General features: G+C 67.9%; 103 protein-coding genes and 1 tRNA gene (1 of these 104 cut by a window edge). 49 read left to right on the forward strand and 55 right to left on the reverse strand.

Going from position 1 to position 114,931, the window contains the following annotated elements; all coding sequences use genetic code 11:
• Positions 1–189 precede the first annotated feature (189 nt).
• A complete protein-coding gene (locus EV138_RS17990; RefSeq protein ID WP_133980040.1) occupies positions 190–2,583 on the forward strand; it encodes an immune inhibitor A domain-containing protein in 2,394 nt (797 codons plus the stop codon).
• A gap of 192 nt (positions 2,584–2,775) precedes the next feature.
• Entirely contained in the window at positions 2,776–3,090 is a 315-nt protein-coding gene (locus EV138_RS17995) for a WhiB family transcriptional regulator (protein WP_112245362.1), read from the forward strand.
• A gap of 6 nt (positions 3,091–3,096) precedes the next feature.
• Here the strand turns inward: EV138_RS17995 and EV138_RS18000 are convergent, their stop codons facing one another.
• Both EV138_RS18000 and EV138_RS18005 read right to left on the reverse strand, forming a co-directional pair.
• The gene (locus tag EV138_RS18000; RefSeq protein WP_133980041.1) at positions 3,097–3,480 is read right to left on the reverse strand and encodes a TFIIB-type zinc ribbon-containing protein; all 384 of its coding nucleotides are present in this window, start codon (positions 3,478–3,480) and stop codon (positions 3,097–3,099) included.
• Positions 3,481–3,532: 52 nt separating this feature from the next.
• Positions 3,533–3,940 (reverse strand): nuclear transport factor 2 family protein, encoded by a 408-nt coding sequence (locus EV138_RS18005; protein WP_133980042.1) that lies wholly within the window; start codon positions 3,938–3,940, stop codon positions 3,533–3,535.
• Positions 3,941–4,019: 79 nt separating this feature from the next.
• Between EV138_RS18005 and EV138_RS18010 the strand changes: the two genes are divergently transcribed.
• Entirely contained in the window at positions 4,020–5,741 is a 1,722-nt protein-coding gene (locus EV138_RS18010; RefSeq protein ID WP_133980043.1) for an AAA family ATPase, read from the forward strand.
• A gap of 42 nt (positions 5,742–5,783) precedes the next feature.
• Here EV138_RS18010 and EV138_RS18015 read toward each other — a convergent pair whose 3' ends face one another.
• Both EV138_RS18015 and EV138_RS18020 read right to left on the reverse strand, forming a co-directional pair.
• Positions 5,784–7,691: a penicillin-binding transpeptidase domain-containing protein gene (locus EV138_RS18015; RefSeq protein WP_133980044.1), complete on the reverse strand. Its 1,908-nt coding sequence runs from the start codon at positions 7,689–7,691 to the stop codon at positions 5,784–5,786.
• A gap of 73 nt (positions 7,692–7,764) precedes the next feature.
• Positions 7,765–8,532: a VOC family protein gene (locus tag EV138_RS18020; RefSeq protein ID WP_133980045.1), complete on the reverse strand. Its 768-nt coding sequence runs from the start codon at positions 8,530–8,532 to the stop codon at positions 7,765–7,767.
• Between the two features lie 123 nt (positions 8,533–8,655).
• On the opposite strand from EV138_RS18020, the gene EV138_RS18025 reads away from it, so the two are divergent.
• Positions 8,656–8,979: an L-rhamnose mutarotase gene (locus EV138_RS18025; protein WP_133980046.1), complete on the forward strand. Its 324-nt coding sequence runs from the start codon at positions 8,656–8,658 to the stop codon at positions 8,977–8,979.
• Between the two features lie 117 nt (positions 8,980–9,096).
• On the opposite strand, the gene EV138_RS18030 is transcribed toward EV138_RS18025, so the two are convergent.
• The gene (locus EV138_RS18030; protein ID WP_133980047.1) at positions 9,097–9,810 is read right to left on the reverse strand and encodes a pirin family protein; all 714 of its coding nucleotides are present in this window, start codon (positions 9,808–9,810) and stop codon (positions 9,097–9,099) included.
• Positions 9,811–9,825: 15 nt separating this feature from the next.
• The gene (locus EV138_RS18035; protein WP_133980048.1) at positions 9,826–10,341 is read right to left on the reverse strand and encodes a DinB family protein; all 516 of its coding nucleotides are present in this window, start codon (positions 10,339–10,341) and stop codon (positions 9,826–9,828) included.
• Between the two features lie 154 nt (positions 10,342–10,495).
• Between EV138_RS18035 and EV138_RS18040 the strand changes: the two genes are divergently transcribed.
• Positions 10,496–11,854: a carbohydrate-binding protein gene (locus EV138_RS18040; RefSeq protein WP_133980049.1), complete on the forward strand. Its 1,359-nt coding sequence runs from the start codon at positions 10,496–10,498 to the stop codon at positions 11,852–11,854.
• Here EV138_RS18040 and EV138_RS18045 read toward each other — a convergent pair.
• From EV138_RS18045 to EV138_RS18060, 4 genes are all read right to left on the reverse strand, one after another.
• On the reverse strand, positions 11,837–12,601 hold the full coding sequence (locus EV138_RS18045) for an aminoglycoside 3'-phosphotransferase (protein WP_133980050.1): 765 nt from the start codon (positions 12,599–12,601) through the stop codon (positions 11,837–11,839). The genes EV138_RS18040 and EV138_RS18045 overlap by 18 nt on opposite strands.
• A gap of 332 nt (positions 12,602–12,933) precedes the next feature.
• Positions 12,934–14,373: a S1C family serine protease gene (locus EV138_RS18050; protein ID WP_133980051.1), complete on the reverse strand. Its 1,440-nt coding sequence runs from the start codon at positions 14,371–14,373 to the stop codon at positions 12,934–12,936.
• A 388-nt stretch (positions 14,374–14,761) separates the two neighbouring features.
• Positions 14,762–16,666, reverse strand: coding sequence for a sensor histidine kinase (locus EV138_RS18055; protein WP_238158207.1), 1,905 nt, complete (start codon positions 16,664–16,666; stop codon positions 14,762–14,764).
• Positions 16,663–17,355 (reverse strand): response regulator transcription factor, encoded by a 693-nt coding sequence (locus EV138_RS18060; RefSeq protein WP_133980052.1) that lies wholly within the window; start codon positions 17,353–17,355, stop codon positions 16,663–16,665. The genes EV138_RS18055 and EV138_RS18060 overlap by 4 nt, the downstream gene beginning before the upstream one ends.
• Before the next feature lie 132 nt (positions 17,356–17,487).
• Here EV138_RS18060 and EV138_RS18065 point away from each other — a divergent pair, with 132 nt between their 5' ends.
• Complete coding sequence (locus EV138_RS18065; protein WP_133980053.1) at positions 17,488–18,480, forward strand: acetamidase/formamidase family protein; 993 nt, start codon at positions 17,488–17,490, stop codon at positions 18,478–18,480.
• A 55-nt stretch (positions 18,481–18,535) separates the two neighbouring features.
• Here the strand turns inward: EV138_RS18065 and EV138_RS18070 are convergent, their stop codons facing one another.
• Positions 18,536–19,489, reverse strand: coding sequence for a DMT family transporter (locus EV138_RS18070; protein ID WP_133980054.1), 954 nt, complete (start codon positions 19,487–19,489; stop codon positions 18,536–18,538).
• A gap of 62 nt (positions 19,490–19,551) precedes the next feature.
• Between EV138_RS18070 and EV138_RS18075 the strand changes: the two genes are divergently transcribed.
• Complete coding sequence (locus EV138_RS18075; protein ID WP_238158208.1) at positions 19,552–20,049, forward strand: Lrp/AsnC family transcriptional regulator; 498 nt, start codon at positions 19,552–19,554, stop codon at positions 20,047–20,049.
• 439 nt (positions 20,050–20,488) lie between these two features.
• A complete protein-coding gene (locus EV138_RS18080; protein ID WP_133980055.1) occupies positions 20,489–21,700 on the forward strand; it encodes a pyrophosphate--fructose-6-phosphate 1-phosphotransferase in 1,212 nt (403 codons plus the stop codon).
• Between the two features lie 56 nt (positions 21,701–21,756).
• Here the strand turns inward: EV138_RS18080 and EV138_RS18085 are convergent, their stop codons facing one another.
• The 3 genes from EV138_RS18085 to EV138_RS18095 form a co-directional block, all read right to left on the reverse strand.
• Positions 21,757–22,209 (reverse strand): low molecular weight protein-tyrosine-phosphatase, encoded by a 453-nt coding sequence (locus EV138_RS18085; protein ID WP_133980056.1) that lies wholly within the window; start codon positions 22,207–22,209, stop codon positions 21,757–21,759.
• 7 nt (positions 22,210–22,216) lie between these two features.
• Positions 22,217–22,603 (reverse strand): phage holin family protein, encoded by a 387-nt coding sequence (locus EV138_RS18090; protein ID WP_112245396.1) that lies wholly within the window; start codon positions 22,601–22,603, stop codon positions 22,217–22,219.
• A 146-nt stretch (positions 22,604–22,749) separates the two neighbouring features.
• Entirely contained in the window at positions 22,750–23,418 is a 669-nt protein-coding gene (locus EV138_RS18095) for a GntR family transcriptional regulator (RefSeq protein ID WP_112245398.1), read from the reverse strand.
• 169 nt (positions 23,419–23,587) lie between these two features.
• Here EV138_RS18095 and EV138_RS18100 point away from each other — a divergent pair, with 169 nt between their 5' ends.
• The 5 genes from EV138_RS18100 to EV138_RS18120 all read left to right on the forward strand — a co-directional run bounded on the left by EV138_RS18100 (position 23,588) and on the right by EV138_RS18120 (position 29,014).
• Positions 23,588–25,189, forward strand: coding sequence for a phage tail tip lysozyme (locus EV138_RS18100; protein WP_133980057.1), 1,602 nt, complete (start codon positions 23,588–23,590; stop codon positions 25,187–25,189).
• 3 nt (positions 25,190–25,192) lie between these two features.
• A complete protein-coding gene (locus EV138_RS18105; protein WP_133980058.1) occupies positions 25,193–25,795 on the forward strand; it encodes a PEGA domain-containing protein in 603 nt (200 codons plus the stop codon).
• A 213-nt stretch (positions 25,796–26,008) separates the two neighbouring features.
• Positions 26,009–26,899 carry a dimethylarginine dimethylaminohydrolase family protein gene (locus EV138_RS18110; RefSeq protein WP_133980059.1) on the forward strand — a complete coding sequence of 297 codons (891 nt, stop codon included), beginning with the start codon at positions 26,009–26,011 and terminating at the stop codon, positions 26,897–26,899.
• Positions 26,900–27,026: 127 nt separating this feature from the next.
• Positions 27,027–28,142: a histidinol-phosphate transaminase gene (hisC, locus tag EV138_RS18115; protein WP_133980060.1), complete on the forward strand. Its 1,116-nt coding sequence runs from the start codon at positions 27,027–27,029 to the stop codon at positions 28,140–28,142.
• Positions 28,094–29,014 carry an SDR family NAD(P)-dependent oxidoreductase gene (locus EV138_RS18120; RefSeq protein WP_133980061.1) on the forward strand — a complete coding sequence of 307 codons (921 nt, stop codon included), beginning with the start codon at positions 28,094–28,096 and terminating at the stop codon, positions 29,012–29,014. Before hisC ends, EV138_RS18120 begins: the two co-directional genes overlap by 49 nt.
• 252 nt (positions 29,015–29,266) lie before the next feature.
• Here the strand turns inward: EV138_RS18120 and EV138_RS18125 are convergent, their stop codons facing one another.
• Both EV138_RS18125 and EV138_RS18130 read right to left on the reverse strand, forming a co-directional pair.
• Positions 29,267–29,851, reverse strand: a complete 585-nt coding sequence (locus EV138_RS18125; protein WP_112245410.1) for a hypothetical protein — start codon at positions 29,849–29,851, stop codon at positions 29,267–29,269.
• Between the two features lie 477 nt (positions 29,852–30,328).
• Positions 30,329–31,321 carry an EamA family transporter gene (locus EV138_RS18130; protein ID WP_133980062.1) on the reverse strand — a complete coding sequence of 331 codons (993 nt, stop codon included), beginning with the start codon at positions 31,319–31,321 and terminating at the stop codon, positions 30,329–30,331.
• 616 nt (positions 31,322–31,937) lie between these two features.
• Here EV138_RS18130 and pdhA point away from each other — a divergent pair.
• The 4 genes from pdhA (at position 31,938) to EV138_RS18150 (ending at position 36,516) form a co-directional block, all read left to right on the forward strand.
• Positions 31,938–33,101 carry a pyruvate dehydrogenase (acetyl-transferring) E1 component subunit alpha gene (pdhA, locus tag EV138_RS18135; protein WP_133980063.1) on the forward strand — a complete coding sequence of 388 codons (1,164 nt, stop codon included), beginning with the start codon at positions 31,938–31,940 and terminating at the stop codon, positions 33,099–33,101.
• 1 nt (position 33,102) lies between these two features.
• Positions 33,103–34,080, forward strand: a complete 978-nt coding sequence (locus EV138_RS18140; protein ID WP_133980064.1) for an alpha-ketoacid dehydrogenase subunit beta — start codon at positions 33,103–33,105, stop codon at positions 34,078–34,080.
• Positions 34,080–35,570, forward strand: coding sequence for a dihydrolipoamide acetyltransferase family protein (locus tag EV138_RS18145; RefSeq protein WP_133980065.1), 1,491 nt, complete (start codon positions 34,080–34,082; stop codon positions 35,568–35,570). Before EV138_RS18140 ends, EV138_RS18145 begins: the two co-directional genes overlap by 1 nt.
• A gap of 112 nt (positions 35,571–35,682) precedes the next feature.
• Positions 35,683–36,516, forward strand: coding sequence for an EamA family transporter (locus EV138_RS18150; RefSeq protein ID WP_202866758.1), 834 nt, complete (start codon positions 35,683–35,685; stop codon positions 36,514–36,516).
• A 22-nt stretch (positions 36,517–36,538) separates the two neighbouring features.
• Here the strand turns inward: EV138_RS18150 and EV138_RS18155 are convergent, their stop codons facing one another.
• Positions 36,539–37,885 (reverse strand): serine hydrolase domain-containing protein, encoded by a 1,347-nt coding sequence (locus tag EV138_RS18155; RefSeq protein WP_133980066.1) that lies wholly within the window; start codon positions 37,883–37,885, stop codon positions 36,539–36,541.
• A 142-nt stretch (positions 37,886–38,027) separates the two neighbouring features.
• Here EV138_RS18155 and EV138_RS18160 point away from each other — a divergent pair, with 142 nt between their 5' ends.
• Positions 38,028–41,261 (forward strand): ATP-binding protein, encoded by a 3,234-nt coding sequence (locus tag EV138_RS18160; protein ID WP_166678627.1) that lies wholly within the window; start codon positions 38,028–38,030, stop codon positions 41,259–41,261.
• A 1-nt stretch (position 41,262) separates the two neighbouring features.
• Here EV138_RS18160 and EV138_RS18165 read toward each other — a convergent pair whose 3' ends face one another.
• Positions 41,263–41,889 (reverse strand): TetR/AcrR family transcriptional regulator, encoded by a 627-nt coding sequence (locus EV138_RS18165; protein WP_133980068.1) that lies wholly within the window; start codon positions 41,887–41,889, stop codon positions 41,263–41,265.
• 347 nt (positions 41,890–42,236) lie between these two features.
• On the opposite strand from EV138_RS18165, the gene EV138_RS18170 reads away from it, so the two are divergent.
• The gene (locus EV138_RS18170; protein WP_166678628.1) at positions 42,237–42,587 is read left to right on the forward strand and encodes a VOC family protein; all 351 of its coding nucleotides are present in this window, start codon (positions 42,237–42,239) and stop codon (positions 42,585–42,587) included.
• 99 nt (positions 42,588–42,686) lie between these two features.
• Here the strand turns inward: EV138_RS18170 and EV138_RS18175 are convergent, their stop codons facing one another.
• The 4 genes from EV138_RS18175 to EV138_RS18190 form a co-directional block, all read right to left on the reverse strand.
• Positions 42,687–43,505: an ABC transporter permease gene (locus tag EV138_RS18175; protein WP_133980070.1), complete on the reverse strand. Its 819-nt coding sequence runs from the start codon at positions 43,503–43,505 to the stop codon at positions 42,687–42,689.
• Positions 43,502–44,485, reverse strand: a complete 984-nt coding sequence (locus tag EV138_RS18180) for an ATP-binding cassette domain-containing protein (RefSeq protein ID WP_133980071.1) — start codon at positions 44,483–44,485, stop codon at positions 43,502–43,504. The genes EV138_RS18175 and EV138_RS18180 overlap by 4 nt, the downstream gene beginning before the upstream one ends.
• A 105-nt stretch (positions 44,486–44,590) precedes the next feature.
• Positions 44,591–45,907 carry an MFS transporter gene (locus tag EV138_RS18185; RefSeq protein ID WP_133980072.1) on the reverse strand — a complete coding sequence of 439 codons (1,317 nt, stop codon included), beginning with the start codon at positions 45,905–45,907 and terminating at the stop codon, positions 44,591–44,593.
• Complete coding sequence (locus EV138_RS18190; protein WP_238158209.1) at positions 45,904–46,623, reverse strand: GntR family transcriptional regulator; 720 nt, start codon at positions 46,621–46,623, stop codon at positions 45,904–45,906. The genes EV138_RS18185 and EV138_RS18190 overlap by 4 nt, the downstream gene beginning before the upstream one ends.
• A gap of 174 nt (positions 46,624–46,797) precedes the next feature.
• On the opposite strand from EV138_RS18190, the gene EV138_RS18195 reads away from it, so the two are divergent.
• The 4 genes from EV138_RS18195 (at position 46,798) to EV138_RS18205 (ending at position 51,205) form a co-directional block, all read left to right on the forward strand.
• On the forward strand, positions 46,798–48,975 hold the full coding sequence (locus EV138_RS18195) for an MMPL family transporter (RefSeq protein ID WP_133980073.1): 2,178 nt from the start codon (positions 46,798–46,800) through the stop codon (positions 48,973–48,975).
• Positions 48,976–49,030: 55 nt separating this feature from the next.
• Positions 49,031–49,171 carry a hypothetical protein gene (locus EV138_RS37320; protein ID WP_166678629.1) on the forward strand — a complete coding sequence of 47 codons (141 nt, stop codon included), beginning with the start codon at positions 49,031–49,033 and terminating at the stop codon, positions 49,169–49,171.
• Entirely contained in the window at positions 49,168–49,464 is a 297-nt protein-coding gene (locus EV138_RS18200; protein WP_133980074.1) for a hypothetical protein, read from the forward strand. Before EV138_RS37320 ends, EV138_RS18200 begins: the two co-directional genes overlap by 4 nt.
• A gap of 283 nt (positions 49,465–49,747) precedes the next feature.
• Complete coding sequence (locus EV138_RS18205; RefSeq protein ID WP_202866759.1) at positions 49,748–51,205, forward strand: S8 family peptidase; 1,458 nt, start codon at positions 49,748–49,750, stop codon at positions 51,203–51,205.
• A gap of 106 nt (positions 51,206–51,311) precedes the next feature.
• Here the strand turns inward: EV138_RS18205 and EV138_RS18210 are convergent, their stop codons facing one another.
• The 5 genes from EV138_RS18210 to EV138_RS18230 all read right to left on the reverse strand — a co-directional run bounded on the left by EV138_RS18210 (position 51,312) and on the right by EV138_RS18230 (position 56,081).
• Positions 51,312–51,815 (reverse strand): DinB family protein, encoded by a 504-nt coding sequence (locus EV138_RS18210; RefSeq protein ID WP_133980076.1) that lies wholly within the window; start codon positions 51,813–51,815, stop codon positions 51,312–51,314.
• Positions 51,812–52,342: a DinB family protein gene (locus EV138_RS18215; protein WP_133980077.1), complete on the reverse strand. Its 531-nt coding sequence runs from the start codon at positions 52,340–52,342 to the stop codon at positions 51,812–51,814. The genes EV138_RS18210 and EV138_RS18215 overlap by 4 nt, the downstream gene beginning before the upstream one ends.
• Before the next feature lie 142 nt (positions 52,343–52,484).
• On the reverse strand, positions 52,485–54,017 hold the full coding sequence (locus tag EV138_RS18220; protein WP_133980078.1) for an acyl-CoA synthetase: 1,533 nt from the start codon (positions 54,015–54,017) through the stop codon (positions 52,485–52,487).
• A gap of 148 nt (positions 54,018–54,165) precedes the next feature.
• Positions 54,166–55,284, reverse strand: coding sequence for a DUF5938 domain-containing protein (locus EV138_RS18225; protein WP_166678630.1), 1,119 nt, complete (start codon positions 55,282–55,284; stop codon positions 54,166–54,168).
• Positions 55,284–56,081 carry an SDR family NAD(P)-dependent oxidoreductase gene (locus EV138_RS18230; protein ID WP_133980080.1) on the reverse strand — a complete coding sequence of 266 codons (798 nt, stop codon included), beginning with the start codon at positions 56,079–56,081 and terminating at the stop codon, positions 55,284–55,286. Before EV138_RS18230 ends, EV138_RS18225 begins: the two co-directional genes overlap by 1 nt.
• 203 nt (positions 56,082–56,284) lie before the next feature.
• Between EV138_RS18230 and EV138_RS18235 the strand changes: the two genes are divergently transcribed.
• Positions 56,285–56,905, forward strand: a complete 621-nt coding sequence (locus EV138_RS18235) for a TetR/AcrR family transcriptional regulator (RefSeq protein ID WP_133980081.1) — start codon at positions 56,285–56,287, stop codon at positions 56,903–56,905.
• A gap of 405 nt (positions 56,906–57,310) precedes the next feature.
• Entirely contained in the window at positions 57,311–57,622 is a 312-nt protein-coding gene (locus EV138_RS38600; protein WP_166678631.1) for a PIN-like domain-containing protein, read from the forward strand.
• A gap of 154 nt (positions 57,623–57,776) precedes the next feature.
• Here the strand turns inward: EV138_RS38600 and paaK are convergent, their stop codons facing one another.
• From paaK to paaI, 3 genes are read right to left on the reverse strand one after another with little or no spacing between them, the layout of a single operon-like run.
• Positions 57,777–59,090: a phenylacetate--CoA ligase PaaK gene (gene paaK / locus EV138_RS18240; RefSeq protein ID WP_133980082.1), complete on the reverse strand. Its 1,314-nt coding sequence runs from the start codon at positions 59,088–59,090 to the stop codon at positions 57,777–57,779.
• Between the two features lie 39 nt (positions 59,091–59,129).
• Positions 59,130–60,335, reverse strand: a complete 1,206-nt coding sequence (gene pcaF / locus EV138_RS18245; RefSeq protein WP_133980083.1) for a 3-oxoadipyl-CoA thiolase — start codon at positions 60,333–60,335, stop codon at positions 59,130–59,132.
• Positions 60,325–60,759, reverse strand: a complete 435-nt coding sequence (paaI, locus tag EV138_RS18250; protein ID WP_133980084.1) for a hydroxyphenylacetyl-CoA thioesterase PaaI — start codon at positions 60,757–60,759, stop codon at positions 60,325–60,327. The genes pcaF and paaI overlap by 11 nt, the downstream gene beginning before the upstream one ends.
• Positions 60,760–60,897: 138 nt before the next feature.
• Here paaI and paaN point away from each other — a divergent pair, with 138 nt between their 5' ends.
• From paaN to EV138_RS18265, 3 genes are read left to right on the forward strand one after another with little or no spacing between them, the layout of a single operon-like run.
• Positions 60,898–62,583: a phenylacetic acid degradation protein PaaN gene (paaN, locus tag EV138_RS18255; RefSeq protein ID WP_133980085.1), complete on the forward strand. Its 1,686-nt coding sequence runs from the start codon at positions 60,898–60,900 to the stop codon at positions 62,581–62,583.
• Positions 62,576–63,964, forward strand: a complete 1,389-nt coding sequence (locus tag EV138_RS18260; RefSeq protein ID WP_133980086.1) for a serine hydrolase domain-containing protein — start codon at positions 62,576–62,578, stop codon at positions 63,962–63,964. Before paaN ends, EV138_RS18260 begins: the two co-directional genes overlap by 8 nt.
• Positions 63,961–64,479, forward strand: coding sequence for a flavin reductase family protein (locus EV138_RS18265; RefSeq protein WP_133980087.1), 519 nt, complete (start codon positions 63,961–63,963; stop codon positions 64,477–64,479). Before EV138_RS18260 ends, EV138_RS18265 begins: the two co-directional genes overlap by 4 nt.
• Before the next feature lie 126 nt (positions 64,480–64,605).
• On the opposite strand, the gene EV138_RS18270 is transcribed toward EV138_RS18265, so the two are convergent.
• The 4 genes from EV138_RS18270 to EV138_RS18285 all read right to left on the reverse strand — a co-directional run bounded on the left by EV138_RS18270 (position 64,606) and on the right by EV138_RS18285 (position 66,999).
• Entirely contained in the window at positions 64,606–65,361 is a 756-nt protein-coding gene (locus EV138_RS18270) for an aminoglycoside phosphotransferase/kinase family protein (protein ID WP_133980088.1), read from the reverse strand.
• A 63-nt stretch (positions 65,362–65,424) separates the two neighbouring features.
• Positions 65,425–65,847, reverse strand: a complete 423-nt coding sequence (locus tag EV138_RS18275) for a hypothetical protein (RefSeq protein WP_133980089.1) — start codon at positions 65,845–65,847, stop codon at positions 65,425–65,427.
• A gap of 185 nt (positions 65,848–66,032) precedes the next feature.
• Complete coding sequence (locus EV138_RS18280) at positions 66,033–66,380, reverse strand: TraR/DksA family transcriptional regulator (RefSeq protein ID WP_133980090.1); 348 nt, start codon at positions 66,378–66,380, stop codon at positions 66,033–66,035.
• Between the two features lie 73 nt (positions 66,381–66,453).
• A complete protein-coding gene (locus EV138_RS18285) occupies positions 66,454–66,999 on the reverse strand; it encodes a sugar O-acetyltransferase (RefSeq protein ID WP_133980091.1) in 546 nt (181 codons plus the stop codon).
• Between the two features lie 110 nt (positions 67,000–67,109).
• On the opposite strand from EV138_RS18285, the gene EV138_RS18290 reads away from it, so the two are divergent.
• The 7 genes from EV138_RS18290 (at position 67,110) to EV138_RS18320 (ending at position 76,544) form a co-directional block, all read left to right on the forward strand.
• Positions 67,110–68,054: a LysR family transcriptional regulator gene (locus tag EV138_RS18290; RefSeq protein ID WP_133980092.1), complete on the forward strand. Its 945-nt coding sequence runs from the start codon at positions 67,110–67,112 to the stop codon at positions 68,052–68,054.
• A gap of 319 nt (positions 68,055–68,373) precedes the next feature.
• Positions 68,374–69,405: a zinc-dependent alcohol dehydrogenase family protein gene (locus tag EV138_RS18295; protein WP_133980093.1), complete on the forward strand. Its 1,032-nt coding sequence runs from the start codon at positions 68,374–68,376 to the stop codon at positions 69,403–69,405.
• A gap of 196 nt (positions 69,406–69,601) precedes the next feature.
• Positions 69,602–70,882 (forward strand): ABC transporter substrate-binding protein, encoded by a 1,281-nt coding sequence (locus tag EV138_RS18300; protein WP_133980094.1) that lies wholly within the window; start codon positions 69,602–69,604, stop codon positions 70,880–70,882.
• A gap of 93 nt (positions 70,883–70,975) precedes the next feature.
• On the forward strand, positions 70,976–71,875 hold the full coding sequence (locus EV138_RS18305; RefSeq protein ID WP_133980095.1) for a carbohydrate ABC transporter permease: 900 nt from the start codon (positions 70,976–70,978) through the stop codon (positions 71,873–71,875).
• On the forward strand, positions 71,872–72,777 hold the full coding sequence (locus tag EV138_RS18310) for a carbohydrate ABC transporter permease (protein ID WP_133980096.1): 906 nt from the start codon (positions 71,872–71,874) through the stop codon (positions 72,775–72,777). Before EV138_RS18305 ends, EV138_RS18310 begins: the two co-directional genes overlap by 4 nt.
• A 168-nt stretch (positions 72,778–72,945) precedes the next feature.
• Positions 72,946–74,589, forward strand: a complete 1,644-nt coding sequence (locus tag EV138_RS18315) for a hypothetical protein (RefSeq protein WP_238158210.1) — start codon at positions 72,946–72,948, stop codon at positions 74,587–74,589.
• 170 nt (positions 74,590–74,759) lie between these two features.
• Complete coding sequence (locus tag EV138_RS18320; protein ID WP_133980097.1) at positions 74,760–76,544, forward strand: NHL domain-containing thioredoxin family protein; 1,785 nt, start codon at positions 74,760–74,762, stop codon at positions 76,542–76,544.
• A 90-nt stretch (positions 76,545–76,634) separates the two neighbouring features.
• On the opposite strand, the gene EV138_RS18325 is transcribed toward EV138_RS18320, so the two are convergent.
• The 6 genes from EV138_RS18325 to EV138_RS18350 form a co-directional block, all read right to left on the reverse strand.
• Positions 76,635–76,883 (reverse strand): DUF6458 family protein, encoded by a 249-nt coding sequence (locus EV138_RS18325; protein WP_112248670.1) that lies wholly within the window; start codon positions 76,881–76,883, stop codon positions 76,635–76,637.
• Between the two features lie 151 nt (positions 76,884–77,034).
• Positions 77,035–77,811 (reverse strand): DUF4097 family beta strand repeat-containing protein, encoded by a 777-nt coding sequence (locus EV138_RS18330; RefSeq protein WP_133980098.1) that lies wholly within the window; start codon positions 77,809–77,811, stop codon positions 77,035–77,037.
• Between the two features lie 123 nt (positions 77,812–77,934).
• Complete coding sequence (locus EV138_RS18335) at positions 77,935–79,227, reverse strand: hypothetical protein (RefSeq protein WP_238158211.1); 1,293 nt, start codon at positions 79,225–79,227, stop codon at positions 77,935–77,937.
• Entirely contained in the window at positions 79,224–79,895 is a 672-nt protein-coding gene (locus tag EV138_RS18340) for a hypothetical protein (RefSeq protein ID WP_133980099.1), read from the reverse strand. Before EV138_RS18340 ends, EV138_RS18335 begins: the two co-directional genes overlap by 4 nt.
• Positions 79,892–81,184, reverse strand: a complete 1,293-nt coding sequence (locus EV138_RS18345) for a hypothetical protein (RefSeq protein ID WP_133980100.1) — start codon at positions 81,182–81,184, stop codon at positions 79,892–79,894. The genes EV138_RS18340 and EV138_RS18345 overlap by 4 nt, the downstream gene beginning before the upstream one ends.
• A 293-nt stretch (positions 81,185–81,477) precedes the next feature.
• Positions 81,478–83,337, reverse strand: coding sequence for an acyl-CoA dehydrogenase (locus tag EV138_RS18350; protein WP_133980101.1), 1,860 nt, complete (start codon positions 83,335–83,337; stop codon positions 81,478–81,480).
• Positions 83,338–83,428: 91 nt separating this feature from the next.
• Here EV138_RS18350 and EV138_RS18355 point away from each other — a divergent pair, with 91 nt between their 5' ends.
• The 4 genes from EV138_RS18355 (at position 83,429) to EV138_RS18370 (ending at position 87,421) form a co-directional block, all read left to right on the forward strand.
• Positions 83,429–83,956 (forward strand): histidine phosphatase family protein, encoded by a 528-nt coding sequence (locus tag EV138_RS18355; protein ID WP_133980102.1) that lies wholly within the window; start codon positions 83,429–83,431, stop codon positions 83,954–83,956.
• Between the two features lie 91 nt (positions 83,957–84,047).
• Positions 84,048–85,337, forward strand: coding sequence for an MFS transporter (locus tag EV138_RS18360; RefSeq protein WP_133980103.1), 1,290 nt, complete (start codon positions 84,048–84,050; stop codon positions 85,335–85,337).
• Between the two features lie 3 nt (positions 85,338–85,340).
• The gene (locus tag EV138_RS18365) at positions 85,341–86,504 is read left to right on the forward strand and encodes an anhydro-N-acetylmuramic acid kinase (protein WP_133980104.1); all 1,164 of its coding nucleotides are present in this window, start codon (positions 85,341–85,343) and stop codon (positions 86,502–86,504) included.
• A 26-nt stretch (positions 86,505–86,530) separates the two neighbouring features.
• The gene (locus EV138_RS18370) at positions 86,531–87,421 is read left to right on the forward strand and encodes an alpha/beta hydrolase family protein (protein ID WP_133980105.1); all 891 of its coding nucleotides are present in this window, start codon (positions 86,531–86,533) and stop codon (positions 87,419–87,421) included.
• Here the strand turns inward: EV138_RS18370 and EV138_RS18375 are convergent.
• Positions 87,411–87,902 carry an AAA family ATPase gene (locus EV138_RS18375; protein ID WP_238158212.1) on the reverse strand — a complete coding sequence of 164 codons (492 nt, stop codon included), beginning with the start codon at positions 87,900–87,902 and terminating at the stop codon, positions 87,411–87,413. The genes EV138_RS18370 and EV138_RS18375 overlap by 11 nt on opposite strands.
• An 87-nt stretch (positions 87,903–87,989) precedes the next feature.
• Here EV138_RS18375 and EV138_RS18380 point away from each other — a divergent pair, with 87 nt between their 5' ends.
• The 3 genes from EV138_RS18380 to EV138_RS18390 all read left to right on the forward strand — a co-directional run bounded on the left by EV138_RS18380 (position 87,990) and on the right by EV138_RS18390 (position 90,675).
• Positions 87,990–89,054: a DNA polymerase III subunit beta family protein gene (locus EV138_RS18380; protein ID WP_133980106.1), complete on the forward strand. Its 1,065-nt coding sequence runs from the start codon at positions 87,990–87,992 to the stop codon at positions 89,052–89,054.
• Positions 89,051–90,229, forward strand: coding sequence for an MFS transporter (locus EV138_RS18385; RefSeq protein WP_133980107.1), 1,179 nt, complete (start codon positions 89,051–89,053; stop codon positions 90,227–90,229). The genes EV138_RS18380 and EV138_RS18385 overlap by 4 nt, the downstream gene beginning before the upstream one ends.
• An 86-nt stretch (positions 90,230–90,315) precedes the next feature.
• On the forward strand, positions 90,316–90,675 hold the full coding sequence (locus EV138_RS18390; protein WP_133980108.1) for a hypothetical protein: 360 nt from the start codon (positions 90,316–90,318) through the stop codon (positions 90,673–90,675).
• Positions 90,676–90,726: 51 nt separating this feature from the next.
• Here EV138_RS18390 and EV138_RS18395 read toward each other — a convergent pair whose 3' ends face one another.
• Complete coding sequence (locus tag EV138_RS18395) at positions 90,727–91,326, reverse strand: TetR/AcrR family transcriptional regulator (RefSeq protein ID WP_166678632.1); 600 nt, start codon at positions 91,324–91,326, stop codon at positions 90,727–90,729.
• 178 nt (positions 91,327–91,504) lie between these two features.
• Between EV138_RS18395 and EV138_RS18400 the strand changes: the two genes are divergently transcribed.
• Together EV138_RS18400 and EV138_RS18405 are read left to right on the forward strand one after the other, a co-directional pair.
• Positions 91,505–93,229: a DUF8094 domain-containing protein gene (locus tag EV138_RS18400; protein WP_133980110.1), complete on the forward strand. Its 1,725-nt coding sequence runs from the start codon at positions 91,505–91,507 to the stop codon at positions 93,227–93,229.
• Between the two features lie 115 nt (positions 93,230–93,344).
• On the forward strand, positions 93,345–93,992 hold the full coding sequence (locus EV138_RS18405; protein ID WP_133980111.1) for a G5 domain-containing protein: 648 nt from the start codon (positions 93,345–93,347) through the stop codon (positions 93,990–93,992).
• A 1-nt stretch (position 93,993) separates the two neighbouring features.
• Here the strand turns inward: EV138_RS18405 and EV138_RS18410 are convergent, their stop codons facing one another.
• From EV138_RS18410 to EV138_RS18420, 3 genes are all read right to left on the reverse strand, one after another.
• On the reverse strand, positions 93,994–94,362 hold the full coding sequence (locus tag EV138_RS18410) for a hypothetical protein (protein WP_133980112.1): 369 nt from the start codon (positions 94,360–94,362) through the stop codon (positions 93,994–93,996).
• A 38-nt stretch (positions 94,363–94,400) separates the two neighbouring features.
• On the reverse strand, positions 94,401–96,839 hold the full coding sequence (locus tag EV138_RS18415) for a polysaccharide lyase family 8 super-sandwich domain-containing protein (RefSeq protein ID WP_133980113.1): 2,439 nt from the start codon (positions 96,837–96,839) through the stop codon (positions 94,401–94,403).
• Between the two features lie 481 nt (positions 96,840–97,320).
• Positions 97,321–97,394, reverse strand: a tRNA-Gly gene (locus tag EV138_RS18420).
• A 235-nt stretch (positions 97,395–97,629) separates the two neighbouring features.
• Here EV138_RS18420 and EV138_RS18425 point away from each other — a divergent pair.
• Both EV138_RS18425 and dcd read left to right on the forward strand, forming a co-directional pair.
• Positions 97,630–98,070 (forward strand): MarR family winged helix-turn-helix transcriptional regulator, encoded by a 441-nt coding sequence (locus EV138_RS18425; protein ID WP_238158213.1) that lies wholly within the window; start codon positions 97,630–97,632, stop codon positions 98,068–98,070.
• A gap of 141 nt (positions 98,071–98,211) precedes the next feature.
• Positions 98,212–98,787 carry a dCTP deaminase gene (gene dcd / locus EV138_RS18430; RefSeq protein WP_133980114.1) on the forward strand — a complete coding sequence of 192 codons (576 nt, stop codon included), beginning with the start codon at positions 98,212–98,214 and terminating at the stop codon, positions 98,785–98,787.
• Positions 98,788–98,846: 59 nt separating this feature from the next.
• Here the strand turns inward: dcd and EV138_RS18435 are convergent, their stop codons facing one another.
• From EV138_RS18435 to EV138_RS37330, 5 genes are all read right to left on the reverse strand, one after another.
• Positions 98,847–100,328 carry a hypothetical protein gene (locus EV138_RS18435; protein WP_133980115.1) on the reverse strand — a complete coding sequence of 494 codons (1,482 nt, stop codon included), beginning with the start codon at positions 100,326–100,328 and terminating at the stop codon, positions 98,847–98,849.
• A complete protein-coding gene (locus tag EV138_RS18440) occupies positions 100,328–101,854 on the reverse strand; it encodes a hypothetical protein (RefSeq protein WP_133980116.1) in 1,527 nt (508 codons plus the stop codon). The genes EV138_RS18435 and EV138_RS18440 overlap by 1 nt, the downstream gene beginning before the upstream one ends.
• Before the next feature lie 128 nt (positions 101,855–101,982).
• Entirely contained in the window at positions 101,983–102,201 is a 219-nt protein-coding gene (locus EV138_RS18445) for a hypothetical protein (protein WP_133980117.1), read from the reverse strand.
• Positions 102,202–102,239: 38 nt separating this feature from the next.
• Positions 102,240–103,070 carry a DUF4097 family beta strand repeat-containing protein gene (locus EV138_RS18450; protein WP_133980118.1) on the reverse strand — a complete coding sequence of 277 codons (831 nt, stop codon included), beginning with the start codon at positions 103,068–103,070 and terminating at the stop codon, positions 102,240–102,242.
• Complete coding sequence (locus EV138_RS37330) at positions 103,067–103,813, reverse strand: collagen-like protein (RefSeq protein WP_166678633.1); 747 nt, start codon at positions 103,811–103,813, stop codon at positions 103,067–103,069. Before EV138_RS37330 ends, EV138_RS18450 begins: the two co-directional genes overlap by 4 nt.
• A gap of 126 nt (positions 103,814–103,939) precedes the next feature.
• Here EV138_RS37330 and EV138_RS18460 point away from each other — a divergent pair, with 126 nt between their 5' ends.
• On the forward strand, positions 103,940–104,740 hold the full coding sequence (locus EV138_RS18460) for an SDR family NAD(P)-dependent oxidoreductase (RefSeq protein WP_238158214.1): 801 nt from the start codon (positions 103,940–103,942) through the stop codon (positions 104,738–104,740).
• Here the strand turns inward: EV138_RS18460 and EV138_RS18465 are convergent.
• Positions 104,737–105,546 (reverse strand): SCO4651 family lipoprotein, encoded by an 810-nt coding sequence (locus EV138_RS18465; protein WP_133980121.1) that lies wholly within the window; start codon positions 105,544–105,546, stop codon positions 104,737–104,739. The two genes, EV138_RS18460 and EV138_RS18465, sit on opposite strands and share 4 nt — an antisense overlap.
• A gap of 108 nt (positions 105,547–105,654) precedes the next feature.
• Positions 105,655–107,805 carry a (Fe-S)-binding protein gene (locus EV138_RS18470; protein WP_133980122.1) on the reverse strand — a complete coding sequence of 717 codons (2,151 nt, stop codon included), beginning with the start codon at positions 107,803–107,805 and terminating at the stop codon, positions 105,655–105,657.
• Positions 107,806–108,260: 455 nt separating this feature from the next.
• On the opposite strand from EV138_RS18470, the gene EV138_RS18475 reads away from it, so the two are divergent.
• Positions 108,261–109,517 carry an amidase domain-containing protein gene (locus EV138_RS18475; RefSeq protein WP_133980123.1) on the forward strand — a complete coding sequence of 419 codons (1,257 nt, stop codon included), beginning with the start codon at positions 108,261–108,263 and terminating at the stop codon, positions 109,515–109,517.
• Between the two features lie 61 nt (positions 109,518–109,578).
• Complete coding sequence (locus tag EV138_RS18480) at positions 109,579–109,953, forward strand: hypothetical protein (protein WP_133980124.1); 375 nt, start codon at positions 109,579–109,581, stop codon at positions 109,951–109,953.
• 68 nt (positions 109,954–110,021) lie between these two features.
• On the opposite strand, the gene EV138_RS18485 is transcribed toward EV138_RS18480, so the two are convergent.
• From EV138_RS18485 to EV138_RS18495, 3 genes are all read right to left on the reverse strand, one after another.
• Positions 110,022–112,877 carry a M36 family metallopeptidase gene (locus EV138_RS18485; RefSeq protein WP_238158215.1) on the reverse strand — a complete coding sequence of 952 codons (2,856 nt, stop codon included), beginning with the start codon at positions 112,875–112,877 and terminating at the stop codon, positions 110,022–110,024.
• Between the two features lie 345 nt (positions 112,878–113,222).
• A complete protein-coding gene (locus EV138_RS18490) occupies positions 113,223–114,422 on the reverse strand; it encodes a S53 family peptidase (protein ID WP_202866761.1) in 1,200 nt (399 codons plus the stop codon).
• Positions 114,423–114,674: 252 nt separating this feature from the next.
• On the reverse strand, positions 114,675–114,931 hold the 3' portion of the coding sequence (locus EV138_RS18495; RefSeq protein ID WP_133980126.1) for a DUF779 domain-containing protein. 121 nt of this gene lie beyond the right edge of the window; the window shows 257 of its 378 coding nt (coding positions 122–378); its start codon lies beyond the right edge, outside the window; its stop codon occupies positions 114,675–114,677.

A 114,931-nucleotide genomic window follows, 5' to 3' on the forward strand; every position in this document is an offset into this window, starting at 1 on the left:
TGTTGCGATCGGATCGCAGATTCGGCGCGAAGGGTTGCTCAAGGGTTATCCCGCGGCGACGAGCCTTCCGGTCGCCCCCTGTGCTCACCTAGTGTCTGAGCGTCTCCGGTAGATGGTTGCCTTCGGCTACCTCCTGCCGGAGACGCTGCTGCGCCGGGGGAGCTCGGCGGAACCCGATGAGGAGGAACCGTGCGCCTGAAGCCCGCACGTACGACGGCCCTTGGAGTGCTCGGTGTCGCTCTGGTGGCCGGGCTGGGCCAGTTGCCCCAGTCCGTCGCGAGTCCGGCACCCGCCGACGGCACCGCGCCGACCGGGCCCGCGGCCGTGAAGGCCGGACCGGACGAACTGCCGAACGCGCTCGAAGACAAGCGGCGCGACCTGCGGCAGGAGGCGATGACCGATGTCCTGACCGGCGCCGCCAAGATCGAGAAGCGCGGTACCAGCAAGGTCGTCAAGGTCGGCCGGGAGATCGCCGCGCCGGCCGCCCGGGATGCTCGCGGCAAACTGAAGAGCGCCCGGATCGGCAAGAACCAGTACGTCGAACTCGCGCGGGAGAAGACCGACAAGATCTTCGTCATCCTGGCCGAGTTCGGCAACCAGCGACACCCGGACTTCCCCGACAAGGACACCGATCCGAACACGGCCGGCCCGTCGACGTACGACGGACCGGTGCACAACGCGATCCCCGCGCCGGACCGGACCAAGGACAACTCGACCGTCTGGCAGGCCGACTACTCCCCGGCGCACTACCGGGACCTGTACTTCGGCAAGGGCGACTCGGTGAAGACGTACTACGAGAAGCAGTCCTCGGGCCGCTACTCCGTCGACGGCACCGTCTCGGACTGGGTCAAGGTGCCCTACAACGAGGCTCGCTACGGCCGGAGCAACGGCACCCCGTGCGCCGACAACATCTGCTCCAACACCTGGAACCTGATCGCCGACGCGGTGAACCAGTGGGTCGCGGATCAGCAGAAGGCCGGCAAGACCGACGACCAGATCAAGGCGACGCTGAAGTCCTACGACCAGTGGGACCGCTACGACTACGACGGTGACGGCGACTTCAACGAGCCGGACGGGTACATCGACCACTTCCAGATCGTGCACGCCGGTGGCGACCAGGCCAACGGCGATCCGCACCAGGGTGAGGACGCGATCTGGTCGCACCGCTGGTACGCGTTCCAGAACAACTCCAGCGGCCCGTCGGCGAACAAGCTCGGTGGCGTCCAGATCGGTTCGACCGGCCTGTGGATCGGTGACTACACGATCCAGCCGGAGAACGGCGGGATGAGCGTCTTCGCGCACGAGTACGGTCACGACCTCGGACTGCCGGACCACTACGACACCTCCGGCCGGCCGAGCCAGAACCCGGTCAACTGGTGGAGCGTGATGGCGCAGAACCGGGCCGGGGCGAAGGGCGACATCGGTATCGGCCTGAAGCCGCAGGACATGGGCACCTGGGACAAGCTGCAGCTCGGCTGGCTCGACTACGAGACGGTGAAGGCCGGCCAGACCCGGTCGGTCGACCTCGGCCCGCACGAGTTCAACACCAAGAAGGCCCAGGGCGTGGTCGTGGTGCTGCCCAAGAAGAAGGTCACCACCCAGCTGGCCAAGCCGGTCACCGGCGCCAAGTCGTGGTGGAGCGGCACCGGCGACAAACTCAACAACACGCTCAGCCGCAAGGTGACGCTGCCCGCCGGGAGTTCCTCGCTGACCTTCCAGGCGAACTGGAAGATCGAGGACTGCGGGCCGGACCCGTGCGACTACGCGTACGTCGAGGTGAACGACGGCTCCGGCTGGAAGGCCGTCCCGGGCAGCATCACCAAGGCGGCCGAGGCGAACGGGATCGACGGCGACAGCCAGGGCTGGAAGCCGGCCGAGTTCGACCTGTCCGCGTTCGCTGGCAAGACGATCGACCTGCGGTTCCGGTACGCGACGGACGCCGCCACGCACGGGCTCGGCTTCTTCGCCGACGACATCAAGCTCACCGCCGGTGGGCAGACCCTGGTCGACGACGGCGCCGAGAACGGCGCGAACGGCTGGACGGCGACCGGCTTCCAGGCCGCCGGCGAGTCGGTCACCAACGAGTACGACAACTTCTACCTGGCGTCGAACTACACGTACAGCTCGTTCAACAAGTACCTCAAATACGGGCCGTACAGCTTCGTCGGTACGCCGCGGCCGGACTGGGTGGAGCACTACCCGTACGAGGACGGCCTGCTCGTCTCGTACTGGGACACCTCGCAGAACAACAACGAGACGGCGGTGCACCCCGGTGAGGGGCAGTGGCTGCCTATCGACGCGAACCCGACCTTGCGGGTGAACCTGAAGGGCGCGTTCTGGAAGACGTCGGTCCAGAGCTACGACTCCACCTTCGGGTTGCAGAAGTCGGACTCGTTCAGCCTCACAGTGAACGGGCAGAAGAACTACATCCGCGGCGCCGACGCGGTACCGGTCTTCGACGACCGCAAGGACTTCTGGTCGGCCGACGTTCCGTCGTACGGCGTGAAGGTGCCGCATGTCGGAGTGAAGATCCGGGTGGTCACCCAGCAGGGCACCTCGATGCGGATCCTGATCAGCAAGTGAGCTGATGCGCGAAAGGGCCCGGAGCACCATGCTCCGGGCCCTTTTCCGTGCCTCGTCACGGTCGGTGAGAACGGTGTGCGGACGTTTGCTGCCGGGTACCAGGAAAAGAACCCGCGGTTCGGCCAACAGCCGCGCAGATTCGCCGATCAGTCCGAGGTGTTCGTCGATGGCCCAGCTTTTCCGGACCCGCCCATGAACCGGCGCAAACCGCCGGCCGGAGCGGTCACGAAGGCGCCGGACGGCCTGCCGTACCCACTCATCGAGAACTGGGAGTGGCAGGACTACGCCGCCTGCAAAGACGTCAATCCCGAGTTGTTCTTCGCCGCCGAATCCGAGCGCGGCCTGCGCAAACATGCCCGTGAACTGCTCGCGAAGTCCCTGTGCGGCACGTGCCCGGTGCAGCGCGAGTGCCGCCGACATGCCGAGCTGGTCGGCGAGATGTACGGCGTCTGGGGCGGCACCACCGAAGAGGAACGCGAACCGGCCTTACACGCCCGCTCGCGCTGAGCTCTCTCAGTCGAACAGTTCCTCGAAGAAGGACTTCTTCTTCTTGCGTGGGTATTGCTGGTTGCCCCGGTCGTCGTAGCGCCGGTCCCCGTCGTACTTGCGATCGTCGTACTTGCGATCGTCGTACTTGCGATCGTCGTACTTGCGCTCCTCGTACCGGCGGTCGTCCGGCCGGCGGTCGCCGTACCGCTTGTCCTCGGACCGCTTCTCTTCGTACCGCGCCTGCTGCGGCGCCGGCGCGTTGAAGGCGACCTCGGCGTCGACGAGCCGCTCCAGCTCACCCCGGTCGAGGAAGATGCCACGGCACTCGGTGCACTGGTCGACGGTGATGCCGCTGCGCTCGTAGGTCCGCATCGAGCCTTGGCACTTGGGGCAGGTCAGGGTCTCCATCCAGCAACCCTAGGTGACGAAATCGCCGTCTTATCGTGCCTTCAGTGAACTCTCAGGGAGTCCTCAACCGGTCGAGCCCCACTGCTCCGAGCTCGACCAGGTGCTCCCGCCCCGGCGGCGCTTCGTAGGGCTCGGGCCAGAAGTCGGTGATCCGGGTAATCACGCCGTCCGGTACTTCGAAGTAGACGAGACCCACCAGTTGCTCGTCACCCACCGTGAAGTTCATCGACCCGGCCGCCGCGCTCCCGTCCGCGATCAGCCGCGTCACGGTGATCTGCCAGTCGCCGGGATACTCGCGGTTGAACTGGACGAACCGGTCCCGCCCGGTGATCCGCTCCCCGGTCTGCGGCAGCTCGTACACCACGTCGTCGGAGACGAGCTGCCCGAACGCTTCCCAGTCCCGCGCGATCATCCGGTCGAAGTACTCCCGGACGACGGTCCGGGTCTGCTCGGTGGTCATGAGCCGACCGTAGACCGCCGGGTCGACATTCTCGGATGAGAAGATGCTCGGGGTCTTTCCTCGGAGCGGAGAAGGTGGCATGGCGGAGCAGTCGGCGGGGTTGCTGGGGCGGCGGCGGGCTCGGGGGTTGTGGGTACGCGGTGCCAAGCAGCTCGGCTTCGCCAAGACCGGTGAGAAGGCGGAGCCGGTGGACAAGCCGGCCGCGCTCGACACTTTCACCCGGGCGCTGGAACTCGACCCGGGGATGACGGACGCGTGGCTCGGTTTCCACGCGGCCGGGGGCGACCACGACACCGCACTCGACAAGTTGGTCGCCGGACTCGCCCGCTTCGGTGAAGAGCGTGACGCGGACAAGCGGCGGCTGAGCTCCACCTTCCAGGCCGGCTGGTGGTTCACCCACACCCTGGAGACGACGGATCATGTCTGGCACGCGGAGGCGCTCCGCCGGCTCGCGGCGGGGGACGCCGACGGTACTGCGAAAGCCGTCGCTGAAGTCATCGAGGACACCCGCCGGCACTTCCTGCTGAGCGCGGTGGCGATGCTCCGCAAGCAGTACGAGGTCGCCATCGCCGAGTTGCGCCAGGTCCCGCCGGACGGCCACCTGGGCGTCGAGGCGATGCTCCGGCTCGGCATGGCGCTGGCCACCGTCGAGCAGTGGAGCGAAGCCGAGACCGTACTGCGGCAAGCCGCCGGCCAGCATCTCAACAATCTGGTGCAGGTCGACGCGGAGTACTACCTCGGCTTCGTCTACCGGGGGACCGGTCGCGAGGAGAACGCGCTCCGCCAGTTCGAGTGGGTCTACGAACGCAACAACGCGCACCGCCAGGTCGCCGAAGCACTCGCGGACTCGGACCTGAAACTCGACACCCGCCCGGCACCGCGCAGTACGGGGCCGATTGTGCCGCAGGTCCGCCGCGGCGAACCGACCCGGCCGACGCTGCACCGCCAGCCCGACTGGGGTGCGGTCCAGGGCATCCTCAACGAGCTCGATCGCAATGTCGGGATGGAGGACGTCAAGCGCCAGGTGTCGGCGGTCGCCGCCCAGGTCCGGGCTGGCCTGATGCGCGCCGAACGAGGACTGCCCACGGCCAAGCTCGGCGGCCACCTGATCTTCGCCGGCCCACCCGGCACCGGCAAGACCACCGTCGCCCGCGTCGTGGCCCGCCTGTACTGCGCCCTCGGGTTGCTCGCCGCGGACACCGTGATCGAGACCGACCGGTCCGGCCTGGTCGGGAACTTCATCGGCCAGACGGCGACGAAGACCAACGAGGTGGTCGACTCGGCGCTCGACGGGGTGCTGTTCATCGACGAGGCCTACGCGCTGAAGAAGAAGGGACTCAGCACCAACGACTTCGGCCCCGAGGCGATCGACACGCTGCTGAAGCGGATGGAGGACGACCGCGACCGGCTGGTGGTGATCGTCGCCGGGTACTCCGAACCGATGGCGGAGTTCCTCGAGGCGAACCCCGGGCTGCGGAGCCGGTTCTCGACGCGGATCGACTTCCCCCGCTACACCTCGGACCAGCTGCGCGAGATCGCTGTCAGGTTGGCGCACAGCAATGGCGATCACCTCACCGAGGACGGCGTGGCCGCGCTGACCGGCGTGCTCGACCAGGTCTGCTCGGACGGGCGGATCGACGAACTCGGCAATGCCAGGTTCATCCGGACGCTGCTGGAACTGGCCGGGAAGCACCGCGACCTGCGGCTGTTCCAGTCGCCCGGTCACCCGACCGACCTGGACCTGGTCACCATCACCACGCCGGACCTGACCGCGGCCAGCAGCGAGATCCTCAGCTTCTGAGATTTGGAGGACCCTCGTCCAGCCGGACGAGGGTCCTACCGGCTACTTGAAGCGGGAGAGGAAGTTCTGCACGATCGGGCCGGCCGCCTTGCCGCCCGAGATGCCGCCCTCGACGATGACCGCGAAGGCGACGTCACCGCGGAAGCCGACCATCCAGCCGTTGGTGATCACCTTGCCGTTCGAGACCACCTCCGCGGTACCGGTCTTCGCGGAGACCACGCCGCTGCCGGCCAGCGCGTGCGCCGTACCGCCGGTGACGGTACTGCGCATCATCGCCCGCAGCGCGGCGACAGTTGCCGGGGGCAACGGTGCGGCGGCGGGACCGGCCGGGTCCTTGCCAGGCACGAGAACGGGCTTCAGCGCGGTACCGTTCTTCACCGCGGCGCCGACCAGCGACATGGCCAGCGGGCTCGCCGTGACGGTGCCCTGACCGATCATCGAGGCCGCCTCGGCGACGTCGTCCTTCGGCGCCGGCACCTCACCGCCGTACGCGGGAATCGACAGCTTGAGGTCCTGGCCGATGCCGAACATGGCTGCCGTCCTGGTCATCCGGTCGGCCGGCAGCCGGCCGTGCTGGGAGATGAAGGCGGTGTTGCAGGACTGGTTGAACGCCCGCTCCATGCTGCCGTTGCCGTACGGCGCGAGTGCGTCGTAGTTCTTGAAGGTCTTGCCGAAGACGTTGATCGTGTTCGTGCACGGCAGCACGGTGTTCTTGGTCATTCCGGTGCCGAGCAGTGCCGCCGAGGTGACGATCTTGAAGGTCGACCCGGGCGCGTAGTGGCCCTGGAACGCGCGGTTGTAGTTCGTCGCGGTCGGGCCGTTGCCGGCGGCCAGGACCTGGCCGGTGGAGGCCTGCACGGCGACCAGCGAGGCGGGCAACTTGCTCGTCGCCAGGGCGGCTTCGGCGAAGCGCTGCAGGTTGGTGTCGAGCGTCGTCTTCACCGCGACCCCAGGCTTGGCCTGCTGCTTGAAGACCTCCTTGATCGCCATCTTGGTCTTGCCGTCCCGCAGCGTGACCGAGCCGCCCGGCGTACCGGCCAGTTGCTGCTGGTACGCGAACTGCAGACCGGTGGTACCGACCTGGTCGGAGCTGGACGCCGACGGACCCGCGTTCTTCAAGGTCTCCGCGGTCGCCGTCTTCATGGTGCCGATGACGGACCGGGCGAAGGTCGAGCTCTCCGGCAGCGAGGCCGTGCCGCCCATGGTCAGGACGCCGGGCAACTTGCCGACCGTGTTGCGGAGCTTGTCCCACTCCTCGGCGCGGATCGTGATCGCGTCGACGAACTGGCCGGGCGGCAGGCCTTTCGCCCGCTTCCACAGCCGGGTGCCGTCGACGTCGAGGTTCTTGGTGAAGGCGGCGTACGTCGCGGCGGTGGCCACGTTGCCGGAGGCAACCCCGACGATGACGACCGGCCGGTTCGTGGTCAGCGGCTTGCCGGTGCGGTCGAGGATCGAAGCGCGCGGCGGGACGGTGCGGACCCGCTTGAGATAGTTCGCCTCGCCCAGACCCGGGTAGATCGTGTCGCCCGACGCCTTGATCTTCCACGCGTCGCCGGTCTTCACCGCGGTCGCCGTACTGGTCCACTTCATCGTGCCGATGCCGCGCAGGATCGCCTCGACGGCGAGTTCCTGGGTGCAGTTGGAATCGTCCGAACACTTCGGGTCGCCCTGCGGCGTCACTGTCACGGACTGGGCGACCAGAGCGGTGTCCACACTGTCCAGCCGTGGGCCGAACGTCGTCGGCGCGTCGGTCAGCGCGGCCGCCTCGTCCGGCTTGCCGTCCGGCGCCCAGGCCTTGACCCAGGCATCCGCGAAGGCCTTGACCGCTGCCGCGGAAGCCTGCTTCTCGTTGTTCGGGTCAGGTTTCCCGCCGCCGTTCGACTTGCTGTCGGAACAGCCGGCGGTGATCAGGACGGCACTCAGGCAGACGATCGCAGCAGTTCGCTTCACGCTCTCAACTCTCGCACGGCATCGGGTACACACTGCGGACAAGGGACCAGCGTGCCATGCGGAGAAAAATGGTTCAGCCGAGCTGGATCACCGCGAAGCGGGCGCCCTCGGGATCGGAGAGAACCGCCATCCGGCCGAAATCCGTGTCCAGCAGGTCCCCGCCGAGCGAGCCGCCGCGCTCGACGACCTGGGCGACGGTGGTGTCCACGGCGGCGGTCGCGAAGTACGGCAACCAGTGCGGAGGCGTGTCCTTCGGCATGTCCGGGTGGAGTTCGCCGGTCCCGGCGACGGGGCGGTCGCCGACGTACAGGGCGGCGTACTGCGTGTCGTACCCGCCGACCTCCTCCGCCCGATAGTCGAACAGACCGAGGTAGAACTTCTTGGCGGCCTCGTGGTCCCGGCTGAGTGCCTCGCTCCAGACCAGCGAGCCAGGCGTGGATCGCCTCTCGGTGCCGACGTGGTCCGCGGCCTGCCAAAGTCCGAAGATCGCGCCGTTCGGATCGGCCGTGATCGCCATCCGGCCCTGCAACGCGATATCGCAGGGCCCGACGAGCCGACGGCCACCCTCGGCCTGTACGGCGTCCAGCGTGCGCTCGAGCTGGTCTGTCGCCAGGTAGGTGGTCCAGCGGCTTTCGCGGTGCTCCATCCCCGGCTGCTTCGGCCCGATCCCGCCGACGTCCTCGCCGGCCAGGCTGCAGACGAAGTACTCCGTGGAGTTCCGGTGCTCGCAGTTCCAGCCGAAGAGGTCGGCGTAGAAGCCCGCGGCAGCAGCCGGATCGTCGGCGGCCAGGTCCACCCAATTCGGCGTACCGGGCGGCCAGGGTGTGTTCCGCTCCACCATCAACCCCTCCGGGAATCCGTTTGCCGGGCCCCACACCCTGCCAGGGAGCACCGGCCACGTCGAGACGCCCGAGGAATGATCGGATAACGGTTCGATCACTCCCGGCGTATATCCTGCTACGTTGTGACCCGCCTAGCACTGCACAGCCGGCTGATTCCCGGCACCGAAGAGGCCTACGAACTCGAGCACGCCAGAGTCTGGCCCGAGCTGATCACGGTGATGAACCGCGCCGGCATCCGCGACTGGAGCATCTGGCGCAGCGGCCGGGATCTCTTCCACCTCGTCGAGTGCGACGACTACGAGGCGGCAGTAGCTCAGCTCGCGAACGACCCGGTCGACCAACGCTGGCAGGCCCACATGAGCCAGTTCGTCGAGTCCTTCGCCAAGAACCCCGACGGCACCCACCCCCTCAACCACGTCTGGACAATGTCCGAACAGACCGACTAGGTCCTCGCGCTCTCCTGCGGACCGCCACGACATCAGTACCGCGGTTCCGATGCTGGCCGTGAGCGCCAGGAGGGCAGACCCGCGGCGATTGTGATGGCCTGGCGGTCCGCCTCACCACTACGGACGCATTTCCCAGACCAGGATCTGCGCGCCTTCCGGGCCAGCCGTGACGCGCGGGCCGTCGGAGGCGATGAGGCGGGCGGCGTCTGAGGTGTTGAGTTCGCCTGCGCCTTCGAGGGTGATGGTGCCTAGGGCAACGAAGAGGTGGACGTAAGGGGCCGTCGGCAACTCGACCGCCGCGCCGGGGGTGAGGCGGGCGGCGTACAGGCCGGCGCCGCGTTGGTTGATGTGGATGGCTGTGGTGTCGGCGTGTTTGGGGAGACCCGACGCGATGGGGACGAGTCCGCCGCTGGACAGGGCGTCGTCGACCTCCGCCTGCTGGTACGACGGTGGTAGGTCGACCTCGTCGGGCCGGACCCACATCTGCACGTAGCGCACCGGTTCGCCGGCGTCGTTCTTCTCCGAGTGCTGGATTCCGCTACCGGCGCTCATCCGCTGGGCGAGGCCGGGGTAGACGATCCCGTTGTGGCCTTGAGAATCCTGGTGGACGAGAGCGCCGCGTAGTACCCAGGTGACGATTTCCAGGTCCTGGTGGGGATGCGTGGCGAATCCGGTGCCAGGGGCAACTACCTCGTCGTTGTGCACGAGGAGCAGGCCGAAGCCGACGTTCGCGGGATCGTAGTACGGGCCGAAGGAGAACGAATGGTGCGAGTCGAGCCACTCGTTCTCGGTCCGAAACCGGTCAGCGGCCCGGCGGATGTCCACACTCATGCGCACCAGTGTGGCTCAGTAGTAGCCCTTCTCGCCGTCGAGGAGTTCGCGGATCGTGTCCAGGTGCCCGACGTGCCGGGCGGTCTCCTCGACCATGTGGAGCACCATCCAGCGCAGCGTGGCCTTGGCCGCGCCGAAGTCGGGGTGCTTGCCGACCTCGTCGAGCGAATGCTCGGCGATGATCTTGTTCGACTCGGCGCACTGCTGCTCGAACTCGTCCAGCAGCCGGGCAAGCGGTACGTCGCCCGGCATCATGTCGAGGTCCTCCGGTTCCTCCTGGAACTGCGGGTTGCCCTCGAACGACTCGCCCAGGAACAGCACGTTGAACCAGCAGTGCTCGGTCCACCGCATGTGCGACACGAGCCCCGCCATCGTCATCAACGGCGAACTCGGCAACACCACCCGCTGCTCGTCGGCCGCGGCCAGCCCCTCGCACTTCCACCGCACCAGGGCCCGCTGCATATCGAGCCAGCCGACCAACTGGGTCCGCTCATCAGCCACGTACGGCGGCCGCTCCCGAGGAATCGTCATACCGCGGGACCCTAGGCGTCTACACGCTCCCACCGCATGCGAATAAACCAGCGCTGTTGCCAGAGGCGGGTTTCCGACATGTCGTGGCGGCGCGAGGAGTCGACGCCCTACGGTGAATAAACGAAAGGTCATTGCGTATTGGATGGGAGTGGCCATGAACCGACGGGTCGGCAGTGTGCTCGCGAGTGCCGTTGCAACGGGGCTGCTCCTGGCGTCGGCCGGGTTGGTGGCGGCGCAGGCCGCCCAGGCCGACCAGTCGGCGGTGCAGGTGGCGTGTACTGCGCCCGCGTGGGCCGAAGGGGTCAGCTATGCGGTCGGCGCCAAGGTGACCTATCAAGGGCGGTTGTACGAGGCCCGTACTGCGCACACCGCGCCGCCCGGCGCCGGCTGGAACCCGGTCGCCGCTGCCTCGCTCTGGCTCGACCTCGGCGCGTGCGACAGCACCCCACCGACCACGCCGCCGACGACTCCTCCGACGACACCGCCCACGACCCCACCGACTACACCGCCCACGACACCGCCGACCACTCCACCCACGACGCCGCCGCCTGGGTCGGCGACCTGTCCGGTGAAGTCCAGGCCGGGCGGCAAGGTGCTGCAGGGCTACTGGGAGAACTGGGACGGGGCGTCCAACGGCGTACACCCGCCCTTCGGCTGGACGCCGATCACCGACTCGCGGATCGCGCAGCACGGGTACAACGTGATCAACGCGGCGTTCCCGGTGATCCTGTCCGACGGCACGGTGAAGTGGGAGGACGGCATGGACGCGACCGTGAAGGCCGCCACCCCGACCGAGATGTGTCAGGCGAAGGCGGCCGGCCAGACCATCCTGCTGTCGATCGGCGGCGCCGCTGCAGGCATCGACCTCAGTTCGTCCGCTGTCGCCGACCGGTTCGTGGCGACCGTCGTACCGATCCTCAAGAAGTACAACTTCGACGGTATCGACATCGACATCGAGACCGGCCTCACCGGCAGCGGCAACATCAACCAGCTGTCCACCTCGCAGGCCAACCTGATCCGGATCATCGACGGCGTCCTCGCCCAGATGCCGTCGAACTTCGGCCTGACGATGGCCCCCGAGACGGCGTACGTCACCGGTGGCAGCGTCACCTACGGCTCGATCTGGGGCTCTTATCTCCCGATCATCAAGAAGTACGCCGACAACGGCCGGCTGTGGTGGCTGAACATGCAGTACTACAACGGCAGCATGTACGGCTGCTCAGGCGACTCGTACTCCGCGGGCACCGTTCAAGGCTTCGTAGCCCAGACCACCTGCCTCAACACCGGCCTGGTCATCCAGGGCACCACCATCCGAGTCCCGTACGACCAGCAGGTCCCCGGCCTCCCCGCCCAGCCCGGCGCCGGCGGCGGCTATATGTCCCCGTCGTTGGTCGCCCAATCCTGGAACACCTTCAGCAACTCCTTGAAGGGCCTGATGACCTGGTCCATCAACTGGGACGGCTCCAAGAACTGGACCTTCGGAGACAACGTCAAATCACTCCAGGGCCGCTGAAGCCCAGCTCAGCGAATCGAGGAGCCGGTAGAACCTGAGCCGCTGACCGTCGGGCTCCACGAGCCCGTAGCTTTTCAGGAAGCCGGTGGCGTCAACGGCCCACTCGTCTTCGATCTGGGCCTTGAGCAAGGCGAGATCGGCATACCGGTCGGCGATGCCGAGCCGACCGACATCGATCATGCCGGTGCACTCGAGGGTCTCCGGGTCGAAGAGGAAATTCGGCAGGCAGGCGTCCCCGTGACAGACGACAAGGTCCGCCTTCGCCCGGACCTCGTCCAACTCGCCGTACAAGCCAGCGAGCAACCGCTCCGACGGCACAAGCCGCCACTCATCCGTAAGGAAATCCGGCTCCACCGCACCCCGCCGTACGACGTCCGCCGCTTGCCTGACGACATCGTCCACCCGACGCTCGAACGGACAATCCACCAACGGCACCTCATGCAACGCCTTGACCATGGCCGCAAGACTCTCCACCGCACGACGCGATGGCGGCACATCACCACCGCCCACCCCCGGAACAGCCGTGGTCATCAACACCGCGCCTTCCGACGACTCAATCCAGTCGACGACCTTCGCCCCCGGAATCCCCGTACCTGCCAACCACTCCACCCGATCCCGCTCCCCACGCAGCTCAGCTACTCCATCCACCAAGCACCGCTTCGCATAAACCCCACCCCGCCGAAACACCTCCGTCGCCGACTCCCCACCCACCACCGGCTCCCACCCAGCACTCACCAAAAAGTCCACCCCGCCATCGTCACACCCACACCCAGGACGTCGCCGTCACCCGCGGCATCCGACAGCACCTACCTCGCCGCGGTCCATCACCACGCGCCCACTCGCCAGCCCAAGAGATGTCCCAACCGGCTTGACGTCAGCCGCCGATGGGTCGGTGCCGGGGTAGCGAACGAGGCTGGCGCCGCTCGACGACGCGCTGAGCGGCGACGGAGGAGCCGCGGCCCCGGGTGGGTGGGTCGAGCGGCCGACGTAGGAGGCGCGACGGGCGACGTACAAAAAACAGGACTGCGGCCGCTCGGTGGGCGGTCGCAGTCCTGGTCTGGGCGGAAAGGGAGTTTGGGTCAGCCGGTGGGGTTGCCGTTGTCGGAGCCGAGGGTGGCTTTGACGGTTTGGGCTTTGCCGGCTCGGGTGAAGGTGATGCTGACTTCGTCGTCGGGGCGGTGCGAACGGACTGCGGCGACCAACGCGTCCCCTGACGCGATCGCCTTGCCGTCGACAGAGGTGACGATGTCACCCTGCTGCAGACCGGCTTTGTCCGCCGCACCGCCCGCCGTCACCTTGCCGATGGTCGCTCCCTGCTGGAGCCCGTCGGAAGACCCCGCGTCGCCGACCTCTACGCCGAGCCGTGCATGCGTGGCCTTGCCCTTGGCCACCAGCTCGTCGATGATCGGCTTGGCCTGGTCGATCGGGATTGCGAAGCCCAGGCCGATGTTGCCGCCTTCGGATTGTCCCGATCCGCCGGCGGTCTTGATCGCGGAGTTGATTCCGACCACCTGGCCGGCAAGGTCGATCAGGGCGCCGCCGGAGTTTCCGGGGTTGATGGCGGCGTCTGTCTGGATTGCTGGGAAGACGGTGGTGCTGTTCTGCTCCTCGTCACCGGAGGTGACGGGACGATTGAGTGCCGAGACGATACCGCTGGTCACGGTCGCTTCCAGCCCGAACGGCGAACCGATCGCGACTACGCCCTGCCCGACGCCGAGCGTGCCGCTCTTGCCGAGTACGGCGGGCTTCAGGTCCTTGGCGTCGGCGCGGATCACCGCGAGGTCGGTCAGCGGGTCGGTGCCGACGATGGTGGCCGACAGCGTCCGGCCGTCGTTCAGCATCACTGAGATCTTGCCGCCGTTGCCGGCGCCGGCGACCACGTGGTTGTTGGTGACGATCAGCCCGTCCTGGCTGATCACGATGCCCGATCCGGTGGCTGCGCCCTGCGAGGTCGCAACGCCGATCTTCACCACGCTCGGCAGCACCTTCGCGGCCGCTGCCTGCACCGAACCGTCCGGCGCGGACACCGGTGCGGCCTGGCTGCCGTTCAGCGGGGCCGTGACCGACGGGGTCGAGCTGTTGGAGTCGTTGGTCGCCGAGTACACAGCGGCACCACCGACTCCGCCTGCGGTGCCGACCAGCAGCGCGGTGGCTGCCACCAGAGCCAGACCGCGCCGCTTGGGCTTCGGGGGCTCCGGCTGGGCCGGCTGCGGGCCGAACGGCCAGTTCGGGCCCGGTGACGTCCCCTGATGCGTCCCGGCCGTCCCGAACTGCCCGCCCTGCGGGTATGCACTCCCACCTGGTGAGTGCTGACCGATCCGCGGCTGCCCGCCCTGCGGCGCGTACTGCTGCTGCGAGTGCTGGCCGTAGCCCTGCATCGGCAACTGCTGGGTGCGCTCCTGCGGACTCGAACCGAACGACGGCGCGCCCTGCTGGGGCTGGTTCCCGTACGTCGAACCCTGCGCCGGTGCGTCGGGCCCCGGCTGGTTCTGCGGCTGCTGTGGCTGGTTCTCGGTCATGGGTAAACCTTGGCGGTTCCACCTGAGAGAGCCCTGAAGATCCCGTCAGAGCTCCCGAAGAACTCGATGAAGATCCCCTGAAGACACTGTGAGCTCCTGCTCACGCTGCCGACGCCGTACTGCGTTGTCGCGGCCGCACTGTCGCCGCGCGGGTTGGCCGTCGTTCCCCCGGACCGTGACCGCACTGTCGGTCGCGCAGTGGATGATGCACCGGTGCGAATCCTTCCGCCGGGGGCTGGTCGCGACGCGGGGGTCCTGTTGCAGACGCGAGGGATCCGGGCGTTCGGCGACGGGATCGTCAGCGTGGTGCTCGCCCGAGGAGCAAGAACGAGCTGCGGCGTAATCGTCTCGCCTGACGTCGAGCGCCGGCGACACGTCGTACGGGAGGTCAGCGGGACTGGGTGGCGGCGTGGGGGAGCCAGAGGGTGAACTGGGCGCCGCCGCCGGGGGCGTTGCGCGCGTAGATCATGCCGCCGTGTTGCTCGGCCGCGTGTTTCACGATCGCCAGTCCCAGGCCGGAACCCGGGCGGCTGCGTGCCTCACTGGACCGGTAGAACCGCTCGAAGACGTGCGGCAGGTCCGCGTCGGCGATGCCTGGTCCGCTGTCGGTGACGGTCAGTACGCCGTCCAAGAGGTGAACGCTGACCCGCCCCGCCGGCTCGCCTTCCGCCGTACTACGTTCCGCTGCGTCGGGCGTGCTGTACTTCGCCGCGTTGTCCAGCAAGTTCGTCACCGCGCGGCCGAGGAGTCGCTCGTCGCCCCAGACCGGGAACGGGGTCAACTGGACGTCCCACTCCAGCGACTGGGCGCGACGACGGACCTTGATCACCGCGTCCTCGACGACGTTCGACAGTTCGATCAGCTCGGCGTTGCGAACCTGCGGGGTATCGCGAGCCAGCTCGGTCAGGTCGCCGATCAGGTTGGTCAGCTCGTCCATCTGGGCGCGTACGTCGTCCAGCAACTGCTGGCGGTCCTCGGGCCGGAGCCCACCCTTCTTGTCTGCTTGGGCAAGGAGATCGAGGTTGGTGCGGATGCTGGTCAACGGAGTACGCAACTCGTGCCCGGCATCGCCGACCAGCCGGCGCTGCCGGTCCTGCGATCTCGCTAGCGCTGTGAGCATCGCGTTGAACGCCAACGCGAGCCGCGAGATCTCATCCGAACCGGTCACCGGGATCGGCTTCAGCTCCTCGGTCCGCGCGATCCGCTCGGCCTCGCCGGTCAGCCGGGCGAGAGGTCGCAGGCCGGACTGTGCGATCGCGTTACCAGCCAGGGCTGCGCCGATGACGCCGAGCAGACCCACGGCCCAGAGCACGATCCCAAGGTTGTGCAAGGTGCGGTCGATCGGCGTCAACGACTGCGCGACCACCAGAGCCGAGGGCTCGAGTTGGTCATCGTCGCAGCGCACCCCGCCCGGCAAAGGGCAATATCCGGCCGGCACCGCGATCACGCGGTAATGCGACCCATTCCGGGCACCTGCTGTTCGCAGACTGTAGACACCCGCTTCCTGGCCCTGTGCGATGGCGAGTTCGGGAGCCTCCATCGGTGGCGGGGCGGCTTCGAAGGCGCCGATTCGATCGCCCTCGGCGGTGTAGACGCCGAGGCGGATGTCGCTCAGGCCGAGCTCTTCAGGTGTGACCCGCTGGAGGTTGTCCTTGCTGGTCAGTACTCCGCTCTTGGCAGCCTGGGTGGCGCGGATGATCAGGCTGTTGTCGAGGTTGCGGTACATCTGCTGCCTGACGGTGGCGTAGGCGGCGACGCTGACGAATGCGACGGCGAGGCCGACGGCGACGGCTGCGAGCAGGGTGACCCGGGCGTGCAGGCTCAGCTCGTGCAGCTTCTCCTGCCACCAGTCCTGCGTGCGTGAAGCAGTCGCAACCATGCGCCGGTTGGCGCCGCTCCCGTTGCCACGCGCCCCGACCTTGCCCGCACTGCCTTGTGCTGAGCCGTCCTGACCGGGCATGCCTTGAGGCTGAGCGCCTTCAACCGGCACGCCCAGACCTGGTACGCCGTGACTCGGCGCGTCCTGACCTGGAGCGCGTGGAGGCGGTGCGCTCGGAGACATGTGCTGGTTCGGCACGCCCTGGGTCGGCACGCCCTGGGTCGGTTCGCCCGGAGCCGGGCCGGTGGGGCCGGTCGGGGTTGGGGCGGGTGGGCGGGGGCCGGTTGTGGGGCGGGTGGGCGACGTGCGGCGGCGGTCGGGGTACGGGGGCTGGGGGGTGCCGAGCTCCAGGGTTTCCTCGTCCGGCGGGCGGGCGTACTTGGGGAAGTCGTCGGGTGGGGGTTGCGTGGTCACGGTGGGGTGTCTCTCAGCACGTAGCCGATGCCGCGGACGGTGTGGATCAGGCGGGGCAGGTTGTCGACCTCGGTCTTGCGGCGCAGGTAGCCGATGTAGACCTCGAGGGAGTTCGCCGTGGTGGGGAAGTCGTAGCCCCAGACCGCGTCCAGGATCACCGCGCGCTCCAGCACCCGGCGTGGGTTGCGGATCAGCAGTTCGAGCAGCGAGAACTCGGTGCGCGTCAACGGGATCGGGATGTTGCCGCGGTGCACCTCGTGCGCATCGACGTCCACCACCAGGTCGGCGTACTGCAAGACTTCGCCGCGCGGCCCGCCCTCACCAGGCGTCGTACTACGGCGCAGCAGCGCTCGCAGCCGAGCCAGGAGCTCTTCCAGCGCGAACGGCTTGGTCAGGTAGTCGTCGCCACCGGCATCGAGGCCGTCCACGCGATCGGCGACCGCGTCGCGCGCCGTGAGCACCAGGATCGGGACGTTGTTGCCCGCGGCCCGCAATGCCTTGGTGGTCTCCAGCCCGTCCAGGCGCGGCATCATCACATCCATCACGACCACGTCCGGCTCGACGTTGCCGATCACCGCGAGCGCCTCGGCGCCGTCCGAGGCGGTCACCACCTCGAAGTCGTTGAACTCCAGCGAACGGCGCAGCGAGTCCCGGACCGCCCGGTCGTCGTCCACCACCAGTACTCGCATCTCGCGCTCCCGTTCGCCGGACCGGTCCACCCGGCCTTCTGTCGCGTGTCGAGGTTATGCCGTCTGTTTGAGAATCGGCTGAGAACCCGCTGATCAGTCGCGAACAAGCGCTACCGGGCGTAGTTTTCCGGCGTGGACATCGTCGAGTTCTCACCCGAGCCCGAGCAGTACGCCTGGACCTTCGGCGGCGCAGCACCGGTCCGCCGGGTGAAGCCGGGCACCATGCTGCGGCTGTGGACGGAGGACGCCTTCTGCGGCCGCCTTCGCAGTACGGCGGACCTCGCCAGCGCGTCACTCACGATGCCGTTCGTGAACCCGCAGACCGGACCGTTCTACGTCGAGGGAGCCGAGCCCGGCGACACCCTGGTGCTGCACTTCGTCGAGCTGACCCCTGCCCGAAGCTGGGGTGCGTCGGCAACCATCCCGTACTTCGGCGGCCTCACCAGCACCGACCGTACGGCGACTCTGCAGGACCCGTTGCCGGAGCGCACCTGGATCTACGAGGTCGACAGCGCCAAGCAGACCGTCGGTTTCCGGGCACAGGGCAGTGACCTCGAAGTCGCTCTGCCGATCGAGCCGATGCTCGGCACTGTGGGCGTGGCTCCGGCTGCGGGGGAGGTGCGGTCGTCGCTGGTGCCGGACACGTTCGGCGGCAACATGGACACGCCGGAGATGAGGGCAGGTGCCACCTGCTATCTGCGGGTCAACGTGGAAGGCGCCTTGTTCTCTGTCGGTGACGGGCACTACCGGCAGGGTGAGGGCGAGTCCTGCGGTACTGCGGTCGAGGGCGCGATGAACGTAGTACTGGTAGTGGACCTGCTCAAGACGCCTGGTCCTGCGTGGCCACGGATCGAGAACGACGAGTACCTGGCCGTCGTGGGCTCCAGCAGGCCGCTGGAGGATGCGTGGCGTGCAGGTCAGGTGGACATGGTCGGCTGGCTCGGTGAGCTCTGCGGTCTCGACAAGCTGGACGCGTACCAGCTCCTGAGCCAGATCAGCGAAGTCCCTCTTGCCAACGTGGTCGATGCCAACTACAGCGTCGTCACGAAGGTCCCCAAGCGTCTACTGCCGAGCACTGAGGTCTACAACGGTATCCACGCCCACCTTCGCAGTACTGCGAGCTGACCGCCGACCAACGCAGTACTGCGAGTCGAGGCGCCCGCCCACGCCGTACTGCGGGTCAGGCGTCCACTGTGCTCAATGTCGGCGCCTCTGCGGTACTGCGCTCGCTTCGGCTTCGGCGGCGGGAGATGCTGACGCCGATGAGGCAGACGGCACCGCCGGCAAGGGCAAGAGCCGCGGGCCGTTCGCCGAGGAGTGCCCAGGCGAGGACGATGGCGACGACCGGCACGAGGTACGTCGTGGCGCCCAGCCGGCCCGCCGTCGTACGGCGGAGAGCGAAGGCCCACGTGGTGAAGCCGAGCGCTGTCGGGACCGCACCGAGGTAGACCACCCACCAGATTGACGCAGCGCTCGCCGTACGCAGCTCGTGGAAGAGGGCGGGAGCGAACGGCAGGCAGCTGACCGCTCCGATGGTGCAGGCGAGCCAGGTGACCTGCGCGGCAGGCAGGCGGTCGAGCAGCGGCTTCTGGCTGACCACGCCCACGGCGTACGAGATGGCGGCGATGACGCAGAGGACGACTCCCCAGGTCTCCGCGCCGCCGGTCGACGTCGACGTACCGATCAGCAGCACGCCGCCGAACGCGACCAGGCTGCCGACGACGAGCTGCCGGGGGAAGCCTTCGCCGAGCGTCAGCCCGGCCAGTACGGCGATCAGCAGAGGAGCGATGTGGACGACCATGGCCGCGGTCCCGGCGTCGAGGCGGCGCTCGGCAGCGTTCAGGGCGACGTTGTAGACGCCGAACCAGAGCAAGCCGCACGCGAGTAGTGGCGGCCAGTCCCGCTTGGCCGGCCACTTCCGGGTGCGAACTGTCGGCCCGGCGGGTCGGCGGATGAACAGTAGGGCGCCGAGCGCGATGCTGCCGACCAGGAGGCGGGCCAGTGCCAGAGCGCCGGCGGAGAACTCGGTGCCGACGTGCCGGATCGCCACGAAGGCCGAGGCCCACAGCAGCACGGTCACGGCGGCAGCTCCGGCCGCTTGCAGGTTCTGGGGCGTTTTGACGGTCCTGTTCACCCGTCTAGGCTAGAAGGAGATTGTCTTTCTCTCCATGCTGAAACGATGCTTCGAGGTGCTCGATGGTTTCCGATGTGAACATGAATGGCGCTTCCGACCTTCGAACTGAGAAACCGCAGCTGGACGAGATCAATCTCCGGCTGCTCGCTGAGTTGCAACACGATCCCCGGATCCGCGCCACCGAGCTGGCCCGGCGCCTCGGTGTCTCGGCGCCGACTGTTCGCGAGCGGATCGCGCGGCTGGAGGAGTCCGGTGTGATCCGCGGCTACCGCCTCGACCTCGACCCCGGCGCCCTCGGACTGCCGGTCGCCGCCTGGGTCCGGCTCCGGCCGGGGCCCGGTCAGAACCCACGGATCATCGACCTTGCCCGCCGTACTCCGGAGGTGGTCGAATGCCACCGCATCTCCGGTGAGGACTGCTTCCTCATCCGCATCCAGGTCGCCTCGATCGGCGGTCTGGAGGGCGTGATCGACAAGTTCATCGTGCACGGCGAGACGACGAGCTCGTTCATCGTCTCCACCCCCGTCGACCCCCGCAACGTCCCCCTCCCCCCACTCTGACCCACTCGCCGTCCGGCCAGTGCACCCCAACCAGCGTCGGTCCCGGAACATCCCTCCCACCGCTCCGACAGGCCCGCTGTCCGGTCGGTGAACCCCAACCAGCGTGGGTCCCGGAACATCCCTCCCTCCGCTCTGACCTGCTCGCTGTCCGGTCGGTGAACCCCAACCAGCGTCGGTCCCGGAACATCCCTCCCTCCGCTCCGACAGGCCCGCTGTCCGGTCGGTGAACCCCAACCAGCGTGGGTCCCGGAACATCCCTCCCACCGCTCTGACACGTTCGCTGTCCGGTCGGTGAACCCCAACCAGCGTGGGTCCCGGAGCATCCCTTCCTCCGCTCTGACACGTTCGCTGTCCGGTCGGTGAACCCCAACCAGCGTGGAAGGTGGTCTGCATCACTACGCTGGAGGCGACTTCAGCGACCCCTGGAAGGACCCTGACCATGGCTGCCGACAAGTCTGTCCGCAGAGTTGCCCTGCTCACCGCCGGTGGCCTCGCGCCCTGCCTGTCCTCCGCTGTCGGTGGGCTGATCGAGCGCTACACCGAAGTGGCGCCCGACGTCGAGATCATCGCCTACCTGAACGGGTACCACGGTCTGCTCAGCGGCCGGCACGTCGAGGTGACGCCCGAGGTGCGCGCCAAGGCCGCCCTGCTGCACAAGTTCGGCGGCAGCCCGATCGGCAACAGCCGGGTGAAGCTGACCAATACGGCCGACCTGGTGAAGCGCGGCCTGATCGCCGACGGCCAGAACGCGCTGCAGGTGGCGGCCGAGCGACTGGTCGCCGACGGGGTCGACGTCCTGCACACGATCGGCGGCGACGACACCAACACGACGGCGGCCGACCTGGCGGCGTACTTGCAGGAACACGACTACGACCTGACGGTGGTCGGCCTGCCGAAGACGATCGACAACGACGTGATCCCGATCCGGCAGAGCCTCGGTGCCTGGACCGCTGCCGAGCAGGGCGCGCTGTTCGCCCGCAACGTGATCGCCGAGCACAGCTCGAACCCGCGGATGCTCGTCGTGCACGAGGTGATGGGCCGCAACTGCGGTTGGTTGACCGCGGCAACGGCTGCGGAGTACCGCAAGTGGGTCACCGCGCAGGAATGGAACCCGGGGATCGGCCTGACCGCCGGCGGCTGGGACGTGCACGCGGTTTACGTGCCGGAGGCAACGATCGACCTCGACGCCGAGGCCGAGCGGCTGAAGGCGGTGATGGACGAGAACGACTGCGTCAACATCTTCCTGTCCGAAGGCGCCGGCGTACCGTCGATCGTGGCGGAGATGGAGGCTCGCGGCGAGGACGTGCCGCGGGATCCGTTCGGGCACGTCAAGCTGGACACGATCAACCCGGGCGCGTGGTTCGCGAAGCAGTTCGCTGAGCGGATCGGTGCGGAGAAGACGATGGTCCAGAAGAGCGGCTACTTCAGCCGCTCGGCGGCCGCGAACGAGCGCGACCTCGAGCTGATCAAGCAGTGCACGGACTACGCGGTCGACGCGGCGCTGCGCGGCGAGAGCGGCGTCGTGGGCCACGACGAGGACCGCGGCGACGAACTCCGCGCGATCGAGTTCCCGCGGATCGCCGGCGGCAAGGAATTCGACCCTTCGGTCGACTGGTTCGCCACCCTGCTGAGCGACATCGGCCAGGCCTGACGCGTTGCGCCCGTAGTACCGGGGTTTCTGCTTCCGGTACTACGGGCCTCGGGCAACTAGTGGTTCGCCTGCAACCGTTGCACCCAGTGGGCGGCGGCTTTCTCGATCTGGTCCAGGACGTCGTCGAAGCCGGAATCGTCGCCGTAGTACGGATCCGGTACGTCGGCGTCGGCGAACAGCTCGATCGGTACGGCGAGGTCGGGGCCGCCGTGGTCGCGCAGGATCGCGAGGTGCCCGGAGTCCATCGCGAGCACCAGGTGGTGATCGGTGAACCCTTCGAACACGCGCGCCCGGTGCGCACTTCCGTCGTACCCGTTGCGGGCCAGGACCGCCGCGGCGCGGGAGTCCATCGGGTCGCCCTGATGCCAGTCGCCTGTCCCTGAGCTGGTCACCACGACGTCGTCGATCCCAGCCTCGGCGAGCTTGGCGCGGAGCACCACCTCACCGATCGGTGACCGGCAGATGTTGCCGGTGCACACCACTTCCACGTGCCTCACTGTGCGGGTCATGCAGGGCTCAGTGGATCTCGGCTTCGTCGGGCAGCAGCAGGTTCAGCAGCATGCCGACGAGGGTGATCACCAGCGACCCGAGCAACGCGGCGCCGAACCCGCCGACGTGGAACTGCACGTCGAGCTTGCCGGTGATCCAGGAGGTGAGCAGCAGCATCAACGCGTTGATCACGAAGATCAGCAGGCCGAGCGTCAGGATGATGAACGGCAGCGAGAGCAGCTTGGCGATCGGCTTCACCACCGCGTTCACGATGCCGAAGATCGCCGCCACGATCAGCAGGGTCAGGATCCGGCGCCCGGTGGTCGCGCCCTGCAGTGTGATCCCGCTGACAACCCAACTCGCAACAGCCAGCGCAACGGCATTGGCCAGCAACTTGATGATCAAGTTCTTCATACCTAGATCCTGCCACCTGTCGGTCCACCAACCCCGGTCCCACAATCAACACGCCGTACTACGCCCTCCACCAGCGGTGAAGGCAAGTGGGTGGGAGCAGGCGCCGAGCGAGCGGCGGCGCCCGCGTGGGGAGCCGTGGTACCGGATCAGGTTGGTGGGGTGGTGATGGCTTCGAGGAGGGATTCTTCGGCGCCGGCCAGGTGGCGGCGGAGTTCTTCTACGCATTCGTCGAGGTCGCCCTTTTCCAGGAGGCGGACGAGTTTGCGGTGGGAGGCGACCTGTTGTTTGGCGTCCTGGCGCAGGGCGTCCACGCGGGCCAGGGCGAGTCTGGCCTCGCCGGTGATCGAGTCGGCGGTGGCGATCAGGCGGGCGCTGCCGGTGAGGGCGACCAGGCTGCGGTGGATCGCCAGGTGGGTCTCGGTCATCGCCTCCGGATCGGCGCCTTCCTTGGCGGTGGCGGCGAAGGTGCGCATCGCGGCACGGACCCGTTCGCGGGCGACTTCGTCGGCGTCGAACCACGCCCGGATCCCGGCCGATTCCAGCACGAACCGGGCCTTGCAGATGTCCGCGACCGCGGCCGGGTGCAGGATCGCGACGCTGACGCCCTTGTTCGGCTCGCGGACCGCGAGGCCCTCGGTGACCAGCATGGTCATCGCTTCCCGGACCGTACTGCGGGCGACGCCGAGCGCCTCGGCCAGCGGTTGCTCTCGTAGCGGGGTCCCCGGCTCCAGGTCGCCCGCGAACAAAGCGGTGCGCAGAGCGTCGACCACCCGGTCCACCGTGGTCGAGCGGTCCACTCGCAGCCGTTCGTACATGGACCGATTCTCGTCTAGTCAGGGGCCGTTGTCGCGCGGGCGCACCCGGGTGGACAGCTACCTGTGGATAACTTTCGACATAATGACCTGGTTTTCGGGCAGTCTGTTCCTTGGTGTCCGCCCCTCCCCCCGGCAAGGGGAGAGTCACTGACTGCGCGAGGAGAAGGCGATGGAAGGCAAGACGTTACCGATACTCGGTGGCATCGGCCTCATCCTGGTGCTGCCGCTGCTGATCGTCATGGCCATGATCGGCGGAGCGCTGGGCGCGCTCGGCAGCGACACGTGCAGCGACTCGGGCTCTGCCGACCAGGCGGCAGCCTTCGGGTGGCCGACCTCCGCGCACGACAAGGCCGCCGGCTGGAGCTTTCAGCACCAGGGCATCGACTACAACGTCAAGAAGGACAGCCCGGTGCTGGCCGCCGAGGACGGCGAGGTCACCTCGGTCGCCGGTGACTGGATCCGGATCAAGCACGAGGAAGGCGTCGAGACCCGGTACCAGTTCTTCAGCTCCAAGTCGGTCCATGTCGGCCAGAAGGTCAAGCGCGGCGACGAGATCGGCAAGTCCGGCTCCGGCAACGAGATCGAGCCGGGCGTGAGCGGCGAGCACCTGCACTTCGAGCTCTGGGTCGACACCGACGGCAAGGGCCACCTGGAATCGGTCGACCCCAAGGACCAGATCGGCGACTCCGCGACGCCCGGTTCGACGGGCGGGTGCAGTTGCGGTGGTCCGCTGAGCGGCTCCAACAACCAGCAGAAGGCCTTCAACTACTTCGTCTCCAACGGCTACACCAAGGAGCAGTCGGCCGGCATCGTCGGCAACATGATCGACGAGTCGTCGGTCGAGCCGATGCGCAAGCAGAACACGCTGCCGGGCACGAAGACCCCGGCGGCCGAGGTCGACCAGCCCGGTACGGCGAACGACTACGGCGGCGGCTGGGGCATCGTCCAATGGACACCGCCCAGCAAGATGATCACGCCGTCGAGATCGTCGGGGGCCAAGGACGAGCAGATCGAGACGCTCGAGTTCCAGCTCGACTTCCTGAAGGTCCAGCTGTCCGGCAAGGGCCCGGCCGCCGAAGGCCAGGCCGGCACCATGCTGAAGGCGGCCAAGACCGTCGAGGACGCCGCGGTCGCCTTCGCCCGGTACTACGAGCGCTTCGGCGGCAGCGAGGATCCGAACCACCCGCGCTACGCGAAGAGCAAGGCGTCGGCCAAGGAGGTGCTCGCCAACTTCGGCAAGGGTGTGGGCTCGGGAGCGGGCGGCGGCTGCGCGGGCGCGGGGAACGGAAGCATCGTGGACACCGCGTTCGGCCTGGCCTGGCGCGACCGGGGTCACGGGCAGGAGAAGGAGGACGCGACCCCGGCGTACCAGAAGGCGATGCCGGAGTTCAACGGGTCCACCGGGACGTGGCCGTTCAGTGACTGTGGTGTCTATGTCGCTACGGTGATGGTGATGAGCGGTGTGGACAAGGACTACGTCAAACGTGGGACCGGCGGCCAGCGCGACTACGTCCAGGGCTCGAGCAAGTACCAGGTGTTCGAGAATCTCAACAACGTCAGTCAGTTGCAGCCGGGCGACATCTTCGTCAACGACGGCCACACCTACATCTACGTCGGGACGTTCAAGGGCACGGACGGCAAGACCTGGAACGCGCTGTCGGCCTCGCTGGGATCGAGTGCCGGCGACGGCCGGGTGCCACAACCGTCGATCGTCCAGTTCGTCGACACGCACGGCCAGTACACGGTCGCCCGGATCAAGAAGCAGGGGTAGGCAATGGACGAGAGCAGGCGGTTGTGGGTGCTGAGCGGCACGGTGGTGGTGATCGTGCTGGTCGTGCTCGGCGGCTACCTCGCCTTCCGCGGCAGCCCCGAGCACAACGTCTCGGTCCGCTCGGTGCCGAACGACCTGACCCTGACCCTGGACGGCAAGCAGGTCGCGGCCAACGGTGTCCTCAAGATCAAAGAGGGCGAGCACACGCTGACTGGTGAGCGGCGCGGGTTCCAGAGCTACACCGAGACCATCAACGTCCAGGCCGATACCGAGGTGAAGATGTTCCTGTTCTCCAACGGCGACGTCGGCCGGGAGTGGGAGAAGAACCACCCGGACCAGGTGCTCGAGACCGAGGCCGAGCAGGGCCGGCGGTACCAGGAGCGCACCGACCGGCTCACGCAGAACTATCCGATCCTGCAGGAGTTGCCGTACGTCGGCCCGGGGTTCACGGTCAACTACGGCGCCTCCAAGGCCGATCCGACCGACCCGGAGAAGCTGGCCTTCTACATCAAGATCACCTTCCCCGACGGCAAGAAGGCCTCGATGGACTGGCTGATCGGGCACGGCTACGACCCGTCCAAGCTGGAACTCATCTACACCAAGTAGCCCGGCTCCCCGGGCCGCTGTCACGACTCCGCTCCGCCCTCTCGCCAACCCGCGGGAGGGCGGCTGCCGTACGGCGGTCCGTCGTTCGCACGACCCGTGTTCTGTTGTTCACCCGACCCGTGTTGACGCCGACAGGAGCGGACCTGCACACTGACTGATTGTCGGACAATCAGAGAATCCGTCAATGACGGACAGAGTGTGCAGGGGTGGTTCATGGGGCAGCAGCTGGGGTGGGGTCGCCGGTATCTGATGGTCCGGCCGGACCACTTCCGGATCGACTACGTGATCAATCCGTACATGTCGACCCAGGACCAGCCCGACCCAGAGCTGACGATGCGCCAGTGGAATTCGCTGCGGCTCGCGATCATCGACGCCGGCGGTGAGGTCGAGGTCCTCGAGCAGCGGCCGGACTCGCCCGACATGGTCTACGCGATGAACCTCGGCCTGGCCACCGCGCCGACCGAGGACGCGTCCGGCGGCCGGGCGATGCTCTCGCACATGCGGTTCGAGCCGCGCCGCAAGGAATCGCTGACCGCGGCCGGGTGGTTCACCGGACACGGCTTCGAGCTGGACCGGACCGGCGGTGACGGGGTCGGCCCGCATTTCGAGTCCGGCGACGCCTTCGTCTTCGGCGACAGCCTGGTGGTCGGGTACGGTCCGCGCACCGAGGAGGACGCGCTCAAGCACCTGGCGGCCGGCTGGAACATCCGGGTCCGCGGCCTGCGCATCACGCACGAGGGCATGTACCACCTGGACCTGCCGTTCTGCCCGATCGACAGCACGCACGCGCTGGTCTACCCGCCCGCGCTCGACCCGGCGAGCCAGGCCGAGCTGTTCGGCATCGTGCCGGACCCGATCGTGCTCACCGACGAGGAGGCGTTCGCGTTCAGCGGCAACTCCCTGGTCGTGAACGAGACCGTGATCATGCCGGCCTGCTCGACGCGGCTGCACGACATCCTGACCGGCCTGGGCCTGCGGGTCGTCGTACTGGACCTGTCGGAGTTCCACAAGGGTGGTGGGTCGGCGCGCTGCCTGACCAACCCGCTCGATTTCGACCTTGCCGCCGCCAGTGTCGTCGGTGGCGAGGTCGTTCTCCCCGGCTGAGCAGATTGTCCATCTCGCCTCCGGTACTGCGGCGCAAAGGTGGCCGCTGTGCCGGGGCGAAGGGACAATTTGTCGAGTCTTCGCCGATGGGGTTCTACGGCGGCGGGACAGCGATTAACCTGCGGGCATGACCGCCCACGATGAGGTCCAGTTCCGGTTCCGCTCCTGCCTGGACGATGTCGCGGCTTACAAGCCGGGCAAGCCGCCGGAGCGCACCGACGGCCGGCCGACGTACAAGTTGTCCAGCAACGAGAACCCGTACCCGCCGCTGCCGGGCGTGCTCGCCGCGGCGACCGAGGCCGCCGCGAACATGAACCGGTACCCCGACATGGGCGCGTTCGAGCTGCTCGAGGCGCTGTCCGAGCGGCTCGGCGTACCGGTGAGTGATCTGGCGCTCGGGACCGGATCGGTGGCGGTGCTCTACCACCTGCTGCAGGCGTCGGTCAGCGAAGGCGACGAGGTCGTCTATGCCTGGCGCTCGTTCGAGGCCTACCCGATCGCGGTCCAGCTCACCGGCGCCACCTCGGTCCAGGTGCCGGTGACCGAGGACGCGCGACACGACTTCAAGGCGATGGAGGCTGCGCTGACCGAGCGGACCCGGATGGTCCTGGTCTGCTCGCCGAACAACCCGACCGGCCCGGTGGTGCACCGCGACGAGTTGCTCGCGTTCCTCGACGCCGTCCCGGCCAACGTCCTCGTCGTCCTCGACGAGGCGTACTACGAGTTCATCCGCGACCCCGACGCCTTCGACGGGGTCGAGGTCTACCGGGACCGGCCGAATGTCGTCGTACTCCGGACGTTCTCCAAGGCGTACGGGCTGGCCGGGTTCCGGATCGGGTACGCGATCGCGCATCCGCCGATGGTCGCCGCGATCCGCAAGTGCGCACTTCCCTTCGGGGTCAGCCAGGTCGCTCAGGCGGCCGCGCTCGCCTCGCTGCGGGCCGAGGACGAACTGCTGGAGCGCGTCGAAGCGTTGGTGACCGAGCGGACCAGGGTGGTGGGGGAGCTGCGCGCTGCCGGCTGGGACGTTCCGGAGACGCACGCGAACTTCGTCTGGATGCCGCTCGGCGACGAGACGGTGGCGTTCTCGGAGGCGGTCCAGGCCGAGGGTGTCTCGGTCCGGCCGTTCCCCGGTGAGGGTGCGCGGGTGACGATCGGCGAGCGGGAGGCGAACGACCTCTTCCTCGAGGTCGCGTGCGCCTGGCGCCAGGCCCGGGTCGCGAGTACGCCGACCGCGCGGTGACGTCGCTGGTCTGGATCTCCGGCGCCTCGGCCGGGATCGGTGCCGCACTGGCGGCGAGCGTGCCGTTCCCCGAGGCGCGGGTGGTGGACCTCTCGCGTCGTGGTGGCACGGTCGAGCACTTCCCCGTGGATCTGTCCGATCCGGCGGCCTGGGTGGGGGTCGAGCGGTACTTCGAGGCTGAGCTGGCCGGGTTCTCGGGCGAGCGCGTGGTGTTTGTGCACAGCGCGGGCACGGTGGTGCCGATCGGGCCGGCGGATGCGGTGGATGCGGAGGCGTACACACGCGCCGTACTGCTGAACTCGGCGGCGCCTCAGGTTCTCGGCCGGGCGTTCCTCCGGGCCACGGCGGGGCTGACCTGCGAGAAGCACCTGGTGATGCTGTCGTCGGGTGCCGCGAGTACGGCGTACCCGGGCTGGTCGGCGTACAACGCGGGCAAGGCCGCGGTCGACCACTGGGTCCGGACGGTCGGTGCCGAACAACCTCCGCTCGAGCCGCTTGGGGCCGCACGGGCCGAGGGCGAGCGTGCTGGGGCCGGGCGGGCCGAGGGCGAGCGTGCTGGGGCCGGGCGGGTCGGGGGCGAGCGTGCCGGGGTCGCACGGGGTGGGGACGGGGGCGGGGTCGAGCAGGCTGGTGGGGCCGGGCGGATTGGGTGCCGGGTGATCGCGGTGGCGCCGGGGGTTGTGGATACCGCCATGCAGGGGGAGATCCGGGCCGTGGACGAGCAGGCGTTTCCGGCTGTTGGGCGCTTTCGCGAGCTCAAGGAGTCGGGGGCTCTGGTCAGCCCCGAGGATGCAGCGCGCGGTATCTGGTCGCTGTTCGAGCGGGAGTTGCCGAACGGCTCGGTGCTGGACCTTCGCAAGCTGCCTGACTGATCACCTGGCCGGACGCCGAAACGCCCGGGCCCGGCTGGGACCGGGTCCGGGCGATCGGGGTGGCTGGGCGCCGGATGCGCCGAGCCGGAGTGCGCTGGAGCCAAAGGACCAGGTCCTGTGGGTAAAAGGTGAAGCGGCACCGGGAAGGAGTGAGGCTTACTTCCCGATGCCGCTTCGATGGTGCTACCGGTTCAATCGCCCCACCGAGGCGACTGGTCTCCGGTGTCCTGCATCACTGACCAGGGAGAGAGGTCAGTTGTTCACGGAGTCCAGCTCGCAGGTCTGCAGCTGGTCGACCGAGTTGCCGGCCTGGTTGAAGCCGAGCAGCCCGGTGATGTCCGAAACCGGCACCTGAGCGCCAACGGCGTTCACCGGAACGTCGTTGTGGCAGACCTGGAACGGGCCGACCGCGTTGTCGGAGACGGAGATCAGGCCGCCCTCGGCGCGGTACCACTTGTGGGTGTTGTTCTTCGAGTTCATCTCACAGGTCTTCACCGCGGTGGCCGTGTTGCCGGCCTGGTTGAAGCCGATGATCGCGGTGATGTCCTTGACCGGAACCTGGGCACCGACCGCGTTGACCGGGATGAAGTTGTGGCAGGCCTGCAGCGGGCCGATGGAGTTGCCGTCCAGCGCGACGAGCGAGCCGTCGTGGTGCGCGGCGTACCACTTGGTGCCGCCGTGGCCGTAGCCCTTGCTCGCCAGCGAAGCCGCGTCGGCGAGGCCGGCGTTGTTGGCCGTCGGGTTGTCGAGCATGTTCGCCGACACAACGGTGGCCAGGCCCAGCGTGGCAACGGTCGCCACTGCCGCTGCAGCGGCGATCTTGCGTGTTACCTGCATTATGCGAGGTTTCCTTTCGGGTTTGACGGATTCGTCTTAGTGGTAACGACACCTGGTGGCCGCGGTTACACATTTCTTCGGCAAGTTTTTCGCTACGGCGTGATTCAGGCGGAGACATAGCTGCCCGATGATGAGATCGCTGACTCGGCAACAACGTGCCTCTGACCAGGCAACTTGCGGTAGTGGACGCGTCAGGCAAGTCGTTGCCATAGGCCCGTAACCGATCGGGAACTTCGTCGTTGTCTGTGCGCGGGTGACGGATGACCCGGGTGTGGCGAAGGTAATTTCGGCGGTCTCGGTGGTCGCCGAACGGGTATTACCACGGTGCATCGGAATGTCGACGCAATACTGCCGGAGTTTCGCGCCTTGTTTTTTCGGGGCAAGGCGCCGGCCTGGCAACACGGACCCGCTGCCGCGCGCATCGGCAGCGGTGGGAGACCCGGGCACCCCATGGGAGCCCGGGTTCTTCCTTTTCCCCTACTTCTGGCTGAGCTCGACCTCGGTGGGAGCTTCAGCTGGTACCTCGGGCGTGGTGCGGCGGCGTTCGGCCGTGACGACCAGGGCGACACCGAGGACCACGACGACACCGCCGAGCATGATCTTGGTGGTGACGTGCTCGTCGAGGATCAGCCAGCCGAGGAAGACGGCGACCACCGGGTTCACATAGGCATAGGTGCCGACGAGTGAGATCGGGGCGTTCGCGAGCAGGTACGAGTAGGCGCTGTAGGCGAGCAACGACCCGAAGACGATCAGGTAGCCGAGCGCGAGCCAGCCCGAGGTGTCGATCGCGCCGAGGTGGAGCCGTCCCGGCTCTCCTCTTAGTACGCCGATCAGCACCATCGCCGTGCCGCCGATGGCCATCTCGTAGACAGTCGCGACCAGCGGATCCTTCGGGAGTCCGAGACGCGGGGAGAAGCGCGAGCCGACGGCCCAGCTGATCGTGCCGAGGACCAGGATCGCCACGGACCACGGCTTCGCGCTGGTGTCGCCGCCGGACAGCGACAGCAGCGCGGCGCCGGCGAAGCCGATCAGTACGCCGAGCCAGGTCAGCGGGCGCGGCCGCTCGCCGCCCCCGACGCGCAGCAACATCAGCCAGAGCGGGACCGCGGCGACCAACAGGGCGGCGAGGCCGGACGGCACGGTCTGCTCGGCGATCGCGACGGCGCCGTTGCCGAAGGCAAGTAACAGCAGACCGACCACGGCGGAGCCGGCCAGTTCGCGGGCGCTGACGCGCAGTCGGGTGACACCGGACTTGAGGGCGAGGAACGCGGACAGCAGTACGGCGGCGAACAGGAAGCGCGCGGACATGCCGAGCATCGGCGGGATGTGCGCGTCGACCACGATCCGGATCGCCAGATAGGTCGAGCCCCAGACCACGTAGACCACCGCGAGCGCCGACCAGATCATCGCCGCCGACGCGCTCCGGGTCCCGGTCTCGGGCAGTACGGCGGGGGCGGAAGCGGCGGCCATCGGCATCCTCTCGGCGTGTCATGGGTGTAATGCACTGACGATGCTGACACTAATCGGCTGCTGATCGACCCACAAGCGGATATCCGGCCACCGAACCCACCAGATCCCCGCCACGAAGCTGCGAAGAGAAGAAAGGAAGACGGATGGGAGAGGGCGGCGAGGGGGCGTGTTGCTGAGGGTGGCGGGCGAGGGACGGGTGGTGATCGGCTCCGGCAGAAGACCAGTTTTCGGGTGGTCGGGTCGGGGTGAGCACAGGGATCGGTACGAAGCTGTGACGCAACTCGCACGAATGACCGTGGTGGTGTTACACGTGGGTGATTCGAGCGTGCGGCGGGGTCCTGATAGGACCACTGGTTGGACTGGTGTCTCACCGTAGGACGGCTTTGCGTACCGGCGTACAAGTCGGCGTCCAGACAGTTAGCGGATCAGCAACCTCATCGGTACGGTGTCCGGCAAGATGGGCAGTGATACCAGTGAGGAGGTTCACTGCCATGCGGTGTGCATCAATCCTGGATCCACGCGGTCCTAACCCTCGAAGCCTCACCCGGCTGGATGGGCCGGGACCCGTGCAACGTTGCGGTCGCGGCGATCCCGCGCTCGAACCCGAGGAGTGCATGTGAGTGAGTCGGTGCCGGGCCTTGCCCCGGAAGTGTTCGCGCCCGTGGAGGCGCCGGTCAGTCCGTCCCAGGCCTCCGAGGAGGTCGAGTTCGTCCAGCTGCTGACGCCCGAAGGTGAGCGCATCGAGCATCCGGACTACTCGTTCGACCTCGACGACGAGGCGATCAAGGGGTTCTACCGGGACATGACCCTGGTCCGCCGGATCGACACCGAGGCGACTGCGCTGCAGCGTCAGGGTGAGCTCGGCATCTGGGCCTCGCTGCTCGGCCAGGAGGCCGCGCAGATCGGCTCCGGCCGCGCCCTGAACAAGAAGGACATGGTCTTCCCGACGTACCGCGAGCACGGTGTCGCCTGGTGCCAGGGGGTCGACCCGCTGAACCTGCTCGGCCTGTTCCGTGGCGTCGACCAAGGCGCCTGGGACCCGCGGGACAACAACTTCCACCTGTACACGATCGTGATCGGCGCCCAGACGCTGCACGCGACGGGGTATGCGATGGGGCAGCAGCGCGACCACGCGGTCGGCGACGCCGACAACGGCGAGGCGACGATCGCGTACTTCGGCGACGGCGCCAGCAGCCAGGGTGACGTGAACGAGGCCTTCATCTATGCCTCGGTGTTCAACGCGCCGGTCGTCTTCTTCTGCCAGAACAACCAGTGGGCCATCTCGGAGCCGATCGACCGGCAGACCCGGATCCCGCTGTACCAGCGCGCCGCCGGCTTCGGGTTCCCCGGCGTCCGCGTCGACGGGAACGACGTGCTCGCGACGTACGCCGTCACGCAGCAGGCACTCAAGCGCGCCCGGGAGGGCAGCGGCCCGACCCTGGTCGAGGCCTACACCTATCGGATGGGGGCGCACACCACCTCCGACGACCCGACGAAGTACCGGCTGTCCGAGGACCTGGAGTACTGGAAGCTGAAGGACCCGATCGAGCGGGTGAAGGCGTACCTGGCCCGCTCCGCCGGGGTGGACCACGACTTCTTCGACGAGATCGAGGCCGAGGCCGACCAGATCGCCGCCAAGCTGCGCGAGGGCTGCCTGTCGATGCCCGACCCGACGCTGACGGACTTCTTCCAGCACGCGTACGTCGAGCAGACCCCGCAGTTGGTGGAGCAGCAGGCGCAGTACGCCGCCTATGCCGCCTCGTTCGAAGGGGAACACTGAGATGGCGAAGATCAGCCTCGGCAAGGGCATCAACATGGGCCTGCGGGCCGCCATGGAGAAGGACCCGAAGGTCGTCATCATGGGTGAGGACATCGGCAAGCTCGGCGGCGTCTTCCGGGTCACCGAAGGTCTGCAGAAGGACTTCGGCGAGGACCGGGTGATCGACACCCCGCTGGCCGAGTCCGGCATCATCGGTACCGCGGTCGGCCTGGCGCTGCGCGGCTACCGGCCGGTCTGCGAGATCCAGTTCGACGGGTTCGTCTTCCCGGCGTACGACCAGATCATCAACCAGGTCGCCAAGATGCACTACCGGTCGATGGGCAAGCTGAAGATGCCGATCGTGATCCGGATCCCGTTCGGCGGCGGCATCGGCGCGGTCGAGCACCACTCCGAGTCGCCGGAGACGCTGTTCGCGCATGTGGCGGGCCTCAAGGTCGTCGCCTGCAGCGATCCGGTCGACGCGTACTGGATGATCCAGCAGGCGATCGCCTCCGACGACCCAGTGGTGTTCTTCGAGCCGAAGCGCCGGTACCACGAGAAGGCCGAGCTCGACGAGAGCGCCGACCCGGGGTACCCGCTGTACAAGGCGCGGGTGGTTCGCGAGGGCACCGACGCGACGCTGTTCTGCTACGGCCCGATGGTGAAGACGGCGCTGCAGGCGGCCGAGGCGGCGGTCGAGGACGGCCGCAACCTGGAGGTCGTCGACCTGCGCTCGATCTCGCCGCTGGACCTGTCGACGATCTTCGAGTCGGTGAAGAAGACCCGGCGCGCGGTCGTCGTGCACGAGGCGCCGTTGTCGCTCGGGCCCGGTTCCGAACTGGCCGCGCGGGTGACCGAGGAGTGCTTCTACCACCTCGAGGCGCCCGTACTGCGGGTCGCCGGGTACGACACTCCCTATCCGCCGTCGCGGATGGAGGAGGAGTACCTGCCCGACCTGGACCGGGTGCTCGACGGTGTCGACCGGGTGATGGAGTACTGATGGGCATCCAGCAGTTCCGCCTCCCGGATGTGGGAGAAGGCCTGGTCGAGGCCGAGATCGTCAGCTGGAAGGTCAAGGTCGGCGACACGGTCAAGCTGAACGACACGATCGTCGAGATCGAGACGGCCAAGTCGCTGGTCGAGTTGCCGGTCCCGTACGCCGGTGTCGTCACCGAACTCCTCGTGCCCGAAGGCGAGACGGTCGACGTCGGCACGCCGATCATCTCCGTGCAGACGGCCGACGCGACCCCGGGCGATCTCGCTCCGGCGCCTACTGGCACCGGTGCCGAGGACATGGTCCCGTCGATCCCCGACGGCGACGAGATCGAAGCCGGCAAGATCGGCGGCGCCGCTCCCGGCGGACGCACGGCGGTCCTCGTCGGCTACGGCCCGAAGACCACCGAGGCGAAGCGCCGCCCGCGCAAGGGCGGGGCTCCTACGTCGCCCGACGCTGCTGCTCCTTCGTCGCACGCTGCTGTCAGTGCGGTGGCGCCGCAAGCATCGCCCGCAGGTGCCGCGCCTGGCTCGGCTTCGCCGTCCGCCGGCGCCGCAGCGCCCTCCGCTGGTGTCGCGCCGGCATCCCCCTCGCCTTCGGTTGCCGAAGGCAACCGTGGATCCGTGCATGTGCTGGCGAAGCCGCCGGTGCGGAAGTTGGCCAAGGATCTGGGGATCGATCTGGGGGCGGTGACCGCGACCGGGCGGGGTGGGGTGATCACTCGGGCTGATGTCGAGAACCACACGGCTGCCGCGCAGGCGGACGTAGTACCGGCTGCTGCTCCTGTGGTCAGTGCGCAGGGTGATACCCGGATTCCGATCAAGGGTGTGCAGAAGGTGATGGCACAGGCGATGGTGAGCAGTGCGTTCACCGCGCCTCACGTGACCGAGTGGATCACCGTCGACGTCAGCGCCACGATGGAGCTGGTCGACCGGCTCAAGCAGGACAAGGCGTTCCGGGATCTTCGGGTCTCGCCGCTGCTGATCCTGGCGAAGGCGGTCACGCTGGCAGCACGCCGTACGCCGATCATCAATGCGGCGTGGGACGAGGCTGCCCAGGAGATCGTGCTCAAGGGTTCGGTCAACCTCGGCATCGCCGCGGCCACCCCGCGCGGGCTGATCGTGCCGAACATCAAGGGCGCCGAGTCGCTCACCCTGCCCGAGCTGTGCGCGGCGCTGAACAACCTGGTCGCCGTGGCCCGTGAGGGCAAGACCCAGCCGGCCGACCAGGCCGGTGGGTCGTTCACGATCACCAACGTCGGCGTGTTCGGCGTCGACGCCGGTACGCCGATCATCAACCCGGGTGAGGCCGCGATCCTCGCCTTCGGCGCGGTCCGCAAGCAGCCGTGGGTGGTGAACGACGAGATCGTGCCCCGCTGGATCACCACGCTGGCGCTGTCCTTCGACCACCGCCTGATCGACGGCGAGAAGGGTTCCACCTTCCTCGCCGACGTGGCCGGCATCCTCGAGGACCCCGCCCGCGCACTGATGTTCTGACGTAGTACTGCGACCACCAGCAGCCCCGGACCTGTCGTCCGGGGCTGCTGTGGTTGGTCCACCCCTAGGAACTCGGTGGTGGTTGCGCCCCCGCTCGGTGGAGGGTGGTGGGGTGACGGTCTTGCTGGCGGTGCTCGGTGCGGCTGTGCTGCACGCGGCGTGGAACGCGATGGCGCACGGCGTACCGGATCGACTCGGCGGGTTCGCCCTGCTCGGGTTGTCCTCAGGGGTGTGCGCGCTGGTCGCGATCGCGATCACCGGGCTGCCACCGGCGGAGGCGTGGCCGTACATCCTCGCCTCGGTGGTGCTGCATCTCGTGTACTACGGCGGCCTGGTCATGTCGTACAACCTCGGTCAGTTCAGCCAGGTCTACCCGTTGGCGCGCGGTACGTCGCCGTGGGTGGTTGCCGTCGTCGCGGTCGTGCTGCTCAACCAGCACCTGGTGCCGCTGGAGTTGGCCGGCGTACTGCTCATCTCGGCCGGCCTGATCGCACTCGTCTTCATCGGCGGCCGCCCGACCCGGCACCAGTCGCCTGCTTTGCTCGCCGCCTTCGGCACCGGCCTGCTGATCGCGGCCTACACGGTGGTCGACGGGGTCGCCGTCCGCAAGGTCCCGCTCGCGTCGTACATGGGCTGGACCTTCACCCTCCAGAACGCCGTCCTCATCCTGTTCGTCCTCTGGCGCCGAGGCCTCGGCTTCCTCCGGGTAGAAAAGCGCTACCTGTACGCCGGCCTCGGCGGTGGCCTCGTCTCACTCGCCGCCTACAGCCTCGTCCTGTGGGCCCAGACCCGCGGAGCCCTCGCCGCCATCGCAGCCCTCCGCGAAACCAGCATCATCTTCGGCGCCATCATCGGCGCCCTCTTCTTCGGCGAACGCTTCGGCCCCAAACGAGCCCTCGCCGCCACCGTCGTAGTAGCCGGCATAACCCTCATCACCCTCGCCTGACAACAGCCCCGGGCGGAGGTTGCTAACGATGTTGGCCGAAGGCCAGGGGTTGGCGGGTGCAGAGGTAGGTGGCCCAGTGGAGGGTGATGGGGGTGTTGGTGGAGTCGCGGGTGATGCGGAGGAGTTCGCCGGTTTCGCGGCCGGAGACTGTGCGGTAGAGGTCGGGGGAGATGCGTTCGAAGACCGCGGGCGCCTTGTGGGCGGGCGCTCCTGGGGCGGCGGCTTCGAGGCGGCCTTCGCGGACCGAGAAGACGAAGGGCTGGCCCTCGGTGAACCAGGTGCCGAGGACGCCGGTGAGTTCGTCGGGGACCGAGGTGCCGGGGATCCACGGCGTGGGTGGGAGCGGGTCGTCGTCGAGCACCTTGATCGCGAGATCGGTGGCGAGGCCGGCCGGGTCGGGGGCCGAGGTGGTGTTCATGAGCGCGATCCCCGCGGTACCGGACGGGCGGTGGACGAAGCTGCCGGTGATGTGACCGGGCATCCCGCCGGTGTGGCCGACGAAGACGCGTTCGCCGAGGCGGAGCAGCATGAAACCCAGACCGAAGCCGAGTTGCCAGCGGTCCACGTCCGCCATGATCTGTGGCTGGCACATCTCGTCGAGGGTGTCCTTGGAGAGCACCTCGTCGACCGGGTCGGCGATGAACGCCATCCACTTCGCCAGGTCCTCGGCGGTCGAAGCGAGCCCGCCGCAGGCGGCCATCGCGCCGAGGTCGAGCAGCGGCTCCCGCACGGGCACATCGGAGAACGGCGGAACGTAGTACCCGGTGGCGGACGGCCCGCCGTCCATGCCGACCGTCGTACGGCGCATCTCGAGCGGCTGCAGGATCCGCGCCTGGACCGACTCGTACCACGATCGACCGTCGACGCGAGCGAGGATCTCGCCGAGCAGCGAGTAGACCAGGTTCGAGTAGTGGAACCGGTGGTGCGGCTTGCCGATCCGCTCGGCTTCGTTCCAGCCCGCGACCAGTTGCTCACGGTCCGGGAACTCCATCTGGTCCCAGACGTCGCCGACGGGTTCGCGCTGCATCCCGCTGACGTGGCTGAGCATCTGCCGGATGGTGATCCCCGCGTGCTTGCTCTCGGGCACGAACTGCTCGAGCCGGTCGTCGAGGCTGAGCTTGCCCTCGTCGCGCAGCGCCATGATCGCGACCGCGGTGAAAGTCTTGCTGTGCGAGGCGATCAGGTACTGCGTATCCGCGGTCGGCGCCACTCCCGGCGTCTCGAGATCGGCCGAACCGGCACCGCCGGACCAGGCCAGACCACCTTCCCGGACGACGGCGCCCACCAGACCGGGCACGCGGTGTTTGCTCTGGCGCTCGGTGAGGATCCGGCTCAGATCGGACTGGGTCTTGGCGGCGATCTCGGTCACCCGGCCGACAGTAATGCACGGACCCGTCCGTGCACGAAGGTGTTGTCGTGCTTGCCGCATCCGGGCATCCCGATCGCGGAGATGACAAAAGACAGGGGAGATGGGTCGGGTGGTGTGGGAGGCTTGAGGGGTGCGCATAGCGGTGCTTGGGCCTCTCGCGATGTGGGCGGCCGACGGTAACCCGCTGGACGTCCGCGGACTCCGGCTGCGCGGCCTGCTCGCGCGGCTGGCGCTGGACGCGGGGCGCCCGGTCGGGATCGACACCCTGGTCGACGGGTTGTGGGGCAGTGAGGCGCCGAGCGCCAACGCCCTGCAGTCGCTGGTGTCGCGGCTGCGGGCGAGCCTGCCGGTCACCGAGTCGAGCATCTCGGTGCAGTCCGGGCCGGCCGGTTACATGCTGACGATTCCGCCGGACTCCGTCGACGCGCTGCAGTTCGAAGACCTTGTACTCCGCGGTCGCCGCCTGCTCACCAGCGACCCGGCGCAGGCGAAGGCCCTGCTCACGCAGGCCGAGCGCCTCTGGCGTGGCGACGCGCTCACGGATCTGCGCGACCTGCCCTTCGCCGGGATCGAGGCCGACCGTCTCGCCGAGCTGCGACTGGGCGCGGCCGAGGATCTCGCCGAGGCCGCCGTGACCAGCGGGCACGCGCGCGACGTGATCGCGGAGTTGGAGCGCCTCGCCCTCGCCCAGCCCCTGCGCGAACGCCTGCACGAACTGCTGATGAGAGCCCTGTACGCCGATGGGCGCCAAGCAGAAGCCCTGTCGGCGTACGAGCGGGTCCGGACGACGCTCGCTGACGAGCTGGGTGCTGATCCGGGCACCAGGCTGCGCGAGCTGCATGTCGCAGTACTGCGTGGGGACGTGATCGACCCGGCCGCCGTCGTCGCCGTGCCGACCCCGGTGCAGTCGGCGCCGAAGAGCAACCTGCGCACTCCACTGACCAGTTTCGTGGGCAGGTCCGGCGATGTCGCCGAGCTGACCAGACTGCTCACCAACGGCACGCGGCTCGTCACCATGGTCGGTCCTGGTGGCGCCGGCAAGACCCGGCTGGCGACCGAGACCGGTCGCTCGTTGCTGGAACGTGGCAGCGACGGGATCTGGTTCGTCGAGCTCGCTCCGCTCGGCGATGCGGCCGATGTCGCGCCGGCGATGCTGAGCGCGCTGGGCGCGAGCGAGTACGTCGACAGCATCAAGACCTCGCTGACTCCGACTCACCTGCCCGCCAGCCGGGCCGCCACCGAGCGGCTGGTCGAAGTCATCGCCGATCGGCGCGTGCTGCTGGTGCTGGACAACTGCGAACACCTGGTTCAGGAAGTTGCCGGGCTGGTCGATTCGTTGCTGGCCGTCTGTCCGCGGCTCCGGGTGCTGACGACCAGCCGTGAGCCGCTCAGCATTCCGGGCGAGCATTTGCACCAGGTCGGTCCACTCGGGTTGCCGCCGGAGGACAGCGAGACCGACGCGTACCCGTCGATCCAGCTGTTCGTCGACCGTGCCCGCGCAGTACGGCCGGACTTCGCCGTCACCGACGAGAACCGGAAGGCGATCGCGGAGATCTGCCGCCGCCTGGACGGGATGCCGCTGGCGATCGAGCTGGCTGCGGCCCGGTTGCGTGCGCTGACTCCGGAGCTGATCGTCGAGCGGCTCGCGGACCGGTTCAGGTTGCTGACGAGTGGTTCCAGAACGGCCCTGCCACGGCACCAGACCCTGCGGGCCGTGGTCGAGTGGAGCTGGGACCTGCTGGACTGCGACGAACAGGCCGTCGCCCGTCGGTTGGCCCGCTTCTCCGGCGGCGCCACGCTCGAAGCGGCCGAGCAGGTCTGCAGCGGACCAGGCATACCGCCCGAAGCGGTGCTCGGTGTGCTCGCGTCCCTCGTCGACAAGTCGCTGGTCGAGGCCGTCGCGGGTGAGCGCTCGGTGCGCTACCGGATGCTCGAGACAGTCAAGGCGTACGGCGCTGAGCAGCTCGCCGCGTCCGGTGAACTCGACCAGGTGCGGAAGGCGCACACGCAGTACTTCGTGGACCTGGTTCGCCAGGGGAGCAAGGAGTTGCGGACCGCTTCGCAACTGCAGTGGATCGCCAGGTTCGACGCCGACAACGAGAACCTGCTCGACGCACTCCGGACCGCGGTAGACCTCGGTGACGCGGACACGGCGGTCGGTCTCGTCTCTGTTCTCGGTGAGTACTGGAACATGCGGGGGCGACCGGCCGAGGCGGTCACCTGGTTCGAGGCGGCGCTGGAAGTGCCGGGCCCGAGCGACCCGCTGGTCCGGGCCTACACGCTGATGATGTACGCCATCGGCACCTTGTCGTCCGGTGGCGATGTGGCGGTCTCGTTTCCCAAAGCCATCCGCGGGCTCGCCCGCGTCCGGTTGCTCGCCCGTCGGCATCCGGCCGTCAACGAAGCCGGCGTCGGACGTTTCACCAACGCGATCTGGGCCGCGATCCGCCGCGACAAGGCGGGCTGCTTCCGGGAACTCGACGAGGCCCGGACCCACGACGATCCGTGGACCCGGAACATGGCCGTGATGATGTCGGCGATGTTCCGCGAGAACGAGGGCCAGGTGGACCAGATGGCGGCCGACCTGACGACCGCGCTGGCCGGTTTCCGGGCGCTGGGCGACCGGTGGGGTACCTCCCTGGCACTGCGCGGCCTGGCCAGCCACCAGGGCACGCTCGGCAACTACCGGGAGGCGGTCGACTCCCTCGAGGAGGCGCTGCGGCTCACCAACGAGCTCGGTACCACCGAGGGGCTTTCCCAGCTCCTCGGCCAGCGCGCGATGTACCGGCTCGAGCTCGGTGAGGAGGAGCGAGCCGTCCAGGACCTGCAGCAGTCGCGGCAGTTGGCCGAGGAGACCGGCAGCCGTGGCGGAGAAGGCATCGCGCTGCTCGGGACGGCCGTGATCGCCCGGCGCGCGGGCCGGCTGGACGAGGCGCTGGAGCTGGCGCGGGCGGCGTACGGGACGCTCGATCTCCAGGCCGAGCGGATGGCTCCGCACGGGCAGGCGATGATGCTCGGCCAGCTGACCCGGATCCAGGTCGCCCGCGGCGCCCTCGCGGGGGCGCGCGAGTACGGCCGGCAGGCGGTCGAGCTCGCGTTCGGCACCGAGGACATGCCGCTGGCCGCCGGGATCCTCGAGTCCTGGGCCGAGGTCGAACTGCTGGCCGGCGATGCCGCGCAGGGTGCCCGGACGTTCGGGATCGCCGGGAAGCTGCGCGGCCTGCGGGCCGTCGGCGACTCCGACGTCCGCCGGTGCCAGGAGCGGCTCCGCGAGGCGCTCGGAGCCGACGGGTTCGAGGCGGCCTACGAAGCCGGCGCCGCGCTGACCCGCACAGAAGCTTTGGCCGAGCTCCGGGCCCGGATCGCGCCGGCCTGAGTCAGCTCACCATCAACGACACGGCCAGGTCGCGGAGCGCCTCGGAGATCTTCGCCTCCGGTGGCCGCGGGTCGGCGAGCATCCAGTCGTAGACGACGCTGTTGACAGCGCCGATGAAGCACAGCCCGATGAACCGGAAGTCCTTCGGCTCGATCTCCTGCCGCGCGACCGCGGTCTCGCCGATCTGCACGACGCTGGAGATCAGCAACTCGCGGAAGGCGATCCGCTGCTCCTCGACCGCCGGGCTGATCCCGACCACTTCGACGAACGAGATCCGGGCCCGGCGCGGATCGGCCATGATGGTCTGCAGATAGCCGTCCACGGCCGCCACGATCCGCTCCCGGACCGGAGCGTCGGCGGTCGCGGCCAGCGCCTCACTCGTACTACGGACGCCCACCTCGATGAGCTCCGCGTGCACCGCGAGCAGCACGGCCTCCTTGTTCTGGAACTCGTGGTAGAAGTGCCGCGTTGACACTTTCGCCTGTGCACACAGGCGTTCCACCGAGGTCGCGGGGTAGCCTTCGGTCCCGAACAGCTCCAGCGCGGCGTCCAGCAGACGCTCCCGTCGTGCCGCCTTCCACTCGTCGACCGAGCGCCCGGAATAACGGCGTACGGAGGGTTCGCTCATTGCACCTCTTGTCGATACCCCGTGCCTGAACTCTCGTCATCTTAGCCAGCTCGGCTCTAAATTACCGACCGGTTAACATGCGAAAATAACGCCTTTCGCTTGCTGTGGAAGAGATTGAGGCCGTTCGACCCACGCCGCCGCCTACGACCGCTCCTCCGTCGCCCGCTCAGTGGTGAGGTGGCCGGGCGGAGTGCGGTGGTCGGCGCCACCGCCTCGCACTCGACATCGCGGCAACTTTTCGTTGCTCTCAGCAATGAACTGCTCAGGTCCACCGACTGGCCAGACGACATCCGGGTGTGTTTGATGCTCCTATGGATGATCCGACAGGTGAGCCACGAAGGACATCGATGGACGCGCCGCGCTTGACCCACGTGAGGGTGAACGTGCGATCTCTCGTCCAGGCGATCGAATGGTACGAGGAGCTGCTCGGCGTTTCGGCCGAGGGTCATTGGCCGCGAGATGCCCCGACCTATGCGCATTTCACCCTCGGTCCGACGCAGTTCGCTCTTGGGGAGTACGAGCCGGCGCCGGCGGTTGGTGCACGGTTCAACTTCGAGGTCGACGACGTCGACGAGTGGTGGGCACGCCTGCGACTGAAAGCTGAAGTGATCGAGCCGCTTCAAGATACGCCGTACGGCAGCCGCAAATTCACCATTTGCGATCCGGACGGCAACGAACTCGGCTTCGTTCAGTCATAGTTCCGAATGCGCGTTCGCCAGGACCCGCCGACGGCGCCCGTAGGTGGCGGCGTGGGTTGCGCGGCCGGCACCTACAGGCGCTCTTGTTTACAAGGGTTTTCAGGTACGGCGGCGGTAAGCGCGGATCGCCAGCGGCGCGAATACCGCGATCAGGCCGACCATCCAGGCCAGCGTGATCAGCAGCGGCTTCTGGATCGGGCCGCCGAGCATCAGGCCGCGCATGACGTCGACCAGGTGGGCGACCGGGTTGATCTTGACCCAGGACTGCAGGAAGCCGGGCAGCGTGCCGGTCTGGACGAAGATGTTGCTGCCGAAGGTGAGCGGGAACATCACCAGGAACGCGATGCCCTGCACACCCTGCGCGGTCTTCAGTTTCAGTCCCAGCCAGACCCAGATCCAGCACAGCGAGAGGGCGAAGAGCAGCACCACGAGGCAGGCGAGCAGCCCGTTGCCGACGCCGTTCTCGAACCGGAAGCCCAGGATGAAGCCTGTGGTCATCAAGATCACGATCGACAGCGTGTACCGGACCGCGTCGCCCAGCACCGCGCCGATCAGCGGCGCCACCCTGGCGATCGGCAGGCTGCGGAACCGGTCGAAGACGCCCTTGGCGAAGTCGTCGTTCAGCCCGACGCCGGTACCCATGGTCGAGAAGACCACCGTCTGGACCAGCAGACCCGGCAACAGATACGGCAGGTAGTCGTGCCAGGTGCCGCCGTTCGCGATGGCACCGCCGAAGACGAACAGGAACAGCAGCAGGAAGATGATCGGCTGGAACGTCACGTCCGCCAGCGCTTCGGGGTTCTGCTTGATCCGGACGATGTTGCGCCAGGCGAGCGTCAGGCTCTGCTCGATCCAGGCGAACGGCCTGCTCCGGTGGGCGGCGTGCGCCGCGACAGGTTCCAGCGTGGCGGTGCTCATCGGCCCGCTCCTTCCAGTACTGCGGTGTCTTGGACGGCGGCGTGGCCGACCAGCGCGAGGAAGACCTCGTCCAGGCTCGGCAGCCGCAGGGACAGTTCGGTGACGGCGATGCCGGCCTCGTCGAGCCGGCGGACCACGATGGGCATCGAGGTACCGTCCGGCACCGGAGCGCTGACCACCGCGTTCACCACGTCGACTGTCGGCCGTACGCCGACGGCCTCGGCGACGATGGCGGCGACCCGCTCCAGGTGGCCGGGCTCGGCCGGCCGTACGTCGAGGGTCTGCCGACCGGCCTGGGCCTTCAGTTCGGCCGGACGGCCCGAGGCCACCACCCTGCCCTTGTCGAAGACCATCAGCGAGTCGGCCAGCGCGTCGGCCTCTTCCAGGTACTGCGTGGTCAGCAGCACCGTGGTGCCGTCGAGGACCAGGTTGCGGATGGTCTCCCACACCCCGTTGCGGGCGTGCGGGTCGAGACCGGTGGTGGGCTCGTCGAGGTACAGGATGCTCGGGTTGCCGACGAGGCTGGCGGCCAGGTCGAGCCGGCGCCGCATACCGCCGGAGTACGTCTTGGCGATCCGGTCGCCGGCCTCGCTGAGTTCGAACCGCTCGAGCAGTTCGGTCGCCCGCAGCTTGGCCTGTGCCCGGGGCATTCCGAGCAGCCGGCCGATCATGACCAGGTTGCGGTGACCTGACATGTCCTCGTCGACCGACGCGTACTGGCCCGTCAGGCCGATGATCTCGCGGACCCGGGGCGCCTCGCGGACGACGTCGAACCCGCCGACCGTCGCGTGCCCGGCATCCGGCCGCAGCAACGTGCCGAGGATCCGGACCGCCGTGGTCTTGCCGGCGCCGTTCGGGCCGAGGACGCCGAGGACGGTGCCGGTCGGCACGGTCAGGTCCACGCCGGCCAGCGCGGTGGTGGTGCCGAATTTCTTGACCAGACCTTCGGCCGAGATGGCGACCTGGTTCGTTGTGGACATCGGTTCCTCCCAGATGACTGTTTCCGGGACAACCGTGCTCCTGGTCGCTGGTACCGCTCTGTCACTCGGCTGAGAGCGCGTATCAGCCGGTGCCAGCGGCTGACATCAACTCGTCAGCGGGACGACCTGGTTGGCGCGCAGCGCCTCGTAGACCTCAGGGTTGTACCTGGCCAGCGTCGCGCGGGCGCGGCGCCGGTACCGCAGGATCTGCACCGTCCCGAGACCCCACAACACGTACTGGAACGTCAGCGCCCACTTGAAGTCGCCGATGCCTTGCGGAGCGCCACCGGACGACGCGTCCAGCAGTACGCCGACCATGCCGATGCAGATCAGCGTGGCGATGAACCCGCCGGTGTTGACCATCCCGTTGGCCGCGCCGAACCTGGTCGCCGGGTTGAACGTCCGCGCATAGTCCAGCCCGAGCATCGATCCGGGACCACCAGCGGCCTGTACGACGATCAGCAGGAGCAGCACAGGCATCGGGGCACGCCCGGGCCAGAGCAGTACTACGGTCCACATCGTCACGGAGCCCGCGATCACCGCCAGCACGATCCACGAGCGATAGAAGGGGAACTTCGCGGCGTACCGGCCGACCAGGGGGCCGTAGCAGAGGCCGGCCAGGACGGGCAGGATCAGCATGGAGGCCGCTGTCGTCGGCGCGAGCCCCTCGCCGCGGACCAGGAACGGGTAGCCCCAGAGCAGTCCGAAGGTGCTCCCGGAGAAGCTGGTGGTGAAGTGGGTCCAGAGTCCGAGTCGGGTGCCCGGCTCCTTCCAGGCCCGGCGCAGGTTCCGGCGAACCTCGGTGAGCGATTGCTTCGTCCGGTGCAGCGGCTCGTCGTACGGGCTGTTGCGGAGCAGGAAGATGACGGCCAGGCCGGTGACCAGGCTCAGTACGCTCGCGCCGGCGAAGGTGGCGGTCCAGCCGAACGCGTTGAACGCAGCGGCCATCGGTACGGTCGACACGATCGCGCCGATACCACCGAGCATTCCGGTCGCCTGCGACATCACCGGCTGGCGAAGCGCCGGGAACCACGACATCACGACACGCAGGACGCTGATGAAGACGAGCGCGTCGCCGACGCCCAGTACTGCGCGAGCGGCGAGCGCGGCTGGGTAGGAATCGACCAGGCTGAAGGCGGACTGCGCGACGAAGAGCAGGCCGGATGCGGCGATCAGCAGCCGCCTGGAGCCGTAGCGGTCCAGCAGGATGCCGACTGGGACCTGCATGGCGGCGTACACGGTCAACTGGACGACTGTGAAGCTGGCGAGGGCGGACGCGGAGATGTGGAACCGCTCGGCCGCTTGCAGGCCGGCGACGCTCATGGAGCCGCGGTGCAGGACGGTGACGAGGTAGGTGAAGACAGCGGTCGCCCACACCGCCCAGGCCCGCCGACCGCCCAGGGGGAAGAGGAGCTCGGTCACTGCACGCCCCGCAGATCTGTCGCGGCGACGTGGATGTGGGCGATGACGAGCTCGCGGAACCGCTTGGCGCTGTTCCCGCAGAGGGCGTCGATCATCTCCTGGTGCGCGGCGACGGACTTGTCCATCCGGGCCGGCTGCACCTCGATCCCCGGGACGCCCATCCGGACCTGGCGATCGCGGAGGCTGTTGTAGAGCTTGGCGAGGATCTGGTTGCCGGCGGCACCGACGATGGCCTCGTGGAAGGCCCGGTCGGCCTCCAGGAAGCTCTTCGCGTCGCCGGCCTTCTTGTGCTTGCGCATCTCCTGGACCAGCGGGACCAGCTTGTCGACCAGTTGCTTGCGTCGCGGCCAGACCTTGGCGGCGGCGTGCGTCTCGATCAACTCGCGCGCTTCGAGGACGTCGTTGATCTCCTGCGGCAGGACCGGCAGGACCAGCGCGCCCTTCTTCGGGTACAGCTTGACCAGGCCGGACTCTTCCAGGCGCAACAGGGCCTCGCGTACCGGCGTACGGGAGACTCCGACTGCTGTCGCCAGCTCTCCTTCGGTCAGCAACTCGCCGCCGGGGTAGACCCGGTCGAGGATCGCTGCCTTGACATACGCGTAGACGCGCTCCGCTGCCGGGATCCGCTCGGCCGCCGGACCCTCCTCGGCGACGATCCGCGCGATCTCGGTCGTCTCGTCCCCCAGCACCACCCTCGCCGGCTCTTGCTCCGGCACCCCGCTACTCAACTCTCACCCTCACTCATACATCTCGTATCTGTGTTGTATCTATCTTACACACATCAGGATGACGGCTCCGGCTGGTCCATTCGGTCACGTTTCCGAGCCGCTCGCCGTCAGTGAGGAGCGAACGAGCCCTGAGGGCAGGACTCCCGACCTGAAAGAGCAGTCATGACCAGACATCGAACCTCCGGAGCGCCGCCGAGCCCTTCCACCGCGGGTACCTTCGCCCGCACCTACGCGCGGGTCGTGGCCGGCCGCCGGACCAAATGGGCCGTCCTCGTGCTCTGGGTGCTACTCATCGGCGTCGGCGGATCACTGGCGGCGAAGCTCGGCGACGTCCAGAACAACGAGGCGGAGACCTGGTTGCCGACGAACGCGCAGGCGACCAGGGCGGTGAAGATCGCCGAGGACTACTTCCAGGACAAGGGGCGGGTCGGCGCGGTCGTCGTCTACGCCCGCGAGGACGGCCTCACCGACGTCGACCTCGCCAAGGTGAACGCCGACCGGCAGAGGTTCGTGGCGAACTCGCTCGCGGCTGCCGACGTACCCCCGGTGACCGTCGCCGCCGATCGGAAGGCCGCGTTCCTCAGCGTCCCCGTCAAGTCGGACCAGAGCGACAACAGCGTCCTCGGCGACGGGGTGAAGCGCCTGCGCGACGCCGCCGGTCAGGACGCGCCGGCCGGTCTCGACGTCAAGATCGCGGGCCAGGCCGGAAACATCGCCGACTTCATCGATGTGTACTCCGGTATGGACGGTGCGCTGATGGCCGCCACGCTCGGACTCGTCGCCGTCTTCCTGCTGTTCACCTATCGCAGCCCGATCCTCTGGCTGATCCCGCTGCTGTCGGTCGGCCTGGCGAGTCAGGTCGCGAGCGCAGTGGTCTATCTGCTGGCCAAACATGCGGGCCTGACCGTCAATGGCCAGAGCGCCTATGTGCTGGTCGTTCTCGTGCTGGGAGTCGGTACGGACTACGCGCTGCTGCTGATCGCGCGCTACCGCGAGGAACTGCATCGACAGGAGGACCGGCACGAGGCGATGGAGTACGCGCTGCGCCGCTGCCTGCCCGCCATCACGGCGTCCGCGGCGACGGTCGGGATTGCCACGATCTGCCTGGTGTTCGGCTCGATGAATTCCACTCGGGGCCTAGGCCCGGTGGTTGCGCTCGGCGTGGTCATCGTCTACTTCGCGATGACCACTCTGCTGCCGGCCTTCCTGGTGGTCCTTGGGCGCTGGGTGTTCTGGCCGTTCACCCCGCGCTACTCGGCGGATCACGTGGACTCGAGCGCCGAGAAGGAGCACGGCTTCTGGGCTCGCGTCTCCGGCTTCGTCGGGCGCCGGCCACGGCCGATCTGGATCGGGGCGACGCTGGTGCTGGTGGCACTGGCATTCGGAGCGATGTCGCTGTCCACCGGGCAGACCCAGGCAGAGCAGTTCACCAAGAAGGTCGATTCGGTGGCGGGCCAGGACCTGATCGCCCGGCATTTCCCGGCCGGCTCCTCCGCGCCCGCCGACGTCTACGTCAAGGACGGTGGCGCGACGGCGGCACTCGCCGTGGTCCAGCAGGTGCCTGGCATCACCAGCGCCTCGACCATCGCCACCAAGAACGGCTGGACCCGGATCGAGGCCGTTCTGAAGGACGCCCCGGACACCCAGGCCGCCCGCTCGACCGTCGAGCACCTCCGTACGGCGCTCGCAAGCAACCAGGGTGAGGCAAAGTCGGCGGTGGTCGGCGGCCAGACGGCGGTCGCCCTCGACACCTCCGATGCCCAGAGCGAGGAGGAGAAGCTCCTCATCCCGCTGATCCTGGCGGTGGTGCTGATCATGTTGATCATCCTGCTCCGGGCGTTGACGGCGCCGCTCGTACTGCTCTTGTCGGTGGTGCTCTCCTACACCGCGGCCGTGGGATCGGCCGCCCTGCTCTTCCACGCCGTCGGACATCCGAGGATCGACCGCGGGCTGCTGCTCTTCGGCTTCCTGTTCCTGGTCGCCCTCGGCGTGGACTACACGATCTTCTTGATGACCCGGGCTCGCGAGGAGGTCGGCAAGCGTGGTCACCGCGACGGCGTCCTCACCAGCCTCACCGTCACCGGTGGGGTGATCACCTCGGCGGGATTGGTGCTGGCGGCAACCTTCAGCGTGCTGGCAGCGATCCCGACGGTCGCCTCCCTGCAGCAGGGGCTGCTGGTCGCGGTCGGCATCCTGCTGGACACCTTCATCGTGCGCAGCCTCCTGATCCCGGCGCTCGCGCTGGAACTCGGTCCGAGGTTCTGGCGCCCCGGCCACCCCGAACGCGCGAAGGCGGATCGCTCCATCGTCTCGCCCGCGGAACCGGCGCGGCTGGGCTGATGCAGGAGTCACAGGTGGCGGGTCATGGGGGCGACAGTTCGAGCGAGGAGAAGCCATGAAGTTGCCCATCCTGGTGACCGGCGGCACGGGCACCCTGGGACGACTGGTCGCGCGGCTGAGCGACGCGGGCGCGCGGAAGTCCGCGTGCTCAGGGCCAGATCACCAGTTACAAGGTGACGCCAGGCTCGACCGATGACGACACCGAAATGCCGGCCGGCGCTCGGGGTGGTGGAGGCGTCCGGCCGGCGCCGGCGGGCGCTGGACGAGCCGGCCGGACGGGTGCCGGATCTGGTCGGGCCGGAGGAGACCGACGCGGTCGCGATGATCCGGGTTATCTCGAGGCGGTTCACCAGGGCGCTCGCGTGGTACCGGTGTGGATGCCGGGATCGGGAAGATTCGCTCCGGCGGGTTGCTGCCTCGAGGACCGGTGGGTTCCTACACCACAGGCCGGTCAGCTGGCAGCAGTTCCTGGCGAGAAGGCTCGGCTGACAGTGGGTGTGGACAACGGGTGTCAACAGGCGAGCTGCGCCTGGATCGGCTGCTGACTCCACAACTTGTCCACCTGTGGAGCCCGCTTGTCCACGGGTTATCCACAGGGCCTTCCACAGCTGTGGGCAAGGGGTTGGCGGCGGAGTGTGACAGTGGGGACTGTGGGTAGTGGGGAATGCAGGGTTTCCCGTGTCTTGGGTGGCCAGGAGTCGTTGGGGTCACTAACCGTCCTAGAGTCGGCCGGAGCGTTTCCGTTCACTCGCTGTCGCCCCGAGGAGAGAGTGTGTCCCGAACCTTTGGTATCCGCCGGCTGAGTGCCGGACTGGCCGTCGCCGCGTTGGCGATCACCACGGCCGGCGCTGCAACCGCCGCACAGGCGTCGCCGTACGCGGCGGCCGGCGCGACCACTGCAGCCGCCGAGCCTGGTGTGCTGATGAACTACGTGGTGAACACGAAGGCCAGTCCGGGGCATGTGCGAAAGGTCGTTGCCGCGGTCAAGGCCGCCGGTGGCACCGTGGTGCAGGCGTACGACGAGATCGGCGTAGTGGTCGCCCAGTCGACCAACCCCGACTTCCGTACCGACGTACGGGCCGGCCGCAACGGTCGCGAGGTCCAGTCGGTCGGGGCCACCCGGACCGCCGCCGTCAGCGAGGGCCCGGTCGGCTCCGCTGCCGCCAAGCTCACCTCGGCCAAGGGGATGATGGCCGGCCAGGCCGCGCCGGTCGCCGACCCGCGCGAGGCCGAGCAGTGGGACATGAAGCAGATCAAGGCCGACCAGGCGCACGAGGTCACCGACGGTTCGCGCCGGGTGCTGGTCGGGATCAACGACAGCGGTGTGGACGACACGCACCCGGACCTGGCGCCGAACTTCGACGCCCGCGACTCGGTGAACTGCATCAACAACGGCGTACCCGACACCACGGCCGGCGCCTGGCGGCCGACCACCAGCCCGCACGGCACGCACGTGGCCGGCACCGTGGCCGCCGCCCGGAACGGCATCGGCATCGTCGGGGTCGCGCCGGGCGTCCGGATCGCCTCGGTGAAGGTCGTGAACGACGACGGGTTCATCTACCCGGAGTACGCGATCTGCGGTTGGATCTGGGCCGCCGAGCACCACATGGACGTGACCAACCACAGCTACTACATCGACCCGTGGGAATTCTGGTGCAAGGACAACGGCGACCAGGGCGCCGTCCAGGAGTCGGTACGGCGTGCTGTCGCGTTCGCCACCAAGAAGGGCGTGTTGTCCGTCGCGGCGGCCGGTAACTCGAACTACGACCTGGCCAACAAGACCACCGACAACGGCAGCCCGGACGACAGCACTCCGGCACCGCGCCAGATCGACAACAGCTGCCTCGACCTGCCGACCGAACTGCCCGGCGTGATCACGGTCGCCAGCACCACTCAGACGAGGGCGCGGAGCAGCTTCTCCAACTTCGGCCTGAACAAGATCGACGTCGCGGCTCCTGGTAGCGGCATCCTGTCCACCCTTCCGGGCGGCGGCTACGGCACCATGAGCGGTACTTCGATGGCGTCGCCGCACGTCACCGGCGTGGCAGCCCTGATGAAGTCGGCCCACCCGTGGTGGACCCCGCGCGACCTCGAGAAGGCCCTCCGCAAGGAAGCCGACGACACCGCGTGCCCGACCACCCCGGACGCCCGCTGCACCGGCACCACCGCCAACAACGCCTTCTTCGGCGAAGGCATCGCAGACGCCCTCGACGCAGTACACCGCCCCTGAACAGAGCCAGGGGATCCTCCGCCCAGGACCCCCTGGCTCCTACCCCGCCGAAGTACACGGCAAGCCTGTAGCCCCGAGTTGGAAGGCTCGGGGCTACAGGTCGGTGTCAGCCGGTTCTGCCGTCGAGGAGCTCTCGGAGGATGTCGAGGTGGCCCAGGTGGCGGGCTGTTTCCTCGATCATGTGGCAGAGGATGAATCGCACTGACGCCTGGGCCCCTGTGGGGTCCGGTGCGCGTTGTACGTCGTCGAGGGAGAAGCGGGCGACGATCTCGTTCGATCGAGCGCATTCCTCTTCGTACTCGTCCAGCAGGCGGGCCAGCGGGACGCCGTCCACCATCATCTCCTCGTTCCGCGGACCGCCTTCGGTCCACGGTGTCTGGCCGGTGTCCGGGACGCCGAGCAGGTCCTCGTGGAACCAGGAGTACTCGATCCAGCGCATGTGCGACACGATCCCCGCGATCGTCATCAACGGCGAGGTCGGCAGCAGTTTGCGGTAGGCGTCAGCTTCGCTCAGCCCTTCGCACTTGCCGCGGACGAGCGACCGCTGCAGATCGAGCCAGCCGATCAGCTGGGTCCGCTCGTCGCCGGTCAGCGGTGGCCGGCCCGTCACTCGGGCGCCTTGGTGTAGCTGGTCGTACCGTCCAGCAGTTCGCGGATGATGTCGAGGTGACCCAGATGCCGCGCGGTCTCCTCGATCATGTGGCACAGGATGTACCGCAACGAGGCGGCTTCCCCCTTGGCGACGTACGGGCCCTTCTCCACCTCGTCCAGCGACAACCCGGCGATCGTCTCGTTCGACCGGGCGCACTCGGCGTCGTACTCGTCCAGCAACTGAGCCAGCGGTACGTCGTCGACGAACATCTCCGCGTCGGGATGCCCGTCCTCGGTCCACGGGGTCTGGCCGGTGTCCGGCACGCCCATCAGGTTGAGCTGGAACCAGGAGTACTCGTTCCAGCGCAGGTGGGCCACCAGGCCCGCCATCGTCATCAGCGGCGAGGTCGGAAGCAACTTGCGATGCGCGTCTTCCTCGCCGAGGCCTGCGCACTTCATCCGGACGAAGGATCGCTGCAGATCCAGCCAGCCGGTCAGTTGGGTCCGCTCGTCAGAGGTCAGCGGCGGACGGGAAACAACAGTCATTCAAAGCTCCAAGAAAGAAAGGAGCTGCCCGGGATCTCAGTCGCGGGTGCGACGGGCAGGCAGCACGACGGGAACACTCGACATCGCGCTCACCTCCCTTCCGTCGCTCGACCGCAACCTTAGCGAAGCCGGGATCGAACACCTACTGATTTAGCAGGCGTGCCTTCACCTCGTTCTTGAGCACCTTGCCCACCTTGGACCGGGGCAGGTCGTCCCAGACCACGACCTGCTTGGGCGTCTTCACCCCACCGAGCCGGCTCTTGACGAAGTTCCGTACTTCGGACTCGGTCACGGTCAGCCCCGGATGCAGTTGCAGTACGGCGGTCACCCGCTCGCCCCACTTCTCGTCGGGCATCCCGACGACAGCGCAGTCGCGAACGGCCGGGTAGGCCATCAGCGCCTGCTCGACCTCGGCCGAGTAGACGTTGAATCCGCCGGTGATGATCATGTCTTTCGCTCGATCCACTAGGTAGAGGTAGTTGAACTCGTCGAGGAACCCGATGTCCCCCGTGTGATGCCAGCCGTACTGCGAGGAAGCCGCCGTCGCCTCCGGGTCCCGGTAGTAGCCGGCCATCACCAGCGACCCGCGGACCACGATCTCGCCGCGTTCGCCGCGATCGGCCAGCCGCCCGTCGTCGGTCATGATCGCGACCTGGGTGAGCGGACTCGGCCGGCCCGCGGAGGTGAACCGCTCGACCGCCATCGAGCCGTCGGCGTGGAAGTGGTCGGCCGGCGCCATCGTCGAGATCATCATGGGCGCCTCGCTCTGACCGAACAGTTGCGCCATCACCGGCCCGATCCGCCTCAGCGCCTCTTCCAGCCGCGCCGCCGACATCGGCGCGGCGCCGTACCAGAAGCACTGCAGGGAGCTCAGCTCCGTTGTGGGCAAGGCGTCGTGCGACAGCAGCATGTAGATGAGCGTCGGCGGCAAGAAGGTATGGGTGACCCCATGCCGTTCGATCAACGCCAGGAAGTCGCCCAGATCGGGCGTGGGCATGATCACCACCTCGCCGCCGAGGGCGAGGATCGGGAAGCACAGAACGCCGGCCGCATGCGTCAACGGAGCAAGCGCGAGGTACACCGGCCGCCCCTCGAACGGGTAGCTCATCAAGGTGATCGCCGACATCGTCTCCAGGTTCCGCCCGGTCAGCATCACCCCCTTCGGCCGGCCGGTGGTCCCGCCGGTGCCCACCAGGATCGCGAGGTCGTCGAGGTCCGGCGCCTCCCACGGATCAGCCGGTACGCCGTCCAGCCAGTCGACCAAGCTCATTGCTCCCGGCAACGAGTCGTCCAGGCAGATCACCGTGGTCAGCTTCGGCAGCTCCGGCAGGATCCGTTCGACCAGCGGGAGGAACGCGCGCTGGAAGATCAGGCAGGAGCAGTCGAAGGAGTCCAGCAGTTCGCGGTTCTCCGCCGCCTCGTTGCGGGGGTTGATCGGGCACCAGATCGCGCCGGCCCGGGAGATGCCGAACACACAGGCGAACGAGATCGGGTTGTTCGCCGACAGGATGGCGACCTTGTCGCCCGGTGAGATCCCGGACTTGTGCAGGGCACGGGCCACCTGGTGGGAGAACTCCTGGACCTCGGCATAGCTGAGACTGGCCCCGGTCATGGTCAGGCAGGGCTCGTCCGGTCCGAGCGAGGCGCCCTTGTCGAGGTAGTCGAACAACCGCACGCCAGCTCCCAAACGCGATTCCCCAGTCCCGGCAGGTGGATCCAGGTGCAGGTGCGGGAGTGCCCGGGGGGTGGGTAGAACTCCCGCACCTGGTCCTGGTGTCCCGCGCCGGGTACGCCTCGTCCTCTGGCGACCCCGGCGCGGGCGATCAGTGGTGCACGGTCACGACCGGCTCGAGTACCAGCCCGAAGCTTCGTAGTACGCCGAGTAGTTCGCGGTGCCCGAAGGCCTGGCAGGCCGACGCGAGTCCGGCGCGACGCGGCGGCTGCTGGAGCAACGAGTACGCCGCGTACGCCTGGAGTGCGCCGGTTTGCTTGTAGTTGCTGTTGCCGTGGATGACACAGTGCGCCCGCCCGAGCGGCCCCGAGGCGTGGACGGAATCGAGCGAGGTGTTGATCCGCGGGTTCTCGCGGGGTGGCATGCTCGCCTGGACCGAGGCGGCGACCTCACCGAGCGCGGCGTCCTGCTGGTCGACGGGGAGCGTCTTGATCTGGCTCTCCACCATCTTCACCGCCTCGACGACGCCCTGCATGACGGTCCGGTCGAAGACGCCGCCGGCCACCTTGACGTTGGCCACCCGGGGGTCGTGCCTGAACCACACCGGGTGGCTCGTCCCACCCCAGGGCAGCGCGAGGGCACTCGCATGCTGTCCCGGGACGTTCACCTCGAAAGTGGTCAGCGGATCCCACTTCACGAGTTCGTTCTGTTCGAGGTAGTGCCAGTCCGCCTTCAGAATGGTGAAGATCGTCTGGGTCGACGCGTACGTCGGGAAGCCCTTCCAGAGCACCAGGATGTCGAGCGTGTCGAGCCCCGGTGTCTCCAGGCAGATGTTCGCCGCGATCTCGCCGGTCGTGTACATCTGGGCGACACCCGGCGACAGCAACAGGCCTTGCGCGGCGAACTTGTCGCTCCAGTTCTTCTCCGCCTCCAGCATCCAGTCCTGCTCGCCGGTGGTGTCCAGGTAATGGCAGCCGGCCGCCAGCGACGCCTCGACCACCTCGGGCCCGTACTTCACGAACGGGCCGACCATGTTGCTCACCACCTTGGCGCCGCTGAACAGCTCGGTGAGTGCGGAGACGTCGTGCTCGACCTCCACCACCTCGTGGTCGACGGTCTCGATGCCGGGGACCTTGTCGAGGACCTCCTGGACCCGGGCCTTGTCCCGTCCCGCCGCGATGAAGGGGACGTTGTACTCGCGCAGGTACTCGCAGACGAGCCGGCCGGTGTACCCGGAGGCGCCGTACACGACGACCGGTTTGTCGCCCATCACATGCCCATTCCGCCGTCGACCGGCAGGCCCGCGCCGGTGATGAACTTGGCGGCGTCGGAGGCCAGGAACACGACCGCGTCGGCCATGTCGCCGACCTCGCCGAGGCGCCCGAGTGGGGTCAGGCCGATCACGTCACCGACCGCGGCCTCGGCCGACGGCCAGAGCCCTAGCGTGACCATGTCCGCGGCCAGCTTCATGCCCATCTCGGTCGGCACCAGGCCGGGGTACACACAGTTGACGCGTACGCCGTACCCGAGCTTGCCGGACTCCATCGCGGCGACCCGGGTCAACCGGTCCACCGCCGACTTGGTCGCGGAGTACCCGGCGATGCCCGGGAACGGGATCGTCGCCGCCACGCTGGAGATGTTGACCACCGAGCCACCGGACCCCGCCGGTCCACCCGGGCGCATCGCCCGGAACGCGTGCTTCAGGCCGAGCGCGGTGCCCAGCACGTTGATCTCCAGCATGGTGCGGACGTCGGCGGGATCGAGGTCGACGACCAGACCGGACAGTTCGACGCCGGCGTTGTTGACCAGGATGTCCAGACCGCCGAGCTCAGCGATGGTGGCGGTGACGGCCGCCTCCCAGTTCGCGTCGTCGGTGACATCCAGTGGCACGAAGGCGGCGGTGGCGCCCGAGTCCTTCAGGCTGTCCGCGGTCGCCTTGCCGAGATCTTCCTGGATGTCTGCGATCACCACCGAGGCACCGGCCTTCGCCAGCGCCTCGGCCATCCCCTGACCGAGGCCGCGCCCGCCCCCGGTCACCAGCGCCTTGCGCCCGGTCAGGTCGTACATGCACTTCTCCTCCCGCTGCGGGGTGCCCGATCACCGATGAGGTGCGGTGACCGGGCGATGCTGACAGCGTTGTGGACTTCTGGACAGTCGTCAAGAGTTCCTTGGACAACTGTCAAGAAAACGTCCGGCCGGGGTACAGTCGGAGGACTACCTCCGGCGCCGCCCCGATCGTGGTCGCCGCCGGGACCCCAGGAGGCCTGATCGTGACCGAGGTGACGGACCGCATCTCGCGCCGGCAGGTGGACAAGTTCGCGGAGCGCCGCTCCCAACTCGCCACCTCGGCGCTGCGAACGCTGTCCCAGCTCGGCTACGCCCGCACCAGCCTGCGCGAGATCGCGCAGAACTCGGAGTTCTCGCACGGCGTACTGCACTACTACTTCCGCGACAAGGTCGAGCTGATCATGTACTGCGTCAAGCAGTACAAGGCCGAGTGCGTCACCCGCTACGACCAGATCGTCGCGACGGCCGAGGACGCCGACCAACTCAAGGTCGACTTCGGCGCGGCCCTGGCCGTCACCTGCGAAGAAGACGCCACCATGCACCGCCTCTGGTACGACCTCCGCAACCAGTCCCTCTTCGAGGAGTCCTTCCGCGAGGACACCCTGGAAATCGACAAGTCGCTGGAACAGATGATCTGGCGCATCGTCACCACGTACGCCGACCTGGCCGGCCGCGACCTCTCAGTCACCCCCGCCACGGCTTACGGCCTCCTCGACGGCCTCTTCCAGCAAGCCCTCTTCCGCCACCTCGCCGGCGACGAAACCGCCCTCCCGACCCTCCGCACCGCCACCGAACAAACCCTCCCCAAGTTCTTGCTCAGCTGACAACGACCCCGCCCACGCGACCTCCTACGTCGGCCGCTCCCCACCCCCCAGCTCCGGCTCCTCCGTCGCCCTCCGCTGCCTCGCTCAGGGTCCGCCGGTCACCCAACGATCTGCCGATCTTCACGCGTGCCGAGACATCGACACATCCGGCCTCTCGCCGTCCACTTTGTGCTGCTGGCTTCGGACCGGTGCGCTGGACCCCCGGGGAGCCAAACCGTCCAGGTGACGCGACGATGACTTTCGCCTGCCTGGTCGAGACCCACATGCTGCGTCAGTTGCGGCTTGCTGGGCTCTCGTTGCAAGCCATTCGGGATGCCGCGGTCAGGCTGCGAACGGACGCCGGCAGACCGCACCCACTCGCCTGGCGTCGGATCGCGCATGACGGGCGAGACCTGCTGATGGAGATTGCCGCCGAAGGGCGGGACGCGGGTCGAAGACACCGAGTGGATCGAGTGGGCTGATCGCGAGCAGCTCGTCGTATTGACAGAGGATGACGCGATTCGCCGGCGACCGCTGGAACGGGCCGCCTTGGGGGAGTCCGGTCTGCGGGTGTTCTGCCTGACCAATGCGAATCTCACGAAGGCGGAGCAAGTCGCGAGATTCGAGCGCTGGCCGGCGATTCTGCGGAAATGCCGGACGGCAGGCCCGTTCGTTGGTGGCGTCTACGCGGACCGCCTAAAGGATCTGCCGTTTGATCGACCTTGCACTCAGCACTAGTTGCCCTCGGCTACTACCTGTCCACCGGACACACGCACCCGGGATGTCTACCCGGCTGCGGCGCATTGGGCACCTGGGCGAGGCAGCGAAGGGCGACGGAGGAGCCCGGAGCTGGGGGGTGCGGAGTGGCGACGTAGGAGCCGCGTGGGCGGGGTTACCTGTTTCGTTGGTCGTTGATGCGTTTTGCTTTGCCGAGGGAGCGTTCCAGGGCGTGGGGTTGCAGGATCTCGACCCTGGCGGTGATGCCGATGCGCCTTTTGATGAGGTGGGTGAGGGCGTTCGCGGCGGGAGAGTGGTCGGTGAGGCCGGGGGCGGCTTCTACCTGGACGGTCAGTTCGTCGAGGCGGTTCGGGCGGGTGAGGGTGCAGAGGTAGTGGGGTGTGAGGCCTTCGACGGTGAGGATGAGTTCTTCGATCTGGGTCGGGAAGACGTTGACGCCGCGGATGATCATCAGGTCGTCGGTGCGGCCGGTGATCTTCTCCATTCGGCGCATGCCGGGGCGGGCCGTGCCGGGGAGGAGTCTGGTGAGGTCGCGGGTGCGGTACCGCAGTACTGGGAAGGCCTCCTTCGTCAACGTGGTGAAGACGAGTTCGCCCTCGGAGCCGTCCGGCAGTACCTCGCCGGTGACGGGATCGATGATCTCCGGGTAGAAGTGGTCCTCCCAGATGTGCAGGCCGTCCTTGGTTTCGACGCATTCCTGCGCGACGCCGGGCCCCATCACCTCGGAAAGCCCGTAGATGTCGACCGCGTGCATGCCGGTCCGTGACTCCACCTCGGTCCGCATCTGCTCGGTCCACGGTTCGGCGCCGAAGATCCCCACCCGCAAGGAGGTCTCGCGAGGATCGATGCCGCGGGCAATCATCTCGTCCATGATCGCGAGGAAGTACGAGGGCGTCACCATGATGATCTGGGCGCCGAAGTCGCGGATCAGGTCGACTTGGCGTTCCGTCATCCCGCCGGAGACCGGGACGACCGTGCAGCCGAGCCGCTCGGCGCCGTAGTGCGCACCGAGCCCACCGGTGAAGAGCCCATATCCGTAAGCGACATGGCACACGTCTCCGGCGCGGCCACCGGCGGCGCGGATCGATCGGGCGATCAGGTCGGCCCAGTTGTCGATGTCGGCCCGCGTGTACCCGACGACGGTCGGGCGCCCCGTCGTACCGGAGGACGCGTGCACCCGGACGACGTCGGTACGAGGGACGGCGAACATGCCGAACGGGTAGTTCTCCCGCAGGTCGTGCTTCGACGTGAACGGCAGGCGGCTCAGGTCCGCGAGCGACTTCAGCTCATCGGGGACGAAACCCACGCCGTCCAGCGCCGCGCGATAGTGCGGGACATTCTCGTACGCCGTGCGCACGGTCGCCTGGAGTCCGGCGAGCTGCCGCGCCCGGAGCTCGTCCACGGACAGCCGTTCACCGGCGTCCTGGAGCTCCACCGGACACGCCTCACCGAGGAACCGATCGGTCATCCCAACCTCCCTAGAGCCCCAGTATTCCCCTGGGCAGCACTACGGCCGTGCGAGCAGGGTCGCGATGCCCTGGCCTACCCCGATACACATCGTGGACAACGCGTACTCGGCGTCGCGGTGGCGAAGCTCGAGAGCGGCTGTCAGTGCGAGGCGGGCGCCGGACATACCCAGGGGGTGTCCCAGGGCGATGGCGCCGCCGTTCGGGTTGACGTGCTCAGCGTCGTCGGGAAGGCCGAGTTCGCGCAGGACCGCGAGGGACTGGGCCGCGAACGCCTCGTTCAGCTCGATCACGCCGAGGTCGGACAACGCGACGCCGGTGCGGGCAAGAAGCTTGCGGGTGGCCGGAACCGGCCCGATCCCCATGATGCGAGGCGGTACGCCGGCCGCGGCGGTGCCCACGATCCGCGCGAGCGGCGTGACGCCGAGCCGCGAGACGGCGTCGCCACTCATCACCAGCAGAGCAGCGGCACCGTCGTTCACACCCGACGCGTTGCCGGCCGTCACCGTGCCGGGCGAACGGAACGGCGTCTTCAAACCGGCCAGCGCCTCGAGCGACGTCTCCCGCGGGTGCTCGTCGACCTCGACGGTCGTCACCGCGCCCCGCTTGCCGCGGACGGATACCGCAACGATCTCCTCCGCGAGACGCCCGTTGGCCTGCGCCTTCGCGGCCCGCTGCTGACTGCGCACCGCGAACAGGTCCTGGTCTTCGCGGGAGATGCCGAAGTCAGCAGCTACGCTCTCCGCCGTCTCCGGCATCGAGTCGATCCCGTACTGCTTCTCCAGCAGGGGATTGACGAACCGCCAGCCGATCGTGGTGTCGAAGATCTCCGCCTGCCGGGAGAACGCGGTAGTTGCCTTCGGCATCACAAAAGGTGCCCTGGACATCGATTCGACGCCACCGGCCAGCACGATCTCGTTGTCTCCGGCAATGATCGACCGGGCCGCCGAGGCCACCGCGTCGAGGCCGGAGCCACAGAGCCGGTTGATCGTCGTACCGGGTACGTCGGTAGGCAGGCCGGCCAGGAGCAGTGCCATCCGGGCGACGTTGCGGTTGTCCTCGCCCGCCTGGTTGGCGCAGCCGAGGATCACGTCGTCGATCGACGCCGGGTCGAGCGCGCTGTGCCGGGCGAGCAACGACGAGATCGCGTGCGCCGCGAGGTCGTCCGGGCGGACCGCGGCGAGCGCGCCGCCGTACCGGCCGATCGGGGTGCGAACACCGTCGACGAGGTAGGCCTCACGCGCCATCGTGACTCTCCTTCAGAACTGTTCCGGACAATTGTCGGCTGCGACCGCGGAACTCGGCGATCAGGTCGTCGCCGCGGCGGACCGTGACGTCGTAGATCCCGTTCCGCCCGTACGACGCCCGCTCGCGCGCCTCGGCGACCAGGAGATCCCCGCGCCGAGCCGGTGCGACGAAGACGATGTCGGCCGCTTGTGCGACGGTGACCTGGTTGCGGGAGTTGCAGGCGAACGCGAACGCCGAGTCGGCCAGCGTGAAGACGAAGCCGCCGTGCGCGATCCCGTGCCCGTTCACCATGTCGTCGCGCACCGGCATCTCCAGCACTGCGAACCCTTCACCGACCCGGACCAGGCGCATGCCGAGGGAGGCGCTGGCGCTGTCGTCGGCCCACATCGCCGCGGCAACGGCCGCGGCCAGGTCCTCGCTCATCCGTCCACCCAAACTGAGTCCACTGCAGAGGGTTGTGACACTCTATCGGCGATCTGGCCATTGACTGTAACATCACCTCTGAGACCCGGCCTACGCTGTTCGGTAGCAGCAGGCAGTTCCCGACCCTGGAGCGCGCAGATGACCACCGCACCGACCCGTACCGATTGGCTCGCCGCGCACCGTGAGCGCCTGGACGGAGCTCTCGCCGCGATCCGCAGCCGGGGCTACTTCTCCGCGTTCCCGGAGTCGCCGAGCCCGCGCGTGTACGGCGAGACGGCGGCCGAGGACGGCAAAGCGGCCTTCGAGGCACACCGCGGTACGGCGTACCCGGTCGAGACGCCGGGATCGAACGGCACGGTCAGCACCGAGGAGTCGCCGTACGGGATCCCGCTGGACGTCCAGTATCCGCGGACCGTCGAGGACGGCCTGGACGAGCTGCTCGCGGCGGCGCAGAAGGGTATGAGCGACTGGCGTAAGGGCGGCATCGAGACCCGTGTCGGCGTGACGCTGGAGATTCTCGATCGGCTGCACAAGCGCGTCTTCGAGCTGGCCAACGCGGTTCAGCACACGAGTGGCCAGGCTTTCGTCATGGCGTTCCAGGCCGGCGGCGCGCACGCGCTGGACCGGGCGCTGGAGGCGATCGCCTACGCGTACGAGGAGATGAGCCGCTACCCGGCCGAGGCGGTCTGGGAGAAGCCGGCCAAGGGTGACCCGATCCGCTTGGAGAAGAACTTCACCGTCGTCGGCCGCGGCGTCGCGCTGGTCATCGGCTGCAACACGTTCCCGACCTGGAACTCCTGGCCCGGCCTGTTCGCCTCGCTGGTCACCGGCAACGCGGTGGTCGTGAAGCCGCACCCGCTGGCCGTGCTGCCGCTCGCGATCACCGTCGACGTCTGCCGCGAGGTCCTCGCCGAGGCCGGTTTCGACCCGAACCTGGTCACCCTGGCCGTTGAGCACACCGGTGACGGCCTGGCCAAGCCGCTCGCGCTCCGCCCCGAGGTGAAGATCATCGACTTCACCGGCGGCAGCGAATTCGGCGAGTGGCTGGAGCAGAACGCGACCCAGGCCGAGGTGTTCACCGAGAAGGCCGGCGTCAACGCCGTGCTGATCGACTCGACCGACTCGTTCAAGGCGCTCTGCAACAACCTGGCCTTCACGCTGTCCCTGTACTCCGGCCAGATGTGCACCACCACGCAGAACCTGTTCGTCCCGACCGGTGGCATCGAGACGGACGAGGGCCACAAGTCGTTCGACGAGGTCGGTGCCGGGATCGCGAACTCGATCGGCAAGCTGCTCGGCGACGACGCCCGCGCGGTCGAACTGCTCGGCGGCATCGTCAACAGCGCCGTCGTCAGCCGGCTCGAACTGGCGCCGGAGTACGGGCAGGTCGTGCTGGAGTCGCGCGCGATCAAGCACCCGGCGTACGAGGACGCGGTGGTCCGTACGCCGTTGCTGGTCGCGATCGAGTCCAAGGACGAGGAGGTGTACGGGCGCGAGTGCTTCGGGCCGGTCTCGTTCCTGGTCCGTACTGCGGACACCGACGAGTCGATCGAGCTGTTCCGCAAGACCGTCGACGAGGGCGGCGCGATGACTGCCGGGGTGTACTCGACTGACGCGGCCGTGCTGGAGAAGGTGCGCGATGCGGCGCTCGAGGTCGGGGTGGCGTTGTCGGAGAACCTGACCGGCCAGGTCTTCGTCAATCAATCGGCTGCTTTCAGCGACTTCCACGGCACCGGAGCGAATCCGGCCGCCAACGCGACGTACACCGATGGTGCTTACGTTGCGAGTCGCTTCCGCGTCATTCAGTCTAGGCGTCATGTCTGACGCCCTGGATTCCGAGAACCTGCGAGAAGCGCTCGCGTACTACGACAGCTGGCTGGCATTCAACCAGCGCTACCAGCGGATCCCCGGGGTCCAGGCGGCGGTGTACGCCGGCGAGGCGGTCGCGCTCTCCTCGGCGTACGGGCTCGCGGATGTCGAGCAAGGCGTGGAGCTGACGTCGGAGCACCTGTTCCGGATCGCTTCGCACTCGAAGACGTTCACCGCGACCGCGGTGCTGCAATTGGTCGAGCAGGGTCGGCTGCGGCTCGACGACAAGGCTGGGTTGCACGTCACCGAGCTGGTCGGGACGCGACTCGGTGAGCTGACCCTGCGCGAGTTGCTGGCCCACGCCGGCGGCATCACGCGGGACAGCGGAGACGCCGGCTGGTGGCAGCTGGTGAAGGCGTTCCCGGATCGCGAGGAACTGCTCGCCGTACTGCGTGACGACGCGTCCGCGGTGATCGACGACAACGACCGGTTCAAGTACTCCAACATCGGCTACGGCCTGCTCGGACTCGTGATCGAGGCGGCCAGCGGTACGTCGTACAACAACTACGTCCAGACCGCGATCGTGGACAAGCTCGGGCTCTCCGGGCTGGGCCCGGAGCTGGATGCAGCGCGGAGTGCGGAGTACGCGGCGGGGTACAGCGCGTACAGCTACGCCGACCACCGGGTGCCGATCGACCATGTGGACACCCGGGCGCTGGCGTCCGCGACCGGGTTCTTCGGCAGCGCGGGCGATCTCGTCACGTACTTTTCGGCGCATTTCCCTGGCGACGACCGGTTGCTGACGGACAAGTCGAAACGGGAGATGCAGCACCCGCTCTGGCAGACCAGCGAGGAGGACTGGCCGCGGTACGGGCTCGGTCTGCAGGTGTCGAAGGTGGGCAAGCGGAAACTGTTCGGCCACGGCGGTGGCTACCCGGGCCACATCACCCGGTCCCTCGCCGACGGCGAGCAGCGGATCGCGGTGTCGGTACTGACGAACGCGATAGACGGGCCTGCCGGGCAACTCGCCGAGGGCTTCTTCAAGCTGCTCGACCTGGCCGGCTCGAAGGAGCGCGGGACGGAGCCGGGGCTGGAACGCTTCACCGGCCGGTTCGCGAACCTCTGGACGGTGTACGACTTCGCCGTACTCGGCGGCCGTCTCTATGTGCTCGACCCGACGTCGCCCGACCCGGCGGCCGAACCGCAGACACTGGAGGTCGACGGCGACGAACTGCGCGTCACTGGCGGTTCGGGGTACGGCTCGTACGGCGAGTCGTACCGCTTCAACTTCGGTCCGGACGGTCAGGTCGAGTCGGTTCGCGGGTCAGGCGGACTGCTGTCGCAGCCGATCGACCGTTTCACCCTTCCCGATCGGGTGCGTACCGTGCAGGCATGACGATCCACGGGGAACACCCCTTCCTCCCGCCGGAATCGGAGCGAAGCCCGGTACGCCGGTTGCGCGGCCGACTGCCGTCGCCGGTCGGCCTCTGGACCACCTCGGACGACGGCAAGCGCGCCGGGCTGACCGTGTCGTCGATGCTGATCGCCGACGGTGAGCCCGGTCTCGTGATCGGGCTCATCGACCCGGACTCCGACCTGTGGGAAACGTTGCGCTCGGCAAGGACCGCCGTCGTCAGCCTGCTCGGCGCCGGCCACCAGCAACTCGCGGACGCCTTCGGTTACGTCGCCCCCGCGCCAGGCGGCCCGTTCCGGATGATCGACTGGACCGACACCGACTGGGGACCGGCCCCCGTCGGCGTCACCACCTGGGCCGGCTGTCGCCTGGTGGACCCCGACCCCGCCGAGGTCGGCTGGTCCCTCCAGGTCCACCTGGAAATCGCCCACGTAGAACTCCAACCCGACGACCTCCCACCCCTCATCCACCGCCGCGGCCGCTACACAGTCCTGTAGAACTCCCGCCCACGCGACCTCCTCCGTCGGCCCTCCCCTAGCTACGGCGCTCCTTCGTCGTACCTCCCGCTGCCTGGCTCTGGGCTTGCCCCGTGGGGTGGACACCGGGGGCAAGCCACTCCGGGATCAGCGGAGGGCAGCCAGTTGGTCGAGGGCGATCATCAGGTCTCGATCGCGGCCGACGGCCACCATGCGCTCATAGGTGGCGTCCTCGGCGGCGTTCTGGTGCATCACGTTCAGCTGGAGCGTCAGCCGTTCCGCGATCAGGTCGAGGATCTCGTCAGTGGTGCCTTGCCAGCCGTACTCGCGGAGAAAGTCGGCAAGTCGAGGCAGGCGCGAGTCGAAGTCAGTGAAGCCTTCGGCGGCCACGACATGGGAGGCATGCAACGGCGTCCAGGAGAACGCGACCCAGGCGACGTCCAGCTCCAGGCGTACCGGACCGGCCATGTCCCAGTCGACGAAGCCGACCAGGCCATCGACGTTCCATACCGCGTTGTACGGCGCGGCGTCGTTGTGCGCGAGGATCATGCCCGGCTGCCAGCCTTGTCCTTCGCGCCAGCAGGCATCGTCCGGTGGAACGAAGTCGGCGACGGCTGCGTGATAGCGGCGGAGCCAGCGCGCAACATCGGTCAACGCCGATGAGCTGTGGGTCCACGCAGGCCACGGCCGGGCGTTCCCCACCGTTTGCCCAGCCAGAAAGCTGACCATCTCGCGGCCGTCTGCGTCCACACCCAGCGGACGCGGTGCTCCCGAGAAGCCGGCAGCCTCCAGATGAGCCAACAACGCATGGACCGACGGTGTCCACGCCCCCGCGGTACGCCGTACGACGCCGTCCACCAACGAGGCTCCACCGTCGAACCCACCATCCAGCCGTTCACCCATAGCGTCCATCCTCCCCGAACGCCTCCGCAGACAGCCCGAGGTCATCCCGCAGGTGATGCCCGGTCAACGGTTTGGGGAGTCGGGTGATTGGTTGGTGGTGTGGTCTCGGGCCTTGCGGTGGAGCAGTTGCGTGAGGGGGAGGGTGATGTAGGCGAGGAAGGCGGCGAGCAGGATGCCCCACCAGAAGTGGATGACGGCGAAGTAGATGCCGGCGAGGATCCAGGCGGTCAGCTGGACTCGTAGTACGAGAAGGTATTCGAGGTTGAGGAGTGGATCTGGCGGCCGAGTCGAGGCGTCGGTCGGGAAGGCGCCTCGTTGCCTGAGCCGGAAGAGCACGATGACGCGGGTGGTCCAAGTCAGGACGAAGGCAGCTTGGAGGACGGCGGCCGGCCAGACTCCGATCATCGCTGTCAGGACGGTCGTGGCGACCAGCACGGCGAGGGGGATCAGAGCGGCGATGAGTTGCCCGCGGAAGCTCTTGGGCATCTGACCTCCTGACAGCCGGCGAACGAGACCATTCCCACCAGTCGCACGACCGATGCACGCGCGGCTGTCGGAGTGGCTGTCCCGACGGACAGGAGATAGTGGACGGAGCCTAGTGCACTTGAGCGCTGCGAGTGGCGTGCGTACGGCGTACTGGAGGTGCACTACCTGTCGGTCGGGACGCCTTGCTAGGCGTGCTGGGCTGATGCGCAGGTGGTGCAGGTGCGGGCTACTGGGCGAGCCTCGAGGCGGTCGGCGGCGATCGGGCGGCCGCAAAGCTCGCAGGTTGTGTAGGTGCCGGATGCCACGCGTGCGAGCGCGGCGTCGATCTCTGTCAGGTGTTGACGGGCCTGCTCGGCCAGCGCGCCGAGTTGGGAGCGTTCGAAGGCGATCGTCGAACCTTCGGGATCGTGTTCGTCGTCCGCGTTGCTGTCGCGGGATGCGGCGACGACCGCGTCGAAGTCGTCGCTCAGGTTGGCCAAGCGGTCCAACGTCTTCTGCCGCTCACGCTCGAGACGGGTCCGCGGATCGTCCATCCACCCATTCTGGCTCGGCGAACGCGAGATGGTCGCCGGGGGTGGTGGCTCCCGGCCGCCCTGAACCTCGCGGCTACTCGCTGATGTCCCGGATCAGCTTGGCCGGTACGCCGGCGGCGAGGGTGTTCGGGGGTACGTCGTGGGTGACGACTGCTCCTGCGGCGACGACCGAGTTCTCGCCGACGGTGACGCCCTGGAGGATCATCGCGCCGGCGCCGATCCAGACGTTGCGTTCGATCCGGATCGGCGCGGCCGTGATGCCGTCGAAGCGGGACGCCGGAGGGACCGGGTGGCCGGAGGTGATCAGGCTGACGCCGGGTCCGATCATCACATCGTCCCCGATCTCGATGCCGCCGATGTCGTTGAGCTGGCAGCGTTGGTTGATGAAGACCTTGCGGCCGACGCGGATGTTGATCCCGTGGTCGCAGTACAGGGGCGGGATGAGGTTGAAGGTCTCGTCGACGGGCTGCCCGGTCAGTTCACTCCAGACCGAGCGGATCGCCTCGCGGTCGTCGTACGAGAGTGTGTTGAGCCGCTCGGTCAGCCGGATCGCCCGCTCGACCCGCTCGCGGATGCCGTGTACCTCCGTCACGCCCTCTTCGGTCCAGAGCTTGGCCATGTCGTCTCCTCGTCGTCGCTCGGGTGACTGATGCAACAGGGGATGAGCGGGCCCGCACAAACAACGGTCGGGGCGGCGTGCCACAACTCTTGGTTGTCTAAGGTGATCAGGTGGATCTCGAGGCCGTCCGGACGTTCGCGGCGGTCGTCGACACCGGTCAGTTCCAGGCTGCTGCCGACGAACTCGGCATCACCCAACAAGCCGTCTCCAAGCGGATCGCCGGCCTGGAACGCGTGCTCGGCGTACTCCTGCTCGTCCGATCGGCACGCGGTACGAGCCTGAGCATCGACGGGCAGGCGTTCCTCCCACACGCCCGCGAACTCCTTCGGGTCGCCGACCGCGCGCTCACCTCGGTCCTCCCCGGCCGGCGCGCACTCCGCATCGACGTCCTCAACCGTCGCGCCGCCACCGCAGCCGCCCTGCACGCCTTCCACCAGGCCGATCCCGGCGTCGACCTCGACGTGGTGACCCTGCCCGATGCCGATGTCGACGCCGCCGTGGTCGCGGTAGCCGCCGGAACCATCGACGCGACCTTCCGCGCTATCACCGATCCGCGGCGCCAACTCACCGCTCCCGTCACGGCATGCCGGGTCATCGACGACCCTCACCAACTTCTCGTCGGCCCCCGCCACCCGCTCGCGGAGGCAACCAGCCTCACCCTCGCCGACCTCACGCCGTACCGGATCTGGATGCCCGGCATGATGCCCGGCTCCGAGTGGCGCCTGTACTACGAGGAGCTCGCGCGCGCGTTCACGCTCGCGATCGACACGGGCGGCCCGAGCTTCGGCGTCGAAGTTCTCCTCGACGAACTCGCCGGATCCGCCGACCTCGCCACCTTCGTCGGCGAGGGCACCCGCTACTTCTGGCCGGAGTCGTACGACCTCCGCCGCATCCCGATCGTCAACCCCACGCCGGTCTATCCGCACTCGATCATCTGGCGCGAAGACAACCCACACCCGGCACTCGCAGCCTTCCTCCATCACCTGCGTTCCACCCGCACCAGCCCCGCGAGCCAGATCTGGGTCCCTCCGTGGGCAGAGAGCGTGAGGAGCTAGTACTACGGGCAGTCCGCCCACGCGGCTCCTTCGTCGCCGCTCCCCACCCCCCAGCTACGGCGCTCCTACGTCACGCCTACCGCTGCCTTTGTTCGAGGAAGAGTTCGCTCACGGTGGAGTCCTGCGCTGTGTCGTGCTGAGCGCTCGCAGTTGGCGAGAGAATGGCGACCTTCGCTCCGTCGGTCGTGCTGATAGGAGCAATTGCACTCATGTCGAGGCAGCGAAAGGCGCGACGCAGGAGCGCCGTAGCTGGGGGGTGGGGAGCGCCGACGCAGGAGGCGCGTGGGCGGCAGTCGTTGAAAGATCTAAAGTGCTTGGCATGAAAGCGACGACTATCCATGCCCCCTTCGATGTGCGGCTCAGTGACGTTCCGGATCCGGTGATCGAGAAGCCCACCGATGCTGTGGTGAAGATTGTTGCCGGGTGCATCTGTGGGTCCGATCTGTGGTCGTACCGCGGGGAGAACAAGATCACTCCGGGGAGCCGGATCGGGCACGAGTATGTCGGGATCGTGCAGGAGGTCGGGTCGGAGGTGCGGACGGTGAAGCCGGGTGATTTCGTCGTCACGCCGTTCGTCGCGAGTGATGGGACGTGTCCGAACTGCAAGGCCGGGCTGCAGTCGGTGTGCCAGAACATCGTGGGGATCGGCAGCAAGGGGGCGGACGGCGGCCAGGGTGAGTACGCGAAGGTGCCGTGGGCAGATGGCACGCTGGTCGCGACGCCCGAAGTACCGGACGATGCGCTGGTTCCGTCGTTGCTGACGTTGTCCGACGTGATGGGGACCGGTTGGCATGCGGCTCGTTCGGCGCGGGTCAAGGCCGGCGACACCGTCGTGGTGGTCGGCGACGGCGCTGTTGGATTGTGTGGGGTTCTCGCCGCTGCCCGGATGGGTGCAGAGCGGGTCGTCGCGCTGTCGCGGCACGAGTCGCGGCAGAAGCTCGCGCGCGAGTTCGGCGCGACGCACATCATCGCCGAGCGCGGGGACGAGGCGAAGGCCGCAGTACTGGAACTGACCGACGGGGTCGGAGCGGACGCCGTACTGGAATGTGTCGGCACCGACCAGTCCTTCAAGACCGCGTTCGACGTCGCCCGGCCGGGCGCGACCGTCGGGTTCGTCGGCGTACCGCACGGTGTGGAGGTGCCGATCCGGACGATGTTCAGCCGGAACGTCGGGTTGGCGGGCGGCGTCGCTCCGGCGCGTCAGTACCTGCCCGAGCTGATGGCGGACGTACTGTCGGGAGCGATCAACCCCGGTCTTGTCTTCGATGCGGAGCTGCCGCTGAAAGCGGTTGCCGAGGGCTACCAGGCGATGCACGAGCGACGCAGTATCAAGGTTCTGCTGCGTCCGTGAGGATGTCGTGCCCGTCGGCGGGCATTGACTTCAGGCTGTGAACGGCCTCAACAATTGCGCACATTAAGGTGTCACATCTGCACAACGTGCGTGTGTAGAACGTTGACACCTGCCCGCACGCGTGCCCAGAGTTGGCCCGTCAAGGGGGCATTCATGATGTCCAGACAGCTCCATGAGCTGATCGGAGAGTGAAAAAATGCGTGGTGGTTTGAGCAAGACCTTCGCGGTCATGGGTGCCGTGGGTCTTCTCGCGGTCAGTGCCTGCGGTAACAGCAACGACAACTCCGGTGGGGGCGGCTCGTCGGCCAGCAAGGACGTCACCGTCTTCACCTGGTGGGCAGACGGCGGCGAGAAGGCCGGACTGGACGGTCTGGTCTCGACGTTCAACACCGAGTGCAAGGACTACAAGTTCGTCAACTCCGCCGTCGCGGGTGGCGCCGGTTCGAACGCCAAGCAGGTGCTGGCGAACGACCTGGCCGCCAAGAAGCCGCCGTCGACCTTCCAGGCGCACGCCGGCGCCGAGCTGGGCGACTACATCAAGAACGGCCAGGTCGACGACGTCAGCGACCTGTACAAGGAGTTCGGCCTGGACCAGGCCTTCCCGAAGAGCCTGCTGGACAACCTGACCGTCGACGGCAAGATCTACTCGGTGCCGGCCAACGTCCACCGCGCCAACGTCGTCTGGGCCAACCCGACGGTGCTGAAGAAGGCCGGCCTCGACGCCACCAAGGCACCGGCCACGGTCGACGCCTGGATCGCCGACCTGGAGAAGCTGAAGGCGGCCGGAGTCAAGGCTCCGCTGGCCACCTCCAAGGGCTTCGCCCAGGAGATGGTGATGGAGGTCGTGCTGCTCGCCGAGCTCGGTCCGGACAAGTTCACCGGCCTGTGGAAGGGCGAGACCGACGCCAACGGCGCCGACGTGACAGCCGCGCTGACGAAGTACCAGAAGCTGCTGAGCTACAGCAATGTCGACCGCGACGCTATCGACTGGCCGGACGCGCTGGGCTACGTCAACAAGGGCCAGGCCGGCTACACGGTGATGGGTGACTGGGTCGCCGCGCAGCAGTTGGCCGACAAGGTGCCGGACTCGGCGTACACCTACTGGCCGGCGCCGGGCACCGCGGGGAACTTCCAGTTCCTGGCGGACTCGTTCACGCTGCCGACCGGTGGTCAGGACCCCGATGGTGCGAAGTGCTGGCTGAAGGTGGTCGGTAGCGCGGACGGCCAGAAGGCCTTCAACACCAAGAAGGGCTCGATCCCGGCCCGTTCCGACGCGGTGCCGACGGACTACCCGAAGTACCAGCAGTCCGCGATGGCCGACTGGAAGTCGAACAAGATCGTGCCGTCCTGTGCGCACGGCGCTGCCTGCAGCCTCGGTCAGAACGACAGCATCCTGTCCGCGATCAGCCAGTTCAGTGGCAAGCCGGACGTCGCGACGCTGCAGAAGGCCCTGGCGACCGCGATCAAGTCGTCCTGACCCGCGTTGTCCTCACCGGTTGCTGGTGGTTCGTCTTGCCGCCGGCACTCAACCTAGCCACAAGACAAACCACAGAGATCTGGAGTCCTGAGCATGCATGGAAGGATCCGTACCTGGGGTCCGGGTGCGTTGGTGCTGCTGCCGACGGTGTTGTTGCTCGGGTACTTCGTCTACGGGTTGATCGCCTGGACCTTCAACACCTCGTTGACGGACAAGCACAACGCCCGCCCGGTCCCGACGAAACACGTCGGGTTCGAGAACTACGTCAACCTGTTCGGTGAGGACCGGTTCCTCAACTCGCTGAAGAACCTCGGCGTGCTCACGGTGGCGTTCATCGTGGGCACGCTGATCTTCGGCGTGCTGTGGGCACTGCTGCTGGAGAAGGGGGTCACCGGCGAGGGTGTGTTCCGGTCGATCTTCCTGTTCCCGATGGCCGTGTCGATGATCGCGTCCGGCGTCGTCTGGGGCTGGTTGCTGAACCCGTCCCAGGGCGACGACGCGCGCGGCCTGAACCGGCTGTTCGCCCTGCTGCACCTGAATTTCCTGGAGAATCCCTGGTGGACCGCCGGCAGCAGATGGACGACGATGGCGTCCATCGCGCTCCCCGCGGTCTGGCAGCTGTCGGGGTACATCATGGCGCTGTTCCTCGCCGGTTTCCGCGGGATCCCGCCGGAGCTTCGCGAGGCGGCGCGGGTGGACGGCGCGTCGGAGTTCAAGCTGTACCGGTACGTGCTGTTCCCGCAGTTGTCCCCGATCGCGTTGTCGGCGCTGATCATCCTCGGGCACATGTCGCTGAAACTGTTCGACCTGATCTACGCGATCACCGGGCCGAACCAGTTCCGCACCGAGGTGCCTTCCGTCTACATGTGGAACACCTTGCTGCGCAGCGATATGGCCAAGGCGGCGGGTATCGCGATCGTGCTGCTCGCGGTCGTCGCCGTCCTCGTCATTCCCTATGTCGCCTACACCGTCCGGCAGGAGAGCGAAGAATGACCGTCGTGGAGGCATCGGCTGCCACCGGTAAGGCCGCAGCGGCGATCAGCCGGAAGCCGCAGCGCAGTACGATCAGCGACGGATCGACCAGGAAGAGCCGGACCGTTCGGTATGTCCTGCTGCTGTTGTTCCTGCTCTTCGTCCTGACGCCCGTGTACGTCGTACTCATCACCAGCTTCAAGACCTCCAGCGACACCACCGCCGCCGCGCAGTGGTCGTTGCCGCAGACCTGGACCCTGGAGCCCTGGCGCAAGGCCTGGGACGTCCTGCAGCCGTACATGGTCCGCTCGCTCTCCCTGGCGGTGCCGGCCGCGATCATCGCGTCGATGATCGGTTCGGCGAACGGGTTCGTGCTGGCCCGCTGGCGGTTCCCCGGGGCGAACCTGGTGTTCGCGTTCATCCTGTTCGGGATGTTCATCCCCTACCAGGCGGTGATGCTGCCGCTGCGGCAGACCTACCAGGACCTGGACGTCACCCGCGGCATCCCGACCCTGCTGATCACGCACGTGATCTACGGTCTGCCGATCTGCACGCTGATCTTCCGCAACTACTACGCGACCGTGGTGCCGAACGAGATCATCGAGTCGGCCCGGGTCGACGGCGCCGGCCTGATCCAGACCTACGCGCGGATCATCCTGCCGATCTCGATCTCCGGCTTCGTGGTCACCCTGATCTGGCAGTTCACCTCGGTCTGGAACGACTTCCTGTTCGCCCTGTTCCTCACCCAGCAGAACAACGGCCCGGTCACCCTCGGACTGGCGGCGCTGGCAGGTGGCCAGAAGGTGGACTACGCGGCCTCGATGGCCGGTGCCCTGATCACCTCGTTCCCGACCCTGCTGGTCTACATCCTGCTCGGTCGCTGGTTCATCGGCGGCCTGATGGCAGGCGCCCTCAAGGGCTGACCCCCGTACTACGGCCTCGCGGCTCGCGCGCACTCCGGTGAGCGCGAGCCGCGCGTCGTACTGGATTCACCTGCAGTGCGTGCGTCGTCACGGCGTGTCGAGACCTTCATCCACAGGACGCGCGCACGGCCCTGCGGGCAGGTGCTCATCAGCGGTAATCTCGCCAGGGTGACCAAGTCACGAGGCCGGGACGGACGCGGCAGCCACCTGCGGCTGGTCGACTCCAGTCCGGGCTCCACCCCAGCGCAGCCGCCGGTGGGTGTCGTGGGGACAGACCTCGACACCACGCCGAGCGTTGCCGTGCTGGAAACCTTGCTGGAAACGCTGCAACTCGACCTTGCTGCGGCCCCGCCCGCGCTGCATCCGGTGATCGCGGAGGCCTCGGTCGCCCGGTCCGCCGCGTTGCTCGCCGACCAGCTCTGGCCGGCCGGGCAGCCCGACGAGATCGGGGAGGTCGAGCGGTTCTTCTGGGCCGATGCCGCTCGCGTGCTCGGTGAGCGGCGGGACCTGGAATCCTTTGTCCTGTTGACGAGTCTGGCTCGAACGGTCGGTCCGGCCGGGCGGTTGCCGCTGCAGCGAGCGCACCTGTCGCGCGGGCGTACGCAGTACGGGGTCCCTGATTGGGTCTCCCGGATCGCGGGGTTCCGGCTGACGAGTGCGATCGTGTCCGAGGACGTCAGCGGGGACGGGCTCAGCGTCGTGCTCGACTACGACGACGACCAGCATCCGCACACCGTGGTGGTTTTCGTCGACAACAATCAGGGCGCCATCGCGAAGGATGTCTTCGTCGGGCCCCCGGTTGATCGCGTCGTCGAGGCGTATCAACGTGGCGGCCGGGTCACCGTGCGCACCGTCCGGCCGGCAACGGCCGCCGGGATCATCCTGCAAGCGCTCGGGGAGACACACGATCACGACGACCCGCCGGTGACCGAGGACTTCGAGTTCTTCTCGGGTCTTCTCGTGAACCGGCTGACCCAGTTGCCGGAACGGCCGATCCGGCCGCCGGTGCGGCCGCAACTGTCCGGGCGGCAGCGTGATCAGCTGGTGACGGAGTTCCTCGACTCCGGTTATGCGAGCGGTCTGCCCGACGACGCGGCCGATATCGCGCGGCTGTGGATCGACCACGCTGTGGACCGGACGGTGGGCGGCCCGCTGCGGGTGAGCGCCGTCCTGGTCGAGCTGTTCCTTTCGTACTGGCTGCCGCGCAAGGTGCTTGCCGACAGCACCTACTTCGCCGCGGTCCCGAGGGTGGTGAAGGCGTGGCTCGAGTTCGCGGGGGAGCGGACGGCGCTGGATCTGGCCACCGTCGAGGAAGCCCTCGACGCGGTCGACGTATGGACCCCTGCTCTCGAGGCGGCGGCGCTGGCCGAGCCGATCGGCTCCCGCACCGGCGAGCGCGTGTTCCTGGATGACACGAGTGACGATCTCGAGGACGCCTACCGCACGCTGGCCGGCCTCGGCGCGCCACCGCAACCGGACCTCCGCGGCCTGGACAAGTCCCAGGCCGCCACCTTGACCGTTCTCGCCCCGCACGCCTGGCTGCTGGCCGGCGAGACCCTCGGCACCGACTACGCCGCCGAGGCCTACGAGATCGCCGACCGCCTCGTCCGCGACGCCCCCGACCTGCTCACCAAGGCCCGTCTCTCCACCTGGCCCCGAGCCATCGTCTGGCTGCTGGCCCACCGCCACCGCCTGGTCGGCCCCGGCGAGCCCCTCACCCCCCTCGCCCTCGCCTCCGAGCTCTCCTCCTCCCCACCCACCCTCCGCAAAACCGCCAAGCTCCTCACAGACACGCTGATCCTGCCCCGCTGAGTAAAGCGAAGGCGTAGGGGCCCGCTGCCTGAAGAGCGAAAGGGCGGAAAGGTCGAGTAGCCGGGCTGTACCGCTGAGTGAAGAGCGAAGGGGAAGAAGGCGGGCTGCCGCGCTGACTCAGCAGGTGGGCGGGCTTCGGGGGCGGTTGGGGTGGGACGGACAATGGGGGCATGCATGTGCGCGCGCCGGAGCTCAAGGGTCGGGGATGGTTGAACACCGGGGGACGGGAGCTCAAGCTCGCCGACTTCCGCGGACGCTTTTTGTTGCTCGATTTCTGGACTTTTTGCTGTGTGAACTGTCTGCATGTGCTGGACGAGTTGCGGCCGTTGGAGGAGAAGTACGGCGATGCGCTGGTGATCGTCGGCGTGCATTCGCCGAAGTTCGCGCATGAAGGGGAAGAGGCGGCCGTCAAGGCGGCGGTGGAGCGGTACGAGGTGGGGCATCCCGTGCTGGACGACCCCGAGCTGGTGACCTGGCAGAACTACACCGCTCGGGCCTGGCCGACGCTGGTGCTGGTGGATCCGAACGGGTACATCGTCGCGCAGTACTCCGGTGAGGGGCACGAGCACGCGCTGGACGCCCAGCTGGCCGAGTTGATCGCCGAGCACGAGGAGGCCGGCACGCTCACCCGGGGCAAATCGCCGTACGTCGCGCCGGAGCCCGAGCCGACCGAACTGCGGTTCCCGGCCAAGGTGGTTGCTTATGGCAATGGGTTCTTGGTGGCCGACGCGGGGAACCACAGCATCGTCGAGCTGGCGGACGATGCGACGACGGTGGTGAGGCGGTTCGGGACCAAGCGGCGCGGATTCGCCGATGGACCTGCCGACGAAGCATCCTTCTCCGAGCCGAACGGACTGACCGTACTTCCCGACGAGATCGCGGCGGAGGTCGGTTATGACGTGGTGGTCGCCGACACCGTGAACCACGCGCTCCGCGGGATCAACCTGAGCACCGGCGAAACCCGCACGCTCGTGGGCACTGGCAAGCAGTGGATGGACGGCGACGGCACCGGCGTACTGAGTTCGCCGTGGGATGTCGCCTGGTGGCAGGACAAGATCTGGATCGCGATGGCCGGTGTCCACCAGCTGTGGACGTTCGACCCGTTCACCGGGACGACCGAAGTGGCCGCCGGTACGACGAACGAAGGTCTCCGCGACGGCGCGAAGGAGCAGGCCTGGTTCGCTCAGACCAGCGGCCTCGCGGTCGACGGCGACCGGCTGTGGCTCGCGGACTCCGAGATCTCGGCCCTGCGCTGGGTGGACACCGAGGTACACACTGCCGTCGGAACCGGCTTGTTCGACTTCGGCCTGCGTGACGGCAAGGCCGAGGAGGCGTTGCTCCAGCACCCGCTCGGCGTGACGGTCCTCCCGGACGGGTCGATCGCGATCGCCGACACGTACAACGGCGCCGTACGCCGGTACGATCCGCGCGCCGGCCTGGTGGAGACGATGGCGACCGGGCTCGCCGAGCCGAGCGGAGCTGTTGTCTCAGGCAACGAACTGCTGGTGGTGGAATCGACCGCGCACCGGCTGACCCGGATCCCGCTGGGTGCGTCGGCGAAGCCGGACGAGTTCTCCACAAGGACCCAGCGGCCGCCGATGGAGATCGCGGCCGGCGAGGTGACGCTGGAGGTGGTGTTCTCGCCGCCGCCGGGGCAGAAGCTCGACGATCGGTACGGGCCGTCCACCCGGCTCCTGGTGTCGTCGACGCCGGAGGCGCTGCTGAAGGAGGGCGCGGGCGACACGACCGACCTGGTCCGTCGCCTGGTGATCGACGAGCGCGTGGGCGACGGGGTGCTGCACGTCGCAGTACAGGCCGCTTCTTGTGACGACTCGGCCGAGGTGGAGTTCCCGGCCTGCCATCTGCACCGTCAGGACTGGGGCGTACCAGTGCGAGTGACGACCGAAGCCGCCACTCGCATAGAGCTAGTGCTCTCAGGAGCCGCTAGAAGCTGAGCTGCGAAGGCTGGTGGTGCTGCCCTCTGTCTTTCCTTGCAAAGTCTAATTTAGTGCTTTTGTGCTCGCTCAGCGGAGTTATCCACAAGGCTATTCGGTGATGTCCCGGTGGTGTTCCTCGACGACGCGGTATTCCTCTTCGACCGCGGGGTCGATGGCTTCGGTCGGGACGCGGCGGCGCCGGTTCGTGATGTAGAACGACAGGGCGATCCCAGCCAGGCCGGCGAGCATCAGGATGTACCCGACCGCGGTCAGGTTGACGGCGTCCCAGGAGTCGCGGACGGCGAACGCGAAGATGGCGCCCACCACCATCAAGAAGATCCCCACACCGATGCTCATACCCGAGCCCTCCTCGAGAAGATTCAGACACTTAGACGCTACGCCCGTCACAGCACCGAGGTCCATCACCTACGTGTGTCGATGGTCACCGACGGCAACGGGCCGGGCTGCTACGACCTCCACGTACCCGCGCGTAAACCCGCATAGCGGGTCAGTTGGAGCGGAGGGCTACATCGCCGCTGACTGTGGTGGCGGTGATCTTGTGGTTCGCCGACGCGTTGCTGGTGAGGTTGTTGTCGACCTCGCCGCTCCTGGTGTCCGTCTGGATCTGGTAGTCGCCGGCCGGGGCTTCGACGGTGATGTCGCCGCTGGTGTCCTCGGCCTTGACGTCGGTGGCCTCGTCGAGGGCGATCGTCAGGTCACCGGAGACGGTCTTCGCGTTCACAGGACCGGCCTTGAGGTGCTCGGCGTGCAGGTCACCCGAGCTCGCGTCGAAATCGAGCTTTCCCGACAGGCCGTCGATCACCGCGTCGCCGGAGGCGAGGGTGAGCTTGACGTCGCCGCTGACGTCTTCGAGTTCGACCTTGCCGGAGTTCGAACTCGCGTTCACTCCGCTGACGCCGGCGATCGAGAGGTCGCCGCTGCCGTGCTCGCCGGTCACCTTCGTACCGCGCGGGACGGTCACCTCGAAGTCGACGTGGCACTGCCAGCCGCAGTCGTTGGTCAGCCGGAGCGTCTCGCCGTCGACCTTGTACGCATCACCGTGCTTCACCAGCCAGTAGGAGCGCTTCTCCTTGATGGTGGTCTTGTCGCTGTCACCGACCTTGATGGTGATGTCGGCATTCGCGGAGTCGAGCCTGACCTCCGAGATCCTGCTGGTCACCTCGTGCTGGTCGCTGGAGTCCTTGTCGCCGACCATCCAGAGCGTGCAAACCGCGCCCGCCGCCACGAGCAACGCACCCACCTGCCGGGTGTCAGCCATCGCCATCCGCCTCTTCTCGTCCCTGCCTCAGCGTGTCGCTCGACAGTAGGTCCGGGACGCCGGCAGCCGGATCAGGCACAACCCTCAGAACCGCCCTGACCCCGACCCCAGAAACAACCTGGGTGGGCCTCAGGACTTGTAGTCGCCGCGGGATACTGCGGCCGGGAGGTCGTTGCCCAGGGCGCCGAAGAAGGTGCGGGCCCAGAGGTCGGTGCCGTGCCAGTACGGGCCGTCGTCGCCGGGGAGCGACTTCGGTGCTACACCTCGCTTGAGCGCCTGGCGGCATTCCGCACACAGCGGCAGAGTCACCGTAGTGCCGTCGGACTCCACCTGCGTCGGACGGCCGGAAGCCCTTCCGTGCAAGGGATTGAAGGCACACAGCGCCTGTACTACGGGAGGCTTGCGCCCCTCCGCGAGAGCCTTCGCGATCTCCAGTTCGCGCCGGCCTTGGTCGAGCAGCACCATCGCACCCACGACGTCGACCAGATCGCGCGATGCGTCCAGTACTCGCCCGGCCGCGTCGTGTGCGTCAAGAGCCAACTGCTGATGGCGTAGCCCGTCACCGGCCACGGTCGGCAGAGCGGCCAGTTCCGAACCGAGGTCGGTCAGTTCCGCCGTCGTCTCCCGGGTCAGCCGACGGCGACGTTCCGCGGCCACCGTCGCGGCGACATGCGGCGGAATGCTGAACGGCTTCTCCCGACGCGGTGCACCGGCCCCACCACCGCGCCGCCGCAACCCGATCCACAACCCGAGCGCGACGAGAATCGCCAACACCGCGACAACGATGCCCAAGGCAACCAAACCGCCAGAGACGCCGTCGCTGGAGGAGTCGTCGCTCGGCCTGGTTCCGGTCCCCTCCGGCTTGGGCGTGGCGGCCGGCAGCGGCGGCCCGGCCAACAGCTCATAGAACCGAGCCAGTACTTCGGTCGGCCCCGCGTCGTACCCGGTGTCGTCCAGCGCCCGGTCCCGGGCCGCGTTCAGGATCTTCCAGTCGAGAGTCGGGACGTCCCTGACCTCGAACCACGGGAAGCGCCCGCCGCCGTCGACCACGACGTACAGGCCGGGTTTGCGCAGCGCGTCCGTCACCAGCGTGATGACGTTGCGTTCCTTGCCCTGGAACGCGTCGCTCGGGCTCAGCGGCAACACGATCGTGTACACCGGATAGCCGAGCGCCTTCGCCTTCGTCCGGACCTCACCGACCATCTTCGCGGACAGCGCCGGCGCATACACCGGATCGATGTACACCGGATCCTTCACCAGCGCGGCAGCGATCTCTCGAGCGCGCTCAGCCGGCGTCTCTTCTGCATGGCTTGGCGCTGTCTGACTCAGAGAGCTATCGACGGGGGTCGCCAGCGCCGGGGCAGGCAGAGCGAGGGCACCGAGGAGGAGCATGCCGGCAACGAGGCCGAGGCGGGGCTTCATGACTGTCCTTCGCGTCGTCGGGCGACCAGGGCCGCCAGGCCTAGGACCGGCAGGGCGAGGATTGCTCCGCCCAGCAGGCCGAGGGTGAATCCACCGAGTCCGTTGCCGATCGCTTTGGCCGGTGTGAACGGCTCCGGTTCGTACGTCGGTTCCGGCTCGTCTGGCAACGGTGTCGTGCGGGCCGCACGTGGTTGGTAACTGTCGTCCACCTCGACCTCCTCCAGGTAGGCGGCGACCTCGTCGGCAGCAGTCGCCTTGGATGAGGTGGCGTAGGTGGTCCGCGGACTGCGTACTGCGATCAGGTGGGCCGCGCCGCTCGTCGAGTGCTGGTCGAGGACCAGGTAGAGACCGGGCTTGCCGTTGGCCACCGCGAGCCAGCCGGCGAGTTGGACGACGTCCTCCTTCTCCGGGAACCACGGGCCGGTCGGCAGAGCCGCGGCGTACACCGGGACCGGCGCCCTCGCGATCAGTGCCGCCACCTGCCGCACTGACTCCGCCTCGAACCCTTCCGACCCGGCGAACAACGGATCGACGTACACCCGATTCGTCTTCCAGGCAGCGACGGCCGCCGTCACTCGCGGATCGGACCGGAAGTCGGCGTGGGCAGGCGTGGTGGTGGTCAGTACGACGAGCAGGCCGGCCGCCAGAGCCAGCAGGAGCCGCCTCATCGGCCGACCCCGTAGACGCGCTCGACGCGGTCCGCCAGATCGTCTTCGAGTGCACCGAATCCGGTCGCCAGCAGCGGCTCTTGTTTCGGATCGAGAGTCCAGTACGGAACGGCCTTGCGATCAAGCCCGAGCAACCCGGACTTCTTCCACAACCGGAACCCGCGCGGGGTCTCACCCCGAGCCAGAATCCGGGCGCAGGCAGGACAAGTCGGTACTTCGGTATCTTCGGTCCAGGCGGCCTGGACACTGCCCGGCTGATGAGTCGGGTCGAAGAAGCAAGGCGGCTGGACCTCCTTGCCACCGGCAGCCTGTTGAGCCTGCCGAGCGAGTACCAGCGCACCTGCGGTCGCCGCGAGATCCTCCGGGGCCGCACTCCGAAGCGCCCGCGCGGCGGCCAACCTCTCCGCAGCGTCGTCCCGCTGATCCAGCAGCTCAGGCAGCTTCACCTTCGCCCGGGCCCGGTCCGACGCCGTGATCCGAGCCTCCAGACTTCGTACTGCGCGATCCGCCTTCGCAATCCATCGATCCGCCTGCAGCTGAACCGAGGTGATGCGGGCCGGCGTTCCAGCCTTGCTCGAGCTGGTCTTCGCCTGCGTCGACCTGGGCCGGCGTTTCGTGGACGGTCGCCGTCGTTGGTGCCGCAATGTCAGACCGATCACCAGCAGGAAGCCGGCCAGCCCACCGGCTCCCATGCCGATGAAGACGGACAGATCTTCCTTGTCCGTGGTCGAGGGGCCGGAGTCGTCCTCGTCCGCCGGTTCCAGGTCACCGGCCGGTACGTCGGGCAGCGGGCGGCCGTCGTACGCCGTCGCCGCTTGCTGGATGGTCCGGACGATGCCCGGCGCGGGCCGGGTGGTGACGAGCTTGTGGTCCCACTTGTCGTCCAGCTGGACCCGGGTGAGGCTGCGCCCTTTCAGTCCACCCGGCCGGATCAAGGTCTCCTCGCCCGACCAGTAGTCGCCGGTGACCGTCCAGACCAGGTACAACCCGGGCTGCCCGACGCGTGCCTGCAGCAACGTCGGCAGGTCGAGATCACCCGACCTCGTGAGGGGCGTCCGCGGCAGCAGCGCGACGTACACCGGGAAGTTCACCGTCCGGGTCGCTGCGCGGATGCGGTCCAGCTCGGCCTGCGGGAAGCTCGGCCGCATCGCCGGATAGAGGTAGAGGTGATCGGTCCGCCAGGCCGCGGCGATCTGATCCGGTAGTTCCGGCGGAGCGGCCGCGGCGGGGACGGGGAAGAAGAAGGCGAGCGCGGCCAGTGGCACCAGGCGCAGGAGTCGGGCGGACATCGGAGTCAGCGTACGGCGCGGCGGAGCCGGACGAGATGCTGCCTGCGGAGTTCGACGACGAGGGGACACGCCTTCGTTGACGCTGTCCCGGTCGCCGGGGTTCCGGACGAAGCGCGGCCCTGGCCTGGACAGGGGAGACCAAGCCAGGGGCGCGCATCGCACGGGCAGAAACGTTCCTTCATCTGCCCTGCGCTCACCAGGGCAGATCGCGGGGCAGATCAGCTGCCCCGCTACCGGGCCTCCGACTCGGCCCGCGCAAGCGGCCGAGCCGGAGGTGCTTCATCGGCGACCGGTCAGAAGGCGGACTCGGGCAGGTCCATCACGTCGAGGTCGGTCAGCTCGGCCTTGATCCGCTCGGCGCGGACGGTCGGCATCGTGGACCGGACGAACCACTGCGCGGCCGCGAGCTTGCCGGCGTAGAAGTCCTGGTCCGCGGGCGACAGTTCGCCGCCCAGCTTCTCCAGTGCGACCTCGGCCTGCCGCAGCATCAGCCAGGAGCAGACCACGTCGCCGAGCACGTACAGCAGCCGGGAGGTGTTCAGGCCGACCTTGTAGACGTTGCGCGGGTCGCCGTTCTCCGCCTGCGGGTTGCTCGACATCAGCGCCTGGCCCATCACGCCGAGGATCTTCTGGGTGTCCTCCAGGCCCTTGGCGAGCAGTCCGCGCTCCTCCTTCAGCCGGCCGTTGCCGGCCTCGGAGGCGACGAACTCCTGGATCTGCTCGGCGAGGTGGCCGAGCGCCTTGCCCTGGTCCTTGATGATCTTGCGGAAGAACAGGTCCTGGCCCTGGATCGCCGTGGTGCCTTCGTACAGGGTGTCGATCTTGGCGTCGCGGACGTACTGCTCGATCGGGTAGTCCTGCAGGAAGCCCGAGCCGCCGAAGGTCTGCAGCGACTCGGTGCCGAGCAGGGTCCACGACTTCTCGGAGCCGTAGCCCTTCACCAGCGGGAGCAGCAGATCGTTGACCCGCTCTGCCTCGAGATCGTGCTCCCCGGCGTACCGGGCCTGCTCGGCGCGATCCTGGTACGTCGCGGTGAACAGCACCAGGGCACGCAGCGCCTCGGAGTACGACTTCTGCGTCATCAGCGAGCGGCGGACGTCGGGGTGGTGGGTGATCGTGACGCGCGGGGCGTCCTTCGCCGGGTTGGTCAGGTCGGCGCCCTGGACCCGCTCCTTGGCGTACTCGAGTGCGTTCAGGTAGCCGGTCGACAGGGTCGCGATCGCCTTCGTGCCGACCATCATCCGCGCGTACTCGATCACCTGGAACATCTGCGCGATGCCGTCGTGCACCTCGCCGAGCAGGTAGCCCTTGGCCGGGATCGTCTCGCCGAAGGTGATCTCGCAGGTGGTGGACACCTTGATGCCCATCTTCTTCTCGACGTTCGTGACGAAGGCGCCGTTGCGCTCCCCGGTCAGCTCGCCGGTTTCCAGATCGAAGTCGTACTTCGGTACGACGAACAGGCTGAGCCCCTTCGTGCCGGGGCCGCCGACGCCCTCGATGCCCTGCGGGCGGGCCAGCACCAGGTGCACGATGTTCTCGGTCATGTCGTGGTCGCCCGAGGTGATGAACCGCTTGACGCCCTCGATGTGCCAGGTGCCGTCGTCCTGCAGGGTGGCCTTGGTCCGGCCCGCGCCGACGTCGGAGCCGGCGTCCGGCTCGGTCAGCACCATCGTCGCGCCCCAACCGCGGTCGATCATGTGCTGGGCGATCAACTTGTCCCGCTCGGTGCCGTTGCGCCACAGCACATGGGCGAAGTTCGGCCCGGCGGCGTAGATGTGGATGGCCGGGTTCGCGCCCAGGACCATCTCGGCGGCGGCCCAGCGCAGCGACGGCGGGGTCGGCTGGCCACCGAGCTCCGGCGGCAGCTCGAGCTTGTACCACTCGGCGTCCATGTAGGCCTGGTAGCCCTTCTTGAACGCCTCGGGCATGGTCACCGAGTGCGTCTCCGGGTCGAACACCGGCGGGTTGCGGTCGGAGTCCTCGAAGGACGCGGCCAGCTCGTTCTTCGCCAGCCGGTCGATCTCGCCGAGCACCTCACGCGCGGTGTCGACGTCCATGTCGGCGTACGGCCCCTGTCCGAGCACCTCGCCACGGCCCAGGACCTCGAGCAGATTGAACTCGATGTCCCGCAGATTCGACTTGTAGTGGCTCACGCGGTTTCCCCTGCCTCTTCGCTGCATATACTCACGAGTAACTTAAGTATATACCCGCCAGTAACAGACGCAAAGGGAGTTGGCTGGGGCAATGACTGTGAAGCTCGTCTACGAGACGCACTCGACGACCGTCGACAACGAGCGGGGCGTGGCGACCGGGTGGTTGCCGGGGGAGTTGTCGGAGGAGGGGAAACGTCATTCGGTGGAGCTGGGGCAACGGCGATCGGACGTCGACGCGATCTTCAGCTCGGACCTGCGCCGCGCGGTACAGACCGTCGAGCTCGCCTTCGAAGGACGGGATGTCCCGCGCTTCCAGGACTGGCGCCTGCGCGAATGCAACTACGGCGACCTCAACGGCGCCCCGAGGGAACGCCTCGAACCACGCCGCCGGTACGTCGATCACCCGTTCCCCGGCGGTGGCCAGAGCTACCGCCAGGTCCTCGCCCTCACCCAGTCCTTCGTCTCCGACCTCAAGACCCTGTACGACGGTCGCACGGTCCTCGTCGTCGCCCACTCGGCCAACCGCTGGTCCCTCCAGCACCTCCTCCACGGCACCCCGCTCGAAGACCTCGTCGACGCCCCCTTCGACTGGCAGCCCGGCTGGGAGTACGAGGTCTGAAAACGTCGGCCGGGTCGCCGCGATGGAAGTTTTAGACCAAGATGAGAACTGGTGAGGGAGGAAAGTTACGGGGGCTGATCCGAGGAGAGCTATGAGCAGCACCGCACGGGTTGAGGTCCGGGTGGACCGGCGGTCGTTGGTGGCCGGGACGGTCGGCAACTTCGTCGAGTGGTACGAGTTCGGCGCCTACGGCTTCTTCGCGACCGTGATCGCGGCGAACTTCTTCAGCAGTACTTCGACCAGTGACGCCGAGAGCCTGATCAAGACCTACGCCTCGTTCGCGCTGGCCTTCTTCTTCCGCCCGATCGGCGCGGCCGTCTTCGGGCGCCTCGGTGACCGGATCGGCCGGCGGCCGACCCTGATCCTCGTCCTGTTGCTGATGACCGGCTCGACCACGCTCATCGGCGTACTCCCGACGTACGCGACCGTCGGTGCCGCGGCGCCCTGGTTGCTCACGCTGGTCCGCGCGCTCCAAGGGCTGTCCGCAGGTGGTGAGTTCGGCGGTGCGGTCTCGATCATGACCGAGTTCGCCCCGAAGACGAAACGCGGCCTGTACGGCGCCTGGCAGTCCTTCACCGTCGCGCTCGGGCTGCTCGCGGGTGCCGGGCTGGCCGCCGTCCTCGCGACGACCCTCAGCAAGGATGCGCTCTCCGACTGGGGTTGGCGCGTGCCGTTCCTGCTCGCGCTCCCGCTGGGCCTGGTGGCGCTGTGGTTGCGCCTGCGGTTGGCGGAGACGCCCAACTTCGACCGGGTCAAGGAAGAGCTACGAGAGCCCGCCGACAAGGCCGAGGTGGCCAAGGCGATCGCGCTCGGGATCGGCCGGCTGATGGGCTGGTCGGCGGCCGGCTACACCTTCTTGGTGGTGATGCCGTCCTACCTGCAGGCGACCTTGCATGCGACGTTCCAGCAGGCGCTGGTGGCGACGGTGCTGGCGAACCTCGGCTTCGCGGTGTCGATCATGCCGGCGGGCTGGCTGAGCGACCGGATCGGTCGCCGCCCGGTGATGGTGACCGGCGCCGCACTGGTCGTGGTACTGGCGTTCCCGTTGATGAATCTCCTGCAGGACAAGGGGAGTTCGACTGCGGCGAAGGGGGCCGCGGTGTTCGTGGCCGGCCTGGTCGTCGGGCTGATGGCCGGACCGGGTCCGGCGATGCTGGCCGAGATGTTCCCGACCCGGGCGCGCTACACCGGCCTGGGGCTGGCCTACTCGCTGTCGAACGCGGTCTTCTCCGGCAGCGCCGGGCTGATCATCACCGAGTTGATCAAGCGGACGCACAACGTCGACATTCCGGCGTACTACGTGGCGGTCACCTCTGCCGTCAGCGTGCTCGCCTTGCTCACGCTGCGCGGCGACGACCATCGACGAGAGCTGCGGGACTGAGGTATGCGCGTCATCGGATTGATGTCGGGGACGTCGTACGACGCGATCGACGCGGCAGCAGCAGATCTCCGGTTGGAGGGCGACACGATCGTCCTCACCCCATTGGGTTTGCTGAGCCGGCCCTATCCGGACCACCTGCGCCGGGAGCTGGCGGGGTCGTTGCCGCCAGCAACCACGTCACTGGAGCAGGTCTGCCGGCTGGACACCGGCATTGGACAGGCCTTCGCCGCGGCGGCCGGACAAGCGGTCGAGCAACTCTGCGGCGGTCACGCCGATCTGATCGTCTCCCACGGCCAGACCGTCTTCCACTGGGTCGACGGCGACCAGGTCCGCGGCACGCTCCAACTCGGCCAGCCGGCCTGGATCGCCGAAGCGACGGGCAGCACCGTCGTCTCGGACCTGCGCTCGCGAGACGTCGCGGCCGGTGGCCAGGGCGCACCGCTGGTCAGCATCATCGACGTCCTCTGGCTGCGCGGGCGCCCCGGGACGCCGGTCGCGCTCAACCTCGGCGGGATCGCCAACATCACCGTGATCCGCGACGAGCCGATCGCCTTCGACACCGGGCCGGCCAACGCGCTCGCCGACGCTGTCGTCCAGGAACTCACGGGCGGCCGGGCGAGCTTCGACGCGGACGGAGTCATGGCCGGCCGCGGCACTATCCACCCCGAGTTGTTCGAGCGACTCCTGGTCGAGCCGTACTACGGCCGGCCGGCACCCAAGAGCACCGGCAAGGAGCTGTTCCATCTCGGCTACCTGGCGCACGCGATGGACGGCCTGCCCGAGATCGCGCCGGACGATCTGGTCGCCACCGTGACCGCGTTGACCGCCCGGACCGTCGCCGATGCGGTGCACGCGTACGGCGGGACGGAGGTGATCGCAGCCGGTGGTGGGATCCGCAATCCGGCCCTGATGCACCGGCTCGCGGAGGAGTTGGGTGACGGCGTTCCACTCCGAAGTACGGACGAACTCGGGTTGCCTTCGGTCGCCAAGGAGGCGTACGCGTTCGCAGTACTGGGGTTTCTGACGGTGAACGGGCTGGGCGGGACCGTGCCGAGTTGCACGGGCGCGCGGCACGCGAGTTTGCTCGGGTCGATCACGCCCGGTGTGGGCCCGATGCCGCTGCAGTCGCCGCCCGCGGTGGCACCGGTGAAGTTGCGATTGAACTGAACCCAGCGGCATGTGACGATCCAGCGGTGATCACCGCCAAGGAAGTCCAGGTCGACGGCCGTCCCGCGCTGCTGACAGTCCCCACCGACGAGCCCGTCCGAGCCGGGGTCGTCGCGCTGCACGGGTCCGGCAACTCGTCGTACCGGCAGGTGATCTTCGAGCATCTCGCCAACACGCTCGCACCGCTCGGGGTTGCCGTCCTCAGCTTCGAACGGGAACCCTGGCCGCGCGACGACGTCGACATCCCGTACGACGTCCAAGCGGCGGGCGCGGTCGCGGCGTACCAGGTGCTCAAGTCGTACTACGACGTGCCGACCGGCTTCTGGGGAGTGAGCCAGGGAACGTGGATCGCGGCGCTGGCGGCCCAACGGCTGCCGGAAACCGCGTTCATGCTGCTGCTCGGCTGCTCCGGAGTCAGCCCGGCCGAGCAGATGCGGCACGCCACGATCGAGTCCGTCCGGCGGGCCGGGTACGACGAGGCCGCGGTCGCCGGAGCCGTGGAGATCCGCGACCAGGTGGCGGACCTGCTGCGCGGCAAGATCGATCGCGCGCCGGTGGACGAGCTGCTGCGGCGGCAGGCGGACCAGCCGTGGTTCGACCTGGCCGGCATCCCCGTGGACCTGGGCGACGAGCTGCCGCTGTGGCACGAGATCGACTTCGCCTCCGAGCCCCTCTATGCGACGGTCACCTGCCCCGTGCTGCTGATCCACGGTGAAGACGAGGCGAACCTGCCCGTCCCCGAGACGCTGGAAGTCTGGCGCCGGGCCGCGGCGGCGTCGGGCAACACCCAGATCGAGAGCGTCCGCATCCCCGGGGTCGGGCACTGGCCGGGGTCACCCGATCGCTCGCTGGAAGGGATCAGCGCCGACTACACGGCGATCCTGCGCGACTGGACCTCGAGATTCCTTACTCGTTGACCCAGGCAAGGATCTTGCGAGCCGATTCCTCCGGCGTACCGTCGCCGGCGACCGAGCGGGGGACCAGCTTGCGGATCTCGGCGGCGTCGGCGAGCGCCTCGGCGATCTGCTCCTCGGACCACCCGCGCGCAGCGAGTCGCTGCCGGCGTACGGCGTCCGGGCAGTCCAAATGCAGCCAGCGGCCCTCGGGCAGCTGGCGCGGGACGCCCGGTGTCAACAGCAGCATGGGAGTGCCGGACCGCCGGACCAGTTCGGTGATCCGCAACCAGAGCGCGTTGTACGCCGGCCAGTTGGCCGCCGCGGCCGAGGTGGCGATGTCGACGCCGAGCACCCGGCCCTCGGCATCCAGCAGCTCGTCCATGTCCATCACGACCAGCTGGCCCTCGCCGACGGACGTGGACCGGCGCAGCCGCAGCAATTCGGGCACGACGGTCGACTTGCCCGCGCCGGGCGCTCCGGTCACCACGAACAACCTCGACACGGTCCTATTTTCACCTCCGACCGCGACTCGGGCAGCTCCAGCTCGGGAGTTGACCTTCGACTTGGTCGAAGTCTCAGGATCGGCGGCATGACAGACGAGCTGCTGACCATCAGTACCTTCGCGCGGCGGGTCGGGCTGACGCCGAGCGCCCTGCGGTTCTACGACGACTGCGGACTGCTTCGCCCGGCCGAGGTGGACGACCAGAACGGCTACCGGTACTACTCACCGGAGCAGGAGCAGCGCGCTGTGTTGCTGCGGGATCTGCGAGAGATCGACCTGCCACTGGCCGACGTACGCGTCGTCCTGGACGAGGAGCCTGCGCAGGGGGCAGCCGTGGTGCGGGCGCATCTGCGGACGGTCGAGGGTCGCGCGGACACGGCTCGGCGGGCGGGCGCGCGGATCCTGGCGATGCTGCCGGCGGTGCCGTACGAATGCGCGGTGACGTTGGGCGGAGCGGAGCTGGCCAGTGCGATCCGGCAGGTTTCCGCGGCCGCGGCACCGACCGATGAGATTCCGGCGCTGGCCTGCGTACTGGTCGAACTCGGTGAGGACGAGGTCACGCTGGTCGCCAGCGACCGGTACCGGTTGTCGGTGCGCAAGCTGCAGTCGCTCGGCTTCCGGGGCAACGCCCGCAGCCTGCTGGTGAAGGCGACGGAGCTGGTCGAGCTGGGGCGTTGGGCGGCCGCGGCGGAGAAGGTGACGATCGAGGCGGGCCCTGGCGGGTCGGCAAGCGTGCGGACCGCTGAAGAGTCGCGGGAGGTCGGGGTGGTCGAGGACGACTTCCCGGCGTACCAGGGGATTCTGGACGGGCTGGCGACGCCGGTCTGCCGGGTGGTGGTGGACCGGCTGCGGCTGCTCGAGCTGCTGACCGGCGAGATCGTTGCCCTGGACATCAAACCCGGCCGGTTGACGGTGGGTGAGGTCGGCGAGAACGGTGCAGCCATCGCGCCGAGCACGGGTGAGCTCGAGGTGGTCGGGGTCGGAGAGGTGCGGGTCGGGTTCACGGCGGCAGTCTTGGCGGCCGCGCTGAGTGTGAGCGTCGGACCGGACGTCCTGCTGGAGATCTCCGAGCCGGCCACTCCCGTCGTCGTCCGCTCAGCTGACCAGGGCACCTTCACCACCTTGGTCATGCCTGCTCGTCTCGACGGGTGACGCGCGGCTACTACGGCTGGCTCGCAGGCGCGTCGCTCTCGGCCTTTGGCGACACCGCGTTGTTCTTCGCACTGGGCTGGGCGGCGTCGGGCATCGGCCCGCACGCCGCCGGCCTGGTGCTGACCGCGTACACCTTGCCGCGCGCAGTCCTGCTGATCCTCGGCGGTGTCCTCGGTGACCGCCACGGCCCTCGCCAAGTGCTATTGGCCAGCCACTGCCTGCTCGCCGTACTGACTTTCGCCCTTGCCTACGCGACCCACCTCACCGGTACTACGGTGGCGCTGCTCCTGGCGACTGCAGCGATCATCGGCACTGTAGACGCCTTCGCGCTCCCAGCAGCCGGTTCGTTCCCACGTCTCTTCGCCGGTGACGACGAACTGCCCCGAGCGATGGCGCTGAAAACGTCCACCCAGCAGTTGGTCACCCTAGTCGCAGGACCGGCAGGCGGTGCGTTGGTCGCCTTCGCCGGCCTGGTGGGCGCGCTGGTCGTCGACGGCTTCACCTTCGCGGTCGCTTTCGCCGTACTGCTGGCGATCCGCCCGCCCAACCAACCTCCCGAACCACAGGCTCAGCGGTCGGTGCTGGCGGAGGCCATGGACGGGCTGCGGCTCGCCTGGTCGGACCGCGTACTACGGGCGCTCTTGCTGACCGTTGCGCTCGCCGGCGCCTCGGTGCTGCCAGTGACTTCGTTGTGCGTGCCGCTATTGGCGCGCGCTCACCACTGGGCCCCTTCGCAAGCCGGCGTCATCGTCGGAGCAACAGTGGCGGGCGGCTTGGCGGTTGCCTTACTGGTAGCCCGAGTCGGCACGTACGTCTCGCTGGGCGCGGGTGCCGCTGCTGGATGCTTGGTTGCCGCCGCGGGGCTCTGTGGGCTGGCTGTGGCGCCTTCGGTGCCGTTGGCGGTCGGGTCCGCGGTGGTGCAAGGCGTGGGAGTCGGACTCTTCGGTGCTCATCTGTCGCCGTTGTTCGTGGCGAGTACGCCGCGCTCGCACCTGAGTCGCCTGCAGTCGGTGCTGGTGCTGATGCAGACGCTTCCGCTGATCGTGTCCAACAACTTGCTCGGGGCGGTTGCAGGGGTCAGCCCGCGGCTCGCAGTACTGCTGTGTGCGGCTGGGCTGGCCGGAGCAGGGGCCTGTTCGGCCACGCTGCGAACTGCTCGGACTGCCGTGATCTGAGCTGATAGGGGTACCTTGAGGGGATCGGAGGGGTGGACGTTCACTGTCGAGCGCCTTGGAGTCTCCGGTCTGACGAGGCGATATCGATGTCGATTCCGCTGTACCTACCGTCGTCCCGCCCCCTGTCGCGTTCGCGGAACCCAGCGAGCCCGGACGGCCCCGTTGCCGCCGGGCGCCTGACCGGAGTGGGTGAGCCGGTCCGGCGTACGCCGTCGGACATCACCTTGGCGGTGATCTTCGCCGAACTGACCGCGGCGCGCGCCGCCAACCAGGCCGAACGCGGTACGCCACGGCTGGGCAGTGCGGGCGGCCCGCGCGCAGACCGCCTCCTGGTCAGCCTGGAGACCTGCGTGCACGCGCTCGAGGACCGCAACCTCCCGATCCCGCCGACGCTCAGAGACGAACTGCGCCTCCGCCGCGCCCTGTACCCGACGCCCAGGCGCTAGGACGCGGCGGTCCGCCCCACGACGCCGTGGACGGACGGACAGCGCGGTGAGTCAGGATCGCGGCGACTCCGGTAGATATGGCGAGAGCAGCAGATCCAGCTGGTCCCGCAGGAAGTCGGTGAGGCTGCCCCAGCCGTTCACGGCCCAGACCTGCAGGGCGCCGTTGAAACAGACCAGGGTCAGCCGCGCCAGGGCCGGCACGTCCACGTCGGGCTTGAGCTCGCCCGCCTGCTGAGCGGCTGCCAGCAACCGGGTCGAGCTGTCGACGATCGCGGCCGAGTGTGCGAGGGCGTGGTTGCGGAACTCGGGATCGGCGACATCCAGCTGGACGAAGCCGAGTCCGTTGCCGAGCTCCTCGCGATGCTTGATGTGGGCAACGCTGGACAGGGCGAAGTCGCGCAAAGCCGCCAGTGGTGAGGTGTTCCGGGCCTCGGCCTCCTGGACCGCGCGCAGGACCACGTGGGGCGACCGCGCCGCCGAGGCCAGCAGGAGCCCGCGCTTGGACCCGAACCGCTGCATCAGGGTCGGTGGAGCGAGCCCGACGCGCGCGCCGACGGCCGCGAGGGTGAGCTTGGCGGGGCCGAGCTCGGCCAGCACCTGGCGGGTCGCGTCCAGGATCGCGTCGTCACTGATCAGACGGGGTCTGGCCACGGCACCCCCACTCCCGATTTGTGAACGGCCATTCGTTAACTCGGCCGAGAGTAACAGATCTTTGTCCGATCAGTTATTCCTTCACGACGGGTGGACGGCGAGGTGCGCCTCGCTAAGGTCTGTTCCGGTCGGCCCTCCGCCACGGGCCGAACTTGTCGTACCAACGGGGAGCTCCACCATGCGTTTCGCCCGCGTCGTCCTCGGCCTGTTGCTGGCCCTGGCCGGCTTGCTGATCACGATCGCCGGTGCCGTCGCCGCCTTCTGGCTGGTCGGCCCGGACGACACCGTCGACACCGGTGAACACCGGCTGACCGGCAAAGGTCTCGCGGTGATGACCGCGCCGGACCTGCTCGACCGGCACGGTCCGACGCTGCACGTGACGGCGACGTCGGCCAAGCCGGTCTTCGTCGGGATCGGCCAGGACCTCGACGTGGCCAGCTACCTCGCCAGCTCGCAGTACTCGCGGGTGGTCCGGCTGAGCCTGCCGCCGAAGTTCGAGACCCAGGAGATGACGGGCGGCCTGCGCCCGCTCACCCCGCCGGCCGGGCTGGACTGGTGGACGGTGAAGGCCAGCGGTGCGGGTAAGCAGTCGATCAGCTGGCCGATCGCCGACGGCGCGTACGACGTGGTCGCGATGAACGCCGACGGTACGCCGGGGACCGAGGTCGGGCTGACCCTCGGCGTGCAGCTGGCCGGGTTGTTCGGGACCTGCCTGCTGATCTTCGGGGCCGGGCTGGTGCTGCTGGTGGTCGGGCTGATGCTGCTGTTCTTCCGGCGGCGGCGTCCCCCGGTGCCGCTTCCCGCCGTGGCGGTGGTCAAGCCGCTGCCCGAGTTCGTGACGGCGAGCGCTTCGTCGGGGCCCTCTTCGCCGTCGAACCACGCGCCCTCGAACCATGCGCCGGCGTACCAGTCGCCGACGTACAAGGGCCCGGCTCGCCGGGTCGCCGGTACGGCGGTGTTGTTGCTGGTGGCAACTGGTTGTGTCGCGGTGCCGGTGAAGAACACCAGCGCGTCGACGAGCCGTCCGGCGGTCACGGTGGCCGATGGCCAGGCCGTCGTCGCGCGGTACAACGAGCTGAACAACCAGGCCAACCAGGCCCGCGACCCGAAGCGGTCGGAGGCGATCGAGGGCAACCCGACACTGGCGATGACCCGGGCGGGGTACCAGATCAGCCGCATCACCGACCCGGCCGGCAAGAACCTGATCAAGCCGTTCACCTACGTCAAACCGAAGATCGGCGCGCCGCAGTTCAGCTCGTACCCGATGCGGTTCGTGGTCGACTCCGGCGTCTCCAACGATCCGAACAGCCGCCAGCTCGGCGTGTGGCAACGGCAGAACGCCGGTACGCCGTGGGTGCTGACGCACTCGGTCTACCCGGCGTCGACGATGCCGCTGCCACCACTGGAGGGGCTGCGGATCCCGGCCCAGGCGGACATGGACAAGTTGTCCACCTTGCCGCAGGCGGCCGCCGCCAATCTGGCGGTCTACCTCACCGGCGGCGCGCGATCCCCCAAGTCCGCGCTCTTCACCCCGTCGCCCGGCATGGTCAACCTGCTGAACCAGCGGGTGAAGGAACGGACCGCCGACGTGGCGCAGAGCTACATCGCGAACGCCACCGACACGTTCCACCCGGCCGGTGATCCGGTCACCTTCATCACCTCGGCCGGCGAAGGGCTCGTCTTCCTGACCGTCACCGAGCAGTACCTGCAGCTGATCGAGCCGGGTTCCAACGCCTACTGGACCAGCGGCGAGGTGACCGCCTTCAGCAGGATGGTCAAGTACACCCAGACCCTGCACCGCGACTACCTGCACCAGATCGCCCTCGTCATCCCCCTCAAGGGCCACGGCCGCATCCGTGTCCTGTCCATGGACGGTCAACTGGTCGGCGCCGGCGGGTCCTGATCACGGTTGGTTATCGGGGGTTGTGTGCGGTCGATGAGGGGTTGATGCTGTAGGCCGGTTGCCGGCGAGGCAGGTGGGGATCGGTCTCGCGGCATTGGGGGAACAAGGGTGGGGTATGCGATCAGGACGTTTGCTGTGTACTGCGGTGCTGTTGCTTTCCGCCGGACTGCTGACGGGATGCGGGGCGGAGGAGAAGGCAGCGGGTCAAGTGCCCGTCGCTGCTCCGGTGACGACTGTGGAGACGACGCCGTCGGTCGAGGTGACGCCGAGTGAAGTCGCGCCGACGCCGGTAGAGGCCAGTACGCCGGTGCAGCCGACCGCGCCGCCGGTGTCAGCGGCGCCGGTGACGGTGAAGCGGACGGTGGTCGAGACGAAGACCATTCCGTTCAAGAAGCGGACCGCACTCGACTCGTCGGTGCCCAAGGGACAGAAGTCGATCACCAAGCGAGGCGTCAACGGCGTACGGCGGTTGACGTACGAGGTGACGCTGGTCGACGGGGTGCAGACCGCCAAGCGGCTGGTCAAGCAGGTCGTGGCGACCCAGCCGGTCACGCAGATCACCACGGTCGGCACCAAGGTCGACGAGCCGTCCGGTGGCGGTGGCTGCGACCCGAACTACTCCGGCTGTGTCCCGATCGCCAGTGACGTCGACTGTGCGGGCGGCAGCGGCAACGGACCGGAGTACGTCCAGGGGCCGGTCACTGTCATCGGCTCGGACATCTATGGGCTCGACGCCGACCACGACGGCATTGGTTGCGAGTGAGTCAGCGCTGAGACAACAGCCAGCGCCAGCGAGGCCGTTCGGTGTAGAGACACGCAAGCGCCAGCAGGCTGACCAGTACTGCGACCGGCAGCGGCCAGGCGAGCCACGAGCTCACCACGGCCGCTACCAGTTGCAGTAGGACGATGAGGATCGTCACGAAGCCGGGCACCGGCACGACAGTGCGTGCCTTGTCGCCCGGCGTCTGGAAGACGCTCGGTACACCGATCAGTACTACGACCGATGCGATGGCCAGCGGAATCGAGTGAGGCGCCAGAGCCCAGGGTGTCGCGGTCCAGGCGATCAGCTCGGTGAGGAAGCGGAGGGCTGAGGCCGCCCGCGAGTCCGGTGACGCTTGAACCTGCTCAGTCATGGCCGCACGATGTCACGCGCGTGGGTCGACGCGCGGTGTCAGGACCGCAGGATCGTTGAGAGCGTGCGGCCGTAGGTGTGGTTGGTGTTGTACGTCAGGCGGGTGCCGGTGACGGTGTGGGTGACCGTGGCGTCGCCGGAGACCTTGTGCAGCCATTGGCCGGTGAGTGTTGTGGTGATGGTGGCTCGCCTCATCGTGGGGTCGGAGACGGCGACCGTGGTGCTGCGGTCCGGGTGTCGCTGGGTCAGGACCGAAGCCGGGCCGTCGATGGTGAGGCCTGGGAGGGCGTGGCGTCCTGGTGTAAAGGCGTTGGCGGCAGTGAGGTTCAAGGTGGTGTGGCGGATCGCCTGGAGCCGTTTCGTGTTGGAGAGCAGCAGAAGCCTGCCGTGCGCGTAGGTGCGTAGTCGCGCCTCGGTTGCGTTGGGGACGAGGGCGTAGGCGAGCGCAGTACTGGCAGAGGTGAGGGTGAAGACCTTCTTCGTCACCGCGGTGTCCGGGTTGGTCGCACGGATCACGCGGCGGCTTCGGGTGACGTCTGTGAGGTCTGTGGTCACGTCGCTGGGGGCAAGCAAGTAGTAGCCGACAGAGGTGCCTGCGGTGACGTTGGCGTAGCGCAGCCACCTCGCGTCGCGAGTGACTACTACCTGGTCCGTCGGTGCTGCTATGCGAGCGTCCAGGGACGTCGTGACGGCTCTGGTGTCGTCACCGATGCCGGCCGCGAGTACGACGATCTCCTCGTCGAGCATGAACCACGACTTGGTGGACCGCGCGTTGCGGTAGACCACGAAGTCGTCCGGCAGCGAGTCGCGCTCGGCGTACGCGACGTCGTCGGACTGGATCCACCCGGCGGCCCCGTACGCACCGAGGGTCGCGCCACCGGAGTACTGGTTGGTTCCGCGTGGGAAGTAGACGTAGGTGTTCTGCGCTTCGGAGGAAGCGGTGAAGACAGGCGGGTTGTCGTAGTACTGCGTGCCGCAGAGCTCCGGGATCGTGCGGCGCTCTTCTACTGGTGCAGTGACGCCGCCGAGGGCGTAGGGCGAGACGGTGGTGAAGTAGTCGACACCGAAGGACTTCGTCTGGTCCTGGCCCGACAGGTAGAGGTAGTGCGCGCCGTCGCCCTGGAACCACGGCATCAGGTTCTCGCCGCTCATGTACTCGTACTTGCTGATCCGGTCCGAACTGCGCGCCAACGCGAACGCGAACCCGGGTCGCCTGTGCACGGTCCGATCCATAGCGTTGAAGGCGACACTGCTGGCCGCTGGATTGAGATCAGCAGCCTGTACTGCGGGGTCGCTGATGATGTCGGCGAAGCGCGCCACGCTGACGGGGGAGACGAAGCTGTTCGGGTTCAGCGTCGGCCGGGCGGTGAACTTGACGTAGCCCTTGAGCAACGCGGCATCCGCGGCCGCGGCGTAGTCGGAGAGGTCGACGATCGCCTCCACCACGACCGCGACGTCGTCGTACCCGGTGGTGGTCCGGCTGACCGCACGGCCCTTGACGATCTCCATCATCCAGCCCTCGAAGATCAACGGCGCGAAGCCGTTCACCACCCAGCCCTGGACGATACCGACCAGGTCGCCGCTCTGCGCGTAGCCGGTGCCGTCGAGCATCTTGATCGTCTGCACGACCCGGCTGAGCAGGCCCTTGCCGTACGACCCGGTGTACGCGACCGAGTCGTGCTGAATGAACGAGCCGTCCGCGTAGTACCCGTCGGTGACGCCGTGCTGCAGGTCGTACGGGTCGATGGTCGCGAAGACCGTGAACTGATCCTGCAACGCCTTCCGGATCCGCGCGTCGTCCTCGAGCAGCGCGCCCTGGATCACCCGGTTGGTGGTGATGTCGGCAAGGTTCGCGCCGGTGTGGAAGCGGGAGTCGAGATTCACGTCGCCGTTCGTCCCGTTGCGCAGATAGGCGTCCATCGACGCGACGTACGTCGTGATCAGGTCGCGCGGCGCATCCAGCAGGGCGAGCGTGCGACCGACGTACGTCGAAATGCCGATCTCCCAGGTGAACCAGTTGCCGTAGTACCCCTTCGTCTGGTCGCCGTAGTAGTTCGTGTGCAACCACGCGAGCTTGTCGAGCAACCGCGTTCGTACCTCGGCGTTGCCCTGCAGCTCCGACGCCGGGCCGGGGCGTCGGGTGGCGAGCGCGATCTCGTAGAGGTGCTGGTACGACGCGCTGAGGTTGGGGTCGCTGGTGCCGAGGGGGAGGCCGGCGAAGAGCTCGCCCGACTGGGCTCGGTCCATCGCGCTGAGCCAGGTGCGCGCCGTCTGATCGATCGCCGCGACCTTGGCGGCAACCTCCGGCCGCGCGTTCGACTCCGCGGTGCCGGCGAAGATCGCGATGGCATTGTCGAGCAGCCTTGCTTCCCCTGGCGGCTCGTCCAGACCGGCGGCGATCGCCTCACCAGGCCGAACCGCGCTCACCAGCGCGGCAGCGGGAACGAACGACAACAGGCGGCGACGCGTGATCTCCACTGGCACTCCCGGGCGAAAGGGAAAACCTCACCCCCCGAGTCAACCAGCCGAAACTAACTTACGGCAACCGCCAATCCCAGCCCGCCTGTCCGCAGCCGCCCGTCGTCCTCGAGGCAGCATCCGTCCTGGGGGACGCAGAACAAGAAGTTCACGACGATCTCGGTGTCGGCAACGAGATCGTGCTGGACGATATCCGGACGTGTTTTGCGCTTCATGTGGAATCGAAATCAGATGTGCGCGTGTTCAGCGGTTGTCCGTTGCGGGGGTCAACGTTCTGGTGTCAGTTGTGTTGCTGAAGACGCCGGACGACCGGGTGCAGTTCGACGGTGGCTAGGCGCCGGAATGTCAGAACCTGTGGGGCACCTTCGCGGGGGACCTGGCGCCAAGGAGTGGTAGGTCGGCGGTCGAAGGTTTCGGGCGACGGTGGCCCGGAGACGGCGAAACCCCAGGTCGGGGAGTTGGTCCTGACCTGGGGTTTTGGTGGAGCGGGTGACGAGAATCGAACTCGCACTGTCAGCTTGGGAAGCTGATGTTCTGCCATTGAACTACACCCGCCGAGCTGGCCGTGAACCAGCAGACCGCAGGATCATACCTGAGGCCGCGGGCGGTTTGCACGGGGGGTTCTGGGGGAGTTTTCCACAAAGGGCTCGCCCAGGACTGGGCAGGCGGGTCAACATCTGGCAGATTAGAACGCGTTGCCGGGGGCAACATTCGACGCAACGTGAGGATGCGGTCCCTGCCGGGACCGGACAAGATGGTTGCGGGGCAACTGAAAAGAAGGGGTGAACAGGTGGCAACTGAGACCAACGACGCGCTGGAGAACCTGGAGAAGGAGCTCGTCACGTTGGCGCGCCGGCTGCGTGGTCTGCAGCGGACGCTGTCCGACGAGGCACATCCGGACCTGGAGCCGGCGCAGTACGCATTGCTGAACCACGTCGAGGACCTGGCGCCGGTGCGGATGGCGGATCTGGTGGCGGCACTCGAGGTGGACAAGGGACCGGTCAGCCGGGCCTGCGCGCGACTGGAGGAGGAAGGCCTGCTGAAGCGGGCCGCGGACAAGTCCGACGCCCGCGCGACTCTGCTGACGCTGACCGCCAACGGCAAGCGCAAGCTGGCGGCCGCGCGGAAGAAGCGGCACAAGGTGATCGAGGACCTGCTCAAGGACTGGTCGCCGGCCCAGGTGAAGACGTTCGCCAGCCAGGTGTCGAAGTTCAACAAGCTGTCCGGCTGATCCGTTGCCAAAGGCCCGTAGCTGGGGCGATCCGGGGAGCTGAGGGCTCCGGAGGGCCATCTTCGGGCCTGTGGCGGCTGTGACCGTGCCAGGCAGGACGGGGGCGGGCGCAACGACGGCTTGCTGCGGTAGGTTGCGTTTGTGCTGCTCTCCGACCGTGACATCTTGGCCGAGATCGACGCGAAGCGGGTCCAGCTGGACCCGTTCGATGCTGCGATGGTGCAGCCGTCGAGCGTCGACGTACGGCTGGACCGCTTCTTCCGGGTGTTCGAGAACCATCGGTACCCGCACATCGACCCGGCCGAGGAGCAGCCCGACCTGACCCGGATGGTCGAGCCCGAGGGTGAGGAACCGTTCATCCTGCACCCCGGCGAGTTCGTGCTCGGCTCGACGTACGAGCTGGTCACGCTGCCCGACGACGTGGCGGCGCGGCTCGAGGGCAAGTCCTCGCTCGGCCGGCTCGGCCTGCTCACCCACTCCACCGCCGGTTTCATCGACCCCGGCTTCTCCGGGCACGTGACGCTGGAACTGTCGAACGTGGCGACGCTGCCGATCAAACTCTGGCCCGGCATGAAGATCGGCCAGCTGTGTTTCTTCCGGCTGTCCTCACCCGCCGAGCACCCGTACGGCTCGGAGAAGTACGGCTCGCGGTACCAGGGACAACGCGGCCCGACGCCGTCGCGCTCGTACAAGAACTTCCACCGCACCGACATCTGAGCCGGTACGCCGAAGGCCCGGCGCGGAGATCCGCACCGGGCCCTCTCAGCCGTCGACGATCAGCCGATGGCCTTCTGGACCACCAGGATCTTCTCGGTCGTGAGAGTCGCCTTGTTGCCGGGCTCCTGCAGATAAACGCTGCCGTACTTCGAGACCATCACCGGCGACAGTTGGTTGCCGGACAGCAGTGAAGTGTCACCCCAACCGCCGACGTTCCCGATGCCGGACGACGACGTGTCGTCGGGTGTCGTCCCGGCCGTCGGAGTCGCGCTGGGTGTTGCGCTCGGGACGACGACGTCCTGGCCGGTCTTCGCGTCCAGGATCGCCGGCTGGCTGTCGGCCTGCCCGTAGACCAGCCCGTTGTAGATCGTGGTGATCTTCGGGACCAGCCGGTTCGACGACGAGTCGTAGCCCCAGGCCAGCTTCCCGGTCGCATCGTCGAACCCGGAGATGGCAGTCTTCTGATCACCCAGCGAGCGGTTGCAGACCACGGCAGCCACATGGTCGGAGAAGCAGGTCGCCTCGTTGGAGTCCCCCGAGGGCGGCAACTTGTTCTCGACCACTTCCCCGGTCGCGATGTCGGCGGCGTAGATCGCGTTCGCATGATCGGCGTCGTCCTTGGCGCCGGCCACGGATCCGGTGCCCGCGAAGTAGGCGTGCTTGCCGCCCGAACCGGTCGGGGTCAAGTAGTTCATCGCCGGCACCGGCACGGTCTTCTTGACGGCTCCGGTGACACCGTCGGCCTGGACGATCGCGTTGTCCTTCGCGCCTTCCTGCTGGCTGCCCTTGACGCCGACGACGACGCCGTTCAGTACGCCGGCCGCGCGGATCGCCGGGATCGTGGTGGCCTTCTTGGTCGCCGGGTCGGCGAACACAGAGAAGTCGCGGACCTTCGACGGTGCGGCTTCGTCGTACTGGGCCTGGAGGCTGACCACGATCTGGCCGGTCGCCGGGTCGTAGGCCGGATTGCCGAGGCCGGAGCTGCTGTTGCCGGGCCCGAGCAGGGTGCTCAGATCGGCGACGGCGGTGGCCAGGACGTCTCCTTCGGCCGGATCGATCCACTGGAAGCTCACCTGGTCGTGCGACTTCTGCGTCCCGCCGCCTTCGACGACCTGCTTGTACGCGATCGCAACGACCTCTTTGCCGTCCAGCTGCACGGCCATCGGCGCGGTGAGGTCGGTGGTCTTCGTGGTCGAGTCCTTGGCGGACGGAACCTCCCAGCTGTTCGCGTCGAGGGTGTTGCCCGCCAGGCCGGTGCGCAGCCCGTACAGCGCGGTCTTACCGACCATGCCGGCCTCGGTGTAGTAGAGATTCGGCATTCCGGCGACACCGCCCTTGGCCAAGGCCGCGACCGGTGCGAACGCCTTGGGCTGGTCGAACGTCGCCAAGGCCGGCCCGGACGGATCCTCCGACGCCGATGATCCGCCGTCGGACGGCTTGTCGGTGGCCTTGTCGTTGTCGTCACCGCCGCCGCAGCCGGCCAGCAGGGTGAGTGCGACAGTCGCCGTGATCAGCGGCCGCAGTACGCGCAGGTCTGGCATCAGCCGACCGCCTTCAGGATCTGCAGGGTGCCGCTGAAGTCGTCGCTCAGCTCCGGCTCGGCGAGGTAGACGCCGCCGTACTCGGAGACGCTCTGTGGCGATTGGAGCTTGTTGGCCGGTTGGGCGGCAACGGGGGCGCCGGAACTGTCGCCGGAGGGCGAGCTGTAGTCGGTGTTGCCATCGGTCGGCGTCGGGTCCTCGCTCGGCGTCTCGCCAGGTGTGCCGGTCGGGCCGCCGGTGTCCGCGCCGGTCGGGACGGTCGGCGTCGGAGTGGGGATGTCCTGGCCGGTCAACGCGTTCACCAGCACCGGCTTGCTTTCGGCGGTGGCGTAGAGGACGCCGTGGAACGCCGCAGTCACCTCGGGCACCACCCGGCCCGCGCTCGCGCCGGTGAAGCCCCAGATCTTCTTACCTGTGGTGTCGTCGAAGCCGACGATCTCCGGCTCCGCCGCTCCGGGCTGGTCGGCCGTGCAGACGACCGTCTTCTGGCCGTCGGCGAAGCAGCTGTAGTTCTGCAGGTACTGGGTCTTCTTGACGGCGGTCCTGGTCTGGACGACAGCGCCGGTCGCCGGGTCGACGGCGTAGAAGTAGCCGATGTAGTCACCGGCGTAGCCGATGCTCTTGTCGTACTTCTGGCCGTACAGGTAGACGTACCTGCCGCCGTTGGCGCCGGTCGGCGTCAGCCCTTCCAGCCCGGGCAGCAGACCCGACTTGGTGATGCGCCCGGTGGCGGCGTCGACGAGGGCCACCGTGCGCCGCGTGTTCTCCTTGCCCTGCGTACCGACCAGGACGCCCTTGCTGAGCCCGGCCGGCCGCATGAACGGCAGGCCGACGGCCTTCTTGGTGGCCGGGTCGGCGATCACGGTGACGACGCCGGACTTGGCGCCGATCATGCTGGTCGGCGCGACACCGACCGCCACCTGTCCGGTGGCCGGATCGAAGGTCAGATTGGTGAAGCCGCCGGGCAGGCCGCTGTTCACCTCGTTGTCCCCGAGCAGTGCCGTCACGTCGAAGGTTGCCTCCGACAACGGCTTGCCGTCGGCCGGGTCGAGCCAGCGGAACAGCACCGAGACCCCTGGCTTCGCCGTTCCGGCGCCCTTGACCCGCTGGTAGTAGGCGACCGCGACGGCCGGCTTACCGTCGAGTTGGACGGCGACCGGGACCGACGCGTCGTTGATCACGACGCTGCCGTCGGTGGTGTCGGTGGCCAGGGTCTGCCAGGGCTTGGCCGGCCCGGCGACGTTCTGGCCGTCGACACCGCGGAGGCTGTTCGCCACGGCGGTCGAGCCGACCATGGCGACCTCGGGCTTGAACGAGCTGTGCCCCTTCACCTCGGGCAGGGAGTACGCGTAGGTGGCTTCGAAGGCCTTCGGCGGGTCGTAGGGCGTGAGGGCCGGCGCACTCGGCGTACCGGGAGTCTGGCTCGCGCCGTCCTTCGAGGTGTCTGCGGATTTGTCGTCACCCCCACTGCAACCGGCCAGCAGGACGACTGCTGCGGTGGCGGCGGCCAGCGAGCGCAACACCATCGGATCTCTCTCTTCCCCAAGAGTCTTGAACCACAGGACGGCCAAAACCTAGCAGCGTCAGCGGGTCGGGGAGGTGAGGAGGCCGAGGCGTTGCAGCAAGCTGCAAAGTGCCTGATAAGTCATCGATCTCACCGGACCACGGACAGGCCGGTACGGCGGTGGCGGGGCTGCGGTTCGAGGCGGTCGGCCAGCCGGCGCAGTACTCCGGCGAGCTCGTGCCGCGGGCCGGCGGGCTCGCCCTCGGCGCGCAGCGCGTCGCGCTGTTCGTTGCGTAGGGCCCGTAATTCGGCGGTCCTGATCTGCTCGGCGACCCGGTGCCGGGCGACCTCTTGGTGTTCGGTGATCATGGCGGTTTCTCCTTCACAGAGGTTTGCTGGTGGGTGGTTCAGACCCGGACGACGGTGATGTCGCCGGAGACGGTGCGGGCCCGCAGGATCAGCGAGCGCTCGCCCTCGGCCGGCCGCTCGCCGGCTTCCAGGTCGCACCGGATCTCACCGGTGACCGTCTTCAGGTCCAGATAGGTCGGTACGCCGTCCGGTACGCCGATGTGCACGTCGCCGCGGGCGGTCTCGGCCCGGACGCTCGGCCCGTCGGCGAGCTCGACCGTGACGTCACCGGAGCCGGAAGTGGCGACCGAGTGGTCCCGGATCCGCTCGATGGTGATGTCGCCGGAGCCGACCTTGACGGTGGTGGGACCGGCCGCGTCGCCGATCCGGATGTCGCCCGATCCGGTGCTCAGGCCGAGGGAGTCGGCGGCCTCGCCGATGTCGATCGCGCCGGAGCCGGTCTTGGCGCGGACCGGGCCACCGGCGTACCGGACCCGGAGCTCGCCGCTGCCGGTGTTCGCGCCGAGGCTGCCCTCGACCCGGTCGAGCTGGATCTCGCCGGAGCCGGTCGACAACCGCGACTCGCCCAGCGTGGTGCTGGCGATGATGTCGCCCGAACCGGTCTTGATCCGGGTGATCAACTGTTCCGGCGTCTGGATCCGGACCCGGATCTCCGGCCCGCGGCGGACGTTGCGGGGCGCCTCGACGACCAGTTCGCTGTTGACGACCTCGAACCAGACGCTCTCCTCGTCGCCTTCGTCGGTGTCCACCGACACCAGGGTCTTGTCGCCGTCGACCGGGAGGATCTCCACCAGGCCGGCGCCGATGTCGATCCGGACGCTGTCGATCTCGCCCGGCTCGGCGACCACCTGCGAATGGAAGCCGCTCATTGTGCCCACCCCGTCATCTGCTGGCCCGGACCGCGTCCACCGCGGCGTCCGTGGTTGTCCCGGCGGCCGTCGCGCCGCCGGTCGCGGTCGCCGCGCTTGTCGCGCTCGCCGAAGACGCCGTCGGGTCCGAACGGGCCGTCAGGTCCGAACACACCGTCCGGGCCGAAGACTCCGTCGGGTCCCAGCGGGCCGTCCGGTCCGAGCGGACCGTCGGGGCCGAAGAAGCCGCCTCGCGGTGCGCGCGGCGGGCGGGGCGGCCGGGGGCCACCGCGGCGGCCACGATCGCCGGTCAGCGCGGTCATCACGGTGCGCATCAGCCAGGCGTTCGAGGAGATGCCCTCGGTCGCGGCGGCTTCGTCCACCTTGTTCTTCACCGAGACCGGCAGGCGCAGCGTGATCCGCGCGGTCGGCTCGTCGGCGTCCGGGGCGATCTCCTCGGCGACGGCCTCGCGGTCGGCGGCCTCGTCGTCCAGGTCGTCGTCGGAGCTGGTCAGCTGGCTCGGAGCCGGCGTGACCACGAACTCGGGACGGCCACCGGCCATCCGGAGCTCGACCGAACCGGGCGACAGCTCACGGCTGATCTCACCGGCGGCGTCGGACAGGGCTGAGATGAGGGCCAGGCGGCCCGCGTCATCCAGCGTGGCACCGAGGCGCTGGGCCACGGAGCGGGTTTGGTCGTCGGCCAGTGCGGTGGCGTTCTCCACGCTACGGCGGACCGACTCGAGGTAGTGGTCAAGTTCCATGACGCAATACTGACGTCACGATGACGTCACTGTCAACCCATTGTGATGTCATGACGCCGCCATCGTGCCGTCAAGGTGGGTTCCGGGTGCGGCAGAATGAGGGTTCACCGAGGCGAGGAGTGCGTTGTGAGTGTGTCCAGAGGAGTGCTCGTCACCGGGGCGTCGCGAGGAGTCGGGGCGGCCACGGCGAAGGCTTTCGCGGCGGCCGGAGACCGGGTCGTGCTGCATTGCCGCAGCGCTGTCGACGAGGCCCGCGCAGTACTGGCTCAGCTGCCTGGCGACGGTCATTCCGTCGTCACCGGTGATGTCGGCGATCCGGCCGGAATCCCTGCCCTGGTTGAAGAATCGGCCACATCGCTCGGCCGCATCGACGTCCTGGTGAACAATGCGGCCCTGTACGTCGAGGAGCCCGTCGCCGGGTCCCGCCGGATCGGGCACCCGCTCGCGGACACGTCGTACGACGAGTGGGTCGCGGCCTGGCGCAGGACGCTGGCGGTGAACCTCGAAGGGGCCGCGCACCTCACCTGGTGCGTCGCCCGGCAGATGCTCGACGTAGCGCCGGCCGATGGCGTCAAAAGGGGTGCCATCGTGAATGTCGGGTCTCGCGGCGCCTATCGCGGCGAGCCGGACGTACCGGCGTACGGAGCGGCCAAGGCGGGTCTGCACGCCCTGGGGCAGTCGCTGGCGGTGTCGTTGGCGCCACATGACATCACCGTGACGTCAATCGCGCCCGGCTTCATCGCGACCGACATGACCGAACAGTTGCTGGCGGGACCAGGCGGCGACGCGATCCGGGCGCAGAGCCCGTACGGCCGGGTCGCGACCGCCGAGGAGGTCGCCGACGCGATCGTCTGGCTCGCCTCCCCGGCCGCCACCTGGTCCAGCGGCGCCGTCCTCGACTTCAACGGCGCCTCGTACCTGCGCTAGCGCTTGACGATCTTGCTCGCCGGCGGCGCCTTGATGCTGACCGGGTGGTTGTACTCGCTCATGGTCATCACCATGCTGACGCCCTGCAGGTTGAACGTCATCTTGCGCACGAGGTGATCCGGGCCCATCCACACCGTGTACGGCAGCGTCTTCGGAGCGCCGGCGGGCAGCTTCTTGCCCTGGAGCTTGAGGACCGCGGCGGTGTTGACGCTCACCTGGTAGCGGTCGAGCTTCACGCCGTCGACGGTCTCCGACCGGACGAACTTCACCGTCTGCAGGCCCTTGCCGAACGCTTCGAAGGTCTTGGTCGGGTCGCCGCCGTTCAGCAGCTCGCTGAAGTTCTCCGCGCCCGGCGTGTTCTTGAGGTCGACCTTCAGGAACTTTCCGGCCGGGCTGACCCCGGGCATCGACATGTAGAGCATCCCGCCGACCACGACCATCTTCGCGGTCTTGCCCTGGAACGCGAGGCCGCTCATCTCCAGCGAGGCAGCCAGCGGCTTGGCCTGCTGGTAGCCGCTCATCGTCATCACCGTCCGGCCTTCGGCGGTCATCGTGGCGACCGTCCGCCAGGTCTTCTGCTTGCCGAACGCCGCGTTCATCGCCGGCACGAAGGTGACCCTGTTCAGATGGGCGACCGGCGCGGCCTTCAGCGGTGCGGTGGTGGCCGGCGCGGTCGGCGACGAGCTGGTCACCGGTGTCGGCAGCGTGCCGGTGGCTTCCTTCTTGTCGGCGCCCCCGCAGGCAGCCAGGCCGAGTGCGAGCGGCACGGCGATGGCGGCAGCTGCCACCCGAGTACGAAACCTCACGACAAAACCCCTCCTAGTGGACCCCGAGCCGCTGGATCCTACGGCCCGGACGGTCCAAGAGGAAGGGTTTTTGCAGCAACCTGCAACGAGTAATGCCCGTAGGGGAAGTCAGCTGCCGCGCTTGACCGAGGTGAGCAGCAACTGGGCGACGTCCTGGACCTCGACGGACTCGCGGGCCGAGCCGTCGGCCTGCTTCGCGGTCAGGCCGTCGGACAGCATCACCCGGCAGAACGGGCAGCCGGTGGCGATCTTGTCCGCACCGGTCGCGACGGCCTCGTCGGTCCGGTTCAGGTTGATCCGGCTGCCGGTCTTCTCCTCCATCCACATCCGGGCGCCACCCGCGCCGCAGCAGAACGACTTCGTCTGGTTCCGCGGCATCTCGGCGAACTCGGCGCCCGGGATGATGTCGAGCAGTTCACGCGGGGCGTCGTACACCTGGTTGTGGCGACCGAGGTAGCACGGGTCGTGGTACGTGATCTTCTGGCCGTTGAGCGCGCTGTCGGTCGGCGCGACCGGGGTGAGCTTGCCCTCGCGGACCAGCCGGTTCAGCAGTTGGGTGTGGTGGATGACGTCGAGTTCGACGCCGAGCTGGGAGTACTCGTTCTTCAAGGTGTTGAAGCAGTGCGCGCAGGTGGAGACGACCTTCTTCGCGCCGGTCTCCTTGAACACCTCGGCGTTCTGCATCGCCAGCTGCTGGAAGACGAACTCGTTGCCGGCCCGCCGGGCCGGATCACCGGTGCACGTCTCACCATCGCCCAGTACTGCGAACGAGACACCCGCGATGTTCAGCAACTCCGCGACGGCCTGCGTCGTCTTCTTCGCGCGATCCTCGAAGGCACCGGCGCAGCCGACCCAGAACAGGTACTCGACCTCGGCCAGGGTCTCGACATCGGTGCCGACCTGCTTGACCTCGAACGGCAGGTCCTTGGCCCAGTCCATCCGCCCCGACGGGTTCATGTTCCACGGGTTGCCCTTGTTCTCCAGGCCCTTGAACAGCCCGTTGAGCTCGGACGGGAACGACGACTCGATCAGCACCTGGTAGCGGCGCATGTCCATGATCGCGTCCACGTGCTCGATGTCGACCGGACACTGCTGCACGCACGCGCCACACGACGTACAGGCCCACAGTGCCTCTTCGTCGATCACGGCGACATCGGGCGAGCCGACCAGGGGACGCTCCACCTCGGCCTTCACCAGGTCGGGCAGCGACTGGCGTTCTTCGTCCGAGGAGGCCAGCAGGTACGGCGCCTTGGCGTACGCGTGCTCGCGCAGGTTCATCATCACCAGCTTCGGTGACAGCGGCTTCTCGGTGTTCCAGGCCGGGCACTGCGACTGGCAGCGGCCGCACTCGGTGCAGGTGGTGAAGTCGAGCAGGCCCTTCCAGGTGAAGTCCTCGATCTTGCCGACGCCGAGCGCAGCGTCCTCGTCGAGTTCCTCGATGTTCTCGAAGTCGATCGGCTCGCCCTTGACCATGATCGGCTGCAGCGCACCCAGCGCCGTACCGCCGTCGGCCTTGCGCTTGAACCAGATGTTCGGCCAGGCGGTGAACCGGTGCCACGCGACGCCCATCGTGGCGTTCAGCGAGATCGTGATCATCCAGGCGAACGAGATCAGGATCTTGATCATCGCGACCAGGTAGATCGCGTTCTCCAGACCGTGCTCGGACAGCCCGCCGAACAGCGACGTGCCGATGAAGAACGTGGTCGGGAAGTGGAACTTCGACGCCTCGCCGAGCTGGTACTCCAGCCCGCGCAGCAACAGGATGCAGATCAGTACGCCGAGGATCGTGTACTCCACGTAGTACGCCTGCCAGGCGCGCGAGCCGAAGAAGCGGCTGTAGCGACCCTTCTCGCCCTTCGGCAGGTTGCGCAGCCGGATCGCGATCAGGCCGACGATCGAGACCAGACCGGTCCAGGTGAGGAACTCGCTGACCCACTCGAAGACGAACCAGTGGCCGATCACCGGCAGCACCCAGTGCGCGGAGAACAACTGCCCGAACGCCGTCACCAGGCTGAGGAACAGCCCGATGAAGCCGAACGCCACGAACCAGTGCAGGACACCGATGTGGCTCCACTGCAGCATCCGGGTGTGCAGCAGCGACTCCTTGGCGAGGGTGGCCGTGCGCTGCCCCGGGTTGTCGGTCCGGCGGGCCGGCTGACCGAGCTTGATCACGGACACCATGTGCCCGATCGTCTTGCCGAACAGCGCGATGCCGACAGCGGCGATCGCGAGCGAGACGACGATGGCGAGGATCTGCATACCAGCGATGTTATTGGTTGGTTACCGGTCAGTCATGTCGGTGAGGGCCTCATCACGCCAGCGTGTCCCGTCTCACTCTGCCTACGTGGAGGAGGGCAGGGCTCGTGTGAGTGCTGTCGCCGTAGTCCATGGCTGCCTGCGCAGCGCACGCCAAGTCGGTGGACTACGCCATGCCGAAGCCCGCGAACCGCTGCCCGAAGCAAGGAGAAGGAAGCGGTGATGGCGAAGCTGGACGCGATGCGGTCGTCGAGGTGCCTCTGTGCACTCCCCCAAAGGCGAGATCCGCTGCGCCGTCAACGCGCTGCGAGACGCACTCGCTCCGGGCCAGCATATTTGCATGAACCTGCAGCGGAATCGGAGCGTCACACACTGGTGACCGCAACGAGAGATGGGTAACTTCCCTGCCTCGCGTCGCTTCGCGACGTCGCTCGGGGGAGCGACCATTAGGAGGGGCTATGAAATTAGGAATCATAGGAGGCAGGGGGCGGGCCATGTTGGTTGGTGCGTCCGCGGCTGCAATGGTGGTCAGCGGCTTGGGAGTACAGACCGCAGCCGGCGAGAGAGCACCTAGCACCCTGGATGCAGCGGTCACCTCGACGGAGAAAACCGAACTGCTGGTGCTGGCAAAGAATTATCTGACGGACCGGACGTCGCGGGTGGTTTCGGATGGTCGAGGGCGTGCGGTCGCGTCAAAGAATCTGTCGTCGGATCGTCTGTCGGTCAGTCTCCGGCAGAAAGTGCAGGGGACTGATGGGGTGCTCGAAAGCAACCGGATCAACCTGGCCAAGCATGGGCAGCGCTGGATCGCTTCCCAAACGACAGTGACGCCGATCTCCTTCGAGCGATCCGGGCCGGGCACGATCGTGGCAAAGGTGCGTGAGTACACACGGCTCGAATTCGACCGCAAGCTGGATCCGGAGGCGCCGCCGGCGACTGAGCAGTCCGTCGACAGAACCTTCACCTTCGACGAGGCCGGCGGTCAGTGGCAGATCGTCAAGACCGTGGCTGACGGTCAGGGAACGTTAGTCAACGACGTCCCGCCGACACAGAATCCCCTGCCGACGATCATGTCCCCGAACATCAGCACTCCCGAGTACAACTACGGCACCAGCACATTGTCAGCAGCTGACCAGGCCGAGGACGCAACTCCGGAGCCGGATCCAGGGCTGTTGCCGGCGGACGCCCCCGAAGACGGCCTGCCGTCGAGTGAGCCTCCGAAGACTGACGGGAGCTCCGGCCTGACCCAGCAACTCACTGCCAGCTACTGCTACTCATGCATGGTCAACTATGCGAATACGTATTGGCAGAATTACAACCCCAACTATCGGAAATGGGCCACCGACTGCACGAATTTCGTGTCGCAGGCTCTGAAGAGTGGCGGCTGGGCTTATGACTACGGCTGGTACACCAGCGGATCCAACTGGTGGTACAACAGCATCCATCAGACGTATACCTGGTCTGCTGCGGAGAACTTCTCACATTTCGCACCGAAGCGAACGGCGCGGCTGTCCAGTGTCTATTATCTGCTCGCCTCTGATGTGCTGCTGGCGGACTGGACCGGGGACAACCACATCGACCATGCCATGTTCGTCACTTTGAAGACGACCGGGAACATCTATCTCACGTACCATACGAACAATGTCCACAATATGCCGCTGACCTGGATCATCAGAGATAACAGAGGAGCGAAGTACTATGCCTATCGCACCTAAGTTGGCTCGCCGGCCCGTTCTGGTCGGCGGTGCGGCGGTACTCGCAGCCGTAGCAGTGACCGTGGTCGTTGTGGTGAAGAATCAGGACCATGGTGGGGCGGAGTCCAGGGATGCCCTGATCAGGGCGGTGCAGAACGGTGTAGCGGACCGTAGCGAGGACCGTCTCCTCGCGGTGGCGGATCCCAATTTCGTCGATCGTGCCGATGCGGTCCGGCAGTTGATCAACAGGTGCGGCAACCCTGCCTTCGCAAGCGCCGCTGTCACTGTCAGTTCGGACTACGGTCCGGAGGCTGCGCGGGCGGATTTCCGCCTTCCGCAGGGCCCGGCCGACTGTCGCGAGTTGACATTGTCGCTCACCCGGCTCGACCAGCGCTGGTACGCGGCTTTCGGTGACAAAGTGGCCAATCCCCGGCCAAGCTCGGGGACGGATCGCTGAGTTCGTCCTGACACAAAGACGGCCGGCCGAGCTTCTGCTCGGCCGGCCGTTCCTGTCGCTGCAGGCTGTTACTTGGTACCGAAGACCTGGATCTCCGACATGTCGGTGAACTTGCAGCCGCCGTAGGCGCCGGCGGGGCAGTTGTTCTGGAAGTCGGGGACCTGCGGGCTGAGCATCACGAACCGGACGAACTTGATGCCGGTCGCGTTGCCGCTCGGGGTGAGCTCGGTGTACTTGCCACGGTTGGCCGCGGTGAAGGTACCGGTCTGGGCAGTGGCCCAGGTGGTGCCGTCGACCGAGGTCTCGATCCGGTAGTCGCCGGTCGAGGCGCTGCCCGGGTCACCACAGGTGTTGGACGGGTCGACCGAGAACTTGGTGACGTTCACCGCCGCCGGCAGCGCGATGTCGATGTGCTTGGGGATCATCACGTTGGTGGGCGTACCGGCGTTGTCGCCGGTGGTGCTGCCCCAGCCGGTGCCCTGGCTGCTGTCGATCGCGAAGCCCGGCCCACACTGCGGGCTGAAGTCCGGACCGTTGAAGGCCTTCACCGCGCCGCCGCCGGAGGCCGAGGCCCAGTTGCGCCGCGGGCTGAAGTTCGCCGTGGTGCCGCTGCCGGACACGGTGACCGACTGGTTCAGGATCTCGTAGCCCTTACCCGCGACCACGAACTTCGGGTAGGTGCCCGGGAAGACCCCTGAGATCGTGTACTTGCCCTGGGCGTTGGTGACGGCGCTGTAGTCGCCGCCGAAGCCCGAGTCGTGCCCGGCGATGAAGACCAGGGCGCCGTTGACGGGCGCGTTGGTGTCCTTGTCGATCACGGTGCCGGACAGCGTCGCGGTCGCGCCGGTCGGCGGGACGTGGAAGTCCTCGGCCGGCAGCGAGTCGCCCGCGTTGGTGGCGCCGGCGAACCAGCCCATGCCGCGGTTGGCGAAGATCTTCCACAGCGCCTTCTGGTTCGCGCCGCCGAAGGCGACCATGTCGGCCTGCAGGATGGCGTTGCGCATGTCGAGCATCGACGGGTCGGCCGGGGACAGCTCCATCCCGCGGGTGATGTCCGACAGGGCCATCGTGCGGCCCAGCTTCTTGCGGATGTCCCACAGCGTCTGGGCCCAGACCTCACCGGAGGCGTGCACCTCGGGTGCGCCGCCGATGGTCGGGAAGTCGCCGTAGGTGTAGCCACCCTGCGAGCCGTCGATCCCGACGCAGTTCGCCGAGGCGGAGCCGACCGAACAGTCCATCGCCTGGGTGCGGAACAGTGCGCCGAAGGAGACGTACTTGCCCTCGAGGACCTCGCCGTCCTTGCTGGTGTCCTTCTCGAGGCCGTGCGCGACCAGGTAGTCCATCGCGTAGAAGTCGCTCCACGCCTCACCCATCGAACCGGCCTGGATGCTGTTCAGCGTCGAGTTGCCGGAGGCGTCGACCACCAGCCGGTTGGACAGACCGTGGGTGTACTCGTGGTACAGGATGCTGGCGTCGTTCGCGCCGCTGCTCGGGACGAACGCGTCCTGGGCGTCGTCCGCGCCGGGCGTGTGCCACAGGTACATCTGCATGGTCGGCGACAGGCCGTCCGGCGGGGTGTTCATGTTCGCGTTGTCGAGGTGGTTCACGTCCGGGCCGCCGTTGGCGTCCGTGGCCGCGCCGTCGAGCGCGTTCAGGCTGACCGGGTCGCCGCCCTTGGCCTCGAAGTTCCCGGCCGCCGGGGTGAAGCCGATCGGCTTGGTCTCCAGCCAGTCGTGGAAGTTGCTGGCCAGGTAGAACGCGTTGGTGACGTCCTGGTTCTTGTTCACCTTCCAGGAGTCCGGCTTGGCCGGATCCCAGGTGCAGATGAAGGCGGCCGAGCACAGCTTGCTGGAGTTGTTCTTGTTGAACGACTTCAGCACGTACTCCGCGCCGTGCTTGGTGCCCGGCACCTTGACGCTCTCACCGGGGTTGGCGACGTTGTCGTCGTTGACGTCGGCGAAGGCGTGCACGGAGGTGCCGTCGAGGGTGGTGGCGCCCTTCAGCAGGAAGCCGCGCTGGAAGAGGTTGACCACGTGCTGCTGACCACCGCGGGGAGCGCCGGGGTAGTTCTCCTGGACCAGGGCGTCGCCGTTGGCCTCGTCGGTCAGGTCGCGGCGATACAGCACGGCACCGGACTGGGCGTCGATGACGTGCGTGTAGTTGAGGGAGTCGCCGGCCTGGGTGTACGTCGCCCAGCCCTTGCGCAGACCGTCCGCGGTGTAGAACCACACCAGCTTGGCCTGGTCGCCGTTGGTCCAGTTCTTCACGTTGCCCTTGGCGGTGCCCTTGACGGCGGCGGCCTTGCCGTCGACGTCGGAGGCAGCCTTGCCCCGGGCGGAGTCGGCGGAGACCGCCGGACCGGCCGAGCGGCTCGCGGCCATCCCGTTCAGGCCTGCCACCGGCGAGCCCTGGATCGAGATCAGCTGGCCGCGCTTGGTGACGTTGGCCTGCAGGCCGTTGCCGAACAGCGGGACGCCGTTGACGACCTGCTCCCACGAGACGTGGTGGGTGCCGACGATGTCCTTGTAGTCCTTGCGGAGCCGGAGCGTCTGCAGGTCCTTCTCGGACAGGTGGAAGATCTCCGGGTGCGCCCGGATGTAGTCCAGCGCGACCTTGGCGGCGGGCTTGTTGCTCGGGCCGGTGAGGAAGCCGTTCAGCTTCGCCACCTGCTTCGGCGTACCGGTCACCTGGTCGACGGAGACCACGCCCTGGCTGCCGAGCGAGTTGCGGAACTTCTGCTGTGCCGCACCCTGCTTGCTCATGGTGCGGGCGGCGTTGGCGTAGTCGACCCGGTCGCTGGGCGTCCGGGCGTCGAAGTTGCCCTTGCGCTCCTTGGCGGCCTTCTTGTCCGACTGACTGGTCTGCTTGGACGAGTCGGGACCTGGCTTGGCGGATGGTGCCGCCAGCGCACCGCTGGCGGTCATCGCCAGCACAGTGGTGGCTGAGACAGCGGTGACTGCCAGAAGCCCCCGCCCCCTGCGTGATGTGGTCACAGCTAAACGCTCCATGAAGTTGTGTTCGCGGATCGCCCTCCACGACCCGTCCGGCCTGACCTTAGGCCCGCTTTTCCGTGCACGGAAGAGTTATTTCCGGAATCCCACGCAGACGAGGGTTGTCCTTCGTGCATGCGCTTGTACTGCGAGCAACCAATTGGGTCGCATAGAGCGATCGATCAACTGCGAAGAGTGTCGCTCTCCGGACATGCCAGTAGCCGACGGCAACTACCTTTGCTTCGCCGTCGGCTACTGGACGTTGTGGAATCGGTTGGTCTAGAAGGCGCCCGCGCCGTTCGGCGTACCGAGGCCGGTCGGGCCGTCCCAGCCGGTCCGGGCGTTGCACCACTGGGTGGTGGGGCAACTGCCGTTGGAGCCGGTGGTGACATCGAACAGTGAACCGCTGTGCGCGTACGGCAGGGCGTTGGCGTAGCCGGCGGTGTTGCCCGACAGTGCGTAGACCGAGGCGATGATCGGCGCGGCCTCACTGGTCCCGCCGAACTGGGCCCAGGTCGAGGCCGTCTTGCTCGTCGGGTAGTAGATCGCCATGCCGCCCTTGCCCGGATCGGCAGCGGCGGAGACGTCGGCCATCGCGCGCTTGGCGCAGCCGGTGCCGAAGCTCGCCGCCGCGCTCAGTGCGGTGTTGACCGTCGAGCAACCCGAACCGGCGCCGCTCCAGACCGACTCCGACCAGCCGCGGGTGTTGCTGGCGGCAACCAGTGAGGTTCCGCCGACGGCGGTGACGTAGGACGACGACGCCGGGTAGCTGCCGCCCTGGTAGCCGTTGTCGCCGGTCGAAGCGGTGACAGCGATCCCTGGGTGGTTGTAGTACGTGCCGTACGTCGAGTCGGCCGAGTCGCCGCCGCCGTAGCTGTTCGAGATGGCGACCACGCCGGGCTGCTTGGCAGCGGTGACCACCGCGGTACCGAGGTCGGCGAAGCTGGCCGAGTTGGCCTGGACCACCACGATCTTGGCGTCCGGTGCCGCGGCGGAGACCGCGTCGACGTCGAGGGCCTGCTCGCCGGCCCAGCCGGTGTTGAAGCGCGGCAGTGAGGTGCCGCCGTTCTGGTTGATGATCCGCAGGCAGCCGTTGGCGACGGTGCAGGCGGACAGCCCGAACTGGCTCCGGTAGACACCGAGATCCCGCTCGAGGTTCGGGTACCCGTAGGCGTCGACGATGGCGACCGTGCGGCCGTTCGCGCTCAGCCCGTTGAGCTTGTAGGCGTCGCGCAGTCCGGCCGGGGTGAGACCGGTGGCCGGTGGCGTGGCCGTCGCCGGCGAAACCCCCTTGGCGTCGACCAGCTTGAAGGCATGGCAGCTGGCCGTGTGGGGCGAGGTGGCGGTCGCACAGACCTTGGCGGCGTGCTTTCCGGCGGTGTACGGGGTGGGAGCCGCGATGGCGGCTCCGGTGCTGGTCAGACCTGCGACGGCTAGTGCGCCGACACCCAGGGCGGACACGAGAATCCGTTGCTTCAACAGAACTCCTCGAGCTGGGCTGGCCCGCTCCGGCACAACTCGGTCGGGGCGGAACCGGCGTTGATTGGTGTTCGGAATCGTCCGCCCGCGCGCCGCCGTGGTACCAGCGGTTCCGCCCCTGACAAATGTCATGGGTTTCAGCCCGGCAATGCCGGTTTTTCCTTTCATTCCGGCGAGATTGTGCCCTCGGAGAAGATTGAAGGATTCCCCCTGCTTTTGTGGACCGCACCCTTTGCGGCAGCGCGGCCGGCCTCAGAGCAGACCGAGGGCGACGGTCTCGGCGTCGGTGAACAGGCGGGAGCGGATCAGGAAGCGGACGCCTTCGGGAGCCTCGACCGAGAAGCCGCTGCCACGGCCCTTCACGACGTCGACCGTCAGGTGCGTGTGCTTCCAGTACTCGAACTGGTTCCTCGACATCCAGAACCCGATCGGCCCGGCCAGCCCGTCGACGGCGAGTTCGGCCAGCAGGATGTCCGCGTTGCCGGTCTTGAACTCGCCGTCGGGGTAAC

The organism is Kribbella voronezhensis (assembly GCF_004365175.1).
Lineage (GTDB): Bacteria > Actinomycetota > Actinomycetes > Propionibacteriales > Kribbellaceae > Kribbella > Kribbella voronezhensis.

Coding starts and splice junctions, on each gene's coding strand:
- EV138_RS18400 (WP_133980110.1), top strand. CDS start 91,505: ATGCGTTTCGCCCGCGTCGTCCTCGGCCTGTTGCTGGCCCTGGCCGGC.
- EV138_RS18075 (WP_238158208.1), top strand. CDS start 19,552: ATGGTTTCCGATGTGAACATGAATGGCGCTTCCGACCTTCGAACTGAG.
- hisC (WP_133980060.1), top strand. CDS start 27,027: ATGACCGCCCACGATGAGGTCCAGTTCCGGTTCCGCTCCTGCCTGGAC.
- pcaF (WP_133980083.1), bottom strand. CDS start 60,335: ATGGCGCGTGAGGCCTACCTCGTCGACGGTGTTCGCACCCCGATCGGC.
- EV138_RS18030 (WP_133980047.1), bottom strand. CDS start 9,810: ATGAGTGTGGACATCCGCCGGGCCGCTGACCGGTTTCGGACCGAGAAC.
- EV138_RS18095 (WP_112245398.1), bottom strand. CDS start 23,418: ATGTACGAACGGCTGCGAGTGGACCGCTCGACCACGGTGGACCGGGTG.
- EV138_RS18475 (WP_133980123.1), top strand. CDS start 108,261: ATGAAATTAGGAATCATAGGAGGCAGGGGGCGGGCCATGTTGGTTGGT.
- EV138_RS18335 (WP_238158211.1), bottom strand. CDS start 79,227: ATGAAGCCCCGCCTCGGCCTCGTTGCCGGCATGCTCCTCCTCGGTGCC.
- EV138_RS18295 (WP_133980093.1), top strand. CDS start 68,374: ATGAAAGCGACGACTATCCATGCCCCCTTCGATGTGCGGCTCAGTGAC.
- EV138_RS18310 (WP_133980096.1), top strand. CDS start 71,872: ATGACCGTCGTGGAGGCATCGGCTGCCACCGGTAAGGCCGCAGCGGCG.
- EV138_RS18035 (WP_133980048.1), bottom strand. CDS start 10,341: ATGACGATTCCTCGGGAGCGGCCGCCGTACGTGGCTGATGAGCGGACC.
- EV138_RS18330 (WP_133980098.1), bottom strand. CDS start 77,811: ATGGCGATGGCTGACACCCGGCAGGTGGGTGCGTTGCTCGTGGCGGCG.
- EV138_RS18440 (WP_133980116.1), bottom strand. CDS start 101,854: ATGGTGTTGCGCTCGCTGGCCGCCGCCACCGCAGCAGTCGTCCTGCTG.
- paaI (WP_133980084.1), bottom strand. CDS start 60,759: ATGAGCGAGGACCTGGCCGCGGCCGTTGCCGCGGCGATGTGGGCCGAC.
- EV138_RS18485 (WP_238158215.1), bottom strand. CDS start 112,877: ATGACCGCCAGCGGTGCGCTGGCGGCACCATCCGCCAAGCCAGGTCCC.
- EV138_RS18270 (WP_133980088.1), bottom strand. CDS start 65,361: ATGGGTGAACGGCTGGATGGTGGGTTCGACGGTGGAGCCTCGTTGGTG.
- paaK (WP_133980082.1), bottom strand. CDS start 59,090: ATGACCGATCGGTTCCTCGGTGAGGCGTGTCCGGTGGAGCTCCAGGAC.
- EV138_RS18080 (WP_133980055.1), top strand. CDS start 20,489: ATGGCTGCCGACAAGTCTGTCCGCAGAGTTGCCCTGCTCACCGCCGGT.
- EV138_RS18225 (WP_166678630.1), bottom strand. CDS start 55,284: ATGGGCGACAAACCGGTCGTCGTGTACGGCGCCTCCGGGTACACCGGC.
- EV138_RS18020 (WP_133980045.1), bottom strand. CDS start 8,532: ATGGTGGAGCGGAACACACCCTGGCCGCCCGGTACGCCGAATTGGGTG.
- EV138_RS18340 (WP_133980099.1), bottom strand. CDS start 79,895: ATGAGGCGGCTCCTGCTGGCTCTGGCGGCCGGCCTGCTCGTCGTACTG.
- EV138_RS18100 (WP_133980057.1), top strand. CDS start 23,588: ATGGAAGGCAAGACGTTACCGATACTCGGTGGCATCGGCCTCATCCTG.
- EV138_RS18320 (WP_133980097.1), top strand. CDS start 74,760: ATGCATGTGCGCGCGCCGGAGCTCAAGGGTCGGGGATGGTTGAACACC.
- EV138_RS18285 (WP_133980091.1), bottom strand. CDS start 66,999: ATGGCCAAGCTCTGGACCGAAGAGGGCGTGACGGAGGTACACGGCATC.
- EV138_RS18380 (WP_133980106.1), top strand. CDS start 87,990: ATGACAGACGAGCTGCTGACCATCAGTACCTTCGCGCGGCGGGTCGGG.
- EV138_RS18345 (WP_133980100.1), bottom strand. CDS start 81,184: ATGTCCGCCCGACTCCTGCGCCTGGTGCCACTGGCCGCGCTCGCCTTC.
- EV138_RS18085 (WP_133980056.1), bottom strand. CDS start 22,209: ATGACCCGCACAGTGAGGCACGTGGAAGTGGTGTGCACCGGCAACATC.
- EV138_RS18410 (WP_133980112.1), bottom strand. CDS start 94,362: ATGACTGAGCAGGTTCAAGCGTCACCGGACTCGCGGGCGGCCTCAGCC.
- paaN (WP_133980085.1), top strand. CDS start 60,898: ATGACCACCGCACCGACCCGTACCGATTGGCTCGCCGCGCACCGTGAG.
- EV138_RS18145 (WP_133980065.1), top strand. CDS start 34,080: ATGGGCATCCAGCAGTTCCGCCTCCCGGATGTGGGAGAAGGCCTGGTC.
- EV138_RS18060 (WP_133980052.1), bottom strand. CDS start 17,355: ATGCGAGTACTGGTGGTGGACGACGACCGGGCGGTCCGGGACTCGCTG.
- EV138_RS18260 (WP_133980086.1), top strand. CDS start 62,576: ATGTCTGACGCCCTGGATTCCGAGAACCTGCGAGAAGCGCTCGCGTAC.
- EV138_RS18175 (WP_133980070.1), bottom strand. CDS start 43,505: ATGAGCACCGCCACGCTGGAACCTGTCGCGGCGCACGCCGCCCACCGG.
- EV138_RS18355 (WP_133980102.1), top strand. CDS start 83,429: ATGACTGTGAAGCTCGTCTACGAGACGCACTCGACGACCGTCGACAAC.
- EV138_RS18275 (WP_133980089.1), bottom strand. CDS start 65,847: ATGCCCAAGAGCTTCCGCGGGCAACTCATCGCCGCTCTGATCCCCCTC.
- EV138_RS18280 (WP_133980090.1), bottom strand. CDS start 66,380: ATGGACGATCCGCGGACCCGTCTCGAGCGTGAGCGGCAGAAGACGTTG.
- EV138_RS18165 (WP_133980068.1), bottom strand. CDS start 41,889: ATGAGCGAACCCTCCGTACGCCGTTATTCCGGGCGCTCGGTCGACGAG.
- EV138_RS18405 (WP_133980111.1), top strand. CDS start 93,345: ATGCGATCAGGACGTTTGCTGTGTACTGCGGTGCTGTTGCTTTCCGCC.
- EV138_RS18180 (WP_133980071.1), bottom strand. CDS start 44,485: ATGTCCACAACGAACCAGGTCGCCATCTCGGCCGAAGGTCTGGTCAAG.
- EV138_RS18435 (WP_133980115.1), bottom strand. CDS start 100,328: ATGCCAGACCTGCGCGTACTGCGGCCGCTGATCACGGCGACTGTCGCA.
- EV138_RS18050 (WP_133980051.1), bottom strand. CDS start 14,373: ATGACCGAGAACCAGCCACAGCAGCCGCAGAACCAGCCGGGGCCCGAC.
- EV138_RS18000 (WP_133980041.1), bottom strand. CDS start 3,480: ATGGAGACCCTGACCTGCCCCAAGTGCCAAGGCTCGATGCGGACCTAC.
- EV138_RS18445 (WP_133980117.1), bottom strand. CDS start 102,201: ATGATCACCGAACACCAAGAGGTCGCCCGGCACCGGGTCGCCGAGCAG.
- EV138_RS18360 (WP_133980103.1), top strand. CDS start 84,048: ATGAGCAGCACCGCACGGGTTGAGGTCCGGGTGGACCGGCGGTCGTTG.
- EV138_RS37320 (WP_166678629.1), top strand. CDS start 49,031: ATGAAGTTGCCCATCCTGGTGACCGGCGGCACGGGCACCCTGGGACGA.
- EV138_RS18195 (WP_133980073.1), top strand. CDS start 46,798: ATGACCAGACATCGAACCTCCGGAGCGCCGCCGAGCCCTTCCACCGCG.
- EV138_RS18110 (WP_133980059.1), top strand. CDS start 26,009: ATGGGGCAGCAGCTGGGGTGGGGTCGCCGGTATCTGATGGTCCGGCCG.
- EV138_RS18215 (WP_133980077.1), bottom strand. CDS start 52,342: ATGACTGTTGTTTCCCGTCCGCCGCTGACCTCTGACGAGCGGACCCAA.
- EV138_RS18090 (WP_112245396.1), bottom strand. CDS start 22,603: ATGAAGAACTTGATCATCAAGTTGCTGGCCAATGCCGTTGCGCTGGCT.
- EV138_RS37330 (WP_166678633.1), bottom strand. CDS start 103,813: ATGGAACTTGACCACTACCTCGAGTCGGTCCGCCGTAGCGTGGAGAAC.
- EV138_RS18010 (WP_133980043.1), top strand. CDS start 4,020: ATGGCGGAGCAGTCGGCGGGGTTGCTGGGGCGGCGGCGGGCTCGGGGG.
- EV138_RS18170 (WP_166678628.1), top strand. CDS start 42,237: ATGGACGCGCCGCGCTTGACCCACGTGAGGGTGAACGTGCGATCTCTC.
- EV138_RS18305 (WP_133980095.1), top strand. CDS start 70,976: ATGCATGGAAGGATCCGTACCTGGGGTCCGGGTGCGTTGGTGCTGCTG.
- EV138_RS18450 (WP_133980118.1), bottom strand. CDS start 103,070: ATGAGCGGCTTCCATTCGCAGGTGGTCGCCGAGCCGGGCGAGATCGAC.
- EV138_RS18265 (WP_133980087.1), top strand. CDS start 63,961: ATGACGATCCACGGGGAACACCCCTTCCTCCCGCCGGAATCGGAGCGA.
- EV138_RS18230 (WP_133980080.1), bottom strand. CDS start 56,081: ATGTACGACCTGACCGGGCGCAAGGCGCTGGTGACCGGGGGCGGGCGC.
- EV138_RS18470 (WP_133980122.1), bottom strand. CDS start 107,805: ATGCAGATCCTCGCCATCGTCGTCTCGCTCGCGATCGCCGCTGTCGGC.
- EV138_RS18125 (WP_112245410.1), bottom strand. CDS start 29,851: ATGCAGGTAACACGCAAGATCGCCGCTGCAGCGGCAGTGGCGACCGTT.
- EV138_RS18390 (WP_133980108.1), top strand. CDS start 90,316: ATGTCGATTCCGCTGTACCTACCGTCGTCCCGCCCCCTGTCGCGTTCG.
- EV138_RS18365 (WP_133980104.1), top strand. CDS start 85,341: ATGCGCGTCATCGGATTGATGTCGGGGACGTCGTACGACGCGATCGAC.
- EV138_RS18040 (WP_133980049.1), top strand. CDS start 10,496: ATGAACCGACGGGTCGGCAGTGTGCTCGCGAGTGCCGTTGCAACGGGG.
- EV138_RS18140 (WP_133980064.1), top strand. CDS start 33,103: ATGGCGAAGATCAGCCTCGGCAAGGGCATCAACATGGGCCTGCGGGCC.
- EV138_RS17995 (WP_112245362.1), top strand. CDS start 2,776: ATGAACCGGCGCAAACCGCCGGCCGGAGCGGTCACGAAGGCGCCGGAC.
- EV138_RS18200 (WP_133980074.1), top strand. CDS start 49,168: ATGACGACACCGAAATGCCGGCCGGCGCTCGGGGTGGTGGAGGCGTCC.
- EV138_RS18300 (WP_133980094.1), top strand. CDS start 69,602: ATGCGTGGTGGTTTGAGCAAGACCTTCGCGGTCATGGGTGCCGTGGGT.
- EV138_RS18130 (WP_133980062.1), bottom strand. CDS start 31,321: ATGGCCGCCGCTTCCGCCCCCGCCGTACTGCCCGAGACCGGGACCCGG.
- EV138_RS18105 (WP_133980058.1), top strand. CDS start 25,193: ATGGACGAGAGCAGGCGGTTGTGGGTGCTGAGCGGCACGGTGGTGGTG.
- EV138_RS18005 (WP_133980042.1), bottom strand. CDS start 3,940: ATGACCACCGAGCAGACCCGGACCGTCGTCCGGGAGTACTTCGACCGG.
- EV138_RS18325 (WP_112248670.1), bottom strand. CDS start 76,883: ATGAGCATCGGTGTGGGGATCTTCTTGATGGTGGTGGGCGCCATCTTC.